This window comes from Xylanimonas ulmi (genome assembly GCF_004216535.1).
Classification (GTDB): Bacteria; Actinomycetota; Actinomycetes; order Actinomycetales; family Cellulomonadaceae; genus Xylanimonas; species Xylanimonas ulmi.
Map to the genome: position 1 here is coordinate 3,551,852 of NZ_SGWX01000001.1, position 115,343 is coordinate 3,667,194.

General features: G+C 73.6%; 94 protein-coding genes, 1 tRNA gene and 1 pseudogene (3 of these 96 only partly in view). 49 read left to right on the plus strand and 47 right to left on the minus strand.

The window, feature by feature from the left end; genetic code table 11:
- On the plus strand, positions 1–13 hold the end of the coding sequence (locus tag EV386_RS16310) for a TadE family type IV pilus minor pilin (RefSeq protein ID WP_242608014.1). It extends 389 nt beyond the left edge of the window; only the last 13 of its 402 coding nucleotides appear in the window; its start codon lies beyond the left edge, outside the window; its stop codon occupies positions 11–13.
- Positions 1–468, plus strand: a pseudogene (locus EV386_RS16315) (Rv3654c family TadE-like protein); its annotated part reaches 48 nt to the left of the window's first position; the annotation flags it as partial. The gene EV386_RS16310 and the pseudogene EV386_RS16315, both read left to right, overlap by 61 nt.
- A 114-nt stretch (positions 469–582) precedes the next feature.
- Here EV386_RS16315 and EV386_RS16320 read toward each other — a convergent pair.
- The 3 genes from EV386_RS16320 to EV386_RS16330 form a co-directional block, all read right to left on the minus strand.
- The gene (locus tag EV386_RS16320) at positions 583–1,440 is read right to left on the minus strand and encodes an HpcH/HpaI aldolase/citrate lyase family protein (protein WP_165400036.1); all 858 of its coding nucleotides are present in this window, start codon (positions 1,438–1,440) and stop codon (positions 583–585) included.
- A gap of 136 nt (positions 1,441–1,576) precedes the next feature.
- Complete coding sequence (locus tag EV386_RS16325; protein WP_242608015.1) at positions 1,577–4,195, minus strand: DEAD/DEAH box helicase; 2,619 nt, start codon at positions 4,193–4,195, stop codon at positions 1,577–1,579.
- 86 nt (positions 4,196–4,281) lie between these two features.
- A complete protein-coding gene (locus tag EV386_RS16330) occupies positions 4,282–5,055 on the minus strand; it encodes an alpha/beta fold hydrolase (RefSeq protein ID WP_165399975.1) in 774 nt (257 codons plus the stop codon).
- Between the two features lie 208 nt (positions 5,056–5,263).
- On the opposite strand from EV386_RS16330, the gene EV386_RS16335 reads away from it, so the two are divergent.
- Entirely contained in the window at positions 5,264–5,893 is a 630-nt protein-coding gene (locus EV386_RS16335) for an SRPBCC family protein (RefSeq protein WP_165399976.1), read from the plus strand.
- An 11-nt stretch (positions 5,894–5,904) separates the two neighbouring features.
- Here the strand turns inward: EV386_RS16335 and EV386_RS16340 are convergent, their stop codons facing one another.
- Genes EV386_RS16340 through EV386_RS16345 form a run of 3 tightly spaced genes read right to left on the minus strand, consistent with a single transcriptional unit; the run spans position 5,905 to position 9,211 of the window.
- Positions 5,905–7,311, minus strand: a complete 1,407-nt coding sequence (locus tag EV386_RS16340; RefSeq protein WP_130416352.1) for a M18 family aminopeptidase — start codon at positions 7,309–7,311, stop codon at positions 5,905–5,907.
- 8 nt (positions 7,312–7,319) lie between these two features.
- Positions 7,320–8,594, minus strand: a complete 1,275-nt coding sequence (locus EV386_RS18420; RefSeq protein ID WP_165399977.1) for a hypothetical protein — start codon at positions 8,592–8,594, stop codon at positions 7,320–7,322.
- The gene (locus EV386_RS16345; RefSeq protein ID WP_130416353.1) at positions 8,591–9,211 is read right to left on the minus strand and encodes an RNA polymerase sigma factor; all 621 of its coding nucleotides are present in this window, start codon (positions 9,209–9,211) and stop codon (positions 8,591–8,593) included. The genes EV386_RS18420 and EV386_RS16345 overlap by 4 nt, the downstream gene beginning before the upstream one ends.
- 259 nt (positions 9,212–9,470) lie before the next feature.
- Here EV386_RS16345 and EV386_RS16350 point away from each other — a divergent pair, with 259 nt between their 5' ends.
- Both EV386_RS16350 and EV386_RS16355 read left to right on the plus strand, forming a co-directional pair.
- Complete coding sequence (locus EV386_RS16350) at positions 9,471–11,852, plus strand: sodium-translocating pyrophosphatase (RefSeq protein ID WP_130416354.1); 2,382 nt, start codon at positions 9,471–9,473, stop codon at positions 11,850–11,852.
- 55 nt (positions 11,853–11,907) lie between these two features.
- Positions 11,908–12,801 (plus strand): VOC family protein, encoded by an 894-nt coding sequence (locus EV386_RS16355; protein ID WP_242608016.1) that lies wholly within the window; start codon positions 11,908–11,910, stop codon positions 12,799–12,801.
- Between the two features lie 158 nt (positions 12,802–12,959).
- Here the strand turns inward: EV386_RS16355 and EV386_RS16360 are convergent, their stop codons facing one another.
- Entirely contained in the window at positions 12,960–13,502 is a 543-nt protein-coding gene (locus tag EV386_RS16360) for a DinB family protein (protein ID WP_242608017.1), read from the minus strand.
- Between the two features lie 88 nt (positions 13,503–13,590).
- Here EV386_RS16360 and EV386_RS16365 point away from each other — a divergent pair, with 88 nt between their 5' ends.
- The 5 genes from EV386_RS16365 to topA all read left to right on the plus strand — a co-directional run bounded on the left by EV386_RS16365 (position 13,591) and on the right by topA (position 21,245).
- Positions 13,591–14,688: a hypothetical protein gene (locus EV386_RS16365; RefSeq protein WP_130416356.1), complete on the plus strand. Its 1,098-nt coding sequence runs from the start codon at positions 13,591–13,593 to the stop codon at positions 14,686–14,688.
- Between the two features lie 139 nt (positions 14,689–14,827).
- The gene (locus EV386_RS16370) at positions 14,828–15,400 is read left to right on the plus strand and encodes a hypothetical protein (RefSeq protein ID WP_130416357.1); all 573 of its coding nucleotides are present in this window, start codon (positions 14,828–14,830) and stop codon (positions 15,398–15,400) included.
- Positions 15,401–15,413: 13 nt separating this feature from the next.
- Positions 15,414–17,183, plus strand: coding sequence for a DUF7059 domain-containing protein (locus EV386_RS16375; RefSeq protein WP_242608018.1), 1,770 nt, complete (start codon positions 15,414–15,416; stop codon positions 17,181–17,183).
- 150 nt (positions 17,184–17,333) lie between these two features.
- Positions 17,334–18,251 carry a phosphatase PAP2 family protein gene (locus EV386_RS16385; RefSeq protein ID WP_130416358.1) on the plus strand — a complete coding sequence of 306 codons (918 nt, stop codon included), beginning with the start codon at positions 17,334–17,336 and terminating at the stop codon, positions 18,249–18,251.
- A 198-nt stretch (positions 18,252–18,449) separates the two neighbouring features.
- Positions 18,450–21,245, plus strand: coding sequence for a type I DNA topoisomerase (gene topA, locus EV386_RS16390; protein ID WP_130416359.1), 2,796 nt, complete (start codon positions 18,450–18,452; stop codon positions 21,243–21,245).
- Between the two features lie 42 nt (positions 21,246–21,287).
- Here topA and EV386_RS16395 read toward each other — a convergent pair whose 3' ends face one another.
- Together EV386_RS16395 and EV386_RS16400 are read right to left on the minus strand one after the other, a co-directional pair.
- On the minus strand, positions 21,288–23,900 hold the full coding sequence (locus EV386_RS16395) for an ABC transporter permease (RefSeq protein ID WP_130416360.1): 2,613 nt from the start codon (positions 23,898–23,900) through the stop codon (positions 21,288–21,290).
- A complete protein-coding gene (locus EV386_RS16400) occupies positions 23,897–24,844 on the minus strand; it encodes an ABC transporter ATP-binding protein (RefSeq protein WP_130416361.1) in 948 nt (315 codons plus the stop codon). The genes EV386_RS16395 and EV386_RS16400 overlap by 4 nt, the downstream gene beginning before the upstream one ends.
- A 144-nt stretch (positions 24,845–24,988) precedes the next feature.
- Between EV386_RS16400 and EV386_RS16405 the strand changes: the two genes are divergently transcribed.
- Both EV386_RS16405 and EV386_RS16410 read left to right on the plus strand, forming a co-directional pair.
- Complete coding sequence (locus tag EV386_RS16405) at positions 24,989–25,570, plus strand: RNA polymerase sigma factor (protein ID WP_165399978.1); 582 nt, start codon at positions 24,989–24,991, stop codon at positions 25,568–25,570.
- Positions 25,567–26,595 carry a CU044_5270 family protein gene (locus EV386_RS16410; protein WP_130416363.1) on the plus strand — a complete coding sequence of 343 codons (1,029 nt, stop codon included), beginning with the start codon at positions 25,567–25,569 and terminating at the stop codon, positions 26,593–26,595. The genes EV386_RS16405 and EV386_RS16410 overlap by 4 nt, the downstream gene beginning before the upstream one ends.
- Before the next feature lie 104 nt (positions 26,596–26,699).
- Here EV386_RS16410 and EV386_RS16415 read toward each other — a convergent pair whose 3' ends face one another.
- Genes EV386_RS16415 through EV386_RS16435 form a run of 5 tightly spaced genes read right to left on the minus strand, consistent with a single transcriptional unit; the run spans position 26,700 to position 32,408 of the window.
- A complete protein-coding gene (locus tag EV386_RS16415) occupies positions 26,700–27,905 on the minus strand; it encodes a cysteine desulfurase family protein (RefSeq protein ID WP_130416364.1) in 1,206 nt (401 codons plus the stop codon).
- A gap of 3 nt (positions 27,906–27,908) precedes the next feature.
- Positions 27,909–28,772 carry a carboxylating nicotinate-nucleotide diphosphorylase gene (nadC, locus tag EV386_RS16420; protein ID WP_165399979.1) on the minus strand — a complete coding sequence of 288 codons (864 nt, stop codon included), beginning with the start codon at positions 28,770–28,772 and terminating at the stop codon, positions 27,909–27,911.
- Positions 28,769–30,391, minus strand: coding sequence for an L-aspartate oxidase (gene nadB / locus EV386_RS16425; RefSeq protein ID WP_242608019.1), 1,623 nt, complete (start codon positions 30,389–30,391; stop codon positions 28,769–28,771). The genes nadC and nadB overlap by 4 nt, the downstream gene beginning before the upstream one ends.
- Complete coding sequence (nadA, locus tag EV386_RS16430; protein WP_130416365.1) at positions 30,391–31,692, minus strand: quinolinate synthase NadA; 1,302 nt, start codon at positions 31,690–31,692, stop codon at positions 30,391–30,393. The genes nadB and nadA overlap by 1 nt, the downstream gene beginning before the upstream one ends.
- Positions 31,689–32,408: an NUDIX hydrolase gene (locus EV386_RS16435; protein ID WP_130416366.1), complete on the minus strand. Its 720-nt coding sequence runs from the start codon at positions 32,406–32,408 to the stop codon at positions 31,689–31,691. Before EV386_RS16435 ends, nadA begins: the two co-directional genes overlap by 4 nt.
- 134 nt (positions 32,409–32,542) lie before the next feature.
- Here EV386_RS16435 and EV386_RS16440 point away from each other — a divergent pair, with 134 nt between their 5' ends.
- Complete coding sequence (locus EV386_RS16440; protein WP_130416367.1) at positions 32,543–33,598, plus strand: Gfo/Idh/MocA family protein; 1,056 nt, start codon at positions 32,543–32,545, stop codon at positions 33,596–33,598.
- Positions 33,599–33,610: 12 nt separating this feature from the next.
- On the opposite strand, the gene EV386_RS16445 is transcribed toward EV386_RS16440, so the two are convergent.
- Positions 33,611–34,009: a pyridoxamine 5'-phosphate oxidase family protein gene (locus tag EV386_RS16445; protein WP_130416368.1), complete on the minus strand. Its 399-nt coding sequence runs from the start codon at positions 34,007–34,009 to the stop codon at positions 33,611–33,613.
- A gap of 179 nt (positions 34,010–34,188) precedes the next feature.
- On the opposite strand from EV386_RS16445, the gene tmk reads away from it, so the two are divergent.
- The 4 genes from tmk to EV386_RS16465 all read left to right on the plus strand — a co-directional run bounded on the left by tmk (position 34,189) and on the right by EV386_RS16465 (position 37,875).
- A complete protein-coding gene (gene tmk, locus EV386_RS16450; RefSeq protein ID WP_130416369.1) occupies positions 34,189–34,920 on the plus strand; it encodes a dTMP kinase in 732 nt (243 codons plus the stop codon).
- Positions 34,917–36,077 carry a DNA polymerase III subunit delta' gene (locus EV386_RS16455; protein WP_130416370.1) on the plus strand — a complete coding sequence of 387 codons (1,161 nt, stop codon included), beginning with the start codon at positions 34,917–34,919 and terminating at the stop codon, positions 36,075–36,077. The genes tmk and EV386_RS16455 overlap by 4 nt, the downstream gene beginning before the upstream one ends.
- Positions 36,078–36,175: 98 nt before the next feature.
- Positions 36,176–37,729, plus strand: coding sequence for an alpha/beta hydrolase (locus EV386_RS16460; protein WP_130416371.1), 1,554 nt, complete (start codon positions 36,176–36,178; stop codon positions 37,727–37,729).
- A gap of 73 nt (positions 37,730–37,802) precedes the next feature.
- Positions 37,803–37,875 (plus strand) — tRNA-Thr (locus tag EV386_RS16465).
- A gap of 67 nt (positions 37,876–37,942) precedes the next feature.
- On the opposite strand, the gene EV386_RS16470 is transcribed toward EV386_RS16465, so the two are convergent.
- On the minus strand, positions 37,943–38,191 hold the full coding sequence (locus EV386_RS16470) for a hypothetical protein (RefSeq protein ID WP_130416372.1): 249 nt from the start codon (positions 38,189–38,191) through the stop codon (positions 37,943–37,945).
- A gap of 398 nt (positions 38,192–38,589) precedes the next feature.
- On the opposite strand from EV386_RS16470, the gene EV386_RS16475 reads away from it, so the two are divergent.
- Positions 38,590–39,360: a hypothetical protein gene (locus EV386_RS16475; protein ID WP_130416373.1), complete on the plus strand. Its 771-nt coding sequence runs from the start codon at positions 38,590–38,592 to the stop codon at positions 39,358–39,360.
- Between the two features lie 147 nt (positions 39,361–39,507).
- Here EV386_RS16475 and EV386_RS16480 read toward each other — a convergent pair whose 3' ends face one another.
- The gene (locus tag EV386_RS16480) at positions 39,508–40,956 is read right to left on the minus strand and encodes an MFS transporter (RefSeq protein ID WP_130416374.1); all 1,449 of its coding nucleotides are present in this window, start codon (positions 40,954–40,956) and stop codon (positions 39,508–39,510) included.
- Positions 40,957–41,052: 96 nt separating this feature from the next.
- Here EV386_RS16480 and EV386_RS16485 point away from each other — a divergent pair, with 96 nt between their 5' ends.
- Entirely contained in the window at positions 41,053–41,610 is a 558-nt protein-coding gene (locus EV386_RS16485) for a TetR/AcrR family transcriptional regulator (protein WP_130416375.1), read from the plus strand.
- 319 nt (positions 41,611–41,929) lie between these two features.
- On the opposite strand, the gene EV386_RS16490 is transcribed toward EV386_RS16485, so the two are convergent.
- Positions 41,930–42,718: a DeoR/GlpR family DNA-binding transcription regulator gene (locus tag EV386_RS16490; protein WP_130416376.1), complete on the minus strand. Its 789-nt coding sequence runs from the start codon at positions 42,716–42,718 to the stop codon at positions 41,930–41,932.
- Between the two features lie 201 nt (positions 42,719–42,919).
- Between EV386_RS16490 and EV386_RS16495 the strand changes: the two genes are divergently transcribed.
- From EV386_RS16495 to EV386_RS16510, 4 genes are all read left to right on the plus strand, one after another.
- The gene (locus EV386_RS16495) at positions 42,920–44,203 is read left to right on the plus strand and encodes a four-carbon acid sugar kinase family protein (protein WP_130416377.1); all 1,284 of its coding nucleotides are present in this window, start codon (positions 42,920–42,922) and stop codon (positions 44,201–44,203) included.
- A gap of 5 nt (positions 44,204–44,208) precedes the next feature.
- Positions 44,209–45,246, plus strand: coding sequence for a 4-hydroxythreonine-4-phosphate dehydrogenase PdxA (pdxA, locus tag EV386_RS16500; protein ID WP_130416378.1), 1,038 nt, complete (start codon positions 44,209–44,211; stop codon positions 45,244–45,246).
- 33 nt (positions 45,247–45,279) lie between these two features.
- On the plus strand, positions 45,280–46,593 hold the full coding sequence (locus tag EV386_RS16505) for an MFS transporter (RefSeq protein WP_130416379.1): 1,314 nt from the start codon (positions 45,280–45,282) through the stop codon (positions 46,591–46,593).
- A 206-nt stretch (positions 46,594–46,799) separates the two neighbouring features.
- Positions 46,800–47,711: a hypothetical protein gene (locus tag EV386_RS16510; RefSeq protein ID WP_130416380.1), complete on the plus strand. Its 912-nt coding sequence runs from the start codon at positions 46,800–46,802 to the stop codon at positions 47,709–47,711.
- A 4-nt stretch (positions 47,712–47,715) separates the two neighbouring features.
- Here the strand turns inward: EV386_RS16510 and EV386_RS16515 are convergent, their stop codons facing one another.
- Entirely contained in the window at positions 47,716–48,021 is a 306-nt protein-coding gene (locus tag EV386_RS16515) for a hypothetical protein (RefSeq protein ID WP_130416381.1), read from the minus strand.
- Between the two features lie 99 nt (positions 48,022–48,120).
- On the opposite strand from EV386_RS16515, the gene def reads away from it, so the two are divergent.
- Positions 48,121–48,807: a peptide deformylase gene (gene def, locus EV386_RS16520; RefSeq protein ID WP_130416382.1), complete on the plus strand. Its 687-nt coding sequence runs from the start codon at positions 48,121–48,123 to the stop codon at positions 48,805–48,807.
- 16 nt (positions 48,808–48,823) lie between these two features.
- Here def and EV386_RS16525 read toward each other — a convergent pair whose 3' ends face one another.
- The 3 genes from EV386_RS16525 to EV386_RS16535 form a co-directional block, all read right to left on the minus strand.
- Positions 48,824–49,396, minus strand: a complete 573-nt coding sequence (locus EV386_RS16525; RefSeq protein ID WP_130416383.1) for an alpha/beta hydrolase family protein — start codon at positions 49,394–49,396, stop codon at positions 48,824–48,826.
- Between the two features lie 102 nt (positions 49,397–49,498).
- Entirely contained in the window at positions 49,499–50,347 is an 849-nt protein-coding gene (locus EV386_RS16530; protein WP_242608020.1) for a universal stress protein, read from the minus strand.
- A gap of 140 nt (positions 50,348–50,487) precedes the next feature.
- Positions 50,488–51,084, minus strand: coding sequence for a hypothetical protein (locus EV386_RS16535; protein ID WP_130416385.1), 597 nt, complete (start codon positions 51,082–51,084; stop codon positions 50,488–50,490).
- A 237-nt stretch (positions 51,085–51,321) separates the two neighbouring features.
- Between EV386_RS16535 and EV386_RS16540 the strand changes: the two genes are divergently transcribed.
- From EV386_RS16540 to EV386_RS16560, 5 genes are all read left to right on the plus strand, one after another.
- A complete protein-coding gene (locus tag EV386_RS16540) occupies positions 51,322–53,883 on the plus strand; it encodes an ATP-dependent Clp protease ATP-binding subunit (protein WP_130416386.1) in 2,562 nt (853 codons plus the stop codon).
- 149 nt (positions 53,884–54,032) lie between these two features.
- Positions 54,033–55,622 (plus strand): GH35 family beta-galactosidase, encoded by a 1,590-nt coding sequence (locus tag EV386_RS16545; protein ID WP_130416387.1) that lies wholly within the window; start codon positions 54,033–54,035, stop codon positions 55,620–55,622.
- Between the two features lie 110 nt (positions 55,623–55,732).
- On the plus strand, positions 55,733–56,707 hold the full coding sequence (locus EV386_RS16550; protein WP_130416388.1) for a carbohydrate ABC transporter permease: 975 nt from the start codon (positions 55,733–55,735) through the stop codon (positions 56,705–56,707).
- The gene (locus EV386_RS16555) at positions 56,704–57,570 is read left to right on the plus strand and encodes a carbohydrate ABC transporter permease (protein ID WP_242608021.1); all 867 of its coding nucleotides are present in this window, start codon (positions 56,704–56,706) and stop codon (positions 57,568–57,570) included. Before EV386_RS16550 ends, EV386_RS16555 begins: the two co-directional genes overlap by 4 nt.
- A gap of 43 nt (positions 57,571–57,613) precedes the next feature.
- On the plus strand, positions 57,614–58,978 hold the full coding sequence (locus EV386_RS16560; RefSeq protein WP_130416389.1) for an ABC transporter substrate-binding protein: 1,365 nt from the start codon (positions 57,614–57,616) through the stop codon (positions 58,976–58,978).
- A gap of 121 nt (positions 58,979–59,099) precedes the next feature.
- Here EV386_RS16560 and EV386_RS16565 read toward each other — a convergent pair whose 3' ends face one another.
- From EV386_RS16565 to EV386_RS16580, 4 genes are all read right to left on the minus strand, one after another.
- Positions 59,100–59,774, minus strand: a complete 675-nt coding sequence (locus EV386_RS16565; RefSeq protein WP_130416390.1) for an HAD hydrolase-like protein — start codon at positions 59,772–59,774, stop codon at positions 59,100–59,102.
- Positions 59,775–59,810: 36 nt separating this feature from the next.
- Entirely contained in the window at positions 59,811–60,815 is a 1,005-nt protein-coding gene (locus tag EV386_RS16570; RefSeq protein ID WP_130416391.1) for an NAD-dependent epimerase/dehydratase family protein, read from the minus strand.
- Between the two features lie 105 nt (positions 60,816–60,920).
- On the minus strand, positions 60,921–61,403 hold the full coding sequence (locus tag EV386_RS16575; RefSeq protein WP_130416392.1) for a hypothetical protein: 483 nt from the start codon (positions 61,401–61,403) through the stop codon (positions 60,921–60,923).
- Between the two features lie 103 nt (positions 61,404–61,506).
- Positions 61,507–62,553: a LacI family DNA-binding transcriptional regulator gene (locus EV386_RS16580; RefSeq protein ID WP_130416393.1), complete on the minus strand. Its 1,047-nt coding sequence runs from the start codon at positions 62,551–62,553 to the stop codon at positions 61,507–61,509.
- Between the two features lie 260 nt (positions 62,554–62,813).
- On the opposite strand from EV386_RS16580, the gene EV386_RS16585 reads away from it, so the two are divergent.
- The 5 genes from EV386_RS16585 (at position 62,814) to EV386_RS16605 (ending at position 69,278) form a co-directional block, all read left to right on the plus strand.
- Positions 62,814–63,833 carry an ABC transporter permease gene (locus EV386_RS16585; RefSeq protein ID WP_165399980.1) on the plus strand — a complete coding sequence of 340 codons (1,020 nt, stop codon included), beginning with the start codon at positions 62,814–62,816 and terminating at the stop codon, positions 63,831–63,833.
- Positions 63,827–64,759, plus strand: coding sequence for a carbohydrate ABC transporter permease (locus tag EV386_RS16590; protein ID WP_423218984.1), 933 nt, complete (start codon positions 63,827–63,829; stop codon positions 64,757–64,759). Before EV386_RS16585 ends, EV386_RS16590 begins: the two co-directional genes overlap by 7 nt.
- A gap of 62 nt (positions 64,760–64,821) precedes the next feature.
- Positions 64,822–66,507, plus strand: a complete 1,686-nt coding sequence (locus tag EV386_RS16595; RefSeq protein ID WP_130416395.1) for an ABC transporter substrate-binding protein — start codon at positions 64,822–64,824, stop codon at positions 66,505–66,507.
- Positions 66,508–66,657: 150 nt separating this feature from the next.
- Positions 66,658–68,187 carry a GH39 family glycosyl hydrolase gene (locus EV386_RS16600; protein WP_130416396.1) on the plus strand — a complete coding sequence of 510 codons (1,530 nt, stop codon included), beginning with the start codon at positions 66,658–66,660 and terminating at the stop codon, positions 68,185–68,187.
- A 116-nt stretch (positions 68,188–68,303) separates the two neighbouring features.
- A complete protein-coding gene (locus EV386_RS16605) occupies positions 68,304–69,278 on the plus strand; it encodes a LacI family DNA-binding transcriptional regulator (RefSeq protein WP_130416397.1) in 975 nt (324 codons plus the stop codon).
- Here the strand turns inward: EV386_RS16605 and EV386_RS16610 are convergent, their stop codons facing one another.
- Both EV386_RS16610 and EV386_RS16615 read right to left on the minus strand, forming a co-directional pair.
- Positions 69,279–70,415, minus strand: coding sequence for a M24 family metallopeptidase (locus tag EV386_RS16610; protein ID WP_130416398.1), 1,137 nt, complete (start codon positions 70,413–70,415; stop codon positions 69,279–69,281). It abuts the gene before it with no gap.
- Positions 70,412–71,770 (minus strand): MFS transporter, encoded by a 1,359-nt coding sequence (locus tag EV386_RS16615; RefSeq protein WP_130416399.1) that lies wholly within the window; start codon positions 71,768–71,770, stop codon positions 70,412–70,414. Before EV386_RS16615 ends, EV386_RS16610 begins: the two co-directional genes overlap by 4 nt.
- Positions 71,771–71,968: 198 nt before the next feature.
- Here EV386_RS16615 and EV386_RS16620 point away from each other — a divergent pair, with 198 nt between their 5' ends.
- The 6 genes from EV386_RS16620 (at position 71,969) to EV386_RS16645 (ending at position 78,346) form a co-directional block, all read left to right on the plus strand.
- Positions 71,969–72,898: a sugar phosphate isomerase/epimerase family protein gene (locus EV386_RS16620; protein ID WP_130416400.1), complete on the plus strand. Its 930-nt coding sequence runs from the start codon at positions 71,969–71,971 to the stop codon at positions 72,896–72,898.
- 59 nt (positions 72,899–72,957) lie between these two features.
- Complete coding sequence (locus EV386_RS16625) at positions 72,958–74,697, plus strand: dihydroxyacetone kinase family protein (RefSeq protein WP_130416401.1); 1,740 nt, start codon at positions 72,958–72,960, stop codon at positions 74,695–74,697.
- Positions 74,697–75,191 carry a ribose-5-phosphate isomerase gene (locus EV386_RS16630; protein WP_130416402.1) on the plus strand — a complete coding sequence of 165 codons (495 nt, stop codon included), beginning with the start codon at positions 74,697–74,699 and terminating at the stop codon, positions 75,189–75,191. Before EV386_RS16625 ends, EV386_RS16630 begins: the two co-directional genes overlap by 1 nt.
- The gene (locus tag EV386_RS16635) at positions 75,188–75,952 is read left to right on the plus strand and encodes a triose-phosphate isomerase family protein (protein WP_130416403.1); all 765 of its coding nucleotides are present in this window, start codon (positions 75,188–75,190) and stop codon (positions 75,950–75,952) included. Before EV386_RS16630 ends, EV386_RS16635 begins: the two co-directional genes overlap by 4 nt.
- Entirely contained in the window at positions 75,949–76,941 is a 993-nt protein-coding gene (locus tag EV386_RS16640) for a 3-hydroxyacyl-CoA dehydrogenase family protein (RefSeq protein ID WP_130416404.1), read from the plus strand. The genes EV386_RS16635 and EV386_RS16640 overlap by 4 nt, the downstream gene beginning before the upstream one ends.
- Positions 76,942–77,002: 61 nt before the next feature.
- A complete protein-coding gene (locus EV386_RS16645; protein ID WP_165399981.1) occupies positions 77,003–78,346 on the plus strand; it encodes an MFS transporter in 1,344 nt (447 codons plus the stop codon).
- Between the two features lie 89 nt (positions 78,347–78,435).
- On the opposite strand, the gene EV386_RS16650 is transcribed toward EV386_RS16645, so the two are convergent.
- From EV386_RS16650 to EV386_RS16660, 3 genes are all read right to left on the minus strand, one after another.
- Positions 78,436–79,125 carry a GntR family transcriptional regulator gene (locus tag EV386_RS16650; protein ID WP_278025456.1) on the minus strand — a complete coding sequence of 230 codons (690 nt, stop codon included), beginning with the start codon at positions 79,123–79,125 and terminating at the stop codon, positions 78,436–78,438.
- A gap of 61 nt (positions 79,126–79,186) precedes the next feature.
- A complete protein-coding gene (locus EV386_RS16655; RefSeq protein WP_207216558.1) occupies positions 79,187–80,386 on the minus strand; it encodes a glycosyltransferase in 1,200 nt (399 codons plus the stop codon).
- Between the two features lie 67 nt (positions 80,387–80,453).
- The gene (locus EV386_RS16660) at positions 80,454–81,125 is read right to left on the minus strand and encodes a uridine kinase family protein (RefSeq protein WP_130416407.1); all 672 of its coding nucleotides are present in this window, start codon (positions 81,123–81,125) and stop codon (positions 80,454–80,456) included.
- Between the two features lie 129 nt (positions 81,126–81,254).
- On the opposite strand from EV386_RS16660, the gene EV386_RS16665 reads away from it, so the two are divergent.
- From EV386_RS16665 to EV386_RS16680, 4 genes are all read left to right on the plus strand, one after another.
- Positions 81,255–81,953 (plus strand): FadR/GntR family transcriptional regulator, encoded by a 699-nt coding sequence (locus tag EV386_RS16665; protein WP_130416408.1) that lies wholly within the window; start codon positions 81,255–81,257, stop codon positions 81,951–81,953.
- A gap of 95 nt (positions 81,954–82,048) precedes the next feature.
- Positions 82,049–84,313 carry an LLM class flavin-dependent oxidoreductase gene (locus tag EV386_RS16670; RefSeq protein WP_130416409.1) on the plus strand — a complete coding sequence of 755 codons (2,265 nt, stop codon included), beginning with the start codon at positions 82,049–82,051 and terminating at the stop codon, positions 84,311–84,313.
- 88 nt (positions 84,314–84,401) lie between these two features.
- Positions 84,402–85,463 (plus strand): aldo/keto reductase, encoded by a 1,062-nt coding sequence (locus EV386_RS16675; protein WP_130416410.1) that lies wholly within the window; start codon positions 84,402–84,404, stop codon positions 85,461–85,463.
- Positions 85,464–85,480: 17 nt separating this feature from the next.
- The gene (locus EV386_RS16680; RefSeq protein WP_130416411.1) at positions 85,481–86,419 is read left to right on the plus strand and encodes a PfkB family carbohydrate kinase; all 939 of its coding nucleotides are present in this window, start codon (positions 85,481–85,483) and stop codon (positions 86,417–86,419) included.
- A gap of 96 nt (positions 86,420–86,515) precedes the next feature.
- Here the strand turns inward: EV386_RS16680 and EV386_RS16685 are convergent, their stop codons facing one another.
- From EV386_RS16685 to EV386_RS16710, 6 genes are all read right to left on the minus strand, one after another.
- Positions 86,516–86,968, minus strand: coding sequence for a tRNA (cytidine(34)-2'-O)-methyltransferase (locus EV386_RS16685; RefSeq protein ID WP_242608118.1), 453 nt, complete (start codon positions 86,966–86,968; stop codon positions 86,516–86,518).
- A gap of 149 nt (positions 86,969–87,117) precedes the next feature.
- The gene (locus tag EV386_RS16690; protein ID WP_130416413.1) at positions 87,118–88,140 is read right to left on the minus strand and encodes a DUF808 domain-containing protein; all 1,023 of its coding nucleotides are present in this window, start codon (positions 88,138–88,140) and stop codon (positions 87,118–87,120) included.
- Between the two features lie 112 nt (positions 88,141–88,252).
- Positions 88,253–89,074 (minus strand): alpha/beta fold hydrolase, encoded by an 822-nt coding sequence (locus EV386_RS16695; RefSeq protein ID WP_130416414.1) that lies wholly within the window; start codon positions 89,072–89,074, stop codon positions 88,253–88,255.
- 48 nt (positions 89,075–89,122) lie between these two features.
- The gene (locus tag EV386_RS16700) at positions 89,123–89,968 is read right to left on the minus strand and encodes an alpha/beta hydrolase (RefSeq protein WP_130416415.1); all 846 of its coding nucleotides are present in this window, start codon (positions 89,966–89,968) and stop codon (positions 89,123–89,125) included.
- 40 nt (positions 89,969–90,008) lie between these two features.
- Positions 90,009–92,933: a helix-turn-helix transcriptional regulator gene (locus EV386_RS16705; protein WP_130416416.1), complete on the minus strand. Its 2,925-nt coding sequence runs from the start codon at positions 92,931–92,933 to the stop codon at positions 90,009–90,011.
- Positions 92,934–93,045: 112 nt separating this feature from the next.
- A complete protein-coding gene (locus EV386_RS16710) occupies positions 93,046–94,926 on the minus strand; it encodes a phosphoenolpyruvate carboxykinase (GTP) (protein WP_130416417.1) in 1,881 nt (626 codons plus the stop codon).
- A gap of 110 nt (positions 94,927–95,036) precedes the next feature.
- Between EV386_RS16710 and EV386_RS16715 the strand changes: the two genes are divergently transcribed.
- Positions 95,037–96,521 carry an XRE family transcriptional regulator gene (locus EV386_RS16715; RefSeq protein ID WP_130416418.1) on the plus strand — a complete coding sequence of 495 codons (1,485 nt, stop codon included), beginning with the start codon at positions 95,037–95,039 and terminating at the stop codon, positions 96,519–96,521.
- Between the two features lie 10 nt (positions 96,522–96,531).
- Here EV386_RS16715 and EV386_RS16720 read toward each other — a convergent pair whose 3' ends face one another.
- Positions 96,532–97,512, minus strand: a complete 981-nt coding sequence (locus EV386_RS16720) for a helix-turn-helix transcriptional regulator (RefSeq protein WP_242608023.1) — start codon at positions 97,510–97,512, stop codon at positions 96,532–96,534.
- A 130-nt stretch (positions 97,513–97,642) separates the two neighbouring features.
- Between EV386_RS16720 and EV386_RS16725 the strand changes: the two genes are divergently transcribed.
- Complete coding sequence (locus tag EV386_RS16725; protein WP_130416420.1) at positions 97,643–98,008, plus strand: VOC family protein; 366 nt, start codon at positions 97,643–97,645, stop codon at positions 98,006–98,008.
- Positions 98,009–98,072: 64 nt separating this feature from the next.
- Here EV386_RS16725 and EV386_RS16730 read toward each other — a convergent pair whose 3' ends face one another.
- From EV386_RS16730 to EV386_RS16755, 6 genes are all read right to left on the minus strand, one after another.
- Entirely contained in the window at positions 98,073–99,389 is a 1,317-nt protein-coding gene (locus EV386_RS16730) for a M1 family metallopeptidase (protein WP_130416421.1), read from the minus strand.
- Between the two features lie 11 nt (positions 99,390–99,400).
- Positions 99,401–103,501, minus strand: coding sequence for a Pls/PosA family non-ribosomal peptide synthetase (locus EV386_RS16735; protein ID WP_207216630.1), 4,101 nt, complete (start codon positions 103,499–103,501; stop codon positions 99,401–99,403).
- Between the two features lie 197 nt (positions 103,502–103,698).
- On the minus strand, positions 103,699–104,991 hold the full coding sequence (locus tag EV386_RS16740) for an alpha/beta fold hydrolase (RefSeq protein WP_130416422.1): 1,293 nt from the start codon (positions 104,989–104,991) through the stop codon (positions 103,699–103,701).
- A gap of 113 nt (positions 104,992–105,104) precedes the next feature.
- Positions 105,105–106,619, minus strand: a complete 1,515-nt coding sequence (gene glpK / locus EV386_RS16745; RefSeq protein WP_130416423.1) for a glycerol kinase GlpK — start codon at positions 106,617–106,619, stop codon at positions 105,105–105,107.
- A gap of 41 nt (positions 106,620–106,660) precedes the next feature.
- Entirely contained in the window at positions 106,661–107,401 is a 741-nt protein-coding gene (locus EV386_RS16750; protein ID WP_130416424.1) for an MIP/aquaporin family protein, read from the minus strand.
- 32 nt (positions 107,402–107,433) lie between these two features.
- Positions 107,434–109,179, minus strand: coding sequence for a glycerol-3-phosphate dehydrogenase/oxidase (locus EV386_RS16755; protein ID WP_130416425.1), 1,746 nt, complete (start codon positions 109,177–109,179; stop codon positions 107,434–107,436).
- A gap of 97 nt (positions 109,180–109,276) precedes the next feature.
- On the opposite strand from EV386_RS16755, the gene EV386_RS16760 reads away from it, so the two are divergent.
- Positions 109,277–109,789 carry an amino-acid N-acetyltransferase gene (locus EV386_RS16760; RefSeq protein ID WP_130416426.1) on the plus strand — a complete coding sequence of 171 codons (513 nt, stop codon included), beginning with the start codon at positions 109,277–109,279 and terminating at the stop codon, positions 109,787–109,789.
- 58 nt (positions 109,790–109,847) lie between these two features.
- Here EV386_RS16760 and EV386_RS16765 read toward each other — a convergent pair whose 3' ends face one another.
- Positions 109,848–110,777 (minus strand): HhH-GPD family protein, encoded by a 930-nt coding sequence (locus EV386_RS16765; RefSeq protein WP_278025457.1) that lies wholly within the window; start codon positions 110,775–110,777, stop codon positions 109,848–109,850.
- Between the two features lie 138 nt (positions 110,778–110,915).
- On the opposite strand from EV386_RS16765, the gene EV386_RS18425 reads away from it, so the two are divergent.
- Positions 110,916–112,154 carry a hypothetical protein gene (locus EV386_RS18425; RefSeq protein WP_165399982.1) on the plus strand — a complete coding sequence of 413 codons (1,239 nt, stop codon included), beginning with the start codon at positions 110,916–110,918 and terminating at the stop codon, positions 112,152–112,154.
- A gap of 105 nt (positions 112,155–112,259) precedes the next feature.
- Here the strand turns inward: EV386_RS18425 and disA are convergent, their stop codons facing one another.
- Both disA and radA read right to left on the minus strand, forming a co-directional pair.
- Positions 112,260–113,342, minus strand: a complete 1,083-nt coding sequence (disA, locus tag EV386_RS16780) for a DNA integrity scanning diadenylate cyclase DisA (protein WP_130416430.1) — start codon at positions 113,340–113,342, stop codon at positions 112,260–112,262.
- A gap of 46 nt (positions 113,343–113,388) precedes the next feature.
- Positions 113,389–114,825, minus strand: a complete 1,437-nt coding sequence (gene radA / locus EV386_RS16785; RefSeq protein ID WP_130416431.1) for a DNA repair protein RadA — start codon at positions 114,823–114,825, stop codon at positions 113,389–113,391.
- Positions 114,826–114,946: 121 nt separating this feature from the next.
- Here radA and EV386_RS16790 point away from each other — a divergent pair, with 121 nt between their 5' ends.
- A protein-coding gene (locus EV386_RS16790) for a hypothetical protein (RefSeq protein WP_130416432.1) crosses the window boundary here: on the plus strand, positions 114,947–115,343 show its 5' portion. 257 nt of this gene lie beyond the right edge of the window; the window shows 397 of its 654 coding nt (coding positions 1–397); its start codon is at positions 114,947–114,949; the stop codon falls past the right edge of the window.

Below are 115,343 nucleotides of genomic sequence, written 5' to 3' on the forward strand. Positions count from 1 at the left end.
GACCGAGCCGTGACAGGGCGCGTGGACCGAGCGGTGACAGGGCGCGTGGACGGAGCCGTGACAGGGCGCGTGGACCGAGCCGTGACCGTACGCAGGGGCCGAGCCGCGCACGGCGCCGGGCGCGGCCCGGCGCCGTGGTCGGGGACGGTGGTCGTGCGCCGCCGCGAGTCGGGCTCCGAAGGCGGCGACACGGGCGCGGAGCGGGGCGCCGGGACGGTGCTCGTGCTCGGGTTGGCCGCTGTCGTGCTGACGCTCGGTCTGGCGTTGGGCGCCCTCGGAGCGGCGCAGCGGGCGCGCAGCGCCGCACAGGCGGCCGCCGACCTGGGCGCGCTCGCCGCCGCGAGCGCCCTGCGTGCCGGGCTCGACCCGTGCGCCACCGCCCGGGACGCCGTCGAGCGCAACCACGGCCACCTCGAGTCATGCGAGCCCGAGCGCGGCGGCGTCGTCGGGATCACCGTCGGGCGGCAGGTCCCCGCGCTGCCGACCTGGGCGGGAGGCGTCGCCCGGGCGGAGGCCCGCGCCGGACCCCGCTCCGCGCCGGACCCCGCCTCGGACGCCGCGCGGTGGCGCGGGGTGGGGCAATCAGCTCGGGTTGACTCCGAACATCGCCGCGCGCTCGTGGATCAGGCGAGCCCGGCCCAGACGCGGCTTGTCGGAACCGTCGCGGATCACGCCGCCGGCGGCCTCGAACTCGGCGAGGAAGTCGACCGCCCACGCGACGTCCGCCGGGGACGGGCTGAAGCACTCGTTGACCACCGCGGGTTGATCGAGGTCGAGGCAGATCTTCCCCGTCATGCCGAGCGCGACGGCGTCGCCCGACTGCTCGCGGACCAGCGGGTGGCTCACGCCGACCGTCGGGCCGTCGATCGGGCCGGTGAGCCCGCCGATACGTGACGCCGTCACGAGCCGCGAGCGGGGATAGGCCATCGCGAGCGGCTCGTTCGCGGCGCCCGTGTCGCGGCGGTAGTCGCCCGAGCCGAACGCGAGGCGGAACACCCCGGGAGCGCGGGCGATGGACACGGCCTCCTCGATCCCGAGGGCCGACTCGACCAGCGCGATCACAGGCACCGTGCCGCCCAGGCGCTGCACCGTGTCGACCACCTGGTCGGCGCTCTCGGTCTTGGCGAGCATGACACCGCGCAGGCCGACCGCGTCTCGCAGGGCGCGGACGTCGTCGGCCCAGGCGTCGCAGGCGCGCTCGTTGATGCGCACCCACGCGCGGCCACCACGGCCGAACCAGTCGAGCGCTTTGGCGCGGGCCACGTCCTTGAGCGAGACGTCTACGGCGTCCTCGCAGTCGAGCACCACCTGGTCGGCGCGAGAGAGCTGTGCCGCGTCGAACACGTCGTCGCGCAGGGCCGACAGCAGCAGCCAGGAGCGGGCGTGGGTGGGGCAGACGCGCGCGTCCTCGCGGGAACGGCGCCGTTCGTCGAGTGGGATGTCCACGGTCACGGACGGACAGTACGCCTCGGGCCGGTCGCCGGGCGGCAAGACCCGAGATGGGGGGCGAGGGGTCGATCCCACGTCCGCGGTTCTGGTCGGGGTCGGCTTCGGTCTGCCCTCGGTCTGCCCTCGGTCAGCTCGGCGCGTGCGCGAGCACGGCGTCGAGGAGCGTGACCGCCGCGGCCTTGTCGAGCGGGCTGTTGTAGGTGCCGCACTTGGGCGACTGCACGCACGCTGGGCAGCCGTGATCGCACGGGCACGCGGCGATGGCGTCGCGGGTGGCCCGCAGCCACACCGCGCCAAGGTGGTAGCCGCGCTCGGCGAACCCGGCCCCGCCCGGATAGGCGTCGTAGACGAACACGGTCGCCTGGCCGGTGTCGGCGTGCAGGTCGGTCGAGATGCCGCCCAGGTCCCACCGGTCGCACGTCGCGAGCAGGGGAAGCAGGCCGATCGACGCATGCTCGGCGGCGTGCAGGGCGCCCGGGACGACGTCGGGGTCGAGGCCCGCGGCGCGCAGCACGAAGTCGGGCGCCGACCACCAGACGGCCGTGGTCGGCAGCGAACGCTCGGGCAGGTCGAGCGGCTCGGTGCCGAGCACCTGCAGATCGGGCAGGCGGCGGCGCTCGAAGCTGACGACCTGGCTCGTGACCTCGACCGGGCCCAGACCCCACGTGATCGGGCCCCAGGCGCGGGTGACCGTGGAGCCCGCGGTGGTGGAGTCCGCGGTGGTTGAGCCTGTCGAAACCACGCCGGCGGATGAGGTGGTTTCGACAGGCTCAACCGCCGGGGGTGGGGGTGGGGTGGTTTCGACGGGCTCAACCACCGTCGGATCCACCATCGGGGCGTCCTCGATGGCGATCGTCATGACCTCGCGCGACCACGTGCCGTGGTCGACGTCGCGGCGCACCACGAGCGCGACCCGGTCGGTCAGGTCGAGGTGGTCGACGACGAACGTCGCGCCCTGGTGCACGTACACCGCGCCGTCGTGCACCTGACCGTCGGCAGACCCGGCGTCGACCGTCCCGAGCAGTCGGCCCGTGGGCGCCTCGACCACGCGCACCGGTCGCCCGCCCGACCCGCGCAGGTCGGCCATCGAGGCCGCGGGCTGCGCGTGCGTCCAGTACCAGCCCGATGGCCGGCGGCGCAGCGCCCCGCCCTCGACGAGCTCGTCGAGCACCGCCCGCACGTGCCCCGGCTCGCCGAAGCGGGCCAGGTCCTCGGTGCGCAGGGGGACCTCCTGCGCGGCGGCGCACAGTTGTGGGGCCAGCACGTATCGGTTGGCCGGATCGAACACGGTCGCCTCGAGCGGCGCGTCGAACACCGCCTCGGGATGGGTCACCAAGTAGGTGTCGAGCGGGTCCTCGCGCGCGACGAACGCGACCAGCCCGTCGGCCCCGGCCCGCCCGGCGCGCCCCGCCTGCTGCCACAGCGACATGCGGGTGCCCGGCCAGCCAGCGATGAGCACCGCGTCGAGTCCCGAGATGTCGACGCCGAGCTCCAGCGCGTTGGTCGTGGCCAGGCCCAGCAGCGCGCCCGTGCGGATCGCCTGCTCCAACTCGCGGCGCTCCTCGGGCAGGTACCCGCCGCGGTAGGCGGCCACCCGCCGGGACAGGTCCGTGGACACCGGCCGCAGATGGTCGCGCGCGGCCTGCGCCACCGATTCGGCGCCGCGGCGCGAGCGGGTGAAGGCGAGGGTGCGCGCCCCATGCGCGGCCAGGTCGGCCAGCAGGTCGGCGACCTCGGCGGTCGCCGTGCGGCGCGGGTGGTCGGACCCACCCTCCACCGTGACGACAGGCGCCTGCTCACCCTCGGCGTGGCCGGGGTCGAGCGGGTCGGGCAGCAGCCACGGGTCGTCGTCACCCACGCCCGCCCCGGCGCCCGCCCCGGCGCCCGAGCGCGTGAACCCCGACGACGCCACCTCGGGCGGCTGCCACAGCGCGACGGTCCTCCGCCCCGACGGCGAGGCGTCCGCGACCACGGCCGCGACGTCGTCGGCCCCCACCCCGAGCAGGCGCGCGGCGCTCGCGGCGGGCTCGGCCGACGTCGCGCTCGCGACGACGAAGGTGAGCGTGCCGCCGCGGTGATGCTCCACGAGCCGGGCCAGGCGCCGCAGCACCAGCGACACGTGCGCGCCGAACACGCCGCGGTAGGTGTGCCCCTCGTCGACGACGACGTAGCGCAGCGCCCGCAGGAGCCGCGCCCACCGGCGGTGGTTCGGCAGCAGCGAGAAGTGCAGGAAGTCGGGGTTGGTCAGGACGACGTCGGCGTAGTCCTGCGTCCAGCGGCGCTCCTCGGTGGGGGTGTCGCCGTCGCACGTCGCCACGCGCAGGCCGCGGCCCGCGCCGTCGGGCATGGCGGCCAGCACGCGTTCGAGAGCGGCGAGCTGGTCGGCCGCGAGCGCCTTGGTCGGCGACAGGTAGAGCACGGCGCCGCGCCGCTGCGCGGGCAGGTCACGCCCGACGGCGGTCAGGGCGGGCAGCCAGAACGCGAGCGACTTGCCCGAGCCGGTCGACGTCGCCAGCGCGACGTGCCTGCCCTCCCACGCCGCCGACGCGGCGACCGCCTGGTGCGCCCAGGGGCGTTCGACGCCGAGCGACCGATACGCCGCGACCAGCGCCGGGTCGGCCCACGCGGGCCAGTCGGCGCTGACGCCGGGGCGTGCCGGCAGCGTGCGCACGTGCGTCAGCCGGTCGGCGCGCGCGCCGCCCGCGAGCAGCACGTCGAGCAGCGGGTGGGCGGCGACGTCGGACACCGGGCCATCCTCGCAGGGTCGGGGTCGGCGTCGGGACTGGGGTGGGGCCGTTCGGGTGGAGCCGGATCGGTGGCTGACGCCGCGGCTCAGCGCGTGGGCGATCCGGCCTCGGCTGTGAGGTGGCCCGCGACGAACGGGTCGACGACGGCGTGGTACGCGTCCGGAGCGTCGCGCCGGACGCAGTGCCCGGCGCCGTCGACGAACGCCGTCGTGATCAGCGGGTTGCGCGCGTGGGCGACGAACGGCGACAGCGCGCCGTGTGTGGGCGCCACGCACAGCGTCGGGACCGCGACCTGCTCCAGCAGCGCCGGCCAATCGCGCTCGGGCAGCTCCAAGCGGTCGATCATCGCCCGCTCGACGAGTGGCTTGCACGCGGCCCAGGCCACGACCTCACGCTGCGACCACGGCGTCTCGGCGCGCATCCGGGCGACCTCGGCGTCGATCCCGTCGGTGAAGGCGTCCAGGAGTCGGTGCTGCTCGGCGCGGAACTCGGGCAGCGTGTCGTTCTCGTCCACCTGCGGCAGCGGCGGGTCCTCCAGCACGGCGGCGCGCACCAGGCCGGGGGTGTCGAGCACCGCGCGCAGCGCGAGGTGGGCGCCGAGGGAGTGCCCGACCAGCACGGGCCGGGATGGGAGCGAGCGCAGCAGATCGAGCAGGTCGCCCAGCCACACGTCGGTCACGCGCGGCGCCCGTGGGCCGAACCGCGGCGAGGAGCCGTGCCCACGCAGGTCGACGGCCAGCAGGCGCCAGCGCTCGTGCCAGCGCTCGACCGCGTCGGGCCAGGTTGTGCCCGCGTCGGTCAGGCCGTGGACGAGCACCACGCAGGGCGCGTCGGGCGGGCCGGACGCGTGGACCGTCATCGGTGACACGGTGCCTCCCGGAGTCTGCATGAGTCCCGGGGGTCGGTGGATCCGGGATCGGACAAATCGCTCGGCGAGCGCCTCGCTCGGGCCAGTGTGGCCGAGGTGGTGGCGATCCGCGGCGCGCAACGTCGGTCCGATGGCGGTGATTGGCGTCGAAGGACCTCCGTCCCTGGCGTCCGGGCCACCGGACGACGACCATCGACCCATGGCAACCACAGCCCGCACCGCCGGCCTCGTCGCGACCGGAGTCCTCGGCCTCGGCGCCGCTCTGCTCACCCGGCGCATGACCCAGACGTGGGGGACGCTCGCGGGCGAGGCCGACGGGCCGCTGCCGGGTGACGACGTCGTGCCCGCCGCCAGCGTCGTGGCGACGCGCGGCGTGGGGATCGCGGCGCCTCCGCGCGCGGTGTGGCCGTGGATCGTGCAGCTCGGCTACGGGCGCGGCGGGTTCTACTCGCACGACTGGCTCGAACGGCTGGTCGGCCTCGACATCCACTCGGCCGACCAGGTCGAGGAGCGCTGGCAGGACCTCACGCTGGGCGACGCCGTCCACCTGGCTCCGCAGGTCACGCTGCGCGTCGCGCGGATCGAGCCGCTGCGCCACCTCGTGCTGGTCGGCGACACCCTGCCCGGGGAGGGCGCGGCCCCGTACGAGTTCACCTGGGCGTTCGTGCTGCGCGCGACGGGGGCGGGCACGCGTCTGCTGGTGCGCGAGCGCTATCGGCCGCTCAGCCCGGCCGGTCGGGTGCTGGCCGAGGCCGTGCAGCCGGTCAGCTTTGTCATGAGCGCTGCGATGCTGCGCGGCGTGCGCGGTCGGGCGCTCGCGCTGGCCTGAGCGCCTCAGCCTCAGCCCGCGAGCACCTGCGCCATCGCGCGCGACAGGTACCAGGGGTCGACGACGGCGGTCAGTTCGCGCGCCGAGTGCATCGACAGAATCGGCACGCCGACGTCGACGGTGCGGATGCCCAGCCGGGTCGCCGTGATGGGGCCGATGGTCGAGCCGCACGGGAGCGCGTTGTTGGACACGAACTCCTGGCTCGGCACGCCCGCCGCGGCGCACGCCGCCTGCCAGCGCGCGGCGCCCTGCGCGTCGGTCGCGTAGCGCTGGTTGGCGTTGATCTTGAGGATCGGGCCGCCGCCCGCGACCGGCTGGTTGGCCGGGTCGTGCCGCTCGGGATAGTTGGGGTGCACGGCGTGACCGACGTCGGAGGAGACCACGAACGAGGCCGCGAAGGCCCGCGCGCGGTCCTCGGGTCCGGCGCCGAGCGCGGCGCCCACGCGCGTGAGCACGTCGGCCAGCAGCGGTCCGGCCGCGCCCGAGCGTGACTCGGACCCGATCTCCTCGTGGTCGAAGGCTGCGACGACGGCGATGGTCGACGCCCGGTCGCCCGCGAGGCCGCCCGCTGCGAGGTCGCCTGCCGCAACCCGCAGCAGCGCGGTCAGCGCGGCGTGCGTCGACAGCAGGTTGTCCAGGCGCCCCGACGCCCACAGCGCGCCGTCGGCCCCGAAGGCGCGCGGGGCCTGGGTGTCGGCCACGACGACGTCGTAGCCGCCGATCTGCGCCGGGTCGACGCCGACCGGGCCACCCGCGCCATCGTCGCTCGCGCCGCCGCCGCCCGCGCCGCCGCCGCCCGCGCCGCCGTCGGCCGGGATCGCGGTCGCCGCGAGCGCCGCCAGCACGTCGGCGTCGCCCACGGCGCCGAGGCCCCACACGGGCTGGGTGTGGCGCTGCTTGTCGAGCGCGAGGCCGTCGTTCGCGCTGCGGTCCAGGTGGATGGCGAGCTGGGGCAGGCGCAGGAGCGGACCGGTGCGCACCAGGTGCTCACTGCCGTCGAGCAGCACCACGCGCCCGGCGAGCTCCAGCTCGCGGTCGAGCCACGAGTTGAGCAGCGGGCCGCCGTAGACCTCGACGCCGGCCTGCCAGAACCCGTGCCCGCCCGTGGTGGGGCGCGGCTTGAGCTTGAACCCGGGCGAGTCGGTGTGCGTGCCGACGACGGTGAACGCCGTCGTCGGGCCCGCGTCCGCGGGCAGGGCGAACGCGAGCGCCGAGCCGTCGCGCACGACGACGTAGCGCCCGCCCGGGGTCAGCTCCCAGGCGTCGGCCTCACGCAGCCGCGTGAACCCGGCCGCCTCGGCACGCCGCGCGATCTCGGCCGCGGCGTGGAACGACGACGGCGAGGCGGTGACGAACGCGCCGAGGTCCTCGGCGTGGGCTCGGGCCTCGTGGGGGACGGGGACGGTGCTGGCGGCCATGCCCGCAGTCAACCACGCGGCGCGACGACGGCCGAGGCCAGCGCGACGCCGTCCGGCGCGGTCAGGCGCACCTGGATCCGTCCGCCGGCCGGCGCGCCGACGTCGACCGTGCGCGTGACCGGCTCGCCGCACGCCGCCGTGCCGCTCGCGACGCTCGCCCACGTGCCGTCGCGGTCGACGCGCACCTCGTAGCCCACGGGCTCCTGCCCCGTCGCGGAGCAGCGCACGGTGAGCTCGTACGGCTGGGCGGTCTCGACGTACCCGACGCTGGAGCGGGCCCGACGGTCCCACGCACCCGTGCGGTCGACGGTCGCCTGGGCCACGGCTCCGCCCTCGGGGGCCGTCGACGGCGGATCGGGCAGCGCGAACGGCTCGGGGGCCGGCGTCGGGGCGCCGGGGCTGAACACGCTGCCGCCGTCGATCACCACCGAGACGGCCTCGCCCACGACGAGGCGCCGCCCCGCGCCGCCGCCGGGGTCCGCCTCGATCCAGGGGCGCACGGTGTAGGCGCCCTCGGGCAGGCGGACGCCGCCGTCGGCGACGCACGAGCTGAGCGTGTCGAGCGAGCCGTCGAGCAGCGCCTGGCCAGCGGCGAGCGCGGCCGACAGGTCGAGCGGCTCCGGGTCGGTGAGCCCGGCGCCGAGGCTGACCAGGCGCCCGCCCGAGAACCACGCGAACGTCGGGGCGCTGAACGTCGTCGTGCCGTCGGAGCCCGCGCCCGCGGCTGGCGCGAGCGTGAGCGGGGCTGAGGGCATGATGACCCACTCACCGTCGTCGCCGGGCGCCGCGTCGTTGACCACGGCGCCGGTGGCGGCGAGGGTGAACGCGGTGTCGCTCGCCGTGAAGTCCGCCTCGGGCATGCCGCACACGATGTCGGTGCCCGCGAAGTAGGCGGGCTGGTAGCCCTCGTCGAGCGGCACGTCGGTCGGCGTGGGCGCGGTGCCGTCCCAGGCGCCGTCGGTGGGCGTGGGGTCGGACGGCGTCGGCGACTCGGACGGGATCGGGGACTCGGACGGGATCGGCGTGGCGGGCGCGACGGGGCCCGGCGCGAGGTGGTCGGCCACGCGCAACGCTCCGACCACGAGCGCGCCGCCGACGGCGAGCGTGGTGACGCCGATCCCGGCCTGCTTGGCGGCCCGACGCCGGCGCACCCGCCCGCGGACGGTGGCCAGCAGTGCGCTGGGCTCGGGCGCGGCGGCGGCGCCCGCGCCCGCCAGCCGCTCCAGGGCGTATTCGAGCTCGGCCCCGAAGCGGGCCTCGTACCGGTCGTCCTGGGCGCTCATCGTCCGGCCCTCCTGCCGTCAGTCGTCTCGGTGGCGTTCGTCCCCGCCGCGGTGGTGGGCGCGGCGGCGTCGTCGGGCACGCTCAGCACGGCGCGCAGGGTGACCGTGGCGTCCGACAGGTACCGCTTGACGGTGCCGGGCGCCAGGCCCATGGCGTCGGCGACCTGCGGCACCGTCAGGTCCTCGAAGTAGCGCAGGACGACGGCGGCGCGCTCGCGCGGGGCGAGGCGGGCCAGTGCGGCGGCCACGTCGGCCCGTGCGGTGGCGCCGGACTCCGGGCCGCGGCCCGTCTCGGCGCTCGCGACGAGAGGGACCACCTGGCGCCACCGGCGCTGGCGGCGCCAGGAGTCGAGGTAGAGCGTGAGGATCGTGCGGCGCACGTAGGCCTCGGTCAGCGTCGGCCCCCCGCGGGTGTCCGCGCCGTCCACGAGGGGGTGCGCGGTCGCGTGCGCCGTCGGCGGCGCGGGGGTGCGCAGGCGCGCGAACACTTTGACCAGGGCGTCCTGCAGCAGGTCCTCGGCCTGCCGCGCGTCGCCGCACAGCAGATATGCGTATCCCACCAGCGCTCGGTGCCGGCGCGTGACCAGCTCTTCGAGCACCGCCTCCCAGCGGGCCATCGGCGACCTCCCCGTCCGTGCTCCTGACCCACTCAACGCCTGGTGGCCGCGAAACGTTGGGTCGGGCGAGCGCGCGCTGGCGCGGGACGAGCGGGACGAGCGGGTCAAGCGGGGGAGGACATCTGGTGACACGCGGAGCACGGTGACCGACATCACCTCGTGACGGACGTCACGTTCCAGGTAGACTCCCGGAATCCCGTCGTCAACGGCGCCGGCGGGGCCTTTCCACGCCTCTGCGAGGCGTCGTCAAGGAGGACGGATGCTCACACTCGGTACCGAGTCCATCGTGATCGTCGGGGTGATCACGGTCATCGGCCTCGCGGCTCTGGCCTGCGCCTTCGTGCTCAGAAGGCAAGTGTTGGCGGCCGGCGAGGGCACAGTCGCCATGCGCGACATCGCGCGCGCGGTGCAAGAGGGCGCGGCGGCCTACCTCAACCGGCAGTTCCGCACGCTCGCCCTGTTCGCCGTCGTCGTCTTCGCGCTCCTCTTCCTGCTGCCCGGCGACGGCGGGGTGCGCCTGGGCCGGTCGGTCGCGTTCCTCGTGGGCGCCGCGTTCTCGGCCGCCATCGGCTACCTCGGCATGTGGCTGGCGGTGCGCGCGAACGTGCGCGTGGCCGCCGCGGCCTCGCAGGCCGGCGGGCGCAGCCAGGGCGCGCAGATCGCGTTCCGCACCGGCGGCGTCGTCGGCATGTCGGTCGTGGGCCTCGGCCTGCTCGGCGCCGGCCTCGTGGTGCTCGTCTACCGCGAGAACGCGCCCGTGGTGCTGGAGGGCTTCGGCTTCGGCGCCGCGCTGCTGGCCATGTTCATGCGCGTCGGTGGCGGCATCTTCACCAAAGCGGCCGACGTCGGCGCGGACCTGGTGGGCAAGGTCGAGCAGGGCATCCCCGAGGACGACCCCCGCAACGCCGCCACCATCGCCGACAACGTGGGCGACAACGTCGGCGACTGCGCCGGCATGGCGGCCGACCTGTTCGAGTCCTACGCGGTGACCCTGGTCGCCGCGCTCATCCTGGGCCGCGCGGCGATGGGCGAGCAGGGCATGGTCTTCCCGCTCATGGTCACCGCGATCGGCGCGTTCGTCGCACTGCTCGGCGTCCTGGTCACGCGCGTGCGCGGCGACGAGAGCGGGCTCACGGCGATCAACCGCGGCTTCTACATCTCGGCCGTCGTGGGCGCGGCGCTCGCCGCCATCGCGGCGTTCGTCTACCTGCCGGCGTCGTTCGACGACCTGCACGGCACGGCCGACCTCGGCGTCATGCACGGGCTGTCGGCCGACCCGCGCGTGGACGCCGCCGCGGCCGTCGCCGTCGGCGTCGTGCTCGCGGGCGTGATCCTGTGGCTGACCGGGTACTTCACGGGCACGACGTCGAAGCCCACGCTGCACGTCGCCGCGACCTCGCGCACGGGCGCAGCGACCGTGGTGCTCGCGGGCATCGGCGTCGGCTTCGAGTCGGCCGTGTACACCGCGGGCCTCATCGCCGCCGCGATCTGCGCGGCGTTCCTGCTGGCCGGCGGCTCGGTGTGGCTCGCGTTGTTCCTCATCGCGCTGGCCGGCTGCGGCCTGCTCACCACGGTCGGGGTCATCGTCGCGATGGACACCTTCGGCCCCGTCAGCGACAACGCGCAGGGCATCGCCGAGATGTCCGGCGACGTCGACGAGGCCGGCGCGCAGGCGCTGACCGACCTCGACGCCGTCGGCAACACCACCAAGGCCATCACCAAGGGCATCGCTATCGCGACCGCCGTGCTCGCGGCGACCGCGCTGTTCGGCTCCTACGCCGAGGCCGTCAAGCGCGCGCTGGACGACGTCACCGAGCACGGGACCGGACTGGTCACCTCGATGCTGAGCTACGAGATCATCTCGCCCGTGACGCTCGTGGGCGTGATCCTCGGCGGCGCGACCGTGTTCCTGTTCTCGGGCCTGGCCGTCGACGCCGTCACGCGCGCGGCCGGCGCCATCGTCTACGAGGTGCGCCGCCAGTTCCGCGAGCACCCCGGGATCATGACGTTCGAGGAGCGGCCCGAATACGGCAGGGTCGTCGACATCTGCACGCGCGACTCGCTGCGTGAGCTCGCGACCCCCGGACTGCTGGCGGCGTTCGCGCCCATCGCCGTGGGCTTCGGCCTCGGCGTCGGACCGCTGGCGGGGTTCCTCGCCGGTGCCATCGGCACGGGCGTGCTCATGGCGGTCTTCCTGGCCAACTCGGGCGGCGCCTGGGACAACGCCAAGAAGATCGTCGAGGACGGCGCATACGGCGGCAAGGGCTCCGAGGCCCACGCGGCCACCGTCATCGGCGACACCGTGGGCGACCCGTTCAAGGACACCGCCGGCCCGGCCATCAACCCGCTCATCAAGGTCATGAACCTGGTCGCGGTGCTCATCGCGCCCGCCGTGGTCGCGATGAGCGTGCCCGCCGACGCCAACCACGTGCTGCGCGTCACCCTGGCCAGCGTCGCCGCCCTCATCGCCTTCTGCGCCGTCGTCACCTCGCGGGTGCGCGCGGCGCGGGCCGACAAGGCGTCGGCGGCCGAGGAGGCCGCGGCCGCCCAGGCCGCCACGGCGGCCGAGGCGCTGGTCCAGGCGGACCGAGCCGAGCGCGACAGGCCGGACGACGTCGACGCACCGGCCCCCCGCCGGTAGTCGCGGGCGCCCTCGGGACGGGACTTTTCGCCCCCTCCCGAGGGTTGCCCACGTCGTGGACGACCTCCTCCCCCCGGGCACCGCCATGCGCGCGGTGACCCTCCACGTCGAGAACCTCGACGTCATGACGGCCTACTACCGCGACGGGCTGCTGCTCGACGAGATCGACGTGCCCGACACGCTCGCCCTCAGCCCAGCCGAGCGAGCGCAGACCGCGGTGCTCGGCCGCGACGAGGCCCCCGTCGTCGTGCTGCGCCGCACGCCCGGCCTGCCACGGCCGCGCCGGGGCGAGGCCGGGCTGTTCCACACGGCCGTGGTGTACGACGGCGCGGCCCAACTCGCGACGGCGCTCGCCTCGGTCGCCGCGCACGCGCCGGGCACCTACGTCGGCAGCGCCGACCACCTGGTCTCCGAGGCCTTCTACTTCACCGACCCCGAGGGCAACGGCGTCGAGCTCTACCACGACCGCCCACGCGAGACGTGGGCGTGGGACGACGGCCAGATCCGCATGGACACGCTGTGGCTCGACCCGAACGGGTTCCTCACCGAGCATCTGCCGCGCGACGCGCAGGAGCGCGCCGCGGCCGCCGCGACGCCCGCCGTCGTCGGGCATGTGCACCTGCAGGTGGGCGACCTCGCCGCGGCCCGCGCCTTCTACGTCGACACGCTCGGGTTCGAGCCCACCGCGACGGCGCCCGGGGCGCTGTTCGTCTCCGCCGGCGGGTACCACCACCACCTCGCCGTCAACACCTGGGCCTCGCGGGGAGCGGGGCCGCGCGCGTCGACGCTCGGGCTGGCGACCATCGGCGTCGAGGCGCCCACCGCCGACGCCGCCGCCGCATTGCGCGACCGGCTGCGGCACGCGGGCGTCGCCGTGGCCGACGACGGCGCAACGCTGCGGTTCGACGACCCGTGGCGCAACCACCTGGAGGTGGTCGTCGCGGCATAGGCCGCCGCCCACGCCGCTCGCGCTCCGCGGCGCCCCGCGAGTTCGAGCATTCGGGTCGTGTTCGAGCCCCCGGGCGCTCGAACAACTCACCGAATGCTCGAACTCGCAGGGTGACTCGGGTTGCCGTCACCGGCAACCGGTCACCGTGGGCGCGGGGGTCAGAGGCCGGTGCGGCCGTCGAGGCACTCGCGCAGCAGGTCCACGTGCCCCATGTGCCGCGCGTACTCCTCGACCATGTGGATCAGCACGTCGCGCGCCTCGACCGTGCCGTCGCCCACGGGGACCTCGCGGTCCATCTCCTCCGACCAGAACACGTCGTCAGCCGCCTCGACCGCCTGGTGCCACTCGCCCCACGCCTCGGTCACGCAGGCGTCGGTCGGCGAGGCGCCGTCGAAGTCGTGGTCGGCGACATCGGGCAGCTCGAACGGGCCCGGCGTGCTCCTGCCTGCCAGCACGCGCTGGAACCAGTGGTGCTCGACGTTGGCCAGGTGCCGCACGACGCCCAGCAGTGACAGCGTCGACGGCGGCACGGAACGGCGCGCGAGCTGTTCGGCGTCGAGTCCCTCGCACTTCATGACCAGCGTCATGCGGTAACGGCACAGGTACTCCCAGACCGTCTCCTTCTCGCCCACGGGGTCGGAGCCCGTCGTGCGGGGGTCGTTCTCGGGGTCGACCCACAGGCCTGTCGTCGCGGACGTCACGCGCGGAGGATGACCCGCGCCGGGCGCCGCGGTCAAGTGGCGCTGGGCGGCCCTTCTACCTGCTGGGACAGCGCGCTACGCTCCGAGCGTGAAACGGTCCACGACGTCACCCGCGCCCGAGGGGCGCGCGCGGCGTGCGGTCCGCCGACCCGCGGCCCCCGCCGCGCCGTGGGCGCCGACCGGGGCGGGAGCGCCCACGCCGTCGGCCCTGAGCCTGACTCCCACGCCTCGCCCGTCGCCGGGCAAGACGGCGACGCCGGTCTTCTCGCCCGTCCTCGATCAGGCGGGTGCGCAGGCCCCGCGCCTGGCGCCTGAGCAACTCTTCACGCTGGAGCGGCGCCCGCCACAGCCCGCGGCGGCCCAGAGCCGCTCCGAGCCTCAGCGCCTTCCGGAGTCCCAGCGCCTTCCGGAGTCCCAGCGCCCTGCTGAGTCCCCGAGCGTTCTGAAGTCCGAGCGACCTGAGCAGTCCGAGCGTCGTGCGGAATCCCGGCGTCGTGCGGAGCCCGGGCGCCCTGCGCGGTCCCAGCGGTCGCAGGGCGCGCTGCTGCTGGAGTCCAGCGAGTCGCCCGACCCGCTTCGTCCCGCGACCGCCGAAACGCCCTCGCGGCGCAGCCCGGCCGCCGAGGCGCCTCCGCGGCGGACCCAGGCCGTCGAGGCGCCCTCGCGGCGGCGACCCGCGGGCTGGCCCCGCGTCCGCTCTTCGGTGCGCGGCAGGCTCGCGGTTCCCCGCCTGCTCGACCACCGCGTCGCGCTCGTCGCGGCGGCCGCGGTCGCGCTGGGCGCGGGACTGGCCACGGGCGCGGCGCGTGCGGGCTCGCCGGCCGACGACGCCGACGCCCTGCCCGCGTCGCCCGAGCAGTGCGCCGCCGCGCAGGTCGCGTGGGCGCAGTCGGCGTCGAGCCAGGTCGGCATGACGGCCGACAACCCGGCGACGCTGCGGACCGGGTTCCGGGGTGCGAGCGAGGCGCTCGCCGAGGCCGTCCCGCCCCCGGCGGTCGCCGCCGACTGGGACGCCGTCAAGGACTATGTGGACACGGTCGCCCAGGCCGTCGACAAGGTTGACGCGGGCGACGGCGACGCGATCACCGCCGCCGTCGGGGCGGCGCTCTCGACGCTCGACACCACCGCCACGACCGCCGCGTCGGCACGCGTGACGGCGTATCTGCGAGGCGACTGCGCCGACTGAGGCCGCCCGAGCCCGGTCGTCGCGGGAGCGTTCTGCGCGCCCGACGACGCCGGGAGGCCCGCCGCGCTCGGCGCCGGCCGGTCCCGCCGCCAGCGCCCACGATTTCGCCTCGCGCGCCCGGGTGGGCGACCATGGAACGGTGCGACCTGCCCGAACGACCCCGATCCGATGCGCCCGCCATGCGCGCGCCGCAGCGGCGCGTGTCGCGGTGGGGGCGCTCGCCGCAGCCCTGTTCGCCGGTTGCGGCGGACCCACCGACGCGCCCGACCCGACGCCCGCCCCGGAGCCGTCGGCCGTCGTGGTGGCGCCCGACGCCGTCGTGCCCGAGTCGGACGGGGGCGCACAGGAGCCGGACGAGCAGGAGGACACCGGCGACGGCGTCGACTGCCCCGCGCTGCAGGCCACGTGGAACCAGGCCAACCAAGCCCTGGTGAACCTCAGCGCGGACCACCCGCGCGCGCTGGTCAACAGCTTCCGTGTCGCAGCCGACGCGATGTCCGGCGTCGAGGTCCCCGACGCGATCGCGGACTCGTGGGCGACCATGTCGCGCTACCTCGACCGGGTCAACGCCGCGTTGGAGGACGTCGACGCGTCCGACGCCGACGCCGTCTCCGCCGCGATGTCACGCACCGTCTCGGCCGAGGACACCCAGGAGGCGACCGCGGCGGGCGAGCGGATCACCGACTTCTTCAAGTCGGGCTGCGCCGGCTGATGGGCCTCGGCCGATGAGCGCCGCCCCCGCCGCCGACGAGGCTGCCCTCGCCGCGCTGCGCGCCGACCTGGAGTCCGCGGCCTTCACGGTCGACGGCGTCGCCGACCTCGTGGGCGAGCTCGGCGCGGCCGCGCTGCGCCGCGAGCAGGCACTGCCCGCCCGACGCGCTGTCGAGGCCGCCGTCGCGGGCCGGGCGCCGCGCGCGTGGGACCCGCGCGCCACGCTCACCCGCCTGTTCCTGCTCGGTGGTCACACGCCGCGCGCCGCGCTCGACGCCGCGCTGCCCGCCACGGGCGCCGAGGGTCTGGTGCGCGCCGGGCTCGCCGTCGCGGCCGGTCAGGGCGACGACGACGCGGTGCGCGCCGCCGTCGACCTCGCGCCCTACGCGGCCACCGACGCCGCGGGCGACGTGCGCTGGTGGCTCGCCTCCGACCTGGGCGAGCTCGCGCGCGGCGGCGCCATCGCCAACGACCATGTGCTCGGCGCGGGTGGCGCGTCGCTCACGCTCGGGCAGGTCACCGTGCGCGAGCGGGTCGGGCGGGTGCTCGACCTGGGCACGGGCTGCGGCATCCAGGCGTTGCACGCCTCGCGGCACGCCGACACCGTGGTGGGCACCGACATCTCGGCGCGGGCGCTGGCGTTCGCGCGGTTCAACGCGGGGCTCAATCTCGGTGACGCTGACGCGTTCGACCTGCGGCTCGGCTCGATGCTCGAACCCGTGGCGGGCGAGGAGTTCGACCTGGTCGTCTCCAACCCGCCGTTCGTCATCACGCCGCACGCGGGCGCCGCGGGACTCGCGATGCGCGAGGCTCTGGGCGACTTCGAGTACCGCGACGGCGGGCGTGCGGGCGACGACCTGGTGCGCGACCTGATCGTGGCGGTCGGCTCGGTGCTCGCGCCCGGCGGCACGGCCCAGCTGCTGGGCAACTGGGAGCACCGGCGCGGCCAGGAGTGGACCGAGCGCGTGGGCTCGTGGCTCGACGCGTCAGGGCTCGACGGCTGGGTCATCCAGCGTGAGGTGCTCGACCCGGCCGAGTACGCCGAGACCTGGATCCGCGACGGGGGGACCACCCCGGAGCGCGACCCCGACGCGTGGGCCGGCGCGTACGGCGCGTGGCTCGACGACTTCGCCTCACGCGACGTCGAGGCGATCGGGTTCGGGATCGTCACACTGCGCCGCCCGGGCGGGCCGGAGGGTGAGACTGTCGCGCCCAGGGGTGGGGTTTCGACAGGCTCAACCAGCGGTGGGGTGGGTGGGGTTTCGACAGGCTCAACCAGCGGTGGGGTGGGCGGGGTTTCGACAGGCTCAACCAGCGGTGGGGTGGGCGGGGTTTCGACAGGCTCAACCAGCGGTCGGGTTCGGCTGCGGCGCCTGGAGGAGCACACGGGCGCGGTGCGCCAGCCGCTCGGCCCGCACCTGGCGGCGTCGCTTGCGGCCCACGAGTGGCTCGCCACCCGCACCGACGACGCGCTCGTGGCCGCCCGCCTCGTGGTGGCGCCCGATGTGACCGAGGAGCGGTACCTCACGCCCGGGATGCCCGACCCGAACGTCGTCGTCATCCGGCAGGGCGACGGACTGGGGCGCGGGGTGCACGCCTCGACGGCGCTGGCCGCACTGGTCGGCGCGTGCGACGGCGAACTCACCGTCGGGCAGATCATCGGGGCGCTCGCGGCCCTGTTCGAGCAGGCCGGGGCGTTGGGCGCGACGCCAACTGCGCTGCGCGACGAACTGCTTCCCGCGGTGCGCGGCCTGGTGCGCGACGGGTTCCTGCGCCCCGCGTGACCTGACGCCGACCCGGCGCCGCCACCTGCGTCGTGACCTCGCGTCGTGACCCGGCGCCCAGCCGGGCCGAGTGACCTCGCGCGCCGACTTGTCGCGCGGTGCGTCCCGGAGGATCACAGGCTCGTCACAACCGTTGGCTACGGTCAGGGCATGCTCGACGCCACCCGCACCGCACCCCGGTACCCTGTGCCGGTGCAGCGACCCGTGCCTCGCCTGTGGCCGCGGGTGCTGGCTTTGGCCGTCGCCCTCGTGGCCGCCGCCGGCGTCCACCTGACCTGGCGGATCTTCGTCGCGAGCGAGGCCGGTCAGCGCGTGGACGGGCTCGCGCTCGCCGGCGCCGAGCACGGCCAGTACCGGCTGTGGACGGTCGCCGAGCCGGTGCTCGACGTCGTCTCGGTCGCCTTCGTCGTCGCGGGCATCGCCGCAGCCATGACGGTCGCCCTCGTCCGACGGCGGTGGGCGCTCGCACTGCAGGTCGCCGTCCTCGTCGGCGGCGCCAACCTCACCACCCAGGTGCTCAAGTACGCGGTCTACGACCGCCCCCACCTGCTGCCCGGCTGGTCCGGCCCCAACACGCTGCCGAGCGGGCACACGACCGTGGCCGCGTCCGTCGCGCTCGCGCTGCTGCTCGCGGCGCCGCGCGCCTGGCGCCCCGCCGTGGCGGCGCTCGGCGCGATCTGGACGGCGGCGACCGGGGTCTCCACACTCGTCGGCCAGTGGCACCGCCCGTCCGACGTCGTCGCCGGCGTGCTGGTCGTGCTCGCGTGGGGTGGCGCGGTGTGCGCGTTCGGCTCACGGTCCTCGCTCGACGTGCTGGAGGGGCCCGGGGGCCGCCGGTCCGGGTCGGTCGTCGTCGCGACGCTGCTGGCGGCGGTCGGCGCGGCCACGGGCTTCGTCGCGTTCGGCGCGCTCGACGGGGCGCGCGGCGGGGCGTGGAGCGACCTGCCGCTGGCGGGTGATGTCACGGCGTACGCGGGGGGCGTGGCGGGTGTGGTCGCGGTGACGGCGGTCGCGTTCGCGGTCATCTTGGTCGTCCGGCAGGCGACGGCTCGGCCCGAGCCCGACTGAGCGCTCGTGGGCCTGAGGGCGGCCTGATCACGGGCCTGTCGGGGCGTTCGCACGGCCCCGCCGGCCGCGTCGCAGGGCGGCGATCACGGGCGGCGTTCGGCGGCCACGGGTATGGTGCCCCGACGGTGAGGGCGTACCGTGAACACCCGCGGCACGCCGAAGGGTCGCGCAAGGGAACTCTCCGGAGAGCAGGAACGGATGCCACGCAAGCTTGTGATCGTCGAGTCGCCGACCAAGGCTCGCAAGATCGCCGGCTACCTCGGGAACGATTTCGAGGTGGAGGCCAGCGTCGGCCACATCCGGGACCTTCCGCAGCCCTCCGAGATGCCGGCGGAGATGAAGAAGGGCCCCTTCGGCAAGTTCGCCGTCGACGTCACGAACGGGTTCGAGCCCTACTACGAGGTCTACGCGGACAAGAAGGCCAAGGTCCGCGAGCTCAAGAAGGCGCTCAAGGAGGCCGACGAGCTCTTCCTCGCCACCGATGAGGACCGCGAGGGCGAGGCCATCGCCTGGCACCTCATCCAGGAGCTCAAGCCCAAGGTGCCCGTGCGGCGCATGGTGTTCCACGAGATCACCCGCGAGGCGATCCTGCGGGCGCTGGAGAGCACGCGCGAGCTCGACACCGACCTGGTCGACGCCCAGGAGACGCGGCGCATCCTCGACCGCCTCTACGGCTACGAGGTCTCGCCGGTGCTGTGGCGCAAGGTGCGTCAGGGCCTGTCGGCAGGCCGCGTGCAGTCCGTGGCCACGCGCCTGGTCGTCGAGCGCGAGCGCGAGCGCATGGCGTTCGTGCCGGCGTCGTACTGGGACGTGACGGGCGCGTTCGCCCCGACGTCGGGGCAGGACGCCGGCACGCAGTTCACCGCGCGGCTGTCGGCGATCGCGGGCGACCGCGTCGCCTCGGGCCGCGACTTCGACGACAAGGGGCGGCTCAAGGTCCGCACCGGCGTCGTGCACGTGGACGAGGCGACGGCGCACGCCGTCGTCGCGGGGCTCGGCGGACAGCGGGCCGAGGGCGCGGACTTCGCGGTGCGCTCGCTGGAGACCAAGCCGTACACGCGCAAGCCCGCCGCGCCGTTCACCACCTCGACGCTGCAGCAGGAGGCCGGGCGCAAGCTGCGCATGAACGCGCGCGCCACGATGCGCACCGCGCAGTCGCTGTACGAGAACGGCTACATCACCTATATGCGTACGGACTCCCCGACGCTGAGCGCCGAGGCGATCGACGCCGCGCGGCGCCAGGCCGCCGAGCTGTACGGCCCCGAGTACGTGCCGGGCGCGCCGCGGCTGTACCAGTCGAAGTCGGCGGGAGCGCAGGAGGCGCACGAGGCCATCCGCCCCGCGGGCGACTCGTTCCGCACCCCCGCCCAGGTGGCGCGAGAGCTCAGCGGCGACCAGTTCCGGCTGTACGAGCTCATCTGGAAGCGCACCGTCGCCTCGCAGATGGCGGACGCCAAGGGCTCGACGGCGTCGGTGCGGCTGGCCGCCGTCCTGTCCGACGCGGCGGGCGAGCTCGCCGGGCGTGACGCGGTGTTCGCGGCGTCGGGCACGGTCATCACGTTCCGCGGATTCCTCGCGGCCTACGAGGAGGGCACCGACACCGAGCAGGCCGACGCCGCCACCGCCTCGGGCAAGGACGCGCGCCTGCCGCGCATGGCCGAGGGCGACGCGCTCGACGGACGCGACCTGACGGCCGACGGGCACAGCACCACCCCGCCCGCGCGGTTCACCGAGGCGTCGCTGGTCAAGGCGCTCGAAGAGCTCGGCATCGGGCGCCCGTCGACCTACGCCGCGACGATCTCGACCATCCAGGACCGCGGCTACGTGCGCACCTCGGGTCAGGCGCTCATCCCCACCTGGCTCGCGTTCGCGGTGACCAAGCTGCTGGAGGACCACTTCGGGTCGCTCGTCGACTACCGCTTCACCGCGGCGATGGAGGCCGACCTCGACGAGATCGCGGCGGGCGAGCGGGAGCGCGTGGCGTGGCTCACCGAGTTCTACTTCGGCCCCGGCGCCGACCCCAATCGCGATGACCCCGATGCCCCCAACGCTCCCGATGCCCCCGGCGCCGCGAAGGGCCTGAGGTACCTCGTCGAGAACCTCGGCGAGATCGACCCCGTGAGCATCAACTCGGTCGAGATCGGCGACGGCGTGCGCCTGCGCGTGGGCCGCTACGGCCCGTACATCGAGGACCTGTCGGCGCCCGTCGCCGAGGGCCAGAACCCGCCGCGCGCCTCGGTGCCCGACGACCTGGCGCCCGACGAGCTGACGATCGCCAAGGCGCGCGAGCTGCTCGCCGCGGGCGGCGACGACGGCCGCGTGCTGGGGACCGACCCGGTCAGCGGGCACGAGATCATCGCCAAGGCGGGGCGCTACGGGCCCTACGTGACCGAGGTGCTGCCCGAGCCGCAGCTCGACCCGGGGCTGTCGGCCGCGGCCAAGAAGAAGGCGCTCGCCGCGCTGCCCAAGCCGCGCACGGCGTCGCTGTTCAAGGACATGGCCCTGGACACGGCGACGCTCGACGACGCACTCAAGCTGCTGTCGCTGCCGCGCGTGGTGGGCGCCGACCCCGAGTCGGGCGAGGAGATCACCGCGCAGAACGGCCGCTACGGCCCGTACCTGAAGAAGGGGACCGACTCCCGCACGCTCGCGAGCGAGGCCATGCTGTTCACGGTCACGCTGGATGAGGCGCTGAAGATCTACGCCGAGCCCAAGCGGGGTCGCGGCGCGCGGGGGGCGGCCGCCCCGCCGCTGCGCGAACTGGGCGACGACCCGACGTCGGGCAAGCCGATCGTGGTCAAGGACGGCCGTTTCGGGGCCTACGTGACCGACGGCGAGACCAACCGCACGCTGCCGCGTGACCTGACCCCCGAGACGATCACGCCCGAGCGCGCCATCGAGCTGCTGGCCGAGAAGCGTGCGGCGGGCCCCGCCAAGCGCAAGCCGGCCGCGCGCAAGCCGGCCACGACGCGGAAGCGCGCCACGGCGAAGTAGCGAGCGCGCGGCGCGGCGGCGCCCGTTCGAGCCGTCACCCGGTCACTCGACCGTCACGGCCTCCAGCACGGGCAGCCGGGCCGCGCGCAGCGCGGGGCCGACGCTCGCCACGAGCCCGATGACGACGGCGACGCCCAGCACCGCGAGCACCTGCCCCCACGGGACCGCCAGGCGGCTGAGCCCCTCGTCGGCCAGCACGCCGGGCAGGGCCGCGCTCACGGCGATGCCCGTGGCCACGCCCAGCACGGTGCCGTAGACGGCGATCAGCACCGACTCGAGCGCGATGACCCCGGCGAGCTGGAGGCGCCCCAGCCCGACGGCGCGCAGCAGCCCGATCTCGCGGGTGCGCTCGATGACGCTCAGCGCGAGCGTGTTGACGATGCCTAGCAGCGCGATGACGATCGACAGCGCGAGCAGCGCGTAGAGGATCGCGATCGCCTGGTCGACCTGGTCGGCCACCGCCGACGCCGTCTCGTCGCGGTCGCGCACCGTGAGCACCAGGAACGGCGTGACGGCCTCGCGCAGGTCGGTGCGCAGCGTGGGGACGTCGGTCCCGTCCGCAGGAGTGACGTACGCGGCCCGCACGCGTGCCTGCGCGGCCGGGATGACGCCGTCGAACACGTCGTCGCGCACGACGACGCCGACGGCGACCACCTGGGAGTCGAAGACCGCCCCGACGCGCACCGCCGTCGTGCCGGCGCCGAGGCCCAGCCGCACCTGGTCACCCACCTGCAGGCCGAGCGTGCGGGCCGTGCGCCGCGCCACGGCCGCCTCGCCGTCGGCGAGCGCCGCCGACGGGTCGCCCTGCAGCGGCTCGACCCGCAGCGCCGAGCGGAAGAACGCGTCCGAGACGCCCGCGAGCTCGACCGCCTGCGCGTCGCCGTCCCCGACGGCCGCGCCCGTCGAGCCCAGCCGCACGACGTCGAGGCGACCCACCCCGGGCACGGCGCGCACCGCGTCGACGGCGCCCGTGGGCAGTTGGAGCGTGGCCGAGTCGACCAGCAGCGGAGCGCGCAGCTCGGTGTGCACCACGGTCGCGACCGACGCCTCGGTCGAGGCCGCGATGACGCCCGTGCAGGCCACCAGGGCCATGCCGATGAGCAGCGCCCCCGCCGTGGCGGCCGTGCGGCGCGGGTTGCGCGTCACGTTGCCGCGCGCCAGGCCGCCGAGCGGCTTGAGCGCGAACGCCGCCGGGGCGCCCAACGCGCGCAGCACCCAGCGCGCCATCGCGGGCGAGCCGACCAGCACGCCGAGCAGCAGCAGACCCGCGCCCACACCCAGCACCACGCGCGGGTTCGCGCCGTCGAGCCACGCCCACCCCGTGACCGCGGCGTCTAGCGCCGAGCCGAGGCGCGAGGCCAGCGCCAGGGTCCCGGCGCCGACGACGGCGAGCGCCGCCCCCACCAGCGCGCGCCGGCCCGTGCCGCGCTCGGGCGCGACGTCCTCGCGCATCGCCTGCACGGGAGGCACGAGCGCGGCCCGGCGCGCGGGCAGCGCGGCGGCGACCAGGCACAGGACCGTGCCGAGGGCCACGGCCAGCGCGACCTGGCCGCCCGACAGCGGCACGTCGCCGCCCAGCGCCATGCCGAACCGGGCCAGCACCGCGCGGATGGCGTGCACCAGCAGGACTCCGCCGCCCACCCCGAGCGCCGCGCCCACCAACCCCACGGCGAGCGCCTGTGCGAGCACCGTCGCGAACACCTGCGCGGGCGAGGCGCCGATCGCGCGCAGCAGCGCGTTCTCGCGCTGGCGCTCGCGCACCGCCATCGCGAACGCGTTGGCGATGATGAACGCGCCGACCACCAGCGCGATCGCCGCGAAGATCAGCAGGAACGTCTGCAGGAACCCGAGCACCTCCTGGATCGACTCGCGGGCCTGCGCGCGCACCTGCGCGCCCGTGACGGCCTGTGCGTCGGCGCTCGCGGGCAGCGCGGCGGCCACACGTGCGGCGAGCGCGGACTCCTTGACGCCGGGGTCGGCGTACACCGAGATCTGCGCCACCAGGCCGTCGGGGGCGAACGCCGCCTGCGCGGTCGCGGTGTCGAAGCCGACCAGCACCGCCCCGGCCGCCGAGGCGTCGATCGCGAAGGTTCCCGAGACGGTGACCTCGCGCGGCGCGTCGCCGAGCACCACCGTGGTCACGTCGCCCGTGCGCAGCCCCGACGCCTCGACCGCGCCCGTCTCCAGCACGATCTGGCCGTCTGCGGGCCACGCGCCCTCGGTGAGGTGGGCGGTCGGGTACTCGGGGTCGATCGCGAAGCCCAGCGACGGCGGCCCCGACGTGACGACGGCGGTGCCGTCCGCGCCTACCAGCACCACCGGGCCCGAGAAGTCGGGCACGGCGCGCTGGACGCCATCGACCGACGCGACGTCGTCGGCGAGCGTGGCGGGGACGGGGTTGCGCTGCGGGCCGAACCCGGCGGTCGACGTCGGCCCCGTCCCGGGGTGGGTGAGGTCGGCGGTGACCTCGTCGGCGCCGTGGACGTAGACGTCGGCGTTGACCGAGGTGGTGATGATGGCGTCGAACGTCGAGGAGAGCATGCCGCGGAACGCGAACGTGCCGACGACGAACGCGACGCCGAGCGTGACCGCGAGCACCGACAGGCTGAAGCGCACCAGGTGCTCGCGGACTCCGCGCAGCGCGACCCGGATCACTGACCCGACCCCCCGCTGGTTGAGCCCGTCGAAACCCCGGTGGTTGAGCCTGTCGAAACCCCGCCGGTGGTTGAGCCTGTCGAAACCGCCCCCGGCGCGGGCACCGCCGCGTGCCGTCCCGTGAGCGGCCCGCTCGTCGTCGCGCCGTCGCGCGGGTCGTCGGCCTCGTCGTCGGCGCCGACCGCCGCGAGGATCTGCTCGCGCGTCGGCGCGTCGAGGTCGGCGGTGATGCGCCCGTCCCCGAGCAGCAGCACGCGGTGGGCGTAGGTGGCCGCGCGCGGGTCGTGCGTGACCATGACGACGGTCTGGCCCAGCTCGTCGACGCTGCGGCGCAGAAACGTGAGCACCTCCCGTGAGGAGCGCGAGTCGAGGTTGCCCGTGGGCTCGTCGGCGAACACCACCGACGGGCGGCCCACCAGCGCCCGCGCGCACGCGACGCGCTGCTGCTCGCCGCCCGACAGCGCGTTCGGCCGGTGGTGGAGGCGGGCGCGCATGCCGACGGCGTCGACCACCTCGTCGAACCAGGCGCGGTCGACCGGTGTGCGGGCGATGTCGAGCGGCAGCGTGATGTTCTCGGCCGCCGTGAGCGTGGGCACGAGGTTGTAGGCCTGGAACACGAACCCGATGCGGGTGCGGCGCAGCCGCGTGAGCTGGCGCTGCGACAGCGCCGAGACCTCGACGCCGTCGACGACGACGGCGCCGCTCGTCGGCTGGTCGAGGCCGGCCATGCAGTGCATGAGCGTCGACTTGCCTGAGCCGGAGGGGCCCATGATGGCCGTCAGCCGCCCCTGCGCGAAGTCGACCGAGACGCCGTCGAGCGCCCGCACCTGGGTCGGCCCGGTCCCGTAGGTGCGCACGAGGTCGCGTGCGTATGCCCGAGCGGGCGGATCGGTGGCCGCCTGTTCGTCCTGCGCCGCGCGATGCCGTCCCCGAGCCAGATCCATACCCCCATGCTGACCGGCCCCACCCCGACCCGCGAGGGCGAGACGCGTCCGCGAGGACGAGGCGTGTGGCGCGTGTCTCTGTCTGAGCCTGTTGCACCTCGCCCCTGACGGACCATGTACGGGTATGAGACCAAGGAACCGATCGTGAGCACCGGGGCGCCCGCGCCGGACTTCGGCGCCGTCTTCCGCGCCCACTACCCGGGCGTGCTCGCCTACCTCCGACGACGCGTGCCGCCGTCGGACGCCGAGGACCTCGCGGCTGAGGTCTTCGCCATCGCGTGGGACCGCTGGGACGCCGTGCCGCACGAGGTGCGCCCGTGGCTGTTCGGCGTCGCGCGCAATGTCGCAGCAGGCCACGCCCGCGCCACCGGGCGACGGCAGCGCCTGGAGTTGCGGGCGCAGCGCGAGCGCGACCTGCCCGACGACGGCGGTCACGGCTTGGCGACCGTGTCCCTCGACCTGCGCCTGGCGTGGTCACGTCTGAGCGACGCCGACCGTGAGGCCATCGCGCTGGTCGCCTGGGACGGGCTCACCGGCGCCGAGGCCGCCGCGGTGCTCGGCTGCACGCGCGCCGCGTTCTCGGTGCGTCTGTCACGCGCCCGACGGCGGCTGTCCCGCCTGCTCGACGACGTCGACCTCGACCCCGACGCGGAGCCCGCCTCGTGCCCGGCGCCGTCGCCCTTCCCGTCCACCGCACCCGTGTTCTCCCCCGGAGGGCTGTCATGAACGCCTCGCTCACCGACCCGCAACTGCGCGACCCGCTCCTGCGCCGTGTCGCCGACGCGGACCCGGCCCCGCGCCTCGACCTCACCGCGGCCGAGGCCGCGCGCGCGCAGGCCCTGCTGTCCCGGCTGGAGGCGACGCCGCGCGGCGTCGCCGCGGCCGCGGAGCCGAGGCGGCGGCGCCTGCCCCGGGCCAAGGCCCGCCTCGCCGCGGCCGGCGCCGCCGTGCTCGCCGTGGTCGCAGCGGCGGTGCTGGCGCCGAGCACCGCGTCGGCCGACGTCGTGCTGCTGCAGGCGGCCGACGCGGCGGCGTTGCAGCCGCAGGCGACCGGGGAGTACTGGTACTTGCGCTGGCAGGTTCAGGACCAGATTCCGGTGGGCGCCGCCGGCGCGGCCACGCCGATGACCTATCAGCGCGAGGACTGGCTCTCGCGCGAGCGCGGCGTCGCCCGGGACGAGGTCTCGGGCGCATTCCGGGCGGTTGAGGCTGGGACGACGACGATCAACCCGGACGACGTGCGCGTGTCCGACTACGGTCTCGACGAGGACGGTCACCCGGCCGTTCCCACCTTCGGCGGGCTGACGTGGGACGAGGTCGACGCGCTGCCGACGGAGCAGGTCGCGCTGCGCGCCGCGCTGCTCGACGCGACGCCCGACTCGGGTCATGGGCGTGACTACGACCTGTGGGACATCACCTCACAGCTCCTCCTGGGCAGCCCCGCCGAGCCGACGCTGCGCCGCGCCCTGTGGCAGGTGCTCGCAGGGATCCCCGAGGTGAGGTTGCTGGGCTCCGAGACTGACGCGGTCGGGCGCGAGGGCACCGCCGTCGAGGCGCGGTTCGCGGACTGGTACGTGATCGTGTTGGTGCTCGACCCGAGGACGGGCGCGCTGCTCGAACGGCGGTCCACGCTGCCCGACGGGACGTGGCCGCTCGTCTCGACCCTCGTCGAGCAGGGGCCGCGCGACTCCGCCCCTGAGCCGCAGCCCCCGCTGTGCGGTCCTGGCTCAGACCCATACATGAGCTGCTGAGCGGCCACCACTGATCAAGGTCAGCGCGGCAGTTTGTCGTCGACTCGTGCCCCCGAGCGCACGAGCCGACGACAAACTGCCGAGTGGAGGGGGAGCGGCCCGGCTCAGGAGCCCAGGCGGCCCACCGCCGTCGTCGCGGCGACGACGGCGGCCACCACGGCGTCGGCGTCGAACGGCGCGTCCACGGTCAGGCGCACCGACGTCTGGGCGACCTCGGGCGCGAGGCCCAGGGCGAGCAGCACGTGTGACGGCTCGTCGCGGCCCGCCGCGCACGCCGACCCGCTCGACGTTGTCACCCCGGCCCGCTCCAGCTCCAGCAGCACGGCCTCACCACTCGTGCCAGGGAAGCAGAAGCTCGCGTGGCCGGGCAGGCGGCGCGCGGTCCCCGGCTCCTGCGCAGTTCCGGGCGCCGCCGCCTTCGCCGTGCCGGGCGCCGCCGGCGCCGTGGGCCGCGGGTCCGGACCCGTGAGCAGCGCCCCCGGCACGCGCGCGAGCACGCCGTCGATGAGGGCGTCGCGTGACGCCGCGACCTCGCCCGCCCGGGCGCGCAGGGCCGGCAGCGCGCGCGCCGCGGCCGCGAGTCCGACGGCGAACGCCACGTTCTCGGTGCCCGACCGGCGCCCGCGCTCCTGGCCGCCGCCGTGCAGCACGGGCTCCAGGGGCAGTCCGGCGCGCACGAGCAGCGCGCCCACGCCCTTGGGCGCGCCGATCTTGTGCCCGGAGACCGACAGCGCGTCGACGCCCAGCCCGGCGAGCGAGACGTCGAGCCAGCCCGCCGACTGCACCGCGTCGGTGTGGAACGGTGCGCCGGCCTCGTGCGCGACGGCGGCCAGCGCGGCGACGTCCTGCACCGTGCCGACCTCGTTGTTCGCGTGGTGGATGGTCACGAGCGTGGTGTCCGGGCGCAGCGCCGCGCGCAGCGCCTCGGGGGTCACGACGCCGTCGGGCTGCGGGGTGAGCACGGTGACCGTGAAGCCGTGGAGGCGCGCGAGGGCGTCGACCGACTGGCCGACCGCCTCGTGCTCGATCGCCGAGGTGACCACGTGCCGGCCGCGCGGGGTCGCCAGCGCCAGCCCCTTGACCGCGAGGTTGTCGGCCTCGGTGCCGCCCGAGGTGAACACGACCTCGCCGGGCCGCGCTCCGAACGCGGCGGCGACGTCGGCGCGCGCGGACGCCAGCGCGCTCGCGGCGCGGTGGCCGAGGTCATGGGTCGAGGACGGGTTGCCGAACTCGCCCGTCAGGTACGGCCACATGGCCTCGAGCACCTCCCGGCGCACCGGGGTCGTCGCGGAGGCGTCGGCGTAGAGCACGGGTCAGACCGCGTCGGTCGCGATGTCGAGGCCCAGGTCCAGGCTGCGGACCCCGTGCGTGAGCGCGCCGACCGAGATGACGTCGACGCCCGTGCGCGCGACCTCGCCGACCGTGTCGAGTGTGATGCCGCCCGACGCCTCGACGATGGCCCGCCCCGCGACCTGTGCGACACCGGCCCGCAGGTCGGCGAGCGAGAAGTTGTCGAGCATGATCGTGGTGACCCCCGCCGCGACGACCTCCTCGACCTGGTCCAGGCGGTCGACCTCGACCTCGATGGTCGCGGTGTGGGGCAGCCGTGCGCGGGCGGCGCGGATCGCGTCGCCCACCGAGACGCCCTGCGCGGCGAGCACCGCGAGGTGGTTGTCCTTGGCCAGCACCGCGTCCGAGAGCGAGTAGCGGTGGTTGTGCCCCCCGCCGTCGCGCACCGCGGCGCGCTCCAGCACCCGCAGGCCCGGCGTCGTCTTGCGGGTGTCGACCACGCGCGCCCGCGTCCCGGTGACCGCCTCGACGTAGCGGGCGGTCGCCGTGGCGACGCCCGACAGACGCTGGACGAGGTTGAGCCCCACGCGCTCGGCGCGCAGCACCGCGCGGGCGTCCCCGTCGACGACGGCGAGCACGTCGCCCCCGGCGAACCGGTCGCCGTCGGCGGCGTGCGGGTCGACGACGGCGGCGGGGTCGAGCAGGGTGAACGTCCGCGCGAAGACGGTCAGGCCCGACGCGACGCCCGGCTCGCGGGCGACGAGCGCCGCGCGCGCCCGCGCGCCCTCGGGCAGGAACGCCTCGCTGGTGAGGTCGCCCCAGGGCGCGTCCTCGGCGAGGGCGCGCGTGAGGATGTCGTCGACGGCGGCGGCGGGGGTCAGGCTCATGCGAGGGCTCCGGTCGTGGGCGCGGCGACGGGGACGAGCGCGGCGGCCGGCAGTCGCCACGTCGTCGAGACGGCCTGGGCGGGGTCGGCGGCCGGGTGGTCGGAGCGGGCGTGCCCGCCGCGCGACTCGGTGCGCGCGAGCGCGGCGGCGACGACGGCGCGGCCCAGGTCGATGAGGTTGCGGTCCTCCAGCTCGCGCAGCGGATCGCCGCTGGCGGCGGGGCGGGCGTCGGCGAGCGCGTCGGCCGCGCGCCGCAGCCCGGCGGCGTCGCGCACGAGCCCGGCGTCGGCCCACAGCAGCGCCTGCAGCGCCTCGCGCGAGAGCGCGCCATTTGGCCGGGAGACCTTCCGGCCTCGCGAGGCGGCCACGGGGAGCGTGCGCGCCGCGGGCGGCGTCGGCCAGTCCTGCGTGTCGAGCGCCTCGGCCGCGCGCCAGCCGAAGACCAGCGCCTCCAACAGCGAGTTCGACGCGAGGCGGTTGGCGCCGTGCACGCCCGTGCACGCCGCCTCGCCCACCGCGAACAGGCCCGGCAGGGAGGTGCGGCCCGACAGGTCGGTGCGCACCCCGCCCATCCAGTAGTGCGCGGCCGGGGTCACGGGCACCTGCTCGGCGCCCCAGTCGAACCCGTGCGTCTGCAGGGTCGCCGTGATGCCCGGGAACCGCCGCGCCAGGCGCTGCCCGCCCAGCGCCGTCGCGTCGAGGTAGACGGGCGCGCCGCCCTGCGCGGCCATCGCCGCGGCGATCCCGCGGGCGACGACGTCGCGCGGCGCCAGCTCAGCGTCGGGGTGCACGTCGAGCATGAACCGCCGCCCAGCGCCGTCGCGCAGCACCGCGCCCTCGCCGCGCACCGCCTCCGAGATGAGCGGCGTGCCCGGCACGGCCAGCGCCGTGGGGTGGAACTGGTAGAACTCCAGGTCGGCGACGACGGCGCCCGCCCGCAGCGCGGCGGCCACGCCGTCGCCCGTGGTGACCTCGGGGTTGGTGGTGTGGCGGAAGAGCTGCCCGGCGCCGCCGGTGGCGAGCACGACGGCGTCGGCCCGCAGCGTCGCCGACGTCCCATCGGCGCGCACGACATCGACGCCGACGACGCGGCGGCCTGTCCCGCGCCCGTCCCCGCCGCGCGAGTCGGCCTCGACGACCAGGTCGCGCAGCATGGTGTGCTCGTGCACCTCGAGCGGCACGGTGCGCACCGCCCCGATGAGGGCGATCTCGATCGACAGGCCGGTCGAGTCGCCGTGCGAGTGCAGCACGCGCGCCGCCGAGTGGGCGGCCTCGCGGCCGCGCGCGAGCGCGCTGCCCGGGCCGTCGACACGGTCGAGGTCCAGGCCGAGCGCGAGCAGGTCGCGCACCCGCTCGGGGCCCTGCGCGCACAGCAGGCGCACCGCCTCGACGTCGCACAGGCCCGCGCCGGCGACGAGGGTGTCGGCGACGTGCGCCTCGACCGAGTCGTCCCCAGCATCGGCCTCGGGCATGACGGCGGCGACGCCCCCCTGGGCGTAGCGCGTGTTCGACTCGGGCAGGTCGGCCTTGGTGACCAGGGCGACCTCGTGCCCGAGCGTGGCCGCGCGGTAGGCGGCGAGCAGTCCGGCGGCGCCGGATCCGACGACGACGACGCGCATCAGCGGACCGCCCCCTTCGTCTCGGGGCCGGCGGTGGTCGGGGTGGGCTTGGGGCGGGCCGCGAGCATGCGCTCCAGGGCCACGCGGGCGTCGGCGGCGACGTCGTCGGGCACCGTGACCTGGTTGACGGTGCGGCCGGCCACGAGCTCCTCCAGGACCCAGGCGAGGTAGCCCGGGTGGATGCGGTACATGGTCGAGCAGGGGCACACGACGGGGTCGAGGCAGAAGATCGTGTGTTGCGGGAACTCGGCGGCGAGCCGGTTGACCATGTTGATCTCGGTGCCGATCGCGAAGGTCGTCGGCTCGGTCGCGCCCGCCACGGCCTTGCGGATGTAGTCGGTCGACCCGGCCTCGTCGGCGGCGTCGACCACCGGCATGGGGCACTCGGGGTGCACGATGACGCGCACGCCGGGGTGCGCGGCCCGTGCGCGGTCGATCTGGTCGACCGTGAAGCGCTTGTGCACCGAGCAGAACCCGTGCCAGAGGATGACGCGGGCGTCCAGCAGGTCGTCGCCCGTCGAGCCGCCGAGCGGCTTGCGCGGGTTCCACATCGGCATCCGCTCGATCGGCACGCCCATCTTCTTGGCGGTGTTGCGGCCCAGGTGCTGGTCGGGGAAGAACAGCACGCGCTGGGCGCGCTCGAACGCCCACTCCAGCACCGTCTCGGCGTTCGAGGACGTACACACGATGCCGCCGTGGCGCCCGCAGAAGGCCTTGAGGTCGGCGGCCGAGTTCATGTACGTCACGGGGATCACGGGCACGCGGCCGTCGGCGTCGGGCTCGGTCCCGTACAGCGCCTCGAGCTGGGCCCAGGCGTCCTCGACCGAATCGATGTCGGCCATGTCGGCCATCGAGCACCCCGCGGCGAGGTTGGGCAGGATCACCGCCTGGCCGGGCTTGGCGAGCACGTCGGCCGTCTCGGCCATGAAGTGCACGCCGCAGAAGACGATCGCCTCCGCGTCGGGCACGGTCTGTGCGGCGTTCGCGAGCTGGAACGAGTCTCCGAGGAAGTCGGCGTGCGCCACGATCTCGTCGCGCTGGTAGAAGTGGCCGAGCACGACGACGCGCGAGCCCAGCGCCTCGCGCGCGGCCGTGATGCGCGCGCGCAGCTCGTCGTCGGACGACTCGCGGTACTCGGCCGGCAGGGCGCCCTGGCGGGGGGCCGACGGCGGTGCGACGTCGCCGAGCGAGGCGCCCGGGCCGTAGCCGGGCACGGTGTCGAAGTCCCACGGACCCTGCGCGAGGTCGGGCGCGCAGGTGGCGGCCGGCTCGGACTGGACGAGGAGGTTGACCGAGTTCATTGCTCTTCTCCTGAGGGAGGGAACGGGTCGTCGGCGCCCAGCGGACCGTTGTCCGCGAGGGCGGCCGACGTGTCGAAGCGGTACAGGCGGGGCGGCCGGTGTCGGCCGCCGGTCAGGCGCTCGCCGGTGGGGACGACGGCGCCGGAGGCCTCCGCCTGGCGGCGGAAGTTCGCGGGGTCGAGCTCGCGGTCCAGCACGGCCTCGTGGACCTGGCGCAGCTCGCTGAGGGTGAAGGTCTCGCCCAGGAGGCCCTGCGCGATGGCGGTGTACTCGACCTTGGTGCGCAGGCGCCACAGGGAGTACTCGACGATGCGGTCGTGGTCGAACGCCAGGTGGGGGATGTCGTCGGCGACGAACCAGCGGACGTTGACCGAGTCGAACGCGGCGTCGGTGCGCTCGCCGATCTGCTCGGGCCGCACCAGCGCCCAGTAGACGACGCTGACCACGCGGCCGGTGGGGGAGCGGTCGGGGGCGCCGAAGGTGTAGAGCTGCTCCAGGTAGGAGGGGCGCACGCCCGTGGTCTCCACGAGCGTGCGGCCCGCCGACGCGGCGAGCGACTCGTCGGGGTCGACCCAGCCGCCGGGCAGCGCCCATCGTCCGGCGTAGGGCTCGCGCGTGCGCCGGACCAGCGGGATCGACAGCGCCGGGCGCTGGGTGGCGGGGTGTGGGCGTAGCGCGAAGATGACCGTGGACACGGCGAGGCCGATGGCGCGCATGCACCCCCCTGGGGATGGCTTTGGTGGTCTGACCTAAGTAAGTGTCAGGGTGACTAGAACAAATCTTACACTTCAGGTCGGAGCGACTACAACGCCGTCCGTCACGTGGACGCGCCGCGGGTTACCGTCGGGGCATGCCCGAACCCCGCTCCTTCGCACCCCGCCTGACCGCCGCCGACCTCGACGGCGCCGTGCCCGACCTGCTCGACGCCCCCGCGATCGGCTGGGGCGTGCTCGGCGCCGGGTCGATCGCCGCCTCGTTCAGCGACGGCGTGCGCGAGCGCACCCGCGCCCGCGTGAGCGCCGTCGGCTCGCGCTCGGCGGCCAAGGCTCAGGAGTTCGCCGCGGCGCACGCGCCAGGCGCCCGCGCGCACGGTTCGTACGAGGACCTGGTCGCCGACTCCGACGTCGACGTCGTCTACATCGCCACCCCGCACTCGCACCACCTGGAGCACGCGCTGCTCGCCGTGCGCGCGGGCAAGCACGTGCTGGTCGAGAAGCCGCTGACGCGCTCGGCCGCCGAGTCGCGCGTCCTGCTCGACGCCGCGCGCGAGGCAGGCGTGTTCCTCATGGAGGCGATGTGGACGCGGTTCCTGCCGCACGTCGCCGCGCTGCGCGGCGCCATCGCGCGCGGCGAGATCGGCGAGGTCGTCACGGTCGAGGCCGAGTTCGACGTGTTCTTCCGCTACGACCCCGCCCACCGGCTGTTCGCGCCCGAGCTCGCGGGCGGCGCGCTGCTCGACCTGGGCGTCTACCCGGTCGCGTTCGCGCACGACCTGCTCGGGGCGCCGTCGTCGGTCACCGCCCGTGGGACGCGCGCGGCGACCGGGGTCGACGACCACGTCGCGATCGTCCTGGAGTGGGACGGCGGGCGCCACGCCGTGCTGCACACGTCGTCGCGCGCCGCAGGCCCGCACGCCGCGACCATCATCGGCACGCGCGGACGCATCGAGGTGCCGCGCGAGTTCTTCACGCCCGCCGACATCGTGGTGACGCGCGAGGACGGCACGTCCTGGACGTTCACCTCCCCGCGCGGGGAGGGCAAGGCCTACGAGGCGGCCGAGGTCGCGCGGCTGGTGACGGCGGGCGCGACGGCGTCGCCGCGGCACTCCTGGCAGGACACGCTGGAGGTCATGGCGATCCTCGACGAGGCGCGCCGCCAGGTGGGCGTGGTCTACCCCGGCGAGTGACTCGCGCAGGTGTCAGCGGGTGAAGCGGCGGCCCGACATGGCCGTCGGCGTGATGCGCAGCCAGACGGGCTTGTGCGTGTCGAGGAACGTCAGCAGGCCGGTGGCCTCGGCGTCGGTGATGTCGTCGTCGTGCTCGAGGATCTCGGCCGCGCCCTTGAGCACGACGCTGTAGGCGAGGTCCGCGCCGACCTCGTCGACCTCGAAGGCGACGTGCCCGTTGACCGCGATCTCGGCGAGCTTCGAGCCCGGGGCGGTGCGCACGAAGATGCGGCGGTTGGTGGCCGCGAAGTTCACCGGGAAGATCTCGACATCGCCGCCGACGGCGGTGGCGAGCCGCCCGATCTGATGCTTGCCGAGGATCTCCCACGTCTCGTCCTCGGTGAGCTCTCTGATGTTCGGCTGATCCGACATACGTCCTCCCCGGCGATTTGGGCGTTGCGCCTCGATGGGCGCGACCTGGTGCGCTATCGCCTCCAGTGTGGACCGACCACAACGGCCGAGCGACCCCCGCGGCGCATACGAGAACGTGAGGTGGACCACTGCCCGCCTGGCCGCAGGCCGTGTCGTCGGCCCCGGCTAGGGTGTCCGGAGTGAGGACACCCGGGTACTTCGTGTCGTTCGAGGGCGGCGACGGCGGCGGCAAGACGACGCAGGCGCGCCTCCTGGGCGACTGGCTCGCAGAGCGCACCGGCCGCGAGGTCGTGGTCACCCGCGAGCCCGGCGGCACCGCGCTGGGCGCCGAGTTGCGCCAGGCGATCCTGCACGGCCAGGACATGGACCCGCGCACCGAGGCGCTGCTGTACGCCGCCGACCGCGCGCACCACGTCGCCTCGCTCGTGCGACCCGCGCTCGACCGTGGCGCCGTCGTGGTCACCGACCGGTACCTCGACTCCTCGGTCGCCTACCAGTCGGGTGGGCGCGAGCTGTCGGCCGACGAGGTGGAGCGGCTGTCACTGTGGGCCGTCGAGGGCCTGCTGCCCGACGTGACGGTGCTGCTCGACGTCGACCCCGCGACGTCGGCGGCTCGCATGACCGGCGACCCCGACCGGCTCGAACGCGCCGGCGACGACTTCCACCGCCGCACCCGCGAGGCGTACCTGCGCCGCGCCGCCGCGGACCCCGAGCGGTGGGTCGTCGTCGACGCCGCGGGCTCGGTCGAGCAGGTCCACGCCCAGGTGCGGGACGCGGTCGCCACCCGCCTGCGCCTTGCGGTGGTTGACCCCGCCCCGGTGGCTGACCCCGCCCCGGTGGTTGACCCCGCCCCGGTGGTTGAGCCTGTCGAAACCACCACCCCCGCCCCGAGCCTGGACGCCGCGCCATGAGCGTCTGGGACGACGTCGTCGGCCAGGACGCCGCCGTCGCTGTCCTACGCCAGGCCGTCGCCGACCCGCGCTCGATGACGCACGCCTGGCTGCTGACCGGGCCGCCCGGCTCGGGCCGCTCGGTCGCGGCCCGCGCCTTCGCCGCCGCGCTGCAGTGCTCCGGGACCGACGGCGAGGCCGGCGGGTGCGGGCGCTGCCGCCAGTGCACGACCACGCTCGCGGGCAGCCACCCGGACCTCACCGTCGCCGCGACCGACCAGGTCACCATCCGCATCGACGAGGTGCGCGACCTGATCGGCACGGCGTCGCGCACCCCGTCGATGGGCCGCTTCCGCGTCATCGTCGTCGAGGACGCCGACCGCATGCTGGAGCGCACCACCAACGTGCTGCTCAAGGCCATCGAGGAGCCGCCGCCGCACACCGTGTGGGTGCTGTGCGCGCCCAGCCCGCAGGACGTGCTGCCCACCATCCGATCGCGCACCCGGGCCGTCGCGCTGCGCGTGCCGCCGCCCGAGGCGGTCGCCGAGCTCGTCGTGCGGCGCGACGGCGTCGAGGCCGACCTGGCGCTCGCGGCGGCTCGCGCGGCGCAGTCGCACGTCGGCCTCGCTCGCCGCCTCGCGCGCGACCCCGAGGCCCGACGACGGCGCTCGGCCGTGCTGTCGGTCGCCCGCCGCATCCGCGGGGTCGGCGACGCCGTGCTCGCCGCGGGCGAGCTGGTCGAGGTCGCCAAGGCCGAGGCGACGTCGTCGACGCAGGAGCGCGACGCCGTCGAGCGCGCCGAACTGCTGCGCGCGCTCGGGGTGGGCGACGGCGACACGCTGCCGCCCCGGCTGCGCAGCCAGGTCAAGCAACTGGAGGACGACCAGAAGCGGCGGGCGACCCGCCGCCAGCGCGACGTGCTCGATCGCTCGATGGTCGACCTGCTCTCGCTGTACCGGGACGTGCTGGTGCTGCAGCTCGGCGCCGACGTCGACCTGGTCAACGGGCTCGACCCGGGCGACCTCGCCGTCGTGCGGGCGCTCGCAGCCGACTCGACGCCCGAGCAGACCGTGCGGCGCATGGACGCGATCGGCGTGGCGCGCGAGCGCCTGGAGGGAAACGTCGCGCCGCTGCTCGCGCTCGAGGCGATGGCGATCGCGCTGCGGCCACAGGGCTGAGCGCCGGCGGCGCCGAGGCGGTGATCATTCGATCCGCCCACGCCAGCGGTTCTCGGCGTTTGCCGGGGTGGCCCATCCGGGGCGGGTAGGTTGGCCGCGTGCGCCTGCCGTCTGTCACCGCAAAGACCGCCGTCTCGGGCCTCACGGTCCTCGCCCTCGCCGTTCTCGCCGGCTGCTCCCGCGCGTCCGACGAGGCCGTCTCGCCGTCCCCGTCTCCGACGGGCGCGGCCTCGACCGTGGCGCCCGACATGTCCGGGGCGCCCGAGGGGTTCGAGCAGTACTACGGCCAGGCCGTCGACTGGTCGGGCTGCGACAACGGGTTCGAGTGCGCCACGATCACGGCGCCGCTGTCGTGGCACGACGCCGACGGCGGAGCGATCGACCTCGCGCTCAAACGCCACCCGGCCACGGGCACGCGGCAGGGCGCGGTGCTCGTCAACCCCGGTGGGCCCGGCGGCTCGGGCGTCGACTACGTCACGTCCGCCTGGCAGGGGCTCGGTGAGCGCCTGCGCGCCGCCTACGACGTCGTCGGCTTCGACCCGCGCGGCGTCGGCCAGTCGACTCCCGTGCGGTGCTTCGACGACGCGCGCAAGGACCTGTCCCTCAGCAAGGACTTCGACGACGACGACGCCGGACTCGCGGCGATGGCCGCCGAGTTCACCGCGTGGGCCGACGCCTGCGGGCAGAACACCGGCGCGCTGCTCGGCAACGTCGACACCCAGTCGGCCGCACGCGACATGGACCTGATCCGGGCCGTCCTCGGCGAGCCGAAGCTCGACTACCTCGGCTTCTCCTACGGCACGCAGCTCGGCGCGACGTACGCGGGCCTGTTCCCGGACCGGGTCGGCGCCATGGTGCTCGACGGCGCCATCGACATCACGCTCGACGCCGACCAGACCTCCGCGCAGCAGGCCGTCGGGTTCGAGCAGGCGCTGCGCAACTACGTGGCCGACTGCCAGGGCGGCGCCGACTGCCCGCTGACCGGCGACGTCGACGCCGGGATGCGCCAGATCCGCGGCATCCTCGACCGCGCGCTCACCGACCCGTACCCGACCCAGACCAACCGCCGCGTCACCCAGACGCTCGCGTTCTACGGCGTGGCGGTCACGCTGTACGACCAGCAGTCGTGGCCAGCGCTGACCCAGGCGCTGAGCGAGGTGGTCAACCGGGGCACGGGGAACACGCTGCTCTACCTCGCCGACTTCTACAACGACCGCAACGACGACGGGACCTTCGAGAACAACTCGGCCGAAGCGTTCCGCGCGGTGGGCTGCCTCGACTCGCGCGGCGCCACCGACCTGGCGCAGATGCGCGCCGAAGCCGCCGCGATCGACGAGGCCGCGCCCACGGTCGGACGCTTCTTCGCCTACACCGGCCTGGTGTGCTCCGACTGGCCGTACCCGGTCGTGGCCCAGGAGTTCGACGTGCACGCGACGGGCGCGCCGCCCATCGTCGTCATCGGCACCACGCACGACCCGGCGACGCCGTACGCGTGGGCGCAGGCCCTCGCCCAGACGCTCGACTCGGGTGTGCTGGTGACCTACGAGGGCGAGGGGCACACGGCGTACGGGCGCTCGAACCAGTGCGTCGTCGACGCCGTCGACGCCTACTTCGTCGACGGGACGACGCCGCAGGACGGCCTGCGCTGCTGACGGGTTTGGGCTCGGGCACGCTCGTCGGGTACTGTAGGCGCGCTCGCCGATCCGCACGGAGATGGCGCAGCACGCCGCCCTAGCTCAGTCGGCAGAGCGATTCACTCGTAATGAATAGGTCGCGGGTTCGATTCCCGCGGGCGGCTCAGACGGAGAAACAACCCCTCACCTGCGCAGACAGGTGGGGGGGCTTCGTCGTTCCCGGGGCCGGGCTCAACCGCAACGACGGCGCAGCAGCAGCGCGCACCCGGTCGCGCTGGCCGCAAGGGCGAGCAGGGCGAGCCCGCGCTGTCCCGCCGCGGCGGCTTGGCCGGCCAGCGACGTCGCGAAGTCCTGGGCGCCCGATTGCCCGAACCGCATCGAGACATACGCGCGGTTGCCCCAGCGCAGGGCGTCGGCCACCGCCAACGCGGCGAACACGACCGCGAGCACGGTCAGGGCGGTGGCGGCGCGGCGGACCATGTGCCGCAGGCTAGTAGGGGCCGCGCCGCCGCGCCATGGAGCGGCCGCTGACGTCGCGGCGACCGCGCGACGGGCGTACCGTCACGGCGACCGGTGACGCGCCGGCCGCGCGCGGGGGTGACAGGGGTGGGCCTACTCGTGGCCGTCTCGCCCGGGTCGTCGGGAGGTCGGCGTGTGCGAGCATCCGACGTCGGGGTGTCCGCCGGTGTCGCGGCAGGGGTTGATGGCCCAGACGTCACCAGCCGGACCCCGCACCGTGCGCGCTACGCCGACTGGAGTCACGGTCGCGCGCCGACCGGTCCGCCCCGCCCCCACTTCCCCCGACGATGGTTCGTGTGACCGTCCGACTCCGACTCCGACTCCGCCGCCGCACCGCCGCGCTGACGCTAGCGGCCGCGATGACCGCGACCCTCTCCGCCTGCGTCCTGGACCCAGGCGCCGCCGCCGAGACCTCCGTGACAGAGACCGCCGACGCCGAGCGCGAGGCGATCTGCGACACCGGGACTGTCGTCGCGTGGGACGACATCGAGGCCGTGCGCGCGACCATCCCGGATGGCTGCGACGTCTGGTTGCTCGCCCCGGAGCCGGAGCCGGAGCCCGCGGGCGAGAGGCACCAGCGCCTGTTCGAGTGGTCCCTGGCGGGCAACGACCTGGACGACTTCCCGGAGATCGAGATGGTCTACCCCGACGGTGTGATCGTGGACACGACGCGGGACTTCTCCGCCGAGGTGGGCGAGAGCGTCTCCTTCCACTACATCGAAGCCGTGCGAGCGACCGGAGCCTCCGTGTACGTCTCGCCACGTGGTGATGGAGGCGGCCTTGTGGTCGACCCGGACGGGCCACTGCCCGACCAAGTCCGCGCTGACATCGAGGCGGTTCCCCAGCGGGCGGTCGGGACCGACGAGGTGAACGTGGCGTCCAGCCAACTGACCGCGCTGGTCGAGGCCATGCGCGACTGCGGAGTGCGTGCGTTCCGCGTCGCCTACTTCAACCTCCAACCGCACTTTGGAGCGGGGTCGTGGTCGGTGGGTCGTCTTGGGTGGGAGCCAGCGGAGCCTTCGAATGTGCCGCTGTTCGACACCACGTCGCCAACCCGTGAGGGCGCCCTGGCGCGCGCAGCGGCCGAGTTCGCTGAGATCGGCTGGGGCAGGTACGAGGTCATCGGGTAACCGCACCGGCCTCAGCGCCCGCGCACCTCGCGCGGTTTCGACGCGAGCGGCGCCGTCCATGACGTGCACCAGTTTCACGGCGTGGAACACCGCGCGCAGCATCGGCAGGTTCCGATCGCCGCGACGGGGATCACGCCGACATCCATCTCACCTGTGCTCGGCGGCGAGGTGTTCGCCGTTGCGGGCGGCGGTGTTCTTGGCCCATCGGCTGGTGGAGACCAGTGCGAGGGCAAGCGCGGCGAGGCCGGCCACGGGCAGGACGGCCCAGGCGGTGTGGCTGGATTCGATGAAGCCTGCTCCGGTGGTGGCGACGAGGGATCCGGTGACGGCGACGCCGATGGCGGAGCCGAACTGCCGGGCGCTGGCGGCGATGGCGCCGGCGACGCCGGTCTGGTCGGCGGGCAGGCCGGAGATGGCGGTGTGACTGACGGGCGGGCCGATGAGGCCCACACCGAACCCGAAGGCGGCGTAGGCGGCCAGCACGGAGACGATGGTGGTGTCCACAGTCAGGAAGACGAGCCCGAAGGATCCGAGGGTGATCAGGCCGCCACCGAGGGCGAGGGCGAGCCGGTCCTGATGAGTGGCGACGAGTCGGCCGGAGACGTTGGCGGCGATGGCTTGGGCGGCGGCGAGCGGGATGATCGTGAGTCCGGCCTGCATGGGCGTGAAGTGCCGGGCGTCTTGGAGGTAGAGGGTGCTGAGGAACAGCAGGCCGGCGAGGCTCGCGGTCATCAGGAGGGAGATGGCGTTCGCGCCGGAGAAGGGCGGGCTGCGGAAGAAGCGCAGCTCGATCAGCGGCTCGCGGCGGCGCGGCTCGACCAGAAGGATCGCGGCCAGCGCGAGGGCGGTGAGGACGACCAGGGCGATGATCCAGCCGTCGCCCCAGCCGCGGCGGGGTCCCTCGATCGTCGCGGCGATGACGGAGGCGAACAGCACGACGATGAGGACCTGTCCGGGCAGGTCGAAGCGGCGGGCGCGGGCGGCCTTGGACTCGGGGACGAAGACGCCGGTGAGGATCAGGGCGAGGGCGGCGATGGGGACGCTGATCCAGAACACGGAGCGCCAGCCGATGCCGTCGACAAGCAGGCCGCCCAGGACCGGGCCGACGGCGATGGTGATGCCGATGACGGACCCCCACACGCCGATGGCCTTGGCTCGTTCGGCGCGGTCGGTGAACACCCCCGCGATGATGGACATGGCGACCGGGTTGAGCATCGAGCCGCCGACGGCCTGGATGGCGACGAAGCCGATCAGCCATCCCACGCTGGGCGCGAGGCCGCACAGCAGGGAGCCGGCGGCGAACAGCACCAGGCCGGTCTGGAAGATGCGCTTGCGGCCGACGCGGTCGGCCATCGACCCGGAGAGCATCAGAAGGCAGGCCATGACCAGCGAGTAGGTGGAGGCGACCCATTGCAGGCTGGTGACCTCGGCGTGCAGCTCCCGCCCGATGGAGGGGAGGGCGACGTTGACGATGCTGAGGTTGATGCCCGTGACCCCAACGCTCAGGCAGCAGATCGCCAGCACCAGCCAGCGGCGGAGGGGCTGGCCGGTCGTGCCGATTGGAGGGGCGGGCGTGAGTGCGGTTGCGTGGCTCATGGCATTCCTCGGACCAGGTGGGTAGAGTCTCCGAAAGAAACGGAGTGGGTGTTCACATAATACGGACAGCCTGCCCACTTAGCAAAGGACGCGCTCATGCCTGACCATCCGGCCGCCAAGCGAGCCGATGCCGCCCGCAACCGGGAACGGATTCTCGACGCCGCCCGTGAGGCGTTCGCCGAGGCTGATGCAGAGGTCTCGATGGTCGAGGTGGCACGCCGCGCCGGGGTGGGGTCCGCCACGCTGTACCGCAACTTCGCGACCCGCCGCGAACTGCTGGAGGCGCTGCTGGCCGGGGAGGTCGACGAGGTCTGCGCGGCCGCCGAGACCGCAGAGGGTGACAGCCCCGCCGGCCGGCTGGAGGACTGGCTGCGACGGTTCTTCCGGTATGTGACCGAGAAGCGGCCGGTGGTCATCGCCCTGGTGGAGGACACCGATCGGACCAATCCGATCTTCGACACCCGCGGCCGGATGCTCACTGCCGGCCAGCCCCTGCTCTCGGGTGCGCAGGCCGCCGGCCAGATCGCCGCCGGGATCGAGCTCGGGCAGGTCCTCGACCTGGTGGTCGCTATCGCGAAGATCCCCGGCACGACCGAGTACCGTCAGCCGATCCTCGACGCGGCACTCGCCGGGCTGCGTCGGTCAGCCGGCTGACGGGTGGCGTGGGTCTCGGCGCGAGCCGGGCCCTCACGCTCGACTACCGGGCCGCCACCGAGAGCGAGGCCGAGGAGCGGTTCTTGGAGTTCGCCGAGGGCGCCTCAGCCAACCTCCGCTGGCCAGCGACAACAACCGCGGATACGCCCGTGATTTGGAGAGATTCGTCAGAGCCGACATCGCGGGGCGCTCACCCGTGTCGGAGTGGTTGAGAGCGGACAGGTCGGCAGACGGGCACGGATCGAGTGGCGGGGATCGGCGGCGAGAGGCCCGCGGGCTCGACCCGGGGCGGCGTGCGGGTGCGCGCCGCCAACCCGGGTCAGGCCACGACGACGGTGTGCCCGGCCGCGCGGAAGGCGTCGACGGCCTGCCGCTCCGGCTCGGTCACGGGCGACTCGACGATCAGACCGAGCGTCTGCGGAGTGGGCGCCCAGAAGCGGTGGCGCCGCGGGGCGGTGAGCTTCGAGCGGTCGAGCAGGACCCACACCTGGTCGGAGACCTCGATGGCGCGGCTCTTGAGCCCGGCCAGCTCGGCGTCCGGGCAGTTGATCCCGCGTGCGACGTCGAACATGTCGGCGCCGACGAACGCGATGTCCGGCGACAGGGAGTCCAGGAGCAGGTGGGTCCACGCGCCGACGAACCGCCCGCCTCGCTGGTGCAGGCGCCCGCCGATGACCAGGACGTCGGCCGCGCCGTCGGCGGCGTTCTCGAGGCTCGGCAGGCCGAAGGTCGCCAGGGTGAGCCCCGCGCGGGCCGCCAGCACCTGGGCGACCGCGGCGACGGACGTCCCGGCGTCGAGCAGGACGACGCTGCCCGGCGCCACCAGCTCTCCCGCGCGGACCGCGATCCGTCGTTTGGCCTCGGCGTTGGTGCGCTCCTTCTGCCGCCAGGAGGGGTCGCCGCCCTTCGCGACGGCGCCGCCGAGCACGCGCAGCACCTGCCCGTCCCTCTCGAGCCCGGCCAGGTCGCGGCGCACCGTCGACTCGCTGATGCCGAGCCGCTCGGCGAGCGCCGGGATCTCGACGGGGTCGGTCGGCGACAGGTGCGCCAGGAGCGTCCGGCGGCGTGCGCGGGTCGCCGCGCGGGGTGTGCGATCGGGCGCTGTCATCGTCGGTCCTCCCGTCCGTGTTGTGGCGGTCTTGCGGTCGCGCTCACCTTGCCATGAACTCGCTCCGCCTCCGCGGAGGTCCGCGAGCAAGCGTCGGATAGATGCGCAACATGCGCAAGTTCAAGCCTGGAGTTGACTAGAATCGGCAACTAATGCGAGGGTTCTTCCGCGTCACCGCCCCCGTTGTCGAAGGAGACAGACATGGCCGACGTCCTTGTGATCGGCGACGACCTGACTGGGTCGAACGCCACCGGAGCCCTCTACGCCAAGGTCGGCATGAGCGCCGTGACCGTGACCTCGCTCGCCGCCGCCGAGCAGATCCACGACGACGTCGACGTCCTCGTGTTCAACTCCGAGACACGGCACGAGGACGGCGACGTCGCCGCCGGGCGCGTGCGCGAGGTCGTCGAGCGCGCCGCAGACTGGGGCGCCCAGGTCGTCAAGCGCGTCGACACCACGTTGCGCGGCAACCTCGGCGCCGAGACCGCCGCGGCGCTCGCCGGACTCCGCGCGAGCACGTCGGGGCGCTGCGCGGCGCTGGTGGTGCCCGCCTTCCCCGCCTCCGAGCGTGTGACCGTCGGCGGCCACCAGCTCGTGGCAGGTGTGCCCGTGCACCGCTCGTGGGCCGCCAAAGACCCCTTCACGCCCGTCCCGCACTCGCGCGTGGCGAGCCGGCTCGCCCACGCGTGCGACCTCACGGTCGCGGAGGTGGGGCTCGACGACGTCAGCGGCGGCCTCGACCTCCGGCTCGCCGAGGCCGCCGGCGCCGCGGACGCCGTCGTCGTCGACGCGATGACCGACGACGACCTGGCCGCCATCGCGGAGGCGGCCGACCGCGTCAGCGCGAGCACCGGGCAGCGGTGGCTCGTCGTCGACAGCGGACCCTTCGGCGTCGCGCTCGCCTCGCGCCGCGGCGTGCGCCGCCCCCAGCCCCACGTCCCCGAGCCGCTCGTGCTCGTCGTCGCCGGCAGCCTCACCGAGCGGACCGGCGTGCAGCTCGGCCACATGGTGGGCGCGCTCGGCGCACGGCTCATCGCCATCTCGCCCGGCGACGACCCCGACGCCGTCGTCGACCGGCTCGTCGAGCTGCGCGCGCAGGGCGGCCGGGTGATCGGCGTGCGCACCTGCGGTCCCAAGACCACCCCGTCGTCGGGCGAGATGCGCAGCACGCTCGACCTGATCACCGAGGTCTCGCGCCGGGCCGTGGCGAGGCTGCGGCCCGCCGGGGTCTACGCCACGGGCGGCGACGTCGCGATGACCGTCCTGGAGTCGCTCGGCGGCCGCGGCTTCCGTATCACCCATGAGGTGCTGCCCCTGGCCGTGATGGGCGCGATCAGCGGGGGGCCCCACTCGGGCACCGGCTTCGCGACCAAGGGCGGGCTCGTGGGCGACGACGACTCGGCGACTCTCTGCGTCGCCGCCCTCCAGCAAGCAGCACGGCAAGCGTCGAGCGTCCCGCTCGTCGACGTCTTCGAGAAGGAGTGACGACCATGACCACCTCCACCCCCGTCCTCGGTATCACCGTCGGGGACCCCGCCGGCATCGGCCCCGAGATCTGCCTCGCCACCGTGACGCGGCCGGAGCTGCGCGCGGCCGCGCGCAGCGTGCTGTACGCCGACCCCTCGGTCCTGCGCCGCGCCGCCGACGTCCTCGGCCTCGACGTCGAGATCCGCGCCGTCGCGGATCCGGCGGACGCGTCGAGCGACCCGCGTGTCGTCGATGTCGTCGACATCGGCGTCGTCGCCGACGCCGCGGACGTCGAGCTCGGCAAGGTGCAGGAGCTCGCGGGCCGGGCGGCGGTCACCGCCATCGAGCGCGCCGTGGAGGACGCCGTCGCCGGACGCACCGCGGGCATCGTCACCGGGCCGATCAACAAGGAGGCGATCTGGGCCACCGGGTCGACGTTCCTGGGCCACACCGAGATGCTGCAGGACCTCACGGGCGCCGCCGCGACCGACACCATGTTCGTCGTCGACGACCTGTGCGTCTTCTTCGCGACGCGCCACATGTCGCTGCTGCGGGCGGTCCAGTCGATCAAGGCCGACCTCATCGAGGGCTCACTCCTGAGGGCGCTGGAGGCGCTACGGGTCTTCGGCTACGACGAGCCACGCCTCGCCGTCGCCGCGCTCAACCCCCACGGCGGAGAGAACGGGCACTTCGGGCGTGAGGAGATCGAGGAGATCACCCCCGCGATCGAGCGCGTCAACGCCGCCACCGACGCGCGCGTCGCCGGCCCCATCCCGGCGGACTCGGTCTTCCACCTCGGCACCAAGGGCGTCTTCGACGCGATCCTCTCGCTCTACCACGACCAGGGGCACATCGCGACGAAGACCTACGACTTCGACGGCACGGTCTCGGTCACCGTCGGGCTGCCCATCCTGCGCACCTCGGTCGACCACGGCACCGCGTTCGACATCGCCGGGACCGGCAAGGCCAACCCCGCGACCATGGTCTCCGCGTTCAAGGCGGCCGTGAGATTCAGCTCGGCCAACGCCCGCATCGCCCAGACCTACGCCGCGCGTCCCTGACGCCGTCGCTCACAGAGAGGCACGGTCACCACCATGTCGAACCCTGTCGCAGGCGCGTCCGCGGCGATCCCTCAGAAGCGCTGGGTCTATGTCATCCCGGTCGCCGCGATCATGTACATGCTCGCCTACCTCGACCGCAACAACGTCGCCGTCATCCTGCCGTTCATCGACCAGGACGGCGGGATGACCCTCTCGGTGGCCGACAAGGGCCTGGTCACCGGCATCTTCTTCGTCGGCTACATGGTCCTGCAGATCCCGGGGGCCGTGCTCGCGCAGAAGTGGAGCGCGAAGAAGACCGTCCTGATCCTCATGATCCTGTGGGGCCTGGCGGCGATCTCCTGCGGCCTGGTCAACACCCGGGGCCAGTTCCTCGTCGCGCGGTTCTTCCTCGGCGTGTTCGAGGGCGGCGTGTGGCCGGCGGTCCTGGTGCTGCTCGCAAGCTGGTTCCCGCTCAAGGAGCGGGCGCGGGCCAACGCCCTGTGGATGGCCTGCCTGCCGATCTCGTCGGTCATCATGGCCCCGCTGTCGGGCATCCTGCTCGACTTCTTCTCCTGGCGCGCCGTGCTCATGATCGAGGGCGTGCCCCCGCTCGTCTGGGCCGTGGTGTGGTGGTTCGCGATGTCCGACAACCCGGCGCAGGCGCGTTGGGTCTCGGCCGCCGAGCGCGCGCACGTCGAGTCCGCGCTGGCCGAGGACGAGGCCGCCAAGCCCTACGTCAACCCGAAGGGCGGCTACCGCCGTGCCCTGAGGAACTCGCGCGTCTGGCTGCTCATTCTCATCTACTTCTGCTGGATGAGCGGCTTCTACGGGTTCAGCCTGTGGCTGCCGACCGTGCTCAAGGAGCTCACCGGAGGGTCGCCGACGCTCGTCGGATGGCTGACGGCGATCCCGTTCGGGCTGGCGCTGGGGTCGATGATCATGGTCTCCCGCTGGAGCGACACACGCCAGGACCGGCGCCTCGCGGTCGCGGTCCCGCTCCTGGTCGGCGCCGGGGCGCTCGTCGCCGGGCAGTTCGTCCACACTCCCGCCGCCAACATCGTGCTGCTGTGCGTGGCCGCGATGGCGATCTACGCCCCATACGGTCCGTTCTGGGCGATCCCGGCCGAGTTCCTGCGGATCGAGGTGCTGGCGTTCTCGATGGGTCTGATCAACGCGCTGGGCAACCTCGGCGGTTTCCTCGGCCCGTACGCCGTCGGGTACCTCAAGGAGGCCACGGGGTCGGACCTCATCGGCTACCTCTTCCTCGCGGGTCTGCTGGCCCTCGCCGCGCTCGTGACCCTGCGGGCGCTGCGCACGGGCGCCACGGCGCCGAGCGAGCCCGTCGCGACGGACTCCGTCACGTCCTGAGCGTCGCCTCGCTCGCAGCGGCGGGTTGCCGGTCGCCCCAGGAGGCCAGCAGCCCGCCGTGGGCTGTGTGCGCCCTGTGCGGCCGCTGACGTCGCGGCGACCGCGCGACGGGCGTACCGTCACGGCGACCGGCGACGCGCCGGCCGCACGCCGGCATCGCCGCGGCGGTCCGGCGGGAGGAGTCGCGACGCCGAGAGGGGCAGCGCATGGCGGCGGACGGAGCCCACCACTGGACCGGTGACCTGCGCGCGGCGCTGCGGCGCGAGGTCGCGACGATCCGCGCGCGCGACCCCGAGGTCGACGCGGCCGACCTCGGCGCGTTCGCCTCACCCCTCCTGGTGCGCCTGACGCTCATGGCCCTGTTCGGGCTGGTGCCGCTGCTCGGCATCCGGATGGCCGACGACCGCGACGCGACCGTGTTCGGCCCGCTGCTCGCCTCGGCGGCGCTCGCGGCGATCAGCGCGACGGCGGTCGCCTGGCTGGTCGCGATCCTGCTCGCGGGGATCCTCGTGCTCGTGATGTACCGCGAGGCGCCGCGCCGGGCCTCGCGCAGCGTGAGCCACGCCGCCCGGCAGTCGTTCGAGCGCATCTCGACCTTCACCTCGACGCTCACGCTCGTCTCGCTCATCGCAGGGCTGGTGGCGCTCTCCTTCGGGCTGCCCACCCGTCGGGCGAGCGACCTGGAGACCTCGGTCCTGGAGGACCTGCTCGCCGCGCAGCTCGGCGTGCTGCTCGTGGTCCTGGCGGTGGGGTTCGTGGTCGAGGCCGAGCGCGCGGCGGCCGACGTGCTCGACGACGAGTCCCGCATCTTCGCCTGGCCGATCTCGCTGGCGCTGACCATCGTCGCGCTGTTCGTGGCGACCTCGGCCGGCCCGTTCGAGCCCACGGCCCTCATCGCGAAACTGCTGACCGAGTGGCTGCCCGCCGACGTCGGGGGGACTCCGCGCGCTGTGGCCGTGCGCGAGGCGGTGCCGTCCCACCTGCGCGGCTGGGTCGCCGTCGTGATCGTGCCGTTCGCCGTCGTGGTGTGGTTGGCCACGACGCGCACGCTCGGCGTGCTGCCGCGGTTGCGCGCCGACGTCGCCACCGCGGGCGCCGCAGCCCGACGGGAGCTGTGAGGCCCTAAGGGGTCTGGCGCGCGAGCGCCCGCGCCTCGCGCCGCCAGCCGTGAAGGGCCTCGACCAGCGCGGCGGCGTCGAGCGCGATGACCACGGCGGCCACGGCCTTGATGGCGAGGATCGCGGCCGCGACCGCGCCGTGCGTCTCGGCGAGCGGGAACAGCGCGAGCGCCGACCACAGGAACAGGCCGGTCATCATCACCAGCGCGGCGCCTGACCACGCGGCGAGCGTGCGCGCGAACTCCAGGCGCTCGCGGTGCGCCTGCGCCGTCGAGGCCTGCGAGCCCTCATAGAGCCAGGAGGTGAACATGTGGCCCATCCCACCCGACGGCGGCGCCGCGAGCGCCCGCCTGGCTCACATCGGGCGCCATCGCGTCCGACGGGCGACGCCCCGCACTACCCTCGGTGCATGCCTCGGATCTTCGGCCGCCGTCGTCCCGGCACCTACCTGCTGGGTGAGCGTGTCGACGACTACCCCGCATACGCGCCCGAGTCTCAGCGTGGGCGCGCGCTGCGCATCACCGAGATCGGCGAGCCGGTGCTGCACGCCCCGGCCCGGGCGGTCACGGAGTTCTCGACGCCGCAGCTCGCGCGGCTCATCGACGACATGTTCGCGACCATGGACGTCGCCGAGGGCGTCGGCCTCGCCGCCCCGCAGGTGGGCGTCGACCTGCGCGTGTTCGTCTACGACCTGACCGACGAGCGCGGGGACCGTCACGTGGGCGCCGTCGTCAACCCGGTGCTCGAGCAGGACCTCGACGTCGAGCCGGAGACCGAGGAGGAGGGCTGCCTGTCGGTGCCGGGGGCGTACGCGCCGCTCGCGCGGCCGGGGGCGGCGACGATCCGCGGCGTCGACCAGCACGGCGCCCCGGTGCAGCTTGAGGCCACGGGCTATCTGGCGCGGTGCTTCATCCACGAGGCCCAGCACCTGGACGGCGTCCTGTACTGGGACCACCTGACGCCCGAGCAGCAGGCCGACGCGCTGCGCCAACGCGACGAGCAGCGCGCCGACATCCTGGCCAACCGCCACGAGATCGCCGTCGAGCTGGAGAAGGACCCGCCGACGTACCCGGACCAGCCCGCGGGCGGGAGGTAGCGCCGAGGCGGCGCCGTCACTCGGTGTGGGCCAGCGTCTGGACCCACGCGGCGACCGCGGCGGCGACCTCGGCGTCCCCACCCCTGATGTCGTGGGCGCCGGGTAGTGTCACGTGCGTGACCGGCGCCGGGATGGCCGTGGTGTGCTCAGCGAGCTCCTGCGGCGTGGCGAACGGGTCGGCGTCGCCCGAGACGAACAGCACCGGCACGGTGATGCGTTCGAAGTGCTCGACGCGCAGGTTGTCGGGGCGGGCGGGCGGGTGCAGCGGGTAGCTCAGCAGCACCAGGCCCGCGGCCGGCACGCCCTCGGCGACCGCCATGGAGCACATGCGCCCGCCGTACGAGCGCCCACCCAACAGCAGGCTCCCGTTGTCCGTGCCGAGGTCGGCGGCGAAGCGCGCCGACTCGTGCCGCAGGTGCGCGACGGCGACGGGAGCCCGGTCAGGCACGCGCTTTCCGGCGAGCCGATAGGGGAAGTCGAGTCGTTCTGTGGGCAGCGGCGCCAGTGCCTGTTCGACCGCGACGAGCGTGTGGTGGTCGCGCCCGGCACCGGCGCCCGGGGTGAGCAGGAGTCCGGCGGGTGACGGCATGGCGCCAGTCTGCCCGCGCCCGCTGAACGCCGCAGGGCACCCAACGGCGCGTGCAGACGATCGACGGGTTTTGACCGGTCCGACGGCGCGAACTGACAGGCCTCAGCGCACGACGGTGACCGGACAGGCCGCGTACTCCAGCACCTGCCGGCTGACCGAGCCGAGCAGCAGGCGGTCGAACCCGCCCAGGCCGCGGGCGCCGACGACGACGCGGTCGGCCTCACGCGACGCGTCGATGAGGGCCGAGGCGGGGGACTTGTGGACCAGGGTGCGCATGAGCTGCTCGGGGGGCAGCGTGATCCCGGAGGCCTCGATCGCGTCGTCGAGCCGGTCGCTCGCGAAGCCCTCGTACTCATCGAGCGGAGGCGCCCACCCCCACGAGCCCGGCAGTGGGGCCAGGGTGGTGATCTGCCATGCGAAGACCGCCTCAAGCACTGCCCCGGTGCGGGTGGCGACCTCGGCCGCGTGTTGGAGCGCGAGCATCGACGAGCCCGAGGTGTCGACGCCGACGACGACGCGGGGCCCCTTCGCCCGCTCCTCGTCCTGCTCCTCGTCACCGACCGGTCGGGGGCGGACCACGGTCACGGGCGCCTCGGCCCGCTCGACGACCTCCGACGAGACCGAGCCGAGCACCAGGCGGCCGAACCGGCCCAGACGCCGTCGGCCGAGCACCAGCAGGTCGACGTCCTGCGCGGCGGCGAGCAGCGCCTCCGAGGGGTCACCCTCGGCGATCTGGGCGGCCGACTCGACGCTCACCCCGGTGCGGCGCGTGGCGGCGTCGAGCAGCGCGAGCAGGTCCTCGCGGCGGCGTTCGAGCAGGTCCTGGTACTCGTGGGGCTGCACGCCGCGCGGTCCGGTCCACGCCATGACGGCGGTCAGGGGCGCGTTGCGGGACGCCGCCTCGGCCAACGCCCAGTCGAGGGCGGCGTCTGCCTCCGGCGATCCGCTCACTCCGACCACGACACCGTGCATCGCCAGGGCCTCCCGTCATCGCGCGCCGCCCCGATGGGGTGACGTCCTGCGGGCAGCATAGGGGCCGCGGCGTGCGCCGCAGGAGAGGTCCGCGACGGTGCGTCGCTCACAGCGTGGGGTCAGGCGTCGTCTGCCTGGTGCAGCAGGCTGCGCACGGGGCGCATGACGATGTCGACGCGGTCGACGAGGTCGTCGGGTCCGGCGATGACGACGGCGCGGTCGCCCACCGCGACATAGACCGCCGCGACGCCGCGGACCGTCACGCGCGAGCAGGGCGCCGCGGCCCCGCCCACCAGGTAGGTGGCGTGCATGAGCGGCACCTCGTCGACGGCCTCGACGACGGCGCGCATCGCGCTGCGGTAGTCGTCGAACGCCTCGGCGAAGTCGGGCGCGACCTGGTCGGTGTCGGGGTCGGCGTGCAACGGCGCGGCGAGGGCGCCCGAGGCGGCGGCCCGCACGACGTCGTCGATGACGTCCATCGGGCACGGGTCGTGCAGCGTCTCGACCTCGAGCGCCTCGCCCGCGAAGGTGCGATAGGCGCGCAAGAAGCGCTGCGAGGTGGGATCGTCGGGGCGCTCGTCGCCCGTGACGGTCTCCTCCTCCAGGTCGAGTCCCCAGGTCAGCGGGTCGTCGATCTCGGCGACCACCCCGGGGAAGCGCGCGAAGCGCGCGACCAGCTGCTCCCACGACCGCCCTGACTGCCGTCGTTCCTCCATGGGGTACCCCCTCGGCTCGCGCCTGGGGTGCCTGGGTGGCACCTGTTGTCGAGACTGCACCGCGTCCGGGAGGTTGTCCATTGAGCGCGCCGCCTGTCGCCCGGCGTGCGCGCGTCGGGTGTTCGCCGGCGCCGCGGGGGACCAGTGATCACGCCGCTGGCGAACATGGGCAGAACTTCGGGGGGCGCCCCGTTGCGAGGCAATAGAGTCGTCGCAGGCCCGCGTGAGGAGCAGCCCATGTTCGAACGTTTTACCGACCGTGCCCGTCGGGTGGTCGTCCTCGCCCAGGAAGAGGCGCGGATGCTCAACCACAACTACATCGGCACCGAGCACATCCTGCTCGGCCTCATCCACGAGGGTGAGGGAGTCGCCGCCAAGGCTCTGGAGTCGTTGGGCATCTCGCTCGACGGCGTGCGCACCCAGGTGACCGAGATCATCGGTGAGGGCCAGCAGGCTCCGAGCGGGCACATCCCGTTCACGCCCCGCGCCAAGAAGGTGCTCGAGCTGTCGCTGCGCGAGGCGCTGCAGCTGGGCCACAACTACATCGGCACCGAGCACATCCTGCTCGGCCTCATCCGCGAGGGTGAGGGTGTGGCCGCCCAGGTGCTGACCAAGATGGGCGCCGACCTCAACAAGGTGCGCCAGCAGGTCATCCAGCTGCTGTCGGGCTACCAGGGCAAGGAGCCGGTCGCCGCCGGCGGCCCGCAGGAGGGCCAGCCCTCGGGCTCGGCCGTGCTCGACCAGTTCGGCCGCAACCTCACGCAGGCCGCGCGCGAGGGCAAGCTCGACCCGGTCATCGGCCGCTCGAAGGAGATCGAGCGCGTCATGCAGGTGCTCAGCCGCCGCACCAAGAACAACCCGGTGCTGATCGGCGAGCCCGGCGTCGGCAAGACCGCCGTCGTCGAGGGCCTGGCGCAGGACATCGTGCGCGGGGACGTGCCCGAGACGCTCAAGGACAAGCAGCTCTACACGCTCGACCTGGGCGCCCTGGTGGCCGGCTCGCGCTACCGCGGTGACTTCGAGGAGCGCCTGAAGAAGGTGCTCAAGGAGATCCGCACGCGCGGCGACATCATCCTGTTCATCGACGAGATCCACACCCTGGTGGGCGCGGGCGCCGCCGAGGGCGCGATCGACGCCGCCTCGATCCTCAAGCCCATGCTGGCCCGCGGCGAGCTGCAGACCATCGGCGCGACCACGCTCGACGAGTACCGCAAGTACGTCGAGAAGGACCCGGCCCTGGAGCGGCGCTTCCAGCCCATCCAGGTCGCCGAGCCGTCGCTGCAGCACGCCATCGAGATCCTCAAGGGCCTGCGCGACCGGTACGAGGCGCACCACCGCGTGTCCATCACGGACGGCGCGCTGGTCACGGCCGCCACGCTGGCCGACCGGTACATCAACGACCGGTTCCTGCCGGACAAGGCGATCGACCTGATCGACGAGGCGGGCGCGCGCCTGCGCATCCGCCGCATGACGGCCCCGCCCGAGCTCAAGGTGCTCGACGAGGAGATCGCCGAGGCGCGCCGCGAGAAGGAGTCCGCGATCGACGAGCAGGACTTCGAGAAGGCCGCGGGCCTGCGCGACAAGGAGAAGCAGCTCACCGCCAAGCGCGCCGACCGTGAGCGGGCGTGGCGCTCGGGCGACCTCGACACGGTCGCCACGGTCGACGAGGAGCTCGTCGCCGAGGTGCTGGCCATGTCGACCGGCATCCCGGTCGTCAAGCTCACCGAGGAGGAGTCCAGCCGCCTGCTGCACATGGAGGAGGAGCTGCACAAGCGCGTCGTCGGCCAGGAGGCTGCGATCAAGGCGCTGTCGCAGGCCATCCGCCGCACGCGCGCGGGCCTCAAGGACCCCAAGCGCCCCGGTGGCTCGTTCATCTTCGCCGGCCCCACCGGCGTCGGGAAGACCGAGCTGGCCAAGGCGCTCGCCGAGTTCCTGTTCGGCGACGAGGACGCGCTCATCCAGCTCGACATGTCGGAGTTCAGCGAGAAGCACACCGTCTCGCGCCTGTTCGGCTCCCCGCCCGGGTACGTCGGGTACGACGAGGGTGGCCAGCTCACCGAGAAGGTGCGCCGCCGTCCGTTCTCGGTCGTGCTGTTCGACGAGGTCGAGAAGGCCCACGCCGACATCTTCAACTCGCTGCTGCAGGTGCTTGAGGACGGCCGCCTGACCGACTCGCAGGGTCGCGTGGTGGACTTCAAGAACACCGTGATCATCATGACCACGAACCTCGGCACGCGGGACATCGCCAAGGGCGTCCAGACCGGCTTCCAGGCCGGCGGCGACCTGGTGACCTCCTACGAGCGCATGAAGGCCAAGGTCAACGAGGAGCTCAAGCAGCACTTCCGGCCCGAGTTCCTCAACCGCGTCGATGACGTGGTGGTGTTCCCGCAGCTGACCCAGAAGGAGATCGTCGAGATCGTCGACCTCGAGATCGCCAAGCTGGACCGGCGCCTGCGCGACAAGGACATGGCCATCGAGCTCACCTCCGCGGCCAAGAACCTGCTCGCGGAGAAGGGCTACGACCCGGTGCTCGGGGCGCGTCCGCTCAAGCGGGCGATCCAGCGCGAGATCGAGGACACGCTCTCGGAGAAGATCCTGTTCGGCGACCTCAAGCCGGGCGAGAAGATCGTCGTCGACGGCCAGGGCGAGGGCATCCTCGGGGAGTTCACCTTCCGCGGCGAGCCCAAGCCGGCCGGCAAGGAGCCCGTCACGGTCGGCGCGCCGTCGGGCACCGACGTCGCCCGCTCGAGCGGCAGCGACCTGCCGCCGTCAGGTGAGCTCTCGGCCGCCGCCGACTGACACGCCATTCAGACCACCCACCCCGGTGGTTGAGCCGGTCGAAACCCGCCCCGCTGGTTTCGACAGGCTCAACCGCCGGGGTGGTGGTGGTTTCGGCGGGCTCAACCGTCGGGGTGGTGGGACACGGCGGCGGCGTAGGATCACCAGCCGTGACGTCCCTGCCCCGCCTGGAGCGCTCGGGCTCCGCCACGCTCCTGATGGTCGACGACGCGCCGTTCCTGATCCGGGGCGGTGAGCTCGGCAACTCCAGCGCCGAGCGCGCCTACCTCGACCCGTTCTGGCCGGGGCTGAAGGCCATGGGCCTCAACACCGTCGTCGCGCCCGTGACGTGGGAGGCGATCGAGCCCGCGGAGGGCGCGTTCGACTGGACCACGCTCGACGACCTGCTCGCGGACGCCCGCGCGCACGGCATGCGGCTGGTGCTGCTGTGGTTCGGGAGCTGGAAGAACTCGATGTCGTGCTACGCGCCCGGCTGGGTCAAGGCCGACGTCGCCCGGTTCCCGCGGGCTCGCGGCGCGCGTGGCGAGCCGCTGGAGATCCTGACGCCGTTCGCGGACGCCAACCGTGACGCCGACGCGCGCGCGTTCGCCGCGCTCATGCGCCGCCTGCGTGACGTCGACCCTGAGCACACCGTCGTGATGGTCCAGGTCGAGAACGAGATCGGCATGATCCCCGAGGCGCGCGACCACGCGCCGCAGGCCGGCGAGGCGTTCGCCGGGCCCGTGCCCGCCGCGCTGCTCGACCACTTCGCCGCGCACCGCGACACGCTCGGCACGGACCTGCTCACGCGGTGGACGGCGGCCGGGGCGCGCACGTCGGGCACGTGGACCGAGGTGTTCGGCCAGGGCCCGGCGACCGAGGAGGTCTTCCAGGCGTGGGCGTTCGCGCGGTACGTCGACGCCGTCGCCGCGGCCGGCAAGGCCGAGCTCGCGCTGCCGATGTACACCAACGCCGCCCTCATCCGTCCAGGGGCGCAGCCGGGGCAGTACCCGAGCGCAGGCCCGCTGCCGCACCTGGCCGACGTCTGGCGTGCGGGCGCCCCCACGCTCGACTTCCTCGCTCCCGACATCTACTTCCCCCACTTCGCGCGCTGGGCCGACGCGTACGTCGCCAGCGGCAACCCGCTGTTCGTGCCCGAGGCCCTGCGCAGCGCCGACGCCGCCGCCAACGCCCTGTACGCGTTCGGGCGCCACGGCGCGCTCGGGTTCTCACCGTTCGGCGTCGAGTCGGTCGAGGAGCCCGCGCGCACGATGCTCGCCGGGGCGTACGACGTCGTCGCGCAGCTGGCGCCGCTCATCACCGCGCACGCCGGCGACGGGGCGATGACGGGCCTGCTGCCGCCCGCGGACGACCTGCGCGCCCCGCACCGCGTGCGCCTCGACGACCTCGTGCTGGAGGCGACCTACGAGCGTGTCCCCGCGCCGTCGCTCGCCGACGGCGTCATCAACGAGTCGGGCCAGGCGGCGGGGACCACGCGGCTGCCCGCGGCGGCCATCGTCATCCGCACCGGCCCCGACGAGCTCGTCGTCGCGGGCCTCGGCGTGACGCTGACGTTCGCCGCCGTCGAGCCGGGCGGCGACGTCGTCGGCATCCTCGCGTGCGAGGAGGGGCGCTTCGCGGACGGCGAGTGGCGCCGGCTGCGGCGGCTCAACGGCGACCAGACCCACCAGGGCCGCCACGTGCGCCTGGAGCCGGGGCGGTTCGCGGTCCAGCGCGTGCGGCTGTACCGCTACCGCTGAGCGGCTTCGCAGGACGGCCACCTGCGCGTCCGTCAGAACTTGGTCGAGTGTTCACCCGCGCGTCGCCCTGACGCCACGCCACGTCATCCGCGGTCCCTAGCGTCGGGGACATGGCGTCAGGAACTGCGACCGCCGGGCGCGTCGAGACCCCCTGGGCCGTGGGCCGGCACGCCCCGAGCGTGCGGCGCACGGGCCTGCGGGCACTGTGGCACAGCCCCCGCCGCAGAAAGGACCTGTGGGCGTTCCTGCTGCTCGCCGGCCCGAACGTCGCGCTGATCGTCGCGTTCTGCTGGCGGCCCGTCGTGCTCAACCTCCAGTACGCGACGCTCGACTGGACGCTCGGCAACCAGACGGCGAGGTTCGTCGGGCTGCGCAACTTCGTCGAGTTCCTCACGGGCGAGGGTGGGCGCGTGCTGTGGACGACGCTGCTGTTCACCGTGTTCACGGTGGGCGGGTCGATGGTGCTGGGCCTGCTGCTCGCGCTCGTGCTCAACCGCCGCCTGGTCGGGACGACGTTCGCGCGCAGCGCCGTGTTCGCGCCCTTCGTGCTCTCAGGCGTGGGCGTCGGGCTCGTGTGGGTGTTCATCTTCGACCCGACGGTCGGTGTGCTGTCCAACGTGATGGGCAGGCTCCACGTCACGATGCCGCAGTGGTTCCTGCAGCCGGGGCCCGCGCTCGCCATGGTCTGCCTCGTGTTCGTGTGGAAGAACCTGGGCTACTGCGCGGTCATCTACCTCGCGGGCCTGCAGTCGGTGCCCGGCGACGTGCTGGAGGCCGCGGCGCTCGACGGCGCGGGCGCGGCGCGCCGGTTCTGGCGGATCACCCTGCCGCTGTTGTCGCCCGTGACGTTCTTCCTGCTGATCACGACGATCCTCAGCTCGCTTCAGGCCTTCGACCTCATCCGGATCATGACGCCGCTCAACCCGGGCACGACGACGCTCATGTACGACGTCTACCTGCAGGCCTTTGGCGGGTACAACCGCGGCGGCTACTCGGCGGCCCTGGCGACCATCCTGTTCGCGATCCTCGTCGTGGTCACCGTGGCGCAGGTCCGGTTCCTCGGAAGGCGGGTGCACTACGCGTGAGCGCGCTCACCGTCGCAGGCCCGCGCCCGACGCGCGCCCGCCGCCTCCTGTCCGACGTCGTCGGCGGCTACCTGCCCCTCGTGCTCGCGACGCTCATCGTCGCGCTGCCGCTGGTGTGGATGGTCATCGGCTCGCTCAAGACGCCCGGCGAGGTCGTCACGCAGCGCCTGATCCTGCTCCCGTCGCACCCGACGCTCGACGCCTACACGCGGGCCTCGGACCAGATCGACTTCCGGCAGCTGTTCGTGAACTCGGCCATCGTCACCGTCGTCGGCTCGACCATCAAGGTGCTGCTCGCGCTCACGACGGCGTACGCCCTGGTGTTCGTGCAGTTCCCGCTCAAACGGGTCATCTTCGCGGTCATCCTCGTCGCGCTGATGGTGCCCGCGCAGGTCTCGCTCATCCCCAACTACACGCTCATCGCGGCGCTCGGGGGAGTCAACACCTACTGGGGCATCATCCTGCCGGGCCTCGGCACCGCGTTCGGCACGTTCCTCATGCGCCAACAGTTCCTCTCCCTGCCGGCCGAGATCGTCGAGGCCGCCGAGATGGACGGCGCGGGGCACCTGGTCCGGCTGTTCCGGGTCATCGTCCCGATCACCACGCCGACGATCGCGACCGTCGCGCTCGTGACCGTGGTGAACGAGTGGAACGACTACCTGTGGCCGCTGGTCGTGACGAACTCGGCCCACATGATGACGCTCCCCGTGGGCCTGACCCTCCTGCGCAACAGCGAGGGAGACGTCAGCGCCTACCCCGTGCTCATGGCCGGCGCCGTCGTGGTCATCGTGCCCGTCCTGATCCTGTTCGCCTTCCTCCAGCGCTACATCGTCGCCGGCCTGACCCAGGGCGCGGTGCGGTAGCGCGCCCCTGTTCGGCTCCACCCCTCCGAAAGGACGAACCTCCATGAAGCGACCTCGCCCCTCCCTCGTCGCGGCCGCGGCCGTGATCGCCTCGCTCGCGCTGACCGCATGCTCGGGCCCGTCCGTGGCGTCGGGCTCCGACGACGCCTCGGGCGCACCCGCGGCGGCCGCGGGCGGCCCGGACTTCGACGGGGTGACCCCGGCGAAAAAGATCACGTTCTGGTCCTCGAACCCCGGCGGCTCGGGCGACGTGACGCAGGAGATCATCGACGCGTTCACGGCCCAGACGGGCATCGAGGTCGAGCTGGTGCCCGCCGCGAACTATGAGGACGTCGCCCAGAAGTTCCAGGCCGCGCAGGCCGGCGGCTCCCTGCCCGACGTGCTCACGCTCTCGGACGTCTGGTGGTTCCGCTACTACCTCAACGACCAGATCATCCCGCTGGGCGACGCGCTCCAGGCGGCCGAGGTCGACACCGACGACTACCTGCCGGTCTTCTACGGCGACTACCAGTACGCCGGCGAGCAGTGGGCCGTGCCGTTCGCCCGCTCGACGCCGCTGTTCTACTACAACAAGGCGCAGTGGGAGGCCGCGGGGCTTCCCGACCGCGGCCCGCAGACCTGGCAGGAGTTCGCCGAGTGGGCGCCGAAGCTGGCCGCCGTCAACGGCGGCAAGCCCGCGTTCGAGTGGCCCGACATCGCCGGGTACGCGGGCTGGATCGCCCAGGACCTGCTGTGGGGCTGGGGCGGGTCGTGGTCGGCCAAGGACTCGTTCGACATCACGGCGGACTCCGACGCGTCGGTCGAGGCGCTGCAGTTCCTGCAGGACTCGATCGACAAGGAGGGGTGGGCGGCCCAGGCCGCCAAGGACGCGGGCGCCGACCTCGCCGCGGGGGGCACGTCCGCGACGATCGCGTCCTCGGGCTCGTTCGCGGGCATCCAGAAGACGCTCGACTCGGCGGGCAACCCGTTCGAGCTCGGCGCCGCGCCGCTGCCCGGCGGGCCTGCCGCGACCACGGGCGTCAGCCCCACGGGCGGCACCGGTGTCGCCATCCCGAAGGGCATCCCGGTCGAGAACCAGCTCGCGGCCGCCGAGTTCATCGCGTTCCTCACCAACCCCGAGAACACCGTGAAGTTCTCGGCCGCCACGGGGTACATCCCCGTCGACACGTCGGCGGACACGACGGCGCTGCGCAAGGCCGCCCCCATCATCGGCGTCGCCATCGACCAGGCGGGCCAGACCCGCTCGCAGGACTGGGCGCGCGTGTTCCTGCCCGGCGGTGACCAGGCGATGAACGCCGCGATCCAGTCGATCGCGACGCAGAAGGCGCCCGTCAAGGACACGATGGCGGACCTGAGGAGCACGCTCGAGCAGATCTACTCCTCGCAGGTCGAGCCCCACCTGAAGTGAGGCCCAGGTAGCCGGGGTTTCGACAGGCTCAACCAGCGTCCGGTGGTTGAGCCTGTCGAAACCCGCTGCCGGTGGTGGAGCCCGGTGGTGGAGCCCGGTGGTTGAGCCTGTCGAAACCCCGCTACGCGCCGAGCCCGAGCAGGCTCAGCGCCCGCGCCGCCAGGTCGGCGACGTCGTCGACCACGGCGACGGCCCCCGCGGCCTCCAGCTCGCCGTCGGCCGCATAGCCCCAGCGCACGCCGAGGCAGTCGATGCCGTGCTCGCGGGCGCCGACGACGTCGTGCTCACGGTCGCCGACCATGAGCACGGGGCCGTCGAGCAGGGGGCCGTCGCCCGCGCGACGGTCCAGCGTGGCCAGCGCCCGGGCGATGACGTCGGCCTTGGTGCCCTGCTCGTCGAGCGGGGCGCCGAAGACGCCGTCGACCAGCGGCGCGAGGCCGAACCGCTCGACGATCGGGACGGCGAAGACCTCGGGCTTGGACGTCGCGACGACCAGCGCGCAGCCCGCCTCGCGCAGGCGGGCGAGCTGCGCGGGGACGCCGGCGAACACCGTGGCGTCCCACATGCCCGTCGCCGCGAAGTCCTCGCGGTAGACGCGGATGGCCTCCGCGAGCCGCTCGGGCGGCACGCCGTGCGCCGGGAACGACGTCGTGATGGGCGGGCCGACGAACGAGCGCAGCGCCCGGTCGTCGGGCGCCGGCAGGCCGAGCGTGCGGAATGCGTGCGCCACGGACGTGGTGATGCCGGGCGCCGAGTCCATCAAGGTGCCGTCAAGGTCGAGCAGGACGAGGGTCACCCGAGCACCCTACGTGCGCCGTGCGCGCACCCCGCGTCACAAGGACCGGGCGTGCGCCACCAGGCGGTCGAACGCGGCGTCCTGCGCGGCATCGACCTGCTGCGCCTGCGGGTGCGCGTCGTACCACGCGACCTGCTCGAACGCGGCCTCGTCGTAGGTGATCGTGGTGGCGAACTCGGGCACGAGCGCACGCACCTTCGCGCAGTCGAACACCATCGAGTGCGCCTTGTCGCCCAGCAGCCCCGCGGCGTCCTCGGGCAGCACGCGCGCGATCGTCTCGCTCGCGACGTGCACGAGCTCGGGCTCGCGCACCCCGGCGGCCGCGGCCAGCCACGTGTAGATCTGGTTCCACGTCGGGGCGTGCGTGCCCATGATCTGGAAGGTGTCGCCGACTGCGAGCGGGTTGCCGAGCAGCCCCACGAACCCGACGGCGAAGTCCCGCGTGTGCGTCAGCGTCCACTGCGTCGTGCCGTCGCCGTGCACGACGACGGGCTTGCCGGCGCGCATCCGGGCGACGTCGGTCCAGGCGCCCGTGGTGGGGATGAGCGTGCGGTCGTAGGTGTGCGAGGGGCGCACGATCGTGGCGGGGAAGCCGTGCTCGCGCAGCGCGCGCACCAGCACGTCCTCGCCCGCGATCTTGTCGCGCGAGTACTGCCAGAACGGGTTGACCAGCGGCGTCGACTCCGTGACCGGCATGCGCGCGGGCGGCTTCTGGTAGGCCGAGGCGCTGGAGATGAACACGTACTGGCCGGTGCGTCCCGTAAAGCGCGCGACGTCGCGCGCGACATGGTCGGGGGTGAAGGCGCGGAACTGCGCGACGACGTCGAACTCGCGGCCGGCCAGGGCGGCGTCGACGGCGTCGTGGTCGGTCGCGTCGGCGACGAGCGTCTCGATGCCGTCGGGCAGGGGGCGCTGGGACGAGCGGCCGCGGTTGAGCACCGTCACGCGGTGGCCGCGCTCGACGGCGCGGGCGACGCTGGCGTGGCTGATGACGCCGCTGCCGCCGATGAACAGGATCGACTGGGGGTTGCACGTGGTCATGCGTCCATCCTCGCCCGCCCGCGCGCAGACCGTCGCGCAATCCGTCCGACAACGACAAGACTCCCCGTCGGCCGGGCCGACGGGGAGTCTTGGTGTGCCGACGCGTCAGCGCTGCTTGAGCGGGCGGCGGCGGAAGAGCAGGTAGGCGACGACCGTGATGCTCGCGAGCGAGGACAGGGCGACGCCGATCATGAGCACCGGGCCGAGGTCGGGGCCGGCGTTGATCTGGGCGATCTCGACGTCCTCGGAGATCGGGTTGATGCCCGAGTCGACCTCGGAGATGGGCTCGATGTCGGCGGTGGTCGGCATCTCGTCGGAGCGCGCCATGTCGGCGGGCGCGTCCGGGAGACCCGGGTCGCTCGTCTCGCCCTCGACCGTCAGGACGTCCTCGGACAAGGGCTGGATGTAGGGCGAGCGCGTGCCCTCGGGCACGACGGGATCGACCTCGTTGCCGTGCTCGTCGAGGAACACGGTCGACTGGACTGCGGCTGCCGGCTGGGCCGTGGCGACCGCACCGACAACGGGTACGACCGCGACGAGGCCCGCAAGCACGGCGGCGCCGATGCGGGGATAGATGCGGTTCTTCATGGCCCCCAAGGTACGGGACGTGAATGATCGTTGACCGTTCCCGGTAGCCTCCCGTGGCGCGCAGCGAACCAATCCTTTACCAACTGGTATGCGGGTCGCGCCCCTACGCGGGTGGCGCGGTCGACTCGCGGACCACGAGCTCGGTGGTGAGGTTGATGCGCAGGGACTGCGGGCTGCGCTCCTCGACCAGGTCGATCAGCATGCGCGTGGCCAGCGCGCCCATCTCCATCAGGGGCTGGCGCACGGTCGTGAGCGCCGGGGTGGCCCACTCGGCGAGGGACAGGTCGTCGTAGCCCACGACCGACACGTCGCGCGGCACGCTCAGGCCGAGCTCGTGGGCGGCGCGCAGCACGCCCAGGGCCTGCATGTCGGACCCGGCGAACACCGCCGTCGGGCGGTCGGGGCGCGACAGCAACTCGCGCCCGGCGCGGTAGCCCGTCTCGACGTAGAAGTTGCCGGGCAGGATGAGCGAGTCGTCGACGGCGACGCCGGCCTCGGCGTGCGCGCTGCGGAACCCGTCGAGGCGGGCGCGCGAGCACAGCATGTCGGTGGGGCCGCTCACCGCGGCGATGCGGCGGTGTCCGAGGGCGAGCAGGTGGCGCGTGGCCGCCAGGCCGCCGTTCCAGTTGTCGGATCCGACCGTCGGCACGTCCTTGGGCGGCTCGCCGTCGGTGTCGATGACGACGAACGGGATCGAGCGGCGTGCGAGCACGCGCTGCTGGGCGGGCGCCAGGCGTGAGGCGACCATGAGCACGCCGACCGGCGGGCGCAGGAGGGTGGCGTCGAGCCAGGCCTGGGGTGGGCGGTGCTGGCCGCCGAGCTCGGACAGGATGACGCTCATGTGGTGCGCGGCGGCGGCGTCCTCGACCCCGCGGATGATCTCCATCGACCAGGCGGAGCCGAGCCGGTGGAAGACGAGGTCGACCAGGCCGCTGCCCTCGGGGGGAGGCGCGGCCTTGCGACGCTGGTAGTGGTGTCGCTCCAGCGCGGCCTCGACCCGGGAGCGGGTGGTGGCGGCGACGTCGGCGCGGCCGTTGAGCACCTTGGAGACGGTCGGGACGGAGACGCCGACCTCCTGGGCGATCTGAGCGATCGTGGGGGCGGCGCGTCCCGAGGCGTGCTCGGTCTGCTCTGCGCTGGGTGACGACATCGTCCCTTTCCTGCCGGGTTGGCGGGTCTTCGCAAGTTTCTGACCGCGACCCTACACCTGGGCTCCCGGACCCTGGGCGGAGAGGGTCATGACACCCCGCTTTGCAATCGTTATCACGCCGTGACCGGCCAAACTGCGCCACCTGTTGACGCGTGTTCGGCCGCGCGCCTATCGTCCTGACTCGCAAGCAATCGGAAAGTTCCTCGCAACTTTCGGAGTTCTACAGGGTCACGTCGCCGTGACCAGGGCTGGAGTGCGAAGTGGCGCGTCAGAACGAGGTGGTCGACCTCGTGCCGTCGACGGTGGGGTCGGGGTCCAGCCTCGCGCCCGCCGGAGGCTGGCCGATCGACCACCGGGTGGAGCAAAAGCTCCACCGCAAGGACTCGTGGGGCGTGGCCCTGCGCAAGGACTGGCGGATCTACACGTTCGTCGTGCTGCCGATCCTCTTCCTCGTCGTCTTCCGGTACGTGCCGATGTTCGGCAACATCATCGCGTTCCGGCGCTACCGGCCGGGCGGGAGCCCCATCGGCGACGAGTGGGTCGGCTTCCAGTACTTCGACCTGTTCATCCACAACCCGCAGTTCTGGACGGTGTTCTGGAACACCGTGATCCTGGGCGGCCTGTGGCTGATCATCGGCTTCCCGCTGCCGATCATCCTCGCGCTCATGCTCAACGAGCTGCGCTCGCGCAAGCTCAAGCGCACCGTCCAGACCATCTCCTACCTGCCGCACTTCCTGTCGATCGTCATCGTGGCCGGCATCGTGTTCCAGCTCGTCTCGGTCGAGGGCACGGTCAACCAGATCCTCGGCTGGTTCGGGGCCGACCCGATCCCGTTCATGCAGCGACCCGAGTTCTTCCGGGCCATCTACATCCTGTCGGAGGCATGGCAGACGGTGGGCTGGGGCACGATCCTCTACCTCGCCGCGCTGACCACGATCGACGACCAGCTCTACGAGGCCGCACGCATCGACGGCGCCAACCGGTGGAAGCAGACCTGGCACGTCACGCTGCCGGGCATCCGCCCCACGATCGTCGTCCTGTTGATCCTCAACATCGGCACCTTCATGGCCGTCGGGTTCGAGAAGGTCCTGCTGCTGCAGAACCCGCTCATCTACTCGACCGCCGACGTGCTCAACACCTACCTGTACCGCGTCGGCATCCAGACGGGTCAGTTCTCCTACGCCACGGCGATCGGCTTGTTCGAGTCGCTGATCGGCCTCGTCCTCGTCCTCTCCGCGAACTTCACGTCGCGCAAGCTGGTGGGAGCCTCGCTGTGGTGACCGACCTCGACGCCGCCCCGGACATCGCACGCGTCCGCACCTCGCTCACCCAGATCAAGGACACCCGCGGCACCCGCGTCTTCCGCGTGGTCAACGGCGTCATCCTCGCGATCGTCTGCGTGCTGATGCTGTACCCGTTCCTCAACATCGTCGCCAAGGCGTTCTCGGCCGAGAGCTACATCGCGGCCGGCCAGGTCAATGTGATTCCGCGCGGGTTCAACCTCACGACCTTCAACGCGGTCATGAGCGACGCGATGTTCTGGACCAACTACAAGAACACCGTGGTCTACACCGTCGTCGGCACGGTCATCGCCATGCTCCTGACGACGACATTCGCGTACGCGCTCAGCCGCAAGCACCTGCGCGGGCGCAACGGGTTCATCGGCATCGCCGTCTTCACCATGTTCTTCAGCGGCGGCCTGATCCCGAACTACATCCTCGTCGCGCAGTGGCTGCACATGCGCAACACCCTCTGGGCCATCGTGCTGCCGGGCGCCATCTCGGTGTTCAACCTGCTCGTGATGAAGTCGTTCTTCGACGGCTTCCCCTCCGAGCTGGAGGAGGCGGCGGCGCTCGACGGCATGTCGACCTACGGGGTCTTCTTCCGGATCGTGCTGCCGCTGTCCAAGGCCATCCTCGCGACGATGACCCTCTTCTACGCGGTCACCCAGTGGAACTCGTGGTTCAGCGCGTTCCTGTACCTCGATCAGAAGAGCTTGTTCCCCGTGATGATGTACCTGCGCAACCTCATCGCGGCCGCCTCGGGAAGCACCGAGGTCACGGGTGACATGCAGGACGCCGTGCAGATCGGCGCGAACATCCAGTCCGTCACGATGCTGCTCACGGTGCTCCCGATCATCTGCGTCTACCCGTTCATCCAGAAGTACTTCGTCTCCGGAGTCATGCTCGGCTCGGTCAAGGGCTGACGGACGAAGCACCCCGGGCGATCCGCCCACGTCGGACAACGACGTTCCAACGAAGGAGAACCATGAGAAAGATCCGCAGGGGCTCGGCAGCTCTGGCGTCGGTCGCCACGCTCGCCCTCGCCCTGACTGCCTGCTCCTCGGGCGGCGACGACAACGCGTCGCCGAACGAGACTGGGGGCACGTCCGAGGCCACCATCGACGACGCCCACTCCGTGGGCGCGATGGACGACTTCGCGGCGGGCACGACGTTCAAGGCGACCGAGCCGGTCGACTTCTCGCTCATGTACCGCGACCACCCGAACTACCCGGTGAAGGACGACTGGTCGATCCTCCAGCACCTGGACTCCGACCACAACGTCACCTTCACGCGCACCGACGTGCCGCTGGCCGACTGGGACAACAAGAAGTCGCTGCTCATCGGCTCGGGTGACTTCCCCGAGATCGTCCCGGTCACCTACGCCGGCCAGGAGACGCAGTTCGTCGCCTCGGGCGCGCTGCTGCCCGTGTCGGACTACCTGCAGTACATGCCGAACTTCGAGCAGAAGGTCAAGGACTGGGGCATCCAGGCCGAGCTCGACACCCACAAGCAGGAGGACGGCAAGCTCTACATCCTGCCCGGCCTGCGCGAGGTGCCGGACGTCCAGTACTCCGTCCTCATCAACGAGGAGATGTGGGAGAAGGCGGGCATCACCGAGGACCCGGCCACGTGGGACGACTTCGCCGAGGACCTCAAGAAGGTCAAGGACGCGAACCCGGAGATCAAGTACGCGTTCTCCGACCGCTGGAACCAGACGCCCTCCCCGCTCGGCGCCTTCCTGCAGATGACCGCCCCGAACTTTAAGACCGAGGCGGGCTGGGACCAGGCCGCGATGACGTTCGACCAGGACGCCAAGAAGTTCGAGGTCGCGGGCACGTCGGCCAACTACAAGGACCTGGTGACCTACGTCTCCGGGCTCGTGAGCGACGGGACGCTCGACCCGGAGATCACGCAGACCGACGACCAGGCGATCCAGAAGTTCATCACCGGCCAGTCGGCGACCATCTCCGGCAACACGCAGTACTCCACCGACATTGGCGCCAAGCTCGCCGACGCCGGCAAGTCCGACCTCAAGATGCGTCTGCTCACGCTGCCCGCCGGCCCGAAGGGCGACAACCTGCGCGGCTCGCAGCTGACCTCGGGCGTCATGATCTCGGCCAAGGCCAAGGACGACCCGCACTTCAAGGCGCTGCTGCAGTACATCGACTGGCAGTACTTCAGTGACGAGGGCCTCGAGTTCGCCCAGTGGGGCGTCGAGGGCGAGACCTTCCAGAAGGGCTCCGACGGCGCCCGCACGCTGCTGCCCGGCATCGACTGGAACGGCATCAACCCGGACGCCGGCGACAACCCGAAGCTGCTGAACACCGACTTCGGCTACTCCAACGGCGTGTTCATGCTCGCCAACGGATCGACGCGTGACCTGGTCCAGTCGGTCATGGCTCAGGACACCAAGGACTGGGTCAACTCGATCCTCGACCGCAAGACCCTGCTGCCGGTCAAGCCGTCGGCCGGCCTCAACGAGGCCGAGCTCGAGCAGACGTCGCTGCTCGAGACCCAGGTGAAGGACGCCGTCAACACCGCGACGGCCGAGTTCATCACCGGCAAGAAGTCGCTGAGCGACTGGGACGCCTACGTCGCGCAGATCGACGGACTGGGCGGCTCGCAGCTCACCGAGCTCTACAACACCGCCTACCAGCGGTCGCAGGGCTGAACGACCCCACGCCGCCGCCCGTCAGCCTCGCTGGCGGGCGGCGGCGCCGCGTGGAGGCCCCGCTCCCGCGGCAGTCGTGGGGCGAGACCCGCGCGGTTCGCCCCATTCGCCCCGTTCCACCCGAGCCACGACAATCCTGGAGCGCCTCCCGTGAGCAGCGTCATCGTTCCCTCTCAGCCGATCGGCGCCCTGAGCGACGCCTGGCGCAAGGTCGTCGGGACCGGCGAGTTCGTCCTCGGCCTGCGTCGCGACTATCTCGACTCGTTGGCGGTGGTGCAGGCGGAGATCGGGTTTGGCCATCTTCGGGGTCATGGGATCTTCCATGACTGGATGGGGTTGGTGCGTCAGTACGACGCGGCGGGTCATGTGGGCACGCGCTATGTGTGGACGTATCTGGATCAGATCGTGGACGCGTATCTGGAGGTCGGGATCAAGCCGTTCCTCGAGCTGGGGTTCATGCCCCAGGCGTTGGCCTCGGGCGATGAGACGGTGTTCTGGTGGCGGGGGAACATCACCCCGCCGCGCGACTACGCCGAGTGGGGCGCGTTGGTGCGCGCCACGCTGCGGCACCTGATCGACCGGTACGGGCTGGCCGAGGTGCGCACCTGGCCGATCGAGGTGTGGAACGAGCCGTCGTTGAAGGAGTTTTGGCAGGGCGCCTCGAAGTCGGAGTACTTCCGCCTGTATGACCAGACCGCGTTCGCGGTCAAAGACGTCGACGCGGACCTGCGGGTGGGGGGCCCGGCCACCTCCCCGGAGTCGGACGACTGGTACCTGCCGTTCGCCGAGCATGTGGCCGCCTCGGGCGCCCCGGTCGACTTCTTCTCCTTCCACGCCTACGCGACCGGCCCGGCCCAGCACGTCCCGTTCGGGGTGTACCAGACCCTGCGCCACCCCTCGACGCTGCTGGAGCAGTTCGCCCGCCCCCGCACTCTCCTGACGGGCACCGCGCTCGAGCGCCTGCCGATGCACGTGACCGAGTTCAACACCAGCTATCGGCCCGACAACCCGGTCCACGACACCGCCTACAACGCCGCCTACCTCGCCCCGACCCTGGTCGGCGGCGGCGACCTCGTCGACTCCTTCGCCTACTGGACCTTCTCGGACATGTTCGAGGAGCAGGGCGTGCCCGCCTCGATCTTCCACGGCGGGTTCGGGCTGCTGACCCACCGCCAGATCAAGAAGCCCACCTTCCACCTGTACGCGTTCATGGCCGCCATGGGCCCCGACATCCTGGCCCGCGGCCACGACCACCTCGTCACCCGCGACCACAACGGCCGCGTCGCCATCCTGGCCTGGCAGCCCGTGGGCGGCACCGACGACCCCGCCGAGCCCGACCACCACCACCTGTCCCTGTCCGTGCCCGTGGCCCACCCCGACGGCACGGTCCCGGCCACCGCCTACGCCCACCGCTCACGCGTCAACGACGAGTCGGGCAACGCGTTCACCGCCTGGCAGCACATGGGCCGCCCCGCCACCCCGACCTCACGCCAGCTCGACGACCTGCACGCCGCGGCCGAGCCCACCATCACCCACCAGTCCCTCCCCCTGGACCCGACCACCGGCCGCGCCGAGATCACCCTCACCCTCGCCCGCCACGAGATCACCCTCCTCCAACTCACCCCGGTCCACGACGAGACCCCGCCATGGCTCGACGACGCCCGCATCCTGGGCCGCTGACCGCCCCGCGACGACAAACTGCCGCAGGGACGGCGTCGCGCCCGCGCGGGGGAGTGCGCCGTCCCGCTCGGGGCCGATAGGCTCGCGCGATCTCACCTGCTGAGGAGCTGTTTGACGTGGTCACGGTTCGCGACGTCGCCCGTGTGGCGGGCGTCTCCATCTCGACGGTCTCACGCGCGCTCTCGGCCCCCGAGAAGGTGGCCGCGCAGACCCGCGACCGCATCACCGCCATCGCCGACGACCTGGGCTACCAGCCCAACCGCGCCGCGGCGGGCCTGCGCGCGGGCCGCACCGGCGCCGTCGGCCTGCTGGTGCCCGACCTCGCCAACCCGTACTTCGCCGCCGTCGCCAAGGGAGCCGCCGCGGGCGCGCGCGCCCACGGGCTCGGGGTGTTCGTCGTCGACTCCGAGGAGGACCTGCGCCTGGAGGTCGACCTGCTGCGCAGCCTCGCCGCACAGACCGACGGCGTCATCCTGGCCTCGCCGCGCGCGCTCGACGCCGATCGCCCGGCCGCGGGCGGCAAGCCCGTCGTCGTCGTCAACCAGGAGGGCCCGCTGGCCGTCGGCGTCGACAACGCGGGCGGTGTGAGCCTCGCGCTCGAACACCTGCGGGCGCTCGGGCATCGGCGGATCGCATACGTCGGCGGACCGGCGGTGTCCTGGTCGGACGCGCAACGGCGTGCCGCGCTCGCCACGGCCGCCGGGACCGGCGTCGAGGTCGTCGCGCTCGGCGCCCACAGCCCCACCGTCGACGGCGGCGCCGCGGCCGCCGCCTCGGTCATCGCCTCGCACGCCACCGCGGCGATCACCTTCAACGACGTCGTCGCGGTCGGCCTGGTGCGCGCCGTGCGCGCGCGTGGGCTGCGCGTGCCCGAGGATCTGTCGGTCCTCGGGTTCGACGACACGTTCCTGGCTCCGCTCGTGACGCCCGCGCTGACGAGCGTCGGCGCCGACCTGCGCGAGATCGGACGCCGCGCCGTCGACCTGCTCGTGGGCCGGCTCGCCGCCGGGACCACCGAGGGGCCGACGAGGCGCCTGCTGCTGCCGGCCACGCTCGCGGTGCGCGAGTCGACGGCGCGCCCCCGCGCGTAGTCACAGTTCGAGGGGGAAGTCGCTCATCACCTCGCCGGCGTCAGGGCCGACGTAGATCATCCACTCAAGGCGTACTCCGCCAACGGCAGGGTCATAGGCGCCCGGTTCGAGCAGGATGACCATGCCCTCCTCCAGAGGGACGTCGACCCCCGGCGCGATCGTCGGGAACTCATGGCTGGCGGCGCCGACGCTGTGTCCGGTGTGGTGGGGATAGGAATGGCCCTCTCGGGCGAGCGCCGAGCGTACGACCTCGTCCAGCGCGTGCGCTGTGATCCCCGGGCGGATCGCCGCGATGCCGGCGTCGAGTGCGCGCGTGACGGCGGCGTGCATCGAACGCAGCGGGCGTTGTGCCTCGCCGAGGACGAACGTGGAGGCGCTGTCGCCCCAGTAGCCGTCCAGGCGGGGAGCCAGATCGGTGATGATCGGGTCGCTCTCCCTCAGGACCCGATCGGTTGCCCAGCCCACGATTCCCGCGGTGCGCTCAGATCCGGAGAGGAAGTCACCCGTCACCTCGCACCGGTGCCCGAGGGCGCTGTCCCACACGGCGCGAAGGTCGGAGAACACCTCGAGCTCAGTGCGCCCAGCGCGAGCGGCGCGACGCGCCTCGCGCTGAGCCGCCGATGTCAGCAGGGCACAGTTCCGCAGCGCCTCCATCTCCGCGGCGGTCTTGACCTTCCGCGCCGCCCAGATCGCGTCGGTGCCGTCGACAAGCGTGTGGCCACGGGCGCGCAGCAAGTCGGCCACGGCGCCTGTCAGCGACCCGGTCTCGACCAAGACGCCGCCTCTTCCGCTCGGCGCCACGGTCTGAACCACGGTGCGGACGGCCTGGACATACCGACTGATGGGCGTGACGGTTCCGAGAGTGTCGTCGCCATACTCGACGACGTGGTCGGCGCGCGAGGCGTAGGCCGCACTCGCGCGCATTCGGGGGATGATGAGCCACGTCGCTCCGTCGGGGGTGACGACGGCGATGTCCGGCCCACCAGCCACGAATGGGACCCCGAGTTCCTGCGGGACGAGCAGTCCGGTTGCGTAGAAGACGGAGTCGTACCCGCTGAGCACAGCAAACCGCGCACCCGAAGCGCGCAGCGCGGCGGCGATCCTGCTCGTGCGCTCGTCGAGGAGTGCGGCGGTCATCGGACACCCACCCGACCCGTCACGGCACGGCGAACAGGGTTGGTCTCCGGGGCGAACGCGCGCAGCACGATGATCAGAAGCGAGAAGCCGACCATGATGCCGTACACGATGTAGTAGGCGCCGGCGTTCGCGAATCCGCCGTTGCGCTCGAGCACCTGAGACGCCAGAAGTGACCCAGCGACGCCGCCCAGCCACAGGGCAGTGAACACGACGCCGAGAACGGACCCGGTGCGGCGCCCGCCGATGTCCGACGCCGTCGAGAACAGCACCGGGAAGACGGCGTTGAGCGTGACCCCGTAGAGCAGTTGGACGGCGACGATCCCGAACAGGCTCGTCGAGACGGGCAACAACACGAACACCAACGCCTGGATCGCTCCAGCGAAGAGGATGAACCACTTGCGCCCGATGGCGTCGGTGAGCGTCGGCCACAGGTACTGGAAGAACGCGCCGGTGATGCCCCACAGGACGCTCAGTGAGGCGACCGTCGCGAAACTGTAGCCGCCGACGAACTTGAGGTACTGCGGGTAGCTCGACTGGAACACGTTCTGCATCGCCTGGAACAGGAGCGCACACGCAGCCACGATGAGCACGGACCGATTGCGGAGCACCTCGAGGCAACTGCGCACGGTGACCTTGTCGTGGGTCTCGGCCACCGACGGGGTCAGGCCCCGAGCGAGGGTCTCGCGGGTCACCGTCTCGAAGTTGTGCCTCCGGGACAGGAACCAGTACCAGACTGCGAACGGCAGCGTCGCCAGCCCGATGAGGTAGGCGTAGCGCCAGGAGTCCTCCCCGAAGGTCGACAGGACCCATGACGTGAAGAACCCGCCCAGCATCGCGCCAATGGGGTACCCGGTGTGATGGAGTCCGACCGCAAAGCCCCGGTGCTCGCGCGGCCACCACTCGACGGTCGCGACGACGCCGATCGCCTCACTCGCGGTTGTTCCGAGGGCGATTCCGGCTAGGAGGAGAAAGAGGCCCAGCAGGGTGTCGGTCAGTCCCGGAACCGCGACGAGCGCGGCGAGGATCGAGTAGACGATCATGACGGGGAACCACACCGTGCGACGCCGCCAACCGTTGCCCAGGCGGTCGCTGAGGATCGTCAGCGGGAGGTCGAAGACAACCCGCATGCCGAGGTAGCCCGCGATGAGCCAGCCCCATGCCGCGGGCGAGAGGTGGAACTCCTCGATGATCAGCGCGCCGAGGTTGTACAGCATCGTGAACGTCACGACGTTGAGCGCCCACGTGATCCATGTGTTGAGCAGCGTCAGCCAACTCAGCCGTGAGGCGCCGCGCGGGACGAGCCGGACTCTCGGCCTGGAGCGGGGTGGGGCGGCCTGGTCGAGCGAGGTGTTCACGGTCTCTCCTTCGTGACCTGTGGCGGTGCGTTCATGCCGACGGTGGTCAGCCGCACGCGGGCGTCAGTGCCTAGATCCTGGATCCTATAGGGATTGCTGCCGCTGTCAACGGTTTCGCCGACGACCGGGACGCGCTTGACCGAAGACCCGACATGGTGTTTCCTATAGGAAATACGAACTCGGATCGACGGAGATCACATGCGCACCGCTCAGACCTGGCCCATCGCGGCCAACATGTTGTCGTTCGGCTCTCGGGCCGCGGACGGCACCCCCAATCTGCTGGCCCCGGCAGAGTCATGGGTCGCCCAGCTCGCGCAGGTGGCGGACCTCGGGTTCACCGAGGTCGACCCCACAGATGCATGGCTGTCGATCGGGGAGTTGCCCGAGGCCCGCTTCGCCGAGCTGCTCGTCGTCCTCAAGGAGGTCGGGCTCACGGTTCCTTCGGTCTCGACGACTCGGCGCAGCGTCGTCGACGTCGCTCGGGGCGACGACTACTTGCGATGGGGACACGCGATCGTCGACCGGGCTCCTGCGCTCGGGGCGGAGGTCGTGAACTTCGGGTTCATGCAGGCCCTGACCCCCGCGCAGGAGCGGGCGCTCTGGTTCTGGCTCGCCGATGGCCACCATGACGATCTCTACGACAACGAGACGCGCGACCTGGCGGTGCGGCGTATCCGCGAGTTGGCCGACCACGCCGCCCAGGTCGGCGTGCAGATCAGCCTCGAGATGTACGAGGACACGTATATCGGCACCCCTGACCTGGCTGTTCAATTCCTCGCCGACGTCGACCGGGAGAACGTCGGGCTCAACCCGGACCTCGGGAACTTGGTCCGCCTCCACCGCCCTGTCGAGGACATTCCGACGATGTTCGAGAAGGTCCTGCCGTACACGAACTTCTGGCACATCAAGAACTACACGCGTGACGAGGACCCGATCGCGGGCACGTACGCCACGTTCCCGACGCCGCTCGTGCAGGGGGTAGTCAACTACCGCGCCGTGATCCGCCGAGCGCTCGATTTTGGTTTCGAAGGCGTCTTCGTCTGCGAGCACTACGGTTCTGACAGCCTCGGCGTCGCGGCGATCAACCGCGACTACATCCGCGAGGTGCTGCGCGGCGCTGGCCGCTGACGGCCCCGCGTCGACGGCGCCCGCGCCCGTCCCCATTCGACTGAACAAAGGTGTAGGTCATGACGTATGTCCACAATCGACCCGAGGACTTTGCGCGGGAGGCCCTTAGTGGCCTGGTGAAGGCGCACCCCGGGCGTCTGCGATCCGTTCCGGGCGGTGTCGCCCGCGCGGACGGGACGCGACCTGGCAAGGTCGCCGTCGTCGTCGGAGGCGGCTGCGGGCACTACCCCGCGTTCGCCGGTCTGGTCGGCGACGGGGTCGCCGACGCCGCGGTGTGTGGGGAGATCTTCGCCTCGCCGTCCACCCGACAGGTGATCGACGTGTGCCGCGCGGCCGACGCCGGCGCCGGCATTTGGCTCGCGTTCGGCAACTACGCCGGCGACGTGCTGAACTTTGGCGCGGCCGCGAGCAGATTGCGCGCCCAAGGGATCGACGTCGTCGTCCAGGCGGTGACCGACGATGTGGCGTCCGCGCCCACGGAGCGGGTGACCGAGCGTCGAGGAGTGGCCGGCGACCTCGTCGTCTTCAAGATCGCGGGCGCGGCCGCCGAGGCTGGCGCCGACCTGGCGGAGGTCTCGCGCCTCGCCGCGCTAGCCAACGAGCGCACGCGATCGTTCGGCGTGGCGTTCGACGGTTGCACGCTTCCTGGGCGCAGCCATCCGCTGTTCTCACTGCCCGACGCAACGGTCGGTTGGGGGCTCGGCATCCACGGCGAGCCGGGCATCGGTGACGAGCCGCTGCCGAGTGCCGCTGACCTGGCCGACGAACTCGTCGAACGCGTGCTCGCCGAACGCCCGGCCGGCGCCGAGCGTGCCACCGCCGTGCTGAACGGTCTCGGCACGGTCAAGTACGAGGAGCTCTTTGTCCTGTGGGACCAGGTGACGGACCTCCTCGCCACGAGCGGCGTCACCCTCATCGCGCCGCTGGTCGGTGAGTATGTGACGAGCCTCGACATGGCAGGGTGCTCGCTGACGGTGACGTGGCTCGACGACGAACTCGAGCCCCTGTGGCTCGCACCCGCCGATACCCCCGCGTTCCATCACGGGTCGTGGCGGCCCGCGCCCGTGGCGCCGGCTCCGCAGGTCGCAGCCGAGCCTGAACCAGTGCTGACCTTGGCCCGGACACCCGAAGCGCGTGACGCGGCCGCGACGGTCCTGCACGCCATCGAACGCGCGCAGGCGGTGCTGCACGAGGCCGCGCCGCGACTTGGCGAGCTCGACGCAGTGGCAGGCGACGGTGATCACGGGATCGGTATGTGCCGAGGAGTGGATGCCGCGGTAGACGCCGCGCGCACCGCCGTCGGGTTCGACGCAGACGCCCCCTCGGTGCTCAGGCGGGCGGCCGACGCGTGGGCTGACCGCGCGGGTGGCACGTCAGGCGCACTGTGGGGGATCGGACTGCTTGCCGTCGCCGAGCACCTCCCGCCCGAACGGACTGCTGGCGTGGCGCACGTCGTGGCCGGCGCCCGCGCTGCGCTCGACCAGGTCGCCGAGGTCGGTGGAGCGCGCCCTGGGGACAAGACGCTGGTCGATGCTCTGAACCCGGCGGTCGACGCCCTCGAGGCCGCGGTCGGCACCGGTGCGAGCCTGGCAGACGCGTGGGCAAGCGCTGTGCGGGCGGCCGAGCACGGCGCGCGGCGGACTGCGGACATCGTGGCGAGGCGTGGCCGCTCCCGTGTGCTCGCAGACAAGAGCCTCGGTACGCCTGATCCCGGAGCGACTTCTCTGGCCCTTCTCCTGCGGGAGGTCGGCTTGACCCTCGCAGCGACCGTTCCTGACGAGACGAAGGTGGGTGCGTGATGGCTGGCCTGCGCATTGTTGTCGGTGCTGACGACGCTGGATACGACTACAAGGAGATCCTGAAGAGGGATCTGGGAGCCGACGATCGGGTGGCGTCTGTGACCGACGTCGGCGTCGGGGGCGACGAGCACACCCACTATCCGTATGTCGGTGCGGCCGCCGCCCGCATGGTGGCCTCCGGTGAGGCCGACAGGGCCCTGCTGATCTGCGGGACAGGGCTCGGCGTCGCGATCGCAGCCAACAAGGTGCCTGGCGTCCGCGCCGTGACGGCCCACGACTCGTTCTCTGTCGAGCGTGCGGTGCTCTCCAACGACGCCCAAGTGCTGTGCATGGGTCAGCGCGTGGTCGGGGTTGAGCTGGCGCGCCGCCTGGTGCGCGAGTGGCTGGGGTACAGGTTCGACCCAGCCTCGCCTTCGGCCCCGAAGGTCGCGGCGATCGGCGAGGTGGAGGCGGGGGCCGACATCCTGCCTGAACCGGTCGGGGCGTGCGGGTGACCACGCCCCTCGTCGCAGTCTCGCTCAAGGCCTACCTGGGCGCCGCGCAGACACGCGTCTGGCTGGGCGGTGTGCGAGCACTCGCCGACGCCGGTCGCGTCCCCGCAGACGTCGAGCTGGCGGTGCTGCCCAGCATGCCGTTGCTTCCCGCGGCCGTGGAGCTGCTCAGCGGAACACACGTGGCGTGGGGCGCCCAGGACGTGGCTCCTGGCTCCGGCGGCGCTCAGACCGGCGCTGTCACCGCCGCGCTCCTGGCCGAACTCGGCTGCCGTTTTGCCGCGGTTGGGCACGCCGAGCGGCGCAGCCTGTTCCGAGAGACGGACGCCGATGTGCGTGCCAAGGTCGCCAGGCTGAAGGCAGACGCGCTCACACCGATTGTGTGCGTGGGTGAGGTCGAACGCATCGGCGCACGCGCGGCCGCGGTGGCCGCCTCCGACCAGCTCGCAGCGGCCCTCGCGGGGACAGAGGCGGGCGAGGTTGTTGTGGCGTACGAACCCGTCTGGGCCATCGGGGCGCCACAGCCTGCTGGCGGCGATCACGTCGCCGCCGTCGCGCACGCTGTGCGCGAACGTATGCAGGACCTGGGCTGGCGGGGTCGCGTGCTCTATGGCGGCGCTGCCGGCCCGGGCACGCTCGGGGCGCTCGGCGCCAGTGTCGACGGACTCTTCCTCGGCCGCTTCGCGCACGACCTCGGCGCTCTCGCCGAGGTGCTGGACGAAGCCCGGACGGCGGCGCCACGCGCCGTCGGCGCCGGGGCATGATCACGGATCACCACAAGGAAGGAAGACCATTGGTCACCACCATCACGAGCGTTGCGGTCGTCGGCGCCGGTTATATGGGCGGCGGCATCGCGCAGTCGCTCGCGCTCGCCGGACTCCCCGTCACGATCGCCGACGTCTCTGCTGACGCCACGTCCGCAGCCTACGAACGCCTACTCATCGAGGCGCGCGATTTCGAAGACGCCGGCCTGTTCGATGTCGGAGCCGCCGAGAAGATCAGAGCGAACCTGCGCACGGCGTCCTCGATCGAGGAGGCCGTCGCAGACGTCGACTTTGTCGAGGAGGCAGTCTTCGAGTCTGTCGAGGTGAAGCACGAGGTGCTCTCCCGCATCTCGGCGGCGGCTCGGCCCGAGGCGATCATCGGCTCCAACACGTCGACCATCCCGGCCCGAGTCCTTGGAACAGTCGTCAAGCACCCCGAGCGGTTCCTCACGGTGCACTTCTCCAACCCGGCTCCGTTCATTCCGGGCGTGGAGTTGGTGCTGGGGGAGCACACCGACGAGGCCATCGTGCCGGTCGTCAAGGAACTCCTCACGACGGCCGGTCGGCAGGCGGCGCTCGTTGCGGACGTCCCGGGGTTCGTGCTCAACCGCCTCCAGTACGTGCTGCTCAAGGAGGCGATGTCAATCGCCGAGGAGGGCATCGCCTCGCCCGAGGACATCGACACAGTCGTGCGCACCACGTTCGGGTTCCGTCTCGGGTTCTTCGGCCCGTTCGCCATCGCCGACCAGGCGGGGCTCGACGTCTACGCGAGCGGATTTCGCACGTTTGAGGAGGCATTCGGGGAACGTCTGGCGACGCCACAACTCGTGCAGGACGCTGTGGCGTCGGACCGCCGTGGCGTGAAGAACGGCAAGGGACTGTTGCGCGATTACACGCCCGAGGAGGTTAAGGCGCTGGTCGCCCACCGCAACAGGGCGTACAGCGAGATGGGCCGCCTCGTGCGCTCTCTCGGCTCCACCCCGGCCTGAGTCCGGGCAGCAGCACCCAACCAGCGCGCCGGCCAGGCGCCGAAGACGAAGGAGTCTTGGAGTGGTCACCGTCCACGAGGCAGACATTGTCAAGCGCGTCACGCGCAAACTGCTACCGCTGCTCGTCGTCCTGTACACCGTCGCCTACGTCGATCGGTCCGCCGTCGGATTCGCCCAGCTCCACATGGGCGCCGACCGCGGCATTGGCGATGCGGCCTTCGGGCTCGGTGCAGGTTTGTTCTTCATCGCGTACTTCCTGTTTGAGGTGCCGAGCAACGTCCTCATGCAGAGGTTTGGGCCGCGCATGTGGTTTGTGAGGATTCTCGTGACGTGGGGCGCCATCACGATGCTCATGGCGCTCACACAGGGGCCCGGGACCTTCTACGTCCTGCGCTTCCTCCTGGGCGTTGCCGAGGCCGGGTTCTATCCCGGAGTGATCTTCTACCTCACGACGTGGTTCCCCCACCGTCACCGCACGAAGGCCACCGGCATCTTTGTGATCTCGGCGCCGTTGGCCTTCCTGCTGATGTCTCCGCTCGCCGGATGGCTGCTCGAAGTCGAAGGGCTCGGGATGGTCGGCTGGCAGTGGCTTTTCCTCGTCGTCGGGGCCACGGCTGTGCTTATGGCGCTGCCGACTTGGCGGTATCTGCCCGAGGGGCCCCGGTCGGTGAAGTGGCTCTCGCGAGCCGAGGCCGACTGGATCGAGGGCGAGTTGGCGCGTGACAAGGTCGAGCGTGGCCAGGAGGACGGCAAGAACCCGCTGCGAACTCTCGTGGACAAGCGCGTGTTGACGTTCGCACTTCTGTTCTTCCCCTCGACGGTGGGTGTCTACGGCCTCTCCTTCTGGCTGCCCCAGGTGGTCGACAGGTTCTCGGGGTCGACGCTGAACACCGGGCTGTTGACCGACGTGCCCTACGTTTTCGCCCTCGTGGGTGTGCTCGTCACGTCGCGCTGGGCTGCCAAGAGGTTCCGCGACAACTGGGTGCCGCTTGCGGTGCTGTTCGTCGGCGCCGGAGTCGGCATGGGCGCGAGCGCCTTCTTCACGACCCCGGCCCTGCAACTTGCGGCGCTCTCGCTCGCGGCGTTCTGCGTCTACTCGATCGCTGGTGTGTTCTGGGCGCTGCCCAGCGGCGTGCTCGCGGGCGCGACGGCGGCGGTGGCCATCGCCGCGATCAACTCGTTCGGCAATCTCGGCGGGTTCATCGGCCCCTATGTCGTGGGCGTGTTCACGCAGGCATCTGGGAGCACCGCCGCGGGGATGTACTTCCTGATGGCCGTGCTGTGGCTCGGCGCGCTCGGGACCGTCATCGCGCGCCGCGCGATCGCCCGCCTACAGCGATCTGTCGTCGCTTCCCGTGACGATGCGGACGAGGTCGTGGTGACCGTGGGCACGAGCGCCGCCTGACCGGCGACAGAGGCAGCGCGTGAGGCCGCACCCCAGGCCCGGGGTGCGGCCTCACGCGCATGCTCAGGGAGCGTGAGGCGGTGAGGCCCTCAGGCGTCGTGCCGCTCCGCGAGCGAGCGACTCTTGACAGCCTCGATATGCGCTCGCATCAGATCTCGCGCTCGGTCACTGTCACCGTCACGGAGCGCGACGAGGACCGCGCGGTGTTCTGCCACCGCCTGGTCGCGGTCGGTCACCCCGACGCCGGAGAACTGGCGGAACCGCTGGATCAGGCCGCCGAGAGCCTGATAGGCGGCCAGCAGGTATGGGTTGTCCGCAGCCTCCGCGATGAGTTGATGGAACCGTTCGTCCGCGGCCCAGTAGTCGCGAAACTCCTGGTAGGTGGGCCCAGTGCGGACGGTCTCAAGCAGAGTCACTGCCTCGTCGAGTTCGGCGAGGAACTGCCCGGTGCCGCGCTGTCCCGCGTGCCACGCGCTCACCGGTTCGATGGCGATCCGCGCGTCCATCAGGTCGGCCAACTCCTTGTCGGTGGGCGACGGCGCCACCGAGTAGCCGCGTAGTGCCACCCGGCGGACCATGCCTGTCGACTCAAGTCGTGCCAGCGCCTCGCGCACGGGTGTCGGTGAGACGTCGAGCTGCCGTGCGATCCCGTCGATGTTCAGACTGCTGCCCGCCGCGAGGCTCCCGTCGAGCAGCATTGCCAAGAGCTCGTCGAAGACGTGGTCCGCGAGCAGCCTGCGCCGCAGCGGTGCGCCAGTGGATCGGGAGGTTGCGGGCACCTCGCGAGTCTATCGGGGTGCGGCATGGGCGCCGTGCCGCTGACCTGCGCAGGCCGCGCCGTCAGACCCGGGCGAGCGAGGCGGCGCGGTCCAGCACGGACGAGTACCCCGACAGCATCCGCACGTGGCTGAACCGCGGGCGGACCCTGCTCAGCGCGGGGCGCAGCTCGGCGCGGCAGGCCGCCGCCTGGATCCAGGCCTCGGCGATCTCGACGGGGTCGAAGCCGGTCACGAAGCCGATGCCCTCGACGATGCGCGCCGAGTCCCCGACGGGCGTGGTCACGGGGATCGCGCCGCACATGGCGCCCTCGATGAGGCACAGCGGCGCGGCCTCGCCGAACACCGACGTCAGCGCGACGACGTCGGACGCCGCGAAGACGCGCTCCATGTCGGTGCGCACCCCGAGCGGATGCACCCGTGCGAGCAGGTCGGGGTGGTCGCCGAACGCGAGGTCGAGTTCGGCCACGAGGTCGGGGTTGGCGCTCGACATGCCCGCGCCGCACATCAGCACGTGCCCCGACGGATCGCGGTCGAGGAACTGGCGGGCGGCGGCGATGAACAGGCCCGGGTTCTTCATGGTGTCGAAGCGTGCGGCGAACACGACGACGGTCGCGTCGGCGCCGATGCCCTCGGCGCCGCGCAGCGCGAGGCGGCGCGCGCCCGAGACCGGGCGGAACCGCGCGAGGTTGATGCCGTTGGGCACCACGCGCAGCAGCGACGCGGGCACGCCCGCGGCGCGGTAGGCGTCGCGCGTCGACTCGGCGCAGCAGACCACGGCGGCGAGGCGGCCGGCGCCGGCCGCGACGAGCAGGTCGTCGAGCGCGGGGCCTTGGTGCTCGGGGTCCGAGCGGTGCAGACACGCGACGACGGGCCGGTCGAGGCGGGCGAGCTGGTTGACCAGGCGCAGCGGCTGCTCCTTGAGCGACATGACCACGTCGCTCGCCCGGACCTCGGCCGCCGCGCGCTCCAGCTCGGCGGCGGTGAACACCGACGGGTCGAGGCCGTCGTCGGTGGCTCGGCCCAGCGTGCTCACGCGCACGCCCGCGGCCAGCAGCCTCTGGTAGCGCTGGTCGTCGGCCATGCGCTGCAACGTCGCCTCGCGCCGCACCTCGGCGTGGATGCTCAGCGCCGCATGGCGCTGGCGCCCGCTGGTGTGCAGCCCGGCGACGACCGTCGTGTGCAGCTGGCGGGCGCCGCCGGCGAAGAAGCCCTCGTACAGGGAGAGCACGCGCAGTGCGCGCGGGGACTGGCTCAGGGTCACGGGGATCACCTCCTGCCGCCAGCGTCAGGGCTGTCGATGAGGCGAGCGTGTCGTCCGCGTTAACTTTCTATGACGTTTTGGGGGAAGCGTTGGGGGATTCTTGACCGGCCAAAGCGCGAATCGTGCGCTCGGCCTCCGCGGGCGTCGCCACTCGGCATCCCAGAGCCACCCATCCGTCCACGAGTCGCGGCTCGGAGCGCATGAGGCTCCACCCCCGGCGCAGCAGGGTGGGCAGCGGCTTGCGCGCCTCCGCGACGTCGCGCAGCAGGCGGAACCAGAAGGTCACCCAGGCCGGGCGGCGCAGGCAGATGGCGTCGGCCAGGATGCCCTCGGCCCCGCATGCCGCGACCAGCTGGGCGGCGAAGATCCCCTCGGCGATCACGACGCGGGCGCCGGCGGCGTCGACGACCGTGGACCCGGTGCGCGCGTTGCTCGGGATGTCGTACACGGGGATCTCGGCCCGGCCCGTGGTGGCCAGCGCGCGCAGCGCCTCAAGCGCGCCGTCGCCGTCCCAGGTGCGCGGGTCGTCCCAGTCGACGACGCCGTACCGCTGGGGAAGGTCCGGGTGGTCGCCGTCGAGGTAGAAGTCGTCGAGGGTGACGACGGGCAGGCCCAGGCGCCGGGTCAGCGCCGTCTTGCCCGACCCCGAGGCCCCCGTCAGCAGCACCACGCGCAGCAGCGGACGGCGGGCGCCGTCGGGCACGTCGAAGAGGGCGTCAGGTTCGTGGGCGCTCGTCACGGTCGACCATTGTCCCCTGACGCGGCGCGTCAGGTGGAACCGCGGCTCAAGGTCGCGCCGCGCGGTCCTGTTGGTCGAAATGCGACGTGTCCGCCGTGTGTGGTCCGTCCACAGGCCTAGACTGAGGGGATGCGTACCCATGAACGAGTTCTGGCTCAGATCGAGGAGAACCTCCGCACGGGCGCGTGGGCACTCGGGGAGCGTCTGCCGGGCGAACGCGCCCTGGCCGAGCAGATGGGCGTCTCGCGCCCGTCGGTCCGCGAGGCCGTGCGAGTCCTGGAGGCCATGGGCATCGTCCGCACCGCCGTGGGCTCGGGCCCCGAGGCCGGGGCGACCGTCGTCGACCGCCCCGCCGCGGGCCTCGGCTCGGCGGTCCGCCTGCACATCGCCTCGGGCACGCTGCCCGTGCGCGACGTCGTCGCGACGCGCGCGGCGCTCGAGACGTGGGCGGTCGGGCAGGCCGCGGCGCGATTCGCGCCCGAGACCGACCTCGCCGAGGCGCACCGCCTGCTCGACGAGATGGATCTGCCGGGCCTGTCGCCCACCGAGTTCGTGCACCTTGACCAGCAGTTCCACCTGGGTCTGGTGCAACTCGGCGGCAACCAGCTCGTCGAGGCGATCCTGGGCGGTCTGCGCACCGCGGTCGGCGACTATGTGACCGTCGGCGCCGAGCGTCTGCCCTCGTGGACGACCACGTGCGGGCGGCTATGCGGTGAGCACCGGTCGATCCTCGACGCCGTCACGAGCGGTGACGCGGGGCTCGCCGAGAAGCTCGCGCACGACCACATCTGGGGCTTCTACGAAGAGGCGGGCCTCGCCTCCGAGTAGCCGCGCGCGTCCGCCGCGCGGCGGACGCGGTGTGAGGTTCGCCGGCGTCGGCGCTGGGCGGAACAAACGTTTCCGTCCCGCCGGTTGACGCCCCTATGACGGACTACGGCCACGACCTGGCCTTCGGCAGCTTCATCACGCCGACCAACGCCGACCCCCAGGCGCCCGTGCGCCTCGCCCGCCTGAGCGAGGACTCCGGGCTCGACCTGGTCACCTTCCAGGACCACCCGTATCAGCCCGCGTTCCTGGACACCTGGACCCTGCTGACATGGGTCGCCGCGGCGACCGAACGGGTGACCGTCGCGGGCAACGTGCTCAACCTCCCGCTGCGCCCGCCCGCGGTGCTGGCCCGCGCGGCCGCGTCCCTCGACCTGCTCAGCGGCGGGCGCGTCGCCCTCGGCGTCGGCGCCGGCGGCTTCTGGGACGCCATCGAGGCGATGGGCGCCACGCGCCTGACGCCCGGCGAGTCGGTCGACGCGCTGAGCGAGGCGATCGACGTCATGCGCGGCATCTGGGACGTCGGGCAGCGGCGCGCGCTGCGCGTCGAGGGCGTCCACCACCGCGTCGTCGGCGCCAAGCGCGGCCCCGCCCCCGCGCACGACATCCCGCTGTGGGTCGGCGCCTACAAGCCGCGCATGCTGCGCCTGCTGGCGGCCAAGGCTGACGGCTGGCTGCCCTCGGCGCCCTACCTGAAGGACGGCGACCTCACGCGCGGCAACACCGTCATCGACGAGGCCGCGCTCGCCTCCGGACGCGAGCCGGCCGAGATCCGCCGCCTGCTCAACCTCGGCTCCCCGAGCGGGAGCACCGCCGCATGGGTCGAGGAGCTCGTGCGGCTCGCGATCGACGACGGCGTGGGCACGTTCATGGTCATGGGCGACGACCCCGACCTGATCCGCCGCTTCGGGCAGGAGGTCGCGCCCGCCGTGCGCGAGGCCGTCGCGGCCGAGCGCGCCTCGCGCGGCACGACGCCGGCCGTCGCACGCCGCGGCGCCAACGCGATCGCGCTGCGACGCGAGCACATCGCCTACCACGACGTGCCGCGCTCGTTACAGGACCGCGCGGTCGAGCCCGGCGACCGCGCCTACGAGGGCGTGCGGCACAACTACCTGCGCGCCGGATCGCCCGGCCTGGTGCTGCGCCCCCGCGACGCCGACGAGGTCGCGCAGGCGCTCGCGTTCGCCCGCGCCCAGCGCCTGCCCGACGGCGGCGCCGTGCCGCTCGGCGTGCGCTCGGGCGGGCACGGCATCAGCGGCCGGTCGACCAACGACGGCGGCGTCGTCGTCGACCTGGGCGCCCTCGACGGGATCGAGGTGCTCGACGCCGCGACCCGCCGCGTGCGCGTGGGCGCCGGCGCCACCTGGGGCGCCGTGGCCGCCGCGCTCGCCCCGCACGGGTGGGCGATCACCTCGGGCGACTTCGGCGGCGTCGGCGTCGGCGGGCTGGCGACCACCGCGGGCATCGGGCTGCTGGGCCGCTCGCAGGGCCTGACGATCGACCACGTCGTGGCCGCCGACGTCGTGACGGCCGATGGGCGACAGGTGCGCGCCTCGGCGCACGAGAACCCCGAGCTGTTCTGGGGGCTGCGCGGCGCGGGCGCCAACCTCGGCGTCGTGACGTCGTTCGAGCTGGAGGCGGGCGCGCTGGGCGACGTCGTCTACTCGCAGATGACGCTCGACGCCTCCGACACCGCGGGCCTGCTCGAGCGGTGGGCCACGACCGTCGAGCAGGCGCCGCGTGAGCTCACGTCGTTCCTCATCCTGTCGCCGCCCCGGCGCGGTCAGTCACCCGTGGCGCAGCTCATGACGGTCTGGGCGGGCGACGACACCGACGCCGCCGTCGGGCAGCTGGAGGCGCTCGCGGACGCCGGGCCGCTACTGGGCCACCAGGCCTACCTGCTGCCCTACAGCGGCGTGGTGCAGCCCGTCGAGCGCCACCACGCGGGCGGCGGCGACCCAGCCGTGCGCTCGACGCTCGTGACGCACCTCGACGACCGCGTGGCGCGGGACTTCGAGAAGGTCGCCTGGTCGGGCGAGGCGTACTTCCTGCAGGTGCGCGCGACCGGGGGCGCCACCAACGACGTCGACCCCGACGCCACCGCCTACGCCCACCGCAGGCAGAACTTCCTGCTCACGGCCATGTCCGGGTCGCAGGAACGGCTCGACCCGCTGTGGGACGAGCAGATGGGGCCGCACGCCGACGGGCTGTACCTGTCGTTCGACACCGACACCCGGCCCGAGCGGCTGGCCGACGCGTTCCCCGGGCGCACGCTCGATCGCCTGCGCGCGCTCAAGCGCGACTGGGACCCGGACTGCGTGTTCCGCAGCAACTTCCCGATCCCGCCGGCGCCGCCCGCCTGACGCGACCAGGGCGGGCGCGTGGCGCTGTTCGCCGCGCCCCGCCCGGCCTGGCGAGGTCCCCCACCCGGGAAGGTGAGAGCCTGAGCGCATGCCCATCGCACCCCGGTACCTCGCCGACGAGGCCCGCTACGCGTCCATGACCTACCGCCGCACCGGCCGCTCGGGTCTCGACCTGCCCGCGCTCTCGCTCGGCCTGTGGCACAACTTCGGCGACACCACCCCGTTCGCGACCCAGCGCGACGTCGCCCGCCGGGCGTTCGACCTGGGGATCACGCACTTCGACCTCGCCAACAACTACGGCCCGCCCTACGGGGCGGCCGAGGAGAACTTCGGGCGCATCCTCGCCAAGGACCTGCGCCCCTACCGCGACGAGCTCGTCATCTCGACCAAGGCCGGCTACGACATGCTGCCCGGCCCCTACGGCGACCACGGCTCGCGCAAGTACCTGCTGTCCTCGCTCGACGCGTCACTCGAGCGCATGGGCCTGGAGTACGTCGACGTCTTCTACCACCACCGCCCCGACCCGGCCACGCCGCTCGAGGAGACCATGGGGGCGCTCGCCGCGGCCGTGCACGCGGGCAAGGCGCAGTACGTGGGCGTGTCGAACTACTCGCCGTCGCGCACCCGCGAGGCCGCGGCCCTCCTCGACGACCTGGGCGCGCCGCTGCTCATCCACCAGCCCAGCTACTCGATGTTCAACCGTCACGTCGAGAACCCCGCGCACGTGGACGCCTACGACGGGCAGCAGTCCGAGTCGCTGCTCGACGTCGTCGAGGACCTGGGCGTGGGCTCCATCGTGTTCTCGCCGCTGCAGCAGGGGTTGCTGACCGGGCGCTACCTGTCGGGCTCGGCGCCCGCGGGGTCGCGCGCGGCCCGCCCCGACTCGCCGTTCCTGTCGGCCTCGAACCTGTCGGACACCTACCTGGAGCGGGCGCGGGCGCTCGACGCCGTCGCGCGCGGGCGCGGGCAGACGCTCGCGCAGCTCGCCGTGGCGTGGGTGCTGCGCGACCCGCGCGTCACCTCCGCGCTGGTCGGCGCGTCGAGCGTCGCCCAGTTGGAGGACACCGTCGGGGCGCTCGCGGCGCCGGCGCTGAGCGAGCAGGAGATCGCGGCGATCGAGCCCTACGCCGTCGACGGCACGGGCCGCTGACGGCGGCGGGAGTGAGCATGGCGGTGTGCTGGTTCGTCGGGCTGACCACGCTCGACGTCGTCCACCGCGCCGATGCGCCGCCCGCGCGCAACCAGAAGGTCACCGCGACGCGGCAGGACGTCGCCGCCGGTGGGCCCGCCGCCAACGCCGCCGTGACCGCCGCCGCGCTGGGCGGGCGCGCGGTGCTGGTCAGCGCGCTGGGCGCCGGGCCGGTGGCCGTCGCGGCGGGCGCCGACCTGCGCGAGCACGGCGTCGAGGTGTTCGACGTCGCCGGCGCCGGGTTCGCGCTCGCCGTCTCGGCCGTGCTGGTCGACGACGCCACGGGGGAGCGGTCGGTCGTCTCGCCCGACGGGGCGCTGGCCCGCGCGCCGGCCCCGGCGCCGGGGGAGCTCGACGCGCTGCCCCACCCCGACGTCGTGCTGCTCGACGGGCACCACCCCGCGCTCGCGCGCGCCGTGCTCGCCTGGATCGCGACGGCGTCGCCCCGTCCGCGCGTGGTGCTCGACGGCGGGCGGTGGCGGCCCGTGTTCGCCGACCTGCTGCCGGTGGCCGACGTCGCGGCGCTGAGCGACGACTTCCGCGTCCCGCCGGACGCGGGTGGGGCGGGCGCCGGCGAGGCCGGCGCCGCGGAGTTGGGCGACGACCCCCTCGCCGCGGCGCTCGCGCTCGGGGCGCGCGCCGTCGTCGTCACGCACGGCGCCGACCCCGTCGAGTGGCGCACGGCGGCCGGCGCGGCCGGGACCGTGGCGGCGCCCCGCGTCGAGGCGCGCGACACGCTCGGCGCCGGCGACGCGTTCCACGGCGCCCTGACGGCCGCGCTCGCCCACGGCGCCGCGCTCCCCGCCGCCGTCGCACAGGCGGCGGGTGTGGCGAGCGCCCGTGTCGCCCACGTCGGCCCACGGGCCTGGCTCACCCACCTCCCACAGCCCCCACAGCTCCCGCTCCCACAGCCCTGAACTCGGCAGTTCGTCGTCGACTCGTGCGCTCGGGCTGCCGCGCCGACGACGAACTGCCGCGCCGAGGGCGCGCCGGGAGGGCAGGAGGGGTGGGGCTCAGGCGCCGGGGAAGCCCAGTTGGCGCCAGGCCTCGTAGGTGGCGATCGAGGCGGCGTTGGTCAGGTTGAGGGAGCGGCGGCCGGGGAGCATCGGCAGCACCACGCGTTGGGTCACCCTCGGGTGGGCGAGGACCTCCTCGGGCAGGCCCGTCGGCTCCGGGCCGAACAGCAGCACGTCGCCGGGCTGGTAGGCAACCTCGGTGTACGGCGTCGTCGCCCCGACCTCGAACGCGAACACGCGCGCCCTGGGCAGGGCGTCCATCGCGGCCTGGAAGTGGGGGTGCACGTCCAGGACGGCGAGGTCGTGGTAGTCGAGCCCCGCCCGGCGCAGCTTGGACTCCTCCAGGTCGAAGCCGAGCGGCTCGACCAGGTGCAGGCGGGCGCCGGTGACCGCGGCGAGGCGGATCGCCGAGCCCGTGTTGCCCGCGATGCGGGGCTCGAAGTAGACCAGGTGCGCGAACGGGGCCGACGGCGCGGCGGGCGCGAAGGCGTGCGGGTTGCCGGCCGGGGCCGGGCGCTCGGGCGTGGTGGGCTCGGGCGCGGTGGGCCCGGGCGCCGCGGGCTCGGGCGCGGTGGGCCCGGCCTGGTCGGTCGGCGCGCTCACGCGGCCGCGCCGCCCTCGTCGTGCCCGCCGTCGTGCCCGCCCTCGTGCCCCGCGGCGGGCGCGGCGTGCGTGCGGCCGAAGGGCAGCGCGTGCACGATCGCGAGCACCACGGCGCCTACGGCCAGGCCGACGACGGCCGAGCACAGCGTCTCGAACAGCCACCCGAGCGCGCCGCCCACCCCCGCGACGCCGTCGGCGATGGCGTGTTCGACGTGGCGGATCGCGTCGAACGGGGCCGTCCAGCCGAGCTCGTGCGCGCCGTTGAGCAGGATGTGCCCGCCGACCCAGAGCATCGCGACGGTGCCGACCGCGGCGATGACGCCCAGGATCCGGGGCATGCCGACGACCAGCGCGCGGCCGAACGCCTGCACGCCGCGGCCCCGCCGTCGGGACAGGGCCAGGCCGATGTCGTCCATCTTCACGATGAGGCCGACGACGCCGTACACACCCACCGTGATGACGAGCGCGACCACCACCAGGATGATCAGGCGGTCCCAGAACGTCTCGTGTGCGACCTCGTTGAGCGAGATGACCATGATCTCGGCCGACAGGATGAGGTCGGTGCGCACGGCGCCCGAGATCAGGGTGCGCTCGGCGCTGGCGCCCTGGACGGTGACGGGCGCCGAGGAGTCGACGGCGCCGGGCTCGTGGGCAGCCTCGTGCCCGCGCACGCGCTCCCAGATCTTCTCGGCGCCCTCGTAGGACAGGTACAGGCCGCCGAGCATGAGGATGGGCGCGAGCGCCCACGGGGCGACCCACGACAGCAGCAGCGCGACCGGCAGGATGATCAGCAGCTTGTTGCGGATCGAGCCGAGCGCGATGCGCTTGACGATCGGCAGTTCTCGGTCGGGCGTGACGCCGGTGACGAACTGCGGCGTCACCGCGGTGTCGTCGATGACGACGCCGGCGGCCTTGGCGGTGGCCTTGCCCGCGGCGGCCGTCACGTCGTCGAGCGACGCGGCGGCCGCCTTCGCGATGGCGGCGACGTCGTCGAGCAGGCCGAGCAGCCCGGCGCTCACCGGGCGGACCTGAGGGCGGAGGAGTCGACCATGCGCGCAGCGACCATGCGCGCAACTCTAAGCGGCGCCGACGACTGCGGACGCCCGGATGACAGCGCCCGGGTGGGGTCGGTCAGGAGGCGATCCAGGCGAGCAGGTCGGCCGTGAACTCCTCCTCGTAGGCGCCGTGCAGGCCGTGCGGGGCGCCCGGGTACACCTTGAGCGTGGCGTCGGCGACGATCTTGGCGGTCTTGTGCGCGGCCGCCGCGATGGGCACGATCTGGTCGTCGTCGCCGTGCGCGACCAGCACCGGGACGTCGATCCTCTCCAGATCGGCCGTGTAGTCGACCTGCGAGAACTGCGCGACGCAGTCATACGCGGGCACCAACCCGGCCTGCATCGACAGGCGCCAAAACTGGTCGCGCACACCCTGGGTGAGCGTCGAGCCGTCGCGGTTGCCGCCGTAGAAGGGCACCGCGAGGTCCTGGTAGAACTGCGACCGGTCGGCCACGACGCCCGCGCGGATGCCGTCGAACACCTCCAGCGGCGTGCCCTCCGGGTTCTCGGGCGTCTGGACCATGAGCGGCGGCACCGCGCCCAGCAGCACGGCCTTGCGCACGCGCGCCGAGCCGTGACGGGCCAGGTAGTGCGCCACCTCGCCCCCGCCAGTGGAGTGGCCCACCAGGACGGCGTCGGTCAGGTCGAGCGTGTCGAACAGCGCCGCGAGGTCGTCGGCGTAGGTGTCCATGTCGTTGCCGGTGGACGTCTGGGTCGAGCGTCCGTGGCCGCGCCGGTCGTGCGCGATCCCGCGGAACCCGGCGTCGGCGACGGCCTTGAGCTGGCGGTCCCAGGCGTCGGCGTTGAGCGGCCAGCCGTGGCTGAACACCACGGGACGCCCGGCGCCCCAGTCCTTGTAGAAGATCTCGGCGCCGTCGGAGGCGGTGAGGAATGGCATGGCGGTCCCCTTCGTGGTGGCTCTCGTGGTGGGCTGTGCGGTGGGATCTCAGAGACTCAGGGCCGGGGTGTCGACCCTCTCCTCGATCCAGGCGAGGACGGCGTCGGCCACCTCGCCCCAGCCGTGGTCGATCGTGAGCGAGTGCCCGCGATCGACCTCCAGCAGGTCTGTGGGCGCGCTGGACGCGCGCCGGTGCAGGCGCGCCGTCGTGCGGGTGATCGACGGCGGCACGGTGCGGTCGCGCAGCCCGGCCACGAGCAGCAGCGGGCCGCGCTGTGCGTCGAAGTCGACGCGCGCGGGCGAGCGGGGCAGCAGGTTGGTGGCCGCGTCCTCGAACAGCGGGCGCCCCGGCGAGGGGATGGCCCAGCGCTCGAACAGCTCGTCCGACTCGGCGGGCGGCAGCGCGTTGCCGAACCCGTAGCGGAACTCCGCACGCGTCAACGCCACGGTGCCCGACCAGTGGGCCGGTCTGCGCAACGCGACCGAGGCCACCCGCAGCGCCGAGAGCGGCAGCGCGACGACGCCGCGCACCGGCGCCGCGTCGATCGCGACCGCGGCGCGCGCGTGCCCCTCGGCGAGCATGCGCTGCGCTACGAGCCCGCCGAACGAGTGGCCCACGACGACGGGCCGTGAGCCCAGCGACGCCGCGACGGCCGCGAGGTGGTCGACCACCGAGTCGATGCCGTGGCCGCCGCCGCGGGCGGGCTCGGCGCGCGCCTGCGCGACCGTCGCCGCCTCGTCGGGCCAGCGGGGTGCGACGACGACGCGGCCGGCCGCCGTGAGCCGCTCGACCCACGGCCCCCAGGAGTCGGCGTGCAGCCACAGGCCGTGCACGAGCAGCACGGGGGCTCGCCCGTCCGGCGTGGGCGCGTGGTTCACGGTCGCATCGCTCATGCGGCCAGCGTGCGCCGCGGGCGCGTGCCCGCGGCATCCGTCAGATGACTGGTCGTGCGTCGCCGACGACGTCGCGCAACTGGGCGCGTGAGGTCACGCCGAGCCTCGGGAACACCTGGTACAGGTGGAAGCCGACCGTGCGCGGCGAGAGGAACAGCCGCTCGCCGATCTGCCGGTTGGTCAGGCCCGCCGCGGCGAGCAGCACGATCTGGCGCTGCTGCGCCGACAGGGTCGCGAGCCCCGGGACCCCGCCACGGTCGGGCGCGCCCGCCGCCCGCACTCCCGCGGCCCGCAGCTCGCCGACCGCCCACGCGGCGTAGGGGCGCGCCCCGAGCCGTGCGAACGTCTCGGCCGCCCGGGACAGGTCCTCGCGGGCTTCCACGACGCGCCGCCGACGGCGCAGCCACGCGCCGCGGTCGGCGAGCGCGCGGGCGCGCTCGAAGGGCCACTCACCGCCGCGCGGCTGGGTCAGCGCGCTGGCGAATAGCGCCTCGGCCGCGTCGTCATCGGCGGCCACCAGCGCCTGCGCGTGCGCGGCCAACAGGTGGAGGCGCGGAGACGAGCCCGGCCCGACGGCGTCGCGCAGCGTGTGCGCGGCCGCGCGGGCCTCGGCGTTGCGTCCGGTGCGCAGCGCGCACGTGACCAGGTCGACCAACGCGTACAGCGACAGGTGCGGGTGGGCCGGGGCGCCGTCGTCGAGCACCAGGCGCAGCACCTGGTGCGCCCGCTCCCAGTCGCCCTCGCTCGCGGCCGCGACGCCGAGCGCCCACCGGGCGCGGACGCCCACCACGCGCGTGGCGTCCGGGTCGATCCCGACGAGCGCGGCGGCCGCCAGGTCGCGAGCCTCAGGTTCACCGCGCAGCGCCGCCAGGTGCGCGAGCGCGCCCTGCGAGGCCAGGCCCACGGTCTCGTTGCCCGTCGCGCTCGCGACACGCCGGGCCTCCTCGAGGCGCGCCCACGCCTCGTCCCACCGCCCGGCCTCCAACAGTGCGGCCCCATAGGTGTCGAGCACCAGCGCGTTGACGCCCTCGTGGTCCGGTCCGTCGAGCTTGCGCAGGTAGGCCGCCATGAGGTCGCAGGCCCGCGCCGTGTCGTCGATGACCCACGCGGCGCCCGACAGGCCGTTGAGCGCGATGTGGTCGAGCCCGTCCGGGTTGCCGTCGACGGCGTCGAGCAGGCGATCGATCGCGGCGCTCGTCACGGTCGCGTGCGCCGTCGGGTCGCACGCGGCGCGCGCCCACAGCAGTTGGGGGTGGTCGCTCGGGTCCCAGCCGGCGAGCGCCTCGCGCACGCGCGCGGTCAGGGCGGGGTCGCCCGACAGGTACGCGGCGACGGCGGCCGGGGCGATCGCGGCGCCCGCGGCGTCGGCCGTGCCGGCCGCGCCGGGGGCGCCGGAGGCGTGGGCCGGGTCGGGGTCGGCGGCGCCGTCCGGCCCGCCGCCGTGCGCGCCGCCGTGCGCGCTGTCGTGCCCGCTGTCGTGCTCGCTGTCGCCGCGGCCGTCGGGAGGGGCGCCGGGACCGCCGGGCCCGGCGGCGCTGGTCGGGGTGGGCGGCGCCAGCGTCCCCAGGAGCAGTGTCACCGCCTCGGCGTGCCGCGGTGTGCCCGTCAGCGCCCAGCCGGTCAGCCCGTCGACGGCGGCGCGTCGTGCGGGGGAGGCGAGCGCCCGAGCCCGCTCCATGAGCTCCAGCACCCAGGGACCCTGACCCGCGTACAGCGCGCACCAGCCCGCGTGCAGCAGGCGCTCGACGGCGACGTCGGGGTCGGGGGTCAGACCCGCGGCGCGTTCGAGCGCCCGGCCCGCCGACGACCAGCCGCCGCGCAGCCGGGCGCGCTCGGCGGTCGCGTCGAGCAGCGCGGCGGCCTCCTCGTCGGGCCCCACGGCGGCCGCGGCCACGTGCCAGGCGTGCCGGTCGGCGTCGTGACGCACCAACTGGGCCAGCTCACGGTGCGCGGCCGTGCGGCGGGCGAGCGTCGCCGCCCCGTAGACCGCCGAGCGCACGAGCGGGTGCCGGAACTCGACCGCCGGCGCGCCGCCACCCGCCGCCGTCAGGCGCACCAGTCCCGCGCGCTCGGCGGGCTCCCAGTCCTCCAACCGCGTGTGGGCGGCGAGGACGGCGCTCAGGTCGGCGGCGCCGGCGGCGGCGGCCAGCAGCAGCAGGTCGCGGGTCGCGGGCGGCAGCGTCTGCGTGCGGTCGGTGAAGGCGCGTTCGAGCCGGGCGGTCAGCGGCGCCGGGGCCGCGTCGTCGACCGGCAGGCGGGCGTCGGCCCGCGCGAGCTCGACCAGCGCGAGCGGGTTGCCCTCGGCGTGCCGCAGCACGCGCCGTCGCCGCTCGCCGCGGGGTGGGGTGGGCTGGGCGTCGACGAGGGCGGCGGCCGCCCCGGGCTCCAGGGGGCCGAGGTGGAGCGTGGTCAGGTGCCGGGTGTCGCGGCCCGTGGGCCGCGAGCCCAGCAGCAGCGCGACCGGCTCGCCGTCGAGCCGTGTGGCGACGAAGTCGAGCACCCGCGCGCTCGCCGGGTCGACCCAGTGCAGGTCGTCGACGACGGCGAGCACGCGCCGGTCGTCGCGCGCGAGGTCCGACAGCAGGGTCAGGACGCCGATCGCGAGGCGCAGCGGGTCTGGCACGGCTGAGTCAGGCACGGCCGGGTCGGGCGACGTCACGGCGAGGCCGAAGGCCGCCCGGAGCGCGGCGGCCTGCGCGCCGGGCAGGGCGTCGACGCCGTCGAGCGCCGGGCGCAGCAGGCGGTGCAGCGCGGCGTGGTCCGCGTCCTGCTCGTGCGCGGTGCCGCGGGCCACGAGCACGGCCTGGCCCTCAGCGCGCGCCCGCTCGACCGCGTGGGTCAGCAGCGTCGTCTTGCCCGTGCCCGCGTCCCCGAGCACCAGGAGGGCCGCAGGGCCGCGGCCCGCGACGACGTCGTCGACGCGGGCGAGCTCGTCGTCGCGTCCGAGGACGCCAGCGCCAGCCACCGCCCCAGCATGACGCACCCACCTGTGTGCCGCGTCACAACCCGAGGGCGTGGCGAGCGTGCGAGGGGCCCTGCGGGGAGGCCCTGCGGGGGAGGCCCGCAGGGCCAGCCCGTCAGGCCGTGGCCTGGGCGCTCGTCAGGCGCCGGCGCAGGCTCGCGAGCTGGTCGCGCAGACGCTGCGGCACGCGGTCGCCGAAGACGGCGAAGAACTCCTCGGTCAGATCGGCCTCGCGCAGCCATGGCTCGGGCTGGACGTCGAGCAGCGCCGCCAGGTCCGCCTCGGGGACGTCGAGGCCAGTGACGTCGAGTGCGCCGGGGGCCGGGACCAGGCCGACGGGCGAGGCCGCGGCGCCCTCGGCGACGCCGGAGCCCGCGGCGCGGCCGCGCTCGACCTGGTCGGCGATCCACGCCACCACGCGCGAGTTCTCGCCGAAGCCGGGCCACAGATAGCGCCCGTCGGCGCCCTTGCGGAACCAGTTGACCTGGAAGATGTGCGGGCGGCGGGCCGGGTCGAGCCCGTCGCCGACGGCGAGCCAGTGTGCCCAGTGGTCGGCCATCATGTAGCCGCAGAACGGCATCATGGCGAAGGGGTCGCGGCGCAGCTCGCCCACGGCGCCCTCGGCGGCCGCGGTGCGCTCGGAGCTGATGGTCGCCCCGAGGAACACGCCGTGGTCCCAGCTCAGCGCGTGCGTCACGAGCGGCACGTTGGTCGCGCGCCGCCCACCGAACACGATGGCGTCGACCGGCACGCCGGCCGGGTCGTCCCAGTCGGGCGCGATCGTCGGGCACTGCGCGGCCGCGACCGTGAAGCGCGCGTTGGGGTGCGCGGCCGGGCGGCCCGCGGCGCCGTCGTCGGGCGTCCAGTCCTGGCCGGTCCAGTCGATCAGATGCGCGGGCGCCTGCGGGGTCAGGCCCTCCCACCACACGTCGCCGTCGTCGGTCAGGGCCACGTTGGTGAAGATGACGTCGTGGCCGAGCGTCGCGATGGCCGTGGGGTTGGTGTCGACGCCGGTGCCGGGCGCCACGCCGAAGAACCCGGCCTCGGGGTTGATGGCGCGCAGGGCGCCGTCGTCGTCGGGGCGCATCCACACGATGTCGTCGCCGAGCGTCTCGACCTCCCATCCCGGCAGCGTGGGGCGCAGCATCGCGAGGTTGGTCTTGCCGCACGCGCTGGGGAACGCCGCGGCCAGGTGGTAGCGCCGGCCCTGGGGGGAGGTGACGCGCACCAGCAGCATGTGCTCGGCGAGCCAGCCCTCGTCGCGGGCCATGACCGAGGCGATGCGCAGCGCGAAGCACTTCTTGCCCAGCAGCGCGTTGCCGCCGTAGCCCGAGCCGTAGGACCAGATCTCGCGCGACTCGGGGAACTGGACGATGTACTTGGTGTCGTCGCACGGCCACGGGACGTCCTGCTCGTCCGGCGCCAGGGGCGCGCCGACGCTGTGCACCGCGGGAACCCACTGCTGGCCCGCGTCGATGAGCCGGAGCACCTGGGTCGACACGCGCGTCATGACGTGCATCGAGACCACGACGTAGGGCGAGTCGGTGATCTCGACGCCCACCTGGGAGATGGGACCGCCGAGGGGGCCCATCGAGAACGGCACGACGTACATGGTGCGTCCGCGCATCGACCCGGCGAAGACCTCGCGCAGCTCGGCGCCCATGGCCGCGGGCGAGCGCCAGTTGTTGGTCGGGCCCGCGTCCTGCTCGCGCTCGGAGCAGATGAACGTGCGCGCCTCGACGCGCGCGACGTCGGACGGGTGCGAGCGGGCGAGGTAGGACCGGGGGCGCTTGGCCTCGTCAAGTTTGATGAGTGTGCCGGAGGCGACCATCTCGTCGAGCAGCCGCCGCTTCTCCGCCGCCGATCCGTCGCACCACACGATGGCGTCGGGGAGCGTGAGCGCGGCGACCTGCGCGACCCAGGCTTCGACCGATCCGTCGGCCGGGGCGACCACGGCCTGGGCGCGGGTGGGGACGGGTGCGGTGCTCGTCGGCATGGGGTTCTCCTCGTTTCTGGCCGGACACCCTCGACGATTCCGCAATCAGCGCCCCATTTGCCAGCATTCGAGGTGTCAAGAACGCAGGTTCTTGACGTAGCGTGAAGGGCATGGCTTCCGACGACGCCGCGCCCGACCTCCTCACGCTCGGCCGCCGCGTGCGTCACCTGCGCACTCGCCGCGGGCTGACGCTCGACGCGCTCGGCTCCGCCGTCGGATGCGGGCCGTCACTGCTGTCGCTCATCGAGAACGGGCGGCGCGAGCCGCGCCTGTCGCTGCTGCGCGCGCTCGCCGACGCGCTGGGCGTCGACGTCGCCGACCTGCTCGCCCCCGAGGCGCCCGACCGGCGCTCGGCGCTCGAGATCGAGCTCGAGCGCGCCCAGCGCGGGCCGCTGTTCGACGCGCTCGCCCTGCCCGTCGTCAAGCCCTCCCAGCGCCTGCCGATGCCCGTGCTCGAACAGCTCGTGGGCCTGCACGCCGAGCTCACGCGCCGCGAGAAGGCCGCGATCGCCACGCCCGAGGAGGCCCGCCGCGCCAACACGGAGCTGCGTCTGGAGCGGCAGGCCCGCGGCAACTACTTCCCCGAGATCGAGGTGGTCGCCGAGCAGATGATCACGCAGGCCGGCTACGTGGGCGGCGGCGCGGTGACGCACCGCAGCGTCGCGCGCCTGGCGCAGTCATTGGGCTTCGAGATCCTCTACGTCACCGACCTGCCGCGCTCGGCGCGCACCGTGACCGACCTCAAGCACGGGCGCATCTACCTGCCGCAGGCCTCGACACCGGGGGGCCACGGCCTGCGCTCGCTCGCGCTGCAGGCCGTCGCGCACCGCGTGCTGGGCCATGAGCGCCCACGCTCCTACGCCGAGTTCCTGCGCCAGCGGGTCGAGATCACCTACTTCGCCTCGGCGTGCCTGGTGCCGCGCACTGCCGCCGTCGACTACCTGCGGGCGCGCAAGCGCGAGCGGGACCTCGCCGTCGAGGACTTCCGCGACGCGTTCGGCGTCACCCACGAGGCCGCGGCGATGCGCCTGACCAACCTCGCCACCTCACACCTCGACATGCCGCTGCACTTCCTGCGCATCGGCGCCGACGGCGCCCTGTTCCGCGGCTACTCCAACGACGGCATGCCGTTCCCGCAGGACGTCACGGGCGCCATCGAGGGCCAGCTCGTGTGCCGCAAGTGGGCCGCGCGCGCGGCGTTCGAGCGCCGCGACCGGGCGACCGAGTACTACCAGTACACCGACACGCCCGCCGGGACGTACTGGGGCTCGGTGCAGATGGGAGCGAGCGGGCCCGTGCCGCCCGACGGCTTCGGCTCAGGCGCCTTCTCGATCACCGTGGGCGTGCCCTACGCGCACGCCAAGTGGTTCCGCGGGCGTGACACGCGCCTGCGCCGCGTGTCGACCTGCCCCGACCCCGCGTGCTGCCAGCTCCCGCCCGCCGACCTCGCCGAGCGCTGGGCCGCCAGCTCGTGGCCCAGCGCGCGCATCCACCAGCAGGTGCTCACCGCACTGCCGCGCGGCGCCTTCCCCGGCGTCGACGACGCCGAGCTGTACGCGTTCCTCGACCGGCACGCGCCGCTGGAGGACGGCTGAGCGAGGGGCCTCACCCGCCCCGGACGGCGTCGCTGGGGGGCGCCACTGCGCGGTCGTCCGACGGGGGCGCGTGCCGCTCGGCCAGGTCCGCGGCGAGCTGACGGATGCGTTCGCGTGCAGACGGCGGGGTGAGCACCTCGATGTGGTCGCCGAACTGGAGGAGTTGGCGCACCGCCTCGACGTCCCGGTAGCGGACGACGACGGTGCACCACCCCCGCTCGGCGTCGCGGACCTCGTGGAGGCGGGCGCCGAGGATGCGCCGCGCGAGGTCGAGTCGGCTCTCGCGCAGACGCGCGGTCACGCTCACCTGACCTGAGGTCTCGGTGCGCTCCCGCAACGCCGCCCACACGGTCCGCAGGCTCTGGCCTGGGCGGATTGCGGCCGGCGCGTCGAGCGGCTCGTAGTCCGAGAGCCGTTCCAGGGCGAACAGCCGGCCGGCGCCCTGGTCGTCGGCGATGAGGTACCAGCGGCCCGACTTCGCCACGAGCCCGTACGGGTCGACGACCCGCGTGGACGCCCGCCCCTCGGCGCTGCGCCGGTACTGGATGCGCAGCCGGCGTCGATGACGCAGCGCCTGGGCGAGTTCAGCGACGTCCACGCCCGCCGTCGGACCCGTCAGCCACGCGCTGCTGTCCACCACGACCAGGTCGGCCAACCGCAAGAGGTTCGCGCTCCCGGGCGCCGCCTGGCGGGCGGCGATCTTGCCCACGGCCCTCTCGTGCGCCGCGCTCAGCCCGAGGCGCTCCAACGGCTCGCCGTCCAAACCGGCGACGGACAACGCCTCCAGCTCGCCGGGCTCAAGGTGGGCGGCGTCGAACCGCGCGCCGGGGAGCAGGACGATCCCGCCGTTGCGCCCCCGCTCCGCGTACACCGGCACACCGGCGATCGAGAGCGCCTCGACATCTCGCAGCACCGTGCGCCGGGAGACCTCCAGGCGCTCGGCGAGTTCGGTGGTGGTCATGCGCTGGCGCGTCTGCAAGAGCAACAGCATGCGCAACAACCTCGCGGCCTTCATGGTGAGCAACTCTCGCAGAAAAGGTGACAGGTTCTGTCGTGATTCGGGGGTCTGCTGACCTGGCGAGAACCCGTCAACAACAACCCGTCAACCCCAGGAGCCCTCCGTGCCCACACCCAACCTGTTCCTGACCTGCGTCCGCGACGCCGAGGCGGCCACCGCCTTCTACAGCAGCCTGTTCGAGGTCGAGCCGACCTTCACCAGCCCCCGCTACGTGGCCTTCGACGTGGCCCCAGGTGTCGCGTTCGCGTTGTGGACCGGCCGCAGCGAGCACGCCGTGGCGAGCACCCCGCGCACGAGCGAGGTCGGGCTGATGGTGCCCGGTCCGGCGTCCGCGGTGGACGAGATCTTCACGAGGTGGGTCGCCCAGGGCGCCCAGGTCGTGCAGGAGCCGTACGACGACGTCTTCGGCCGCACCTTTGTGGTCGCGGACCCGGACGGCAATCTCATCCGGGTCTCCCCGACCGACTGACCCGATCAGCCGCCCTTCCCCGCGGTCAGCCCGTCTGGTCAGCCTGTCTGGTCAGCCTGTCTGGTCAGCGCGGCGAGATCGCGGGGAGGGGGGCGGCGTCGAGCCACGGGGTCAGGCCGTCTGCGGCCGGGGCGCCGCAGCGCTCGGCGACCAGCGCGCGGAAGTCCGCCGTCGTCACGACCGCCCCGCTGTGCCGGCGGGTCCACTCGCGCACCAGCGCGAAGAACGCCTCGTCGCCCACGCGCGTGCGCAGCGCGTGCAGCGTCAACGCCCCGCGCTTGTAGACCCGGTCGTCGAACACCCGCTCGGGGCCGGGGTCGGTGAGCACCAGGTCCTGCGGCGCCCGAACCAGGCGCGCGTGGTGCTCGTCCGCCAGCGCCTGCGCGCTCGGGCCGCCCGAGCGCTGCGACCACAGCCACTCGGCGTAGCAGGCGAACCCCTCGTGCAGCCAGATGTCCGCCAGCGTCCGCGCGGTCACCGCGTTGCCGAACCACTGGTGCGCGAGCTCGTGCGCCACCAGGCGGTCCTCGGGGCGCGTGCCGTCGAGGTGGTTGGCGCCGAACACGGCCGTGCCATGCGCCTCGAGCGGGATCTCCAGTTCGTCGGAGGTCACCACCACGGTGTAGGAGCCGAACGGATAGGGGCCGAACAGCTCCTCGAAGCACTCCAGCAGCTCGTCGTGCCGGTCCAGGTCGTGCGCGACGGCGGCCGCCTGCGCGGCCGGGCGCGCGACCCGCACCCGCGGAGTCTCCCGCGCGCCCAGCGCGACGACGTCGTAGCGACCGATCTGCACCGTGGCCAGGTAGGTCGACAGCGGCTCGGTGCGCTCGAACACCCAGGTGCGCGTCCCGGCGCGGCGCGTGACCGTCGCGACGGGCGCGTTGGCCACCACGGTGTAGGGCGCGTCGGTCGTGAGCGTGAGGTCGAGCGTGGCCTTGTAGCCCGAGTGGTCGTTGCACGGGAACCACGTCGGGGCGCCGTCGGGCTGGCCCGCGACCAGCACGCCCTCGCTCAGCTCCTCCCACCCGGTCTCGCCCCACGGCCCCTTGGCGGGCCTCGGGTTGCCCGCGTAGGTGACTGCGACCGTCGTCGTCGCCCCGGCCTCCAGCGGGCGCGGCAGCCGCACGCGCAGCGAGCGGGGCTTGCGCGTGAACTTGGCCGCTTTGCCGCCCACCTCGGCGCGCGTGACGCGCAGGCCCACCAGGTCGAGCCGCACCTCCTCCAGGGGCGCCAGGGCCCGCACGCTCAGGCGCGCGACGCCCTCCAGCCGGTTGGGCTCGACGCGATAGCGCAGGTCGAGCGCGTAATGGTCGACGACGTAGTCACCGCTCCCGTGGTGCGGCAGGTAGCGGTCGGGGTCGGCGGACCGGCGTTGCGGCATGGCCGGTGACCTTACCGCGCCCGGCTGGTCCGGTCAGCGCGCCGATCGCGCGCGTCACGCCCACTCGGCGCGGTCCGCCCGCCGGCCCACGGCCCCACGGGGTTGCCCTGCCAACGCGAGGCCGCGGGCAGCACCTCGCCGCGCATGACGAGCGACGCCGGCCCGGCCACCGTGCCTGCCCCGAGGCGCGCGGCGGGCAGCACCACCGAGTGCGGCCCGACGGTCCCGCCGTCCTGCACCGCGACGGTGTCGAGGCTCATGACCCGGTCGTGGAACAGGTGCGTCTGCAGCACGGTTCCACGCCCGACGGCGGCGCCGTCGCCGAGGGTGACCAGGTCGCCCTCGGGCAGCCAGTACGTCTCGCACCACACGCCGCGCCCGATGCGCGCGCCCATGGTGCGCAGCCACGCGGTCAGCAGCGGCGTGCCGAGCACGTGGTTGGCGAACCAGGGCGCGGCGACCACCTCGGTGAACGTGTCGGCCAGCTCGTTGCGCCACACGAACCCGCTCCACAGCGGGTGCTCGGTCGCCCGGAACCGGCCCACGAGCGCCCACTTGACGCCCGTGGTGACCGCCGCGGCGAGCAGTCCCGCCACGATGAGCGTGGCCCCGGCCGCCAGCCCGGCCGCGGCCCAGCCCGCCAGGCGCGCGACCTCCAGCACCGCGACGACGACGCCCGCCCCCAACGCCGCCGCGACCACGACGGCGCTCAGCCGCGCCGCCTCGATGGCGCCGCGCGCCCACAGCAGCCGCGCGGGCGGGTCGTAGGTCAGCCCCTCGTCGTCGGACCCGGCGGCCGCGCGCGGCAGCAGCACGGGCGGGCTGCCGATCCACGACGAGCCCTTCTTGGCCTTGTGCGGCGCCGCCGACAGCACCGCGACGAGCCCGTTCTTGGGCACCGAGCGTCCGGGGGCCGTGATGCCCGAATTGCCGAGGAACGCGCGCCTGCCGACCTTGGCGCGCTCGACGCGCATCCATCCGCCGCCCAGCTCGTAGGGGGCGACCATGGTGTCGTCGGCGAGGAACGCGCCGTCGGAGGCCTCCATCATCTTCGGGATGCCCACCACGGTCGACGCCTCGACGCGCCGCCCCATCTTCGCGCCCAGCAGCCGCAGCCAGCCGGGCGTGAACACGCTGGAGTACAGCGGGAACAGCGCCGTGCGCGCGGCGTCCATGACCCGCTCGGTGCACCACGCCTGCCATCCGACCCGGCTGCGCACCGGGTGGAACCCCGGCGTCATCTCCAGGCTCAGCAGCCGCACCAGCACGAGGGCGCCGAGCGCGTAGGCCGCGAACGCCGCCAGCGTCGCGAGCGGCAGCCACGCGAACGCCGACCCGAGCGCCGCGGCGGGCGTGGCGGCGTCGTCGGCGGCCCGCAGCAGCACCAGCACGCCCACGCCGACGGCGGCGAGCGGGTGCAGGGCCAGCACGGCGCCGCTGACCTGGTAGGCCGCCGCCCAGCGGCGAGCGCGCGGTGGCCGCCGCTCGGGCCACGGGTGCTTGACCTGGCTGCGCCGCCGCGTCGCGGGCGACCCCTCCCAGTACTCGTCCTTGCCCGTGGCGCCGACGACGGCGGAGCCCGCCGCGACGTCGGTGCCACGCCCCACGCGCGCCCCGGGCAGCAGCACGCTGCGCGCGCCCACCGTGGCGCCAGGACCGATGACCACGCGCCCCACGTGCAGCACGTCGCCCTCCAGCCAGTGCCCGGCGAGGTCGACCTCGGGCTCGACGGCCGCGCGGTCGCCGACCGTCAGCAGGCCCGTGACGGGTGGGAGGGTGTGCAGGTCGACACCGCGCCCGACGCTCGCGCCCAGCGCGCGGGCGTACACGCCGACCAGGGGAGCGGCCGCGATCGTCAGGCCGCCGAAGGCCTCGACCACCTGCTCGGCGAGCCACAGACGCCGGTGGACCGACCCGCCGCGCGGGTGGTCGCCGGGCTTGACGCCGCGCAGCAGCAGGCGCGCGGCGCCCGCGGACAGCGCGAGGCGGCCCGGTGCGCTGACCAGCGCGAGCCAGGCGACGGCGAGCGCAGGCCACGGCGCCACGGGCAGGTCCTCGACCAGCCGCGTCACGCCCGTGCCCAGGTCCCACCCCGCAGGCAGCGCGGCCAGGATCGTGACGACCAGCGCCGCCCACACCGCCCACCGCAGCCCGGCCACGAGCCGCAGCACCGCGAGCATGACGACCTGGAAGGCCTGCGTCGACGCCGGGGTCGGCGTGCCGCGCGGGGGAGTGTCGGCGCCGACGGTGTCCGGGGCGCCGTAGGCGGACTCCAGGTGCGCCGCCAGATCCTCGACCGTCGGGTTCGCGTACAGGTCGGCGACTGTCGCGAGCGGGTAGCGCTCGCGCACCGCCGAGACGACCTGGGCCGCTGTCAGGCTCCCGCCGCCCAGGTCGAAGAAGTCGTCGTCGGGGGCGGTGGGCGCGACGCCGAGCACGCGCGCCCACAGGCCCGCGACCCAGCCCGCCGTGCCGCCGCCCAGGTCGGCGGCCTCGACGGCGCCGGCCACCTCGTCGTCCAGCGGCCACGGCAGCGCGTCTCGGTCGACCTTGCCGCTCGTGCGCGTGGGGATGTCCTCGACCACCCCGACCAGCGGCACGAGCGCCGCGGGCAGCACCGCGCGCAGGTGCGCCGTCAGCGCGGCGGCGTCGAACGCGTCCGGGTCGGCGGGCACCACGTACCCGACGATGACCTGGTTGCCCGCCGCGGCCCGACGCACGGCGGCGGCCGCCGCGCCGACCTGCGGGTCGGCGAGCAGCGCCGCGTCGACCTCGCCCAGCTCGATGCGCCGCCCGCCCACCTTGACCTGGTCGTCGGCGCGGCCCACGAACAGCAGGCCCGCGGGGTCGTTGACCACCAGGTCGCCTGACCGGTACGCCCTCTCCCAGCCGAGCGAGGGCAGCGGCGCGTACTTCTCGGCGTCCTTCGCGGTGTCGAGATAGCGCGCCAGGCCGACCCCACCGATGACGAGCTCACCCGTGGCGCCGGCCGCGACCGGCTCGCCCGCCTCGTCGACCACGACGAGGTCCCACCCGTCGAGCGGCAGGCCGATGCGCACGGACCCCTGCCCGTCGAGCGGCGCCGCGCACGCGACCACGGTCGCCTCGGTGGGGCCGTAGGTGTTCCACACCTCGCGGCCGGGGGCGACGAGCCTGGCCGCGAGGTCGGGCGGCACCGCCTCGCCGCCGAAGATCAGCAGGCGCACACCCGCCAGGTCGGCGGGCGGCAACAGGCCCGCCAGCGTGGGCACCGTCGAGATGGCCGTGATGCCCTGTGCGGCGACCCAGGGGCCCAGGTCGAGGCCCGTGCGCACCAGCGCGCGGTCGGCGGGCGCGAGGCACGCGCCGTGGCGCCAGGCGAGCCACATCTCCTCGCACGACGCGTCGAACGCGACCGACAGTCCCGCCAGCACGCGGTCGCCCGGCCCCAGCGGGGCGCCGGGGACGAAGAGGCGCGCCTCGGCGTCGACGAAGGCGGCCGCGCTGCGATGGGTGACCGCGACGCCCTTGGGGACGCCGGTCGAGCCCGAGGTGAAGATGATCCACGCGTCATCGTCGGGCGCGGGCCCCCCGCTGGTTGAGCCTGTCGAAACCGGCTCCCCGCTGGTTGAGCCTGTCGAAACCCGGTTGGGGGTGGTTTCGACAGGATCAACCACCAGTGTGGTGGTGGGGGTGGTTTCGACAGGCTCAACCACCGGGGGCTCAACCACCGGTGGGGTGACGGGAGTGATCGTCGCGTCGTCGCCCACGACGGCGACCACGCCCGCCTCGCCGAACACCAGGTCGGCGCGCTCGGCGGGGTCGTCCTTGTCGACCGGGACGTACGCCGCGCCCGCGTGCAGCACCGCAAGGATCGACAGGTACAGGTCCGCGCGGCCCGACGTCGCCCGCACGCCGACGCGGTCGCCGCGCCGCACCCCAGCAGTGGCCAGCGCGTGCGCCCGTGCGCGCACCTCGTCGGCGACCTGCGCGTACGTCCACGTCCGGGCGCCGTCGTCGATCGCGGGCGCGTCCGGGTGGGCGGCGGTCGTCGCGGCGAGCACGTCGACCAGCGTGCGCGCGGCGGGTGCGCGGTCGCCGGCGAGCAGGGCAGGGCAGGGCCCCGAGGGCAGGGTCACGCGTGGTCCTCTCGTCGCCGGGCGAGCGGCGCGCCGCCGCCTGCAAGGATAGGCGCCGCTCGCCCGGGAGCGCCGCCGCGGACGAGCGTGTGAGCGGTCGGCGCCCCGTCCGGACGCCGGTCAGCCGTGTGCGTCGCGCGGCCGGGCCCCGGTCAGGTGAGTGGGCCGCGGGGCCAGGGTGGGTCGGCGCCTCAGTGGAGCGGGCCGCCGCGCTCGTCGAGGCGGCGCAGCAGCGTCGCCAGCACGTCGCCCATGCGCAGGCCGTCGTGCTCGTGCTCGTTGGTGACCCACGCCGCGGCGTTGCCGACATGCGCGGCCGTCTCGAGCGACAGCCCGGCGTCGACGTACATGTCGTCGAAGTACACGGCGGCCTCGACCGGCGCCTCGTTCGCGCCCAACCGCGCCAGGTCGTACAGGTCGCCCCAGCCGTCGCGCCGCGCGAGCGCCTCGGCCGCCGCGCGATACCCGCGCAGCTCGGCCTGCTCGAACATGTGGGGGTAGATCATCTCGCCCGTCAGCAGCAGCGGGTCGGCGCCCGGCGCGAAAGCCGGATCCGCCTCCAGCACGCGCTGCGCGGCCCACGCCGTCGGCCCGGTGTGCGACTGCGCGTATATCGACTCGTGCACGACGGCGTACAGCGGGTTGGTGCGAAACGACGTCGCCGCCTCGACCTCCGCGAGGAACGTGTCGGTCAGCTCGCCGTCGGCGTCGAAGGCCTCGTCGAGGATCCAGTGCGCCCGCTCGAACCCCGGCCGCATGCCGAAGCCCATCCCGAGCGCCTGCACACGCGGAACCGTCAACGGGTCGCCGCACGGCAGGACGACGCCACCCGCCGCGACGCGGTCGACGACGCGGCGCAGCGCCCCGGCGTCGTGCGGGTAGCGCGCGTGGAAGACGGCGTTCTTGGCGGCCACGCGCGGCTGCGTGCGCACGTAGACCTGCGTGGCGCTCGCCGTCAGGCCAGGCAAGCCGCCCGTGACGTAGCACGCGTCGAGCGCCTCGGGCGCGAGCGACAGGTAGGTCAGGGTGATGAACCCGCCGTACGACTGGCCCAGGGACGACCAGCGGCGCCCGTCGTACAGCGTGCGGCGGATGTGCTCGGCGTCGCGCACGATCGCGTCGGCGCGGAAATGGGACAGGTGCTCGGCCTGGGCGGCGCCGTCGCCGACCGCCGCGAGGCGCCGCGCGGACACCGGCGACGAGCGGCCGGTGCCGCGCTGGTCGAGCAGCACGACGCGGAAGCGCTCCAGCGCGGTCGCCAGCCAGCCGTCGGCGCCCATCGGACGCGGACCCTTGCCGCCGGGGCCGCCCTGGAGGAACACCAGCAGCGGCAGATCCTCGAACCGGCGGTGCGCGGCCACGACCTCGCGCACGAACACCGACACGGACGCGGCGTCGTCGGGCGCCGACCAGTCGAGGGGGACGTCGAGGACGCGGTCGACGACGTGCACGCCGGGAATGGTGTAGGCGACTTCGCTGCTCACGGTCGCCAGCCTACGAGGGCCGCGGGGTCTCGACAGGCTCGACCGGCTGGTGGGGTCCGCAGGCACGACCGGCGGGCTGGGCTGGGCCGCCGTCGCGGCCCAGCCCAGCGCCGTCACTGCGTGTCGGCGTCGACCCAGTCGAACGTCTTGGTCACGGCCTTCTTCCACTGCCGGTAGAGCCGATCACGCTCGTCGGCCTCCATCGCGGGCGACCAACGCCGGTCCTCGGCCCAGTTGGCGGTGACGTCGCGCTCACCCGACCAGAACCCGACGGCGATGCCCGCGGCGTACGCGGCGCCGAGCGCCGTCGTCTCGGCGACCTGCGGGCGCACGACGTCGACGCCGAGCTGGTCGGCCTGGAACTGCATGAGCAGCTCGTTGGCGACCATGCCGCCGTCGACCTTGAGCTCGGTCAGCTCGACGCCCGAGTCGGCCTTCATGGCCTCCAGCACCTCGCGCGTCTGGAACGCCGTCGACTCAAGGGCCGCGCGCGCGATGTGGTTGCGGTTGACGTACCGGGTCAGGCCCACCAGCGCACCGCGGGCGTCAGGGCGCCAATACGGGGCGAACAGACCCGAGAACGCGGGCACGAAGTACGCGCCGCCGTTGTCCTCGACCTTGCGGGCCATCCACTCGACGTCGGGAGCGTCGGTGATGATGCCGAGGTTGTCGCGCAGCCACTGGATGAGCGAGCCCGTCACGGCGATCGAGCCCTCCAGCGCGTACCGCGGCTCCTGGTCGCCGATCTTGTAGCAGACCGTGGTCAGCAGCCCGTTCTTGGACGGCACCTTCTCCGTGCCCGTGTTGAGCAGCATGAAGTTGCCGGTGCCGTAGGTGTTCTTCGCGGTGCCGGGCGTGAAGCACGCCTGCCCGAACGTCGCGGCCTGCTGGTCGCCCAGGATGCCCGCGATGGACACCCCCGGCAGCAGCCCGCCGGCGCGGCCCGGGCCGTAGACCTCGGACGACGAGCGGATCTGCGGCAGCATCGACATCGGAATGCCCATGTCGGCGGCGATGTCCTGGCGCCACGAGAGCGTGTCGAGGTCCATCAGCATGGTGCGCGAGGCGTTGGTCACGTCGGTGATGTGCACTCCGCCGTCGGGCCCGCCCGTCATGTTCCACAGCACCCACGCGTCGGTGTTGCCGAACAGCAGGTCGCCGCGCTCGGCCGCCTCACGCGCGCCGGGCACGTTGTCGAGGATCCACTTGACCTTGGGGCCCGAGAAATACGTCGCCAGCGGCAGGCCCACGATCGACTTGTACCGGTCGGGGCCGACGTCGCCGCCGAGCTCCTCGACGATCGCCTGCGTGCGGGTGTCCTGCCACACGATCGCGTTGTAGACGGGCTTACCCGTCTTGCGGTCCCACACGACCGTCGTCTCGCGCTGGTTGGTGATGCCGACGGCCGCGATGTCGGTGTAGGTGACGTTGGCGCGCGTCAGGGCCAGGCCGACGGCCTCGCGCACGTTGTTCCAGATCTGATCGGGGTTGTGCTCGACCCAGCCCGCCCGCGGGAAGATCTGGTCGTGCTCCAGCTGGCCGGTCGAGATCACCCGGCCGGAGTGGTCGAAGATCATCGCCCGCGAGCTCGTGGTCCCCTGGTCGATGGCGAGGACGTAGTCAGGCATGGTGCTGCGTCTCCTTCACGTCGTTGTGTTCGGTCAGGGTCTCATCCTGTGACCACGAGGCGGGCGAGGCATCCCGCGACGACGGCGCCGATGGTCGGTCCGACGACCGGGACCCACGAGTAGGACCAGTCGGAAGAGCCCTTGCCCGGGATCGGCAGCACGGCGTGCGCGATGCGGGGTCCCAGGTCACGGGCGGGGTTGATGGCGTATCCGGTCGGCCCTCCGAGCGAGGCGCCGATGCCGACGACGACGAGCGCGACGGCGAGCGGGCCGAGCTGCGCGGGCGTCTCGCCCGAGGCCAGAACCCAGTAGACCAGCACGAACGTCGCAATGGCCTCGGTGACCAGGTTCCAGGAGTAGGAGCGGATATTAGGCCCCGTCGAGAACACGGCGAGCTTGACGCCCGCGTCCGCGTCCTCGTCGAAGTGCCTCTTGTAGGCGAGCCAGGCGAGCACCGCGCCGAGGAACGCGCCGACGAACTGGCCGGCGAAGTACACCATCGCGTTGCCGAACGTCGGGTCGATCGTCCCGGCGTCGCCCGCGAAGAACGGCTTGTCGGCCACCCACAGGCCGATGGTCACGGCGGGGTTGAGGTGGGCGCCCGACCTGAACGCCGCGTAGACGCCCATGAAGACACCCAGGCCCCACCCGAAGTTGATGAGCAGCCAGTCCCGCCCGGCCCCCTTCGTGCCGGGCAGGATGACATTGGCGACCACCCCGGCGCCGAGCAGGAGCAGGATCCCCGTACCGAGCACTTCTGACCAGAATGCGTCAAGGAGCATCGTCGTTCCCTTCTGTCAGCCTTCCAGCTCTCTCAGCGTTCCAGCGGCGCCATGGCGGCGATGTCCCCGGCGCTCAGGCGGGCCGCCTGGGCGCTGGCGTCGTCGTCCTGCGTGGCCGCCGTCCCATAGGCCTCGACGCGCGCGCGGTACGCGGCGATCTCCGCCTGTGTGGTGGTGTCGTCCCACCCGAGCAGGGGTGCGACGATCTGCGCGATCTCCGGCAGCGCGGCCAGGCCCGCGTCGGGAACCTCGTAGACGAGGCGCGTGCGATGCGCCAGCACGTCCTCCAGGTGCAGGGCGCCCTCATGCGACACCCCGTAGTGGATCTCGGCCCGCAGGTAGGCGGGCGCGTGCTCCAGCGGCCGGGCCAGCGACGGGTCGGCCTCGCACAGGTCGACCAGGTCCGCGACGTCGGCGCCGTAGCGGTGCAGCAGGTGGTCCACCATCGGCGGGCTCCACCCGAAGCGCTTGGCCACGTGGCGCGACTGGCGGGCCACGGCCTGCAGCCCGACGGCGCCCACGAGCGGGATCTTGTGGGTGATCGAGGGCAGTGCGGCCGCGCGCTGCCCGATGGCGTGGTCGACGGCGTCCTTGGCCATGACCCGGTAGGTGGTGAGCTTGCCGCCCGCGATGACCGACAGGCCCGGCGTCGGGCTCGCGACCGTGTGCTCGCGGCTGACCTTGGCGGAGGAGGTGCCCTCCTTGGTGCCCGGCTGCAGCAGTGGGCGCAGGCCCGCGTACGTGCCGATCACGTCCTCGCGCCGGAGTGGGTGCGCGAGCACCGCGTTGGCGTGCGTGAGCACGTAGTCGATGTCCGCCGCGCTGGCCACAGGGTCCACGAGGTCCTCGTGCCAGGGGGTGTCGGTCGTGCCGATGATCCAGTAGCGCGACCACGGGATGATGAACAGCACCGACTTCTCGGTCTGCAGGATCAGCCCGACCTTGCCGCGGATGCGCTCGCGCGGCACCACCAGGTGGATGCCCTTCGAGGCGAGCACGCGCAGCCCGCCCTCGGAGCCGGCGAGTGACTCGGTCTGCTCGGTCCACACGCCCGTGGCGTTGATGACGGCCCGCGCGCGCACCGTGATGCGTCTGCCGGTCTCCAGGTCGACGACGACGGCGCCGTTGACCGCCCCGGTCGACGACTGCGTCAGGCCGACCACCTGGGTGCGCGCGGCCGCGTGGGCGCCGTAGCCCGCCGCGGTGCGCACGAGCGTGTTGACCAGGCGTGCGTCGTCGACCGAGGCGTCCCAGTACTGGACGGCGCCGATGGCGGCGTCGTGGGCGAGGTCGGGGAACTTGCGGGCCATCTGACTGCGCGTGAGGTGCCTATGGATGGGCATGGCCCGCTTGCCGGGCGCGATGCTCGCGAGCGTGTCGTACAGCGCGATGCCTGCCCCCACGTAGGCGCGCTCCCAGACGCGGTGCTCAAGCGGGTAGAGGAAGGGAACGGGGCGCACCAGGTGCGGCGCCAGGTCCCGCAGCAGCAGGTCGCGTTCGGTCAGGGCCTCGTGCACCAGGTGGAAGTCGAGCATCTGCAGGTAGCGCAGGCCCCCGTGCACCAGTTTGGAGCTGCGGCTCGACGTGCCCGAGGCCCAGTCCTGCGCCTCGACGATCGCCGTCGACAGGCCGCGCGTGACGGCGTCGAGCGCGATGCCCGCGCCCGTGACACCCCCGCCCACCACGAGGATGTCGAGCTCATCGCTCGCAGTGGTTGACGCTTCGAGCGCTGCGAGAGCCTGGGACCGGGACTCGGCGGTGAGTCTGGTGGACGCCATCGAAGCTCCTTTTCGTTGCTTGTGACCTGGCTAACGTCACACCTGTCGTGTCGGAGGCGCAACTGGTCGGGGGAAAATGCCCACGTAAGGTGGCGCTGTGCCACTGGACATCCGGCCTGCCCTGCCCCGAGACATCCGGCGCATCCGCTCCCTGGTGGACCCTTACGCGCAGCAGCGCATCCTGCTGCCCAAGGAGCTGGTCGGCTATTTCGAGGCGGTGCAGGAGTTCGTGGTCGCGGAGGCCGACCCTGACGCCGAGCGCGGGATCGTGGGCTGCGGCGCGCTGCACGTCATGTGGGACGACCTCGCCGAGATCCGGACCTTGGCGGTCGCGCCCGAGCTGCGCGGCACCGGGGTGGGCCACGCCCTGGTCGAGGCGCTCGTCGAGCGGGCGCGCGTGTTCGGGCTGCGGCGCGTGTTCTGCCTGACCTTCGAGGTCGACTTCTTCCGGAGGCACGGTTTCGAGGCCATCGAGGGCACGCCCGTGACGCCCGACGTCTACGCCGAGCTGCTGCGCTCGCACGACGACGGCGTCGCCGAGTTCCTCGACCTCGCGCGCGTCAAGCCCAACACCCTGGGCAACACGCGCATGCTCCTGACCTTGGACTGACGCCGGACCGTGGACCGGCGCCGGACGCTGGGCTGACCGCCGACCCTGGCGGCGCGCGTCACCGGGCGTCGGCGCCCTCCCGCGGCAGGTGGTAGGCGCCGCGGGTCTGCTCGACCAGGCCGTCCTCGATGAGCCCCGCCAGACACCGCGTGACCTGCGCGTCCGCGGGCGTGGCGGCCATATGCGCGTCGAGCGCGGTGCGGTCGACCGCGTCGTCGGCCGCGCGCAGCACGGCCATGATCCGCCCGCGGCACTGCCGGTCGGTGCCGTGCCACGCCTGCGTCCGACGGCGGTGGGCGTGCGTGTCGCCGGGGTACCCCGCCGCGCGCCACGCGCACAGGTCGGCCACGGGGCAGGCGGCGCAGCGCGGCGATCGCGCCGCGCACACCAGGGCGCCCAACTCCATCGAGGCGGCGGCCCAGGCGCTCGCGGCCGCGTCGCCGGCAGGCACGACGGCGGCCGCGACGGCCCGCTCGGCGGCCGTCGGGGTGGGCGCGGGCAGCGCGAGCCCCGTGACGGCGCGCGCGAGCACGCGGCGCACGTTGGTGTCGACGACGACGGCGCGGCGCCCGAACGCGAAGGCCCGCACCGCGGCCGCGGTGTACTCGCCCACGCCGGGCAGCGCGCGCAGCGCCGCCTCGTCGTCGGGCACCTGGCCACCGTGCCGTTCGACGACCGCCTGCGCGCACTCGCGCAGGCGCAAAGCGCGGCGGGGGTAGCCGAGGCGGTCCCAGGCGCGCAGCACGTCAGCGGTCGAGGCGTCCGCGAGCGCGGCGGGTGTCGGCCAACGCTCCAGCCACGCACGCCAGGCGGGCTCGACCCGCACGACCGGGGTCTGCTGGAGCATGACCTCGCTGACCAGCACGCCCCACGGCGTGCGCTCGGGCGCGCGCCACGGCAGGTCGCGGCGCGCGGCCTGGAACCAGGCGACGACGCGCTCGACCAGTGCGGCGCGCACCTCGGCGGCGACGGTGGTCGGGGTGGGCACGCGCACACGGTAGTCGGCGGGTCGCGGGCCGGGCGCGGCGGCACGGGGGCGACGCCGCGTGTCATCGCGGCGCGGCTCCGCCGACCTGCCGGGACGTCGTCGTACGTTGAGTCAGTCCCCCGACGAACCGGAGGTCTCATGGCTCCCACCGACCGCGACCGCGCCTCGCGCGGCGATGGGGCGCGCCGCGGGCCGTCGGGGTCGGGCCGGGCCGCGGCGGGCGCGCAGCCGGGCAAGAGTTCGCGCACGGGCGCGGCGGCCGGCTCGCGCACGGGCGCGGCGGGCAAGCCGCGCACCGGGGCGGCAGCGAATCCGCGCACAGGCGGGGCAGGCAAGCCTCGCACGGGGGCGGCAGCGAATCCGCGCACGGGCGCGGCGGGCAAGGAGCGCAGCGGCGCGGCGGGCAAGGCGCGCACCGGCGCAGCGGGTGGTGGTGCGACAGGCGGTTCGCGGCAGGCGGGCTCCGATCGCCGGGTCGTGGCGACCCACGGCTTCCAGGCCCCGGGAGCCGCAGGCGGCGCCCGCGTGCGGCCGGCGCCGCGCAAGTCGGCCTCGTCACGCACGGCGGCGAGCGGACGACGTGTGCCCGTCGCGGCGCTAGTCGTGGTCGGCCTGCTGATCGCGGCCGGGGTGTGCCTGGGCTATGGGATCGGCCGCGGCGTGACGTGGGTGCGTGACGTGTGGCCCGACCCGGTCCCGCAGCTCGCCGCCGACAAGGTGAGCCCGCCTGAGCCCGTCGACGTCGCAGGCCCGAGCCAGGCGTGCCCCGCGTCGAGCCTGCGGCTGGTGGCGCAGCCCGCAGCCACGAGCCTCCAGGTCGGTCAGGGCACATCGTTCGAGGTCAGCATCACCAACGTCGGGCGCCACCCGTGCCTGGTCGACGGCGGCGACACGAACCGTCAGGTCGTGATCACGGACAGCGCGGGCGAGGTCGTGTGGAACAGCGCGCACTGCGCCGGCGGATCGCGCGACCTGCTGCTCGGCCCGGGAGACGGTGACGGGGCGCGCACGCTGCGCTGGTCGGGGGCGCGCTCGGCGCCCGAGGCGTGCACCACCGGGCAGCCCGCCGTCGAGCCGGGCGACTACACCGTGCAGGTCGTGCTGGCCGGCGTCCCGGACGCGGCCAGCAAGCCGCTGACGCTCACGGTCGAGGCGCCCGAGCCGCCACCCGAGCCCACGCCCGACCCGCAGGCCACGTCAGACCCGGAGGCCACGTCAGACCCGGAGGCCACGTCAGACCCGGAGGCCACGGCAGACCCGGGGGCCGAGGGCGCCGGTGAGGCGGCCGACGCCGGCGGTGACAGCGCTGCCGACGCCGCCGGTGACACCGCCGGCCCGGCGCCGGACGCGGCCACCCAGGACCCGGCCGAAGGCTGACGCAGGACGCGGCCACGCCGGACCTGGCCGAACGCTGGCCGGGACGGGCTCAGGCGGCGGTCAGACGCCGCGTTCTCAGACGCAGCGTTCTCAGACGCAGCGTTCTCAGACGTAGCGTTCGAGGATGCTCGACTCCGCGAGCCGCGACAGGCCCTCACGCACGGCCCGCGCGCGCTGCTCGCCTACGCCGTCGACGGCCATGAGGTCGTCCACCGAGGCGGCCAGCAGCTTCTGCAGCCCGCCGAAGTGCGCGACGAGCCGGTCGATGATGGCGGTGGGCAGGCGCGGCACCTTGGACAGCAGCCGGTAGCCGTGGGGTGCGACCGCGGCGTCGAGCGCCATGCCGCCGCCGGGCAGCTCCAGCACGCGGCCGATCTGGCTCAGGTCGAGCAGCTGGCTTGAGTCGAGTCCGGCCAGCGCGCGCTGGACGTCGCCGAACGACCGGTCGGTGCGCTCCAACTCGACGTAGTCACGCACCACGGACTCGCGGTCGGAGCCGATGCCGCCGATGAGCTCGTCGAGCTGCAACGCGAGCAGGCGCCCGTCGACGCCGAGCTCGATGACGTAGCCGGAGATCTCCTCCGAGATGCGCCGCACCATCTCCAGACGCTGCACCACCGCGCACACGTCGCGCACCGTGACCAGGTCCTCGATCTCCAGCGCGGACAGCGTGCCGGAGACCTCGTCGAGGCGGGCGCGGTAGCGCTCCAGCGTCGCGAGCGCCTGGTTGGCGCGGCCCATGATCGTGTCGGAGCCTTCGAGCACGTGGCGCGCGTCGCCGACATAGAGCGCGACGATCCGCATCGACTGGCTCACCGAGATGACGGGGAAGCCGCTCTGCTTGGCGACGCGCTCGGCGGTGCGGTGGCGGGTGCCGGACTCGCTGGTCTCGATGGTCGGGTCGGGCAGGAGCTGGACGGCCGCGCGCCGGATGCGTGTCGCGTCGCGGTCGAGCACCACGGCGCCGTCCATCTTCGACAGCTCCCGCAGGCGGGTTGCCGAGAACGCGACGTCGAGCACGAACCCGCCGGAGCACATCTCCTCGACCGTCTTGTCGAGTCCCAGGACGACGAGCGCGCCGGTGCGCCCACGCAGGATCCGCTCCAGGCCGTCGCGCAGCTCGGTGCCGGGAGCGACGGCGGCGAGGGTCTCCTTGAAGAGCTCGTCCTGGTCGGGGGTGGAAGCCACGAGGTCGATCCTAGGGGGTCTGTGTGTTATGGCGACGGTGTGCGTCTCATCGGGTAGTACGACCGGGCGCCACAGCGGTGACCGCCTGGGCGACGTGGGCGGCCTCGAGCAGTTCGAGCCCCGCCGCCGACCGTGCGGTCACCCCGGCCTTCGTCCCCACCGGGACGACGGCGCGTACGAACCCGAGCCGGGCCGCCTCGCTGAGGCGTCGGTCGATGCCCGTCACGGGGCGCACGTCACCGGCGAGCCCGACCTCGCCGAACGCGACGGTGCCCGCGGGCAGCGCCTCGCCCGTGCGCGCCGAGACGATCGCGAGCGCGGCCGCCAGGTCCGCGGCGGGCTCCCCGGCGCGCGCGCCGCCCACGGTCGACAGGTAGACGTCCTGGTCGGCGAGCCGCAGCGAGGCGTGCCGGTGCAACACCGCGAGGATCTGCGCGAGCCGCGAGGAGTCCATGCCGTTGGTGGTGCGACGCGGGTTGGCCAGCGGCGACGGCGCCACGAGCGACTGGATCTCGAGCGCGAGCGGGCGGCGACCCTCAAGCGTGATGGTCACGCACGAGCCGGGCACTCCGGCCCCCAGGTGCGACAGGAACAGCCCGCTCGGGTCGGTCAGCCCGGTGATGCCGGTCTCGGTGAGCTCGAAGCACCCGACCTCGTCCGTGGGGCCGAACCGGTTCTTGACCGCGCGCACCATGCGCAGGCGCGAGTGCCGGTCGCCCTCGAACTGGCACACGACGTCGACCAGGTGCTCGAGCGTGCGCGGCCCGGCGACGGCGCCGTCCTTGGTGACGTGCCCGACCAGCAGCACGGGGACCTGTCGTTCTTTGGCGACGGCGATGAGCGCGGCCGCGACCTCGCGCACCTGGGACACGCCGCCCGCGACGCCGTCGACCTCGGCCGAGGCGATCGTCTGGACCGAGTCCACGACCAGCAGCTCGGGTGAGGAGGCCTCGATGTGGCCCAGCACCGTCCCCAGGTCGGTCTCGGCGGCCAGCAGCAGCGACGACGCCAGGGCCCCGACGCGCTCGGCGCGCAGCCGCACCTGCCCGGCCGACTCCTCGCCGGTCACGTACAGGACGGTGCGCGCACCGCGGCCGTCGAGCCCGCGCGCGAACTGTGAGGCGACCTCCAGCAGCAGCGTCGACTTGCCGACGCCGGGCTCCCCGGCCATGAGCACCACCGCGCCCGGCACCAGCCCGCCGCCCAGCACCCGGTCGAGCTCGCCGACCCCGGTCGGCGCCGCGCGCGCCGCCTCGACGTCGATCTCGCCGATCGGGCGCGCCGCGGAGCGCACTGGAGTCACCGCGACGGTGCGCGGTCCCGCGGCGGCCGGGCCGTCCTCGGCCACGGTGCCCCACGCCTGGCACTGTCCGCACCGGCCGACCCACTTGGCGGTCGCCCAGCCGCACTCGGCGCAGCGATAGGCGGGTCGGGCGGCCTTGGCGGCCCCGGACCGGGGCCGCGCCGTCGTCGGAGAGGTCACAGCGCGCACGCTACGGGCCGCCACCGACACGGCCGGAGCGGGTCCCTCGCCGCGGCCCCGCGCGTGCGTAGGCTTTCCGGCAGCCGACGCCCAGTGGTGGGCCGGTCGAACGGAGGCACGCATGACCGACGGTGGCGCCCAGCGCCCGCGCTCGTCCGCGCAGGCGCGCCCGCCGCGGCGACCCTCGCCCGCGGTGATCCGCCGACGCCGCATCGTCGTCGCCTCGCTGGCCGGTGCCCTGGTGCTCGTCGTCGCTCTCGTCACGGCGCTGTGGTGGCCCGGGTTCGCGGTCCCCGACCCGCTGCCGACGCCGACCGCCACCGTCACGGCGCCCGTGCCGACGCCGACCATCTCGCCCGCCGAGCGCACCGGAGAGCAGACCGCGCTGACCAAGGCGCTGCCCGACGCCGTGCTGGCGCACACGCAGCAGGGGATCGAGAACCTGCCGCAGTGGCAGGAGGAGGACTCCGCGACGGAGTCCTGGACCGTCACCTACGCCGACGGCACGGGAGCGGACG

What these genes read in the sequence shown, in the direction of transcription:
- EV386_RS16330 (WP_165399975.1), bottom strand. Translation starts at nt 5,055, where the DNA reads ATGACGGTCCACGCGTCCGGCCCGCCCGACGCGCCCTGCGTGGTGCTC.
- EV386_RS16335 (WP_165399976.1), top strand. Translation starts at nt 5,264, where the DNA reads ATGGCAACCACAGCCCGCACCGCCGGCCTCGTCGCGACCGGAGTCCTC.
- EV386_RS16340 (WP_130416352.1), bottom strand. Translation starts at nt 7,311, where the DNA reads ATGGCCGCCAGCACCGTCCCCGTCCCCCACGAGGCCCGAGCCCACGCC.
- EV386_RS18420 (WP_165399977.1), bottom strand. Translation starts at nt 8,594, where the DNA reads ATGAGCGCCCAGGACGACCGGTACGAGGCCCGCTTCGGGGCCGAGCTC.
- EV386_RS16345 (WP_130416353.1), bottom strand. Translation starts at nt 9,211, where the DNA reads ATGGCCCGCTGGGAGGCGGTGCTCGAAGAGCTGGTCACGCGCCGGCAC.
- EV386_RS16350 (WP_130416354.1), top strand. Translation starts at nt 9,471, where the DNA reads ATGCTCACACTCGGTACCGAGTCCATCGTGATCGTCGGGGTGATCACG.
- EV386_RS16375 (WP_242608018.1), top strand. Translation starts at nt 15,414, where the DNA reads ATGAGCGCCGCCCCCGCCGCCGACGAGGCTGCCCTCGCCGCGCTGCGC.
- EV386_RS16385 (WP_130416358.1), top strand. Translation starts at nt 17,334, where the DNA reads ATGCTCGACGCCACCCGCACCGCACCCCGGTACCCTGTGCCGGTGCAG.
- topA (WP_130416359.1), top strand. Translation starts at nt 18,450, where the DNA reads ATGCCACGCAAGCTTGTGATCGTCGAGTCGCCGACCAAGGCTCGCAAG.
- EV386_RS16400 (WP_130416361.1), bottom strand. Translation starts at nt 24,844, where the DNA reads ATGGATCTGGCTCGGGGACGGCATCGCGCGGCGCAGGACGAACAGGCG.
- EV386_RS16410 (WP_130416363.1), top strand. Translation starts at nt 25,567, where the DNA reads ATGAACGCCTCGCTCACCGACCCGCAACTGCGCGACCCGCTCCTGCGC.
- nadC (WP_165399979.1), bottom strand. Translation starts at nt 28,772, where the DNA reads ATGAGCCTGACCCCCGCCGCCGCCGTCGACGACATCCTCACGCGCGCC.
- nadB (WP_242608019.1), bottom strand. Translation starts at nt 30,391, where the DNA reads ATGCGCGTCGTCGTCGTCGGATCCGGCGCCGCCGGACTGCTCGCCGCC.
- nadA (WP_130416365.1), bottom strand. Translation starts at nt 31,692, where the DNA reads ATGAACTCGGTCAACCTCCTCGTCCAGTCCGAGCCGGCCGCCACCTGC.
- EV386_RS16435 (WP_130416366.1), bottom strand. Translation starts at nt 32,408, where the DNA reads ATGCGCGCCATCGGCCTCGCCGTGTCCACGGTCATCTTCGCGCTACGC.
- EV386_RS16440 (WP_130416367.1), top strand. Translation starts at nt 32,543, where the DNA reads ATGCCCGAACCCCGCTCCTTCGCACCCCGCCTGACCGCCGCCGACCTC.
- EV386_RS16445 (WP_130416368.1), bottom strand. Translation starts at nt 34,009, where the DNA reads ATGTCGGATCAGCCGAACATCAGAGAGCTCACCGAGGACGAGACGTGG.
- EV386_RS16455 (WP_130416370.1), top strand. Translation starts at nt 34,917, where the DNA reads ATGAGCGTCTGGGACGACGTCGTCGGCCAGGACGCCGCCGTCGCTGTC.
- EV386_RS16470 (WP_130416372.1), bottom strand. Translation starts at nt 38,191, where the DNA reads ATGGTCCGCCGCGCCGCCACCGCCCTGACCGTGCTCGCGGTCGTGTTC.
- EV386_RS16475 (WP_130416373.1), top strand. Translation starts at nt 38,590, where the DNA reads ATGACCGCGACCCTCTCCGCCTGCGTCCTGGACCCAGGCGCCGCCGCC.
- EV386_RS16480 (WP_130416374.1), bottom strand. Translation starts at nt 40,956, where the DNA reads ATGAGCCACGCAACCGCACTCACGCCCGCCCCTCCAATCGGCACGACC.
- EV386_RS16485 (WP_130416375.1), top strand. Translation starts at nt 41,053, where the DNA reads ATGCCTGACCATCCGGCCGCCAAGCGAGCCGATGCCGCCCGCAACCGG.
- EV386_RS16490 (WP_130416376.1), bottom strand. Translation starts at nt 42,718, where the DNA reads ATGACAGCGCCCGATCGCACACCCCGCGCGGCGACCCGCGCACGCCGC.
- EV386_RS16495 (WP_130416377.1), top strand. Translation starts at nt 42,920, where the DNA reads ATGGCCGACGTCCTTGTGATCGGCGACGACCTGACTGGGTCGAACGCC.
- pdxA (WP_130416378.1), top strand. Translation starts at nt 44,209, where the DNA reads ATGACCACCTCCACCCCCGTCCTCGGTATCACCGTCGGGGACCCCGCC.
- EV386_RS16505 (WP_130416379.1), top strand. Translation starts at nt 45,280, where the DNA reads ATGTCGAACCCTGTCGCAGGCGCGTCCGCGGCGATCCCTCAGAAGCGC.
- EV386_RS16510 (WP_130416380.1), top strand. Translation starts at nt 46,800, where the DNA reads ATGGCGGCGGACGGAGCCCACCACTGGACCGGTGACCTGCGCGCGGCG.
- EV386_RS16515 (WP_130416381.1), bottom strand. Translation starts at nt 48,021, where the DNA reads ATGTTCACCTCCTGGCTCTATGAGGGCTCGCAGGCCTCGACGGCGCAG.
- def (WP_130416382.1), top strand. Translation starts at nt 48,121, where the DNA reads ATGCCTCGGATCTTCGGCCGCCGTCGTCCCGGCACCTACCTGCTGGGT.
- EV386_RS16525 (WP_130416383.1), bottom strand. Translation starts at nt 49,396, where the DNA reads ATGCCGTCACCCGCCGGACTCCTGCTCACCCCGGGCGCCGGTGCCGGG.
- EV386_RS16535 (WP_130416385.1), bottom strand. Translation starts at nt 51,084, where the DNA reads ATGGAGGAACGACGGCAGTCAGGGCGGTCGTGGGAGCAGCTGGTCGCG.
- EV386_RS16540 (WP_130416386.1), top strand. Translation starts at nt 51,322, where the DNA reads ATGTTCGAACGTTTTACCGACCGTGCCCGTCGGGTGGTCGTCCTCGCC.
- EV386_RS16550 (WP_130416388.1), top strand. Translation starts at nt 55,733, where the DNA reads ATGGCGTCAGGAACTGCGACCGCCGGGCGCGTCGAGACCCCCTGGGCC.
- EV386_RS16560 (WP_130416389.1), top strand. Translation starts at nt 57,614, where the DNA reads ATGAAGCGACCTCGCCCCTCCCTCGTCGCGGCCGCGGCCGTGATCGCC.
- EV386_RS16570 (WP_130416391.1), bottom strand. Translation starts at nt 60,815, where the DNA reads ATGACCACGTGCAACCCCCAGTCGATCCTGTTCATCGGCGGCAGCGGC.
- EV386_RS16575 (WP_130416392.1), bottom strand. Translation starts at nt 61,403, where the DNA reads ATGAAGAACCGCATCTATCCCCGCATCGGCGCCGCCGTGCTTGCGGGC.
- EV386_RS16580 (WP_130416393.1), bottom strand. Translation starts at nt 62,553, where the DNA reads ATGTCGTCACCCAGCGCAGAGCAGACCGAGCACGCCTCGGGACGCGCC.
- EV386_RS16595 (WP_130416395.1), top strand. Translation starts at nt 64,822, where the DNA reads ATGAGAAAGATCCGCAGGGGCTCGGCAGCTCTGGCGTCGGTCGCCACG.
- EV386_RS16610 (WP_130416398.1), bottom strand. Translation starts at nt 70,415, where the DNA reads ATGACCGCCGCACTCCTCGACGAGCGCACGAGCAGGATCGCCGCCGCG.
- EV386_RS16620 (WP_130416400.1), top strand. Translation starts at nt 71,969, where the DNA reads ATGCGCACCGCTCAGACCTGGCCCATCGCGGCCAACATGTTGTCGTTC.
- EV386_RS16625 (WP_130416401.1), top strand. Translation starts at nt 72,958, where the DNA reads ATGACGTATGTCCACAATCGACCCGAGGACTTTGCGCGGGAGGCCCTT.
- EV386_RS16630 (WP_130416402.1), top strand. Translation starts at nt 74,697, where the DNA reads ATGGCTGGCCTGCGCATTGTTGTCGGTGCTGACGACGCTGGATACGAC.
- EV386_RS16640 (WP_130416404.1), top strand. Translation starts at nt 75,949, where the DNA reads ATGATCACGGATCACCACAAGGAAGGAAGACCATTGGTCACCACCATC.
- EV386_RS16665 (WP_130416408.1), top strand. Translation starts at nt 81,255, where the DNA reads ATGCGTACCCATGAACGAGTTCTGGCTCAGATCGAGGAGAACCTCCGC.
- EV386_RS16670 (WP_130416409.1), top strand. Translation starts at nt 82,049, where the DNA reads ATGACGGACTACGGCCACGACCTGGCCTTCGGCAGCTTCATCACGCCG.
- EV386_RS16675 (WP_130416410.1), top strand. Translation starts at nt 84,402, where the DNA reads ATGCCCATCGCACCCCGGTACCTCGCCGACGAGGCCCGCTACGCGTCC.
- EV386_RS16680 (WP_130416411.1), top strand. Translation starts at nt 85,481, where the DNA reads ATGGCGGTGTGCTGGTTCGTCGGGCTGACCACGCTCGACGTCGTCCAC.
- EV386_RS16695 (WP_130416414.1), bottom strand. Translation starts at nt 89,074, where the DNA reads ATGCCATTCCTCACCGCCTCCGACGGCGCCGAGATCTTCTACAAGGAC.
- EV386_RS16700 (WP_130416415.1), bottom strand. Translation starts at nt 89,968, where the DNA reads ATGAGCGATGCGACCGTGAACCACGCGCCCACGCCGGACGGGCGAGCC.
- EV386_RS16710 (WP_130416417.1), bottom strand. Translation starts at nt 94,926, where the DNA reads ATGCCGACGAGCACCGCACCCGTCCCCACCCGCGCCCAGGCCGTGGTC.
- EV386_RS16715 (WP_130416418.1), top strand. Translation starts at nt 95,037, where the DNA reads ATGGCTTCCGACGACGCCGCGCCCGACCTCCTCACGCTCGGCCGCCGC.
- EV386_RS16720 (WP_242608023.1), bottom strand. Translation starts at nt 97,512, where the DNA reads ATGCTGTTGCTCTTGCAGACGCGCCAGCGCATGACCACCACCGAACTC.
- EV386_RS16730 (WP_130416421.1), bottom strand. Translation starts at nt 99,389, where the DNA reads ATGCCGCAACGCCGGTCCGCCGACCCCGACCGCTACCTGCCGCACCAC.
- glpK (WP_130416423.1), bottom strand. Translation starts at nt 106,619, where the DNA reads ATGCCTGACTACGTCCTCGCCATCGACCAGGGGACCACGAGCTCGCGG.
- EV386_RS16750 (WP_130416424.1), bottom strand. Translation starts at nt 107,401, where the DNA reads ATGCTCCTTGACGCATTCTGGTCAGAAGTGCTCGGTACGGGGATCCTG.
- EV386_RS16755 (WP_130416425.1), bottom strand. Translation starts at nt 109,179, where the DNA reads ATGGCGTCCACCAGACTCACCGCCGAGTCCCGGTCCCAGGCTCTCGCA.
- EV386_RS18425 (WP_165399982.1), top strand. Translation starts at nt 110,916, where the DNA reads ATGGCTCCCACCGACCGCGACCGCGCCTCGCGCGGCGATGGGGCGCGC.